The organism is Mycobacterium sp. pW045 (genome assembly GCF_041287085.1).
Taxonomy (GTDB): Bacteria; Actinomycetota; Actinomycetes; order Mycobacteriales; family Mycobacteriaceae; genus Mycobacterium; species Mycobacterium algericum_A.
This window is the reverse complement of sequence record NZ_JBGGKU010000009.1, coordinates 1-115343: the sequence shown is the minus strand read 5'-3', so window position 1 is coordinate 115343 and position 115343 is coordinate 1. Positions and strand designations below refer to the sequence as shown.

The window sequence follows — 115343 nt, the reverse complement described above, 5'->3', positions numbered from 1 at the left end:
TCGGTGTGGGCCGGGCGGATCTGGACGCGGCGCACATCGAGGCGGTGGTCGCCGCCCATCCGCGCCCCGACTTCAAAAACCGCATTCTGGCGGCGTTCCACAACGGCATGAAGCACCGTCCGGAGACCACCTTCGGGACGATGAACGATGACGTGCTGGCCCACTTCGATCCCGCCTTCCAGCGCGGCAACCTGGTCGAGGCCATTCTCAACAGCCCATGGCCCGAGTAGCGGAAAGGAGCAGGCAACATGGAGATCCACGAAGCGCTGTACACCACCAGGATGATGCGGCGGCTGCGACCCGATCCGATTCCACTGGACACCCAGGCCCGCATCCTGGACGCCGCCGTACGCGCCCCCAACGGGGGAAACACCCAACGCTGGCACTTCCTCGCCGTCGATGACCCGGAACTCAAACGCGAGCTGGCCCAGTTGTTTCGACAGGCCCGTGCCGTCGAATACGAGAAGTTTGCGACCGGGACGGGACCGATGGTCGCTCCGGGTCCCGGCGCGGATCCGACCCAGCATGCCGAGACCATGCGCCGGATGAGGGGCTCCGGGGATTACCTGGCCGACCATTTCGAGGAAGTTCCGCTGTTGCTGTTCGTCTTCGCCATCGACGATCTCGGCGGGGCCAACATCTACCCGGCGATCTGGAGCGCGTTGCTCGCGGCCCGCGCCGAGGGTGTCGGCGGGGTAATGACGATGGTGCTCCGCAACTTCACCGACCGCGTCAACGAATTGCTGGGCGTGCCCGTTGCAGAAGGCTGGACGATGTCGGCCATGCTCGCGCTCGGCTATCCGCGGGGCAAGTGGGGCGTCGCCGCCAATCGGCGTCCCGTGCAGGAGGTTTCATCCAGAAACCGCTGGGGTGCGCCGTTCGGCGTCGATGTCCCGCAGCCGTTGTGGCCGCACGACTACTTGGCGTCCGACCTGGCCACGGTCGGCTGAGACCGCTGCGTTCCGGGGCGCGATCTCCCGCCCCGCCATCACCGGGAGGACTCCATTGAGGCTCGGGCTGCGGCTGCCGCAGAGGTTGGGAGTCGACTTGCGACGGGACGTGGTCGAGGCCGCCCGGGTTGCCGAGGCGGCCGGGTATGCCAGTCTGTGGACCTACGAACGACTGCTGTTTCCGGAGTCGCCCGCCGAGCCGTACAGCCCGACAGTCGCGGAATGGCCGGAGGCCTCGCGGCAGGCGGCCGATCCCCTGACAGTGCTCACCGCAGCTGCCTTGGCCACCGAGCGGGTGCGTCTGGGCACCGCTGTGCTGATCGCGGCGTTGCACACCCCGGTCCAGCTGGCGAAGGCATTGGCGACCGTCGATCAGATCAGCGGTGGGCGGGTGGTCGCGGGTGTGGGTTCGGGCTGGTCCACCGACGAACTGCGGGCCACCGGTGCCGGCCGAGCGGATCGCGGTCGATTCCTTTGACGAGACGCTGGACGTCTTCGCTGCGGTGTGGGGGCCCGACCCGGTGACCGTCCGGGGTCCGCGCGTTGCCGTCGACCGTGCCGCCGTGCTCCCCAAGCCCGTGTCGAGAATCCCCGTGCTGCTGGGCGGCGGCGGCAGCAATCTCGGTCGCCGAACCAGTTCCAAAGCCCTGCAGCGCATCGCCGAACGCGCCGACGGATGGCTGCCGGTGCTGACTACACCCGGGCCGGCGGGCGCCGCCGAACTGCGTGCAGGCTGGCACCGTGTCCGCGAAATGGCTTCTGCGGCAGGCCGGGACACCAGCCGGATGGAGATGGTCGTGGTCGGCAACGTCACCTTCACCGACCGGCCGGCCGGGTTGGGGCGGTCGGCGTTCGTCGGCACCCTCGATCAGGTCATGCAGGACGTGCGAACCGCCGAAGAGGGCGGCGCCGATGAGCTGATCGTCGACCTCAACCTGCAGGACTGGTTCACCAGCACCCAGCAGATGCTCGAGACCGCGGTGGAAATCCGCGAACGGAGTCGCGGCATGCTGAGCGATGTCCCCGGTGGCCGGACCTGATGCTCCCCGGCCGCCACGCCACGGGCCTTTAGAACTCCCAGTCCTCGTCCTCGGTGATGACGGCCTTGCCGATCACGTACGACGAACCCGATCCGGAGAAGAAGTCGTGGTTCTCGTCGCCGTTGGGGCTCAGCGCCGACAGGATCGCCGGGTTGACGTCGGTCTCGTCGCGCGGGAACAGCGCCTCGTAGCCGAGGTTCATCAGCGCCTTGTTGGCGTTGTAGCGCAAGAACTTCTTGACGTCCTCGGTCAGGCCCACCCCGTCGTAGAGATCCTGGGTGTACTCGACCTCGTTGTCGTAGAGCTCGAAGAGCAGCTCGTAGGTGTAGTCCTTGAGCTCGGCGCGCTTGGCCTCGTCCTGCATGGCCAACCCACGCTGGAACTTGTAGCCGATGTAGTAGCCGTGCACCGCCTCGTCGCGGATGATCAGCCGGATCACGTCGGCGGTGTTGGTCAGCTTGCCCCGACTCGACCAGTACATCGGCAGGTAGAAGCCGGAGTAGAACAGGAAGCTCTCCAGCAGCGTGGAGGCCACCTTGCGTTTCAGCGGCTCGTCGCCGCGGTAGTACTGCATGACGATGGCGGCCTTGCGCTGCAGGTTGCCGTTCTCCTCCGACCAGCGGAACGCCTCGTCGATCTCATTGGTCGAGCACAGCGTGGAGAAGATCTGGCTGTAGCTCTTGGCGTGCACCGACTCCATGAACGCGATGTTGGTGTAGACCGCTTCCTCGTGCGGGGTCAGCGCGTCGGGGATCAGGCTGACGGCGCCGACGGTGCCCTGGATGGTGTCCAGCAGCGTCAGGCCGGTGAAGACCCGCATGGTGAGCTGCTTCTCCTCGTCGGTGAGCGTCCCCCAGGAGGGCAGGTCGTTGGAGACCGGCACCTTTTCGGGTAGCCAGAAGTTTCCGGTCAAGCGATCCCAGACCTCGAGGTCCTTGTCGTCTTGCACCCGGTTCCAGTTGATCGCTGACACCCGGTCGATCAGCTTCAGTTTCTCGCTCACCAGAACCCCATTTCACACTCGGAAAGCTAGGCCTCCGACACTACCCCTGGGGGCCGACAACCCGTGGCAACACAAGAAGTTGTGTCTGCGTGTCGCGTCAGCCGGCCCCGCAGAAGCGGTACTCATCCGGGCGCAGCTTGCGGGTGGCCCGGCGATACTGCCATGTCATGCCGCTCCACAGCGTCCGGTTGACGCCGTGCTCGTCGAGGTACCAGCTGCGGCAGCCGCCGGTGTTCCATACCGACGCGCCCAGCTGCCGCTGCAGCTCGTCGTTGAAACGGTCTTGGGCGGTACGGGTCGGCGCCAGCGCCCGCGCCCCGACGGCGTCGACCGCCGCGATCGCTTCGGCGACGTAGTGGATCTGCGACTCGATCATGATCACCACCGAGGTGTGCCCCAGGCCGGTGTTGGGGCCCAGCAGGAAGAACAGGTTGGGCATGTCGGCGACCGCGATGCCCCGATGCGCCACCACCCCTTCGGTGTTCCAGCGGTCCACCAGGTCCTCGCCGCCCGGCCCCTTGATGTCGACGTAGGTGTAGGAGTCGGTGACGTGGAAGCCGGTGGCGTAGACGATGACGTCACAGGGGTGCTCGACGCCGTCGGCGGTGACGATACCGCCGGCGGTGATCTGCTCGATGCGCTCGGTGATCAGCTTTGCCTTCGGGTTGGCGACCGCCTGGTAATAGTTGGGCGCATAGAGAATTCGTTTGCAGCCTGCCCGATAGTTCGGGGTGAGCTTGCGGCGCAGTTCCTTGTCACCGACATTGCGGCGGATGTTCCAGCGGCCGACCAGCTCGACCGCACGCAACAGGCCCGGTCGCCTGGTCATGGCGTAGCCCAGCCCCTCCAGCCAGCAATAGATCCCGGCGCGCACCGCACGCCGCAGCCCCGGGATGGTCGAGAACGCGGTCAGCAGCGCCTTGGGAAACGGGCTGTTGGGCCGCGGCACCACCCACGGCGGGGTGCGCTGGTACAGCTGCACCTGGGCCACCTTGGCGCCATCGCGAACCAGTTCGGGCACGATCTGGATGGCGCTGGCACCGGTGCCGATCACCGCGACTCGCTTGCCGGCCAGGTCGACGCCGTGGTCCCACTGCGCGGAATGGAAAGCCGCGCCGGTGAATTCGTCCATACCGTCGATGTCGGGCAATCGCGGGATATGCAGGGCTCCGGCCCCGGAGATCAAGAACTGGGCGACGAACTCCTGGCCGGTGGTGGTGAACACATGCCAGCGGAATTCGTCGTCGTCCCAGTGCGCCCGGTCGACGTGCGAACCGAACCGGATGTGGCGGAGCAGTCCGTGGTTGTCAGCGACGCCCCGCAGGTAATCGAGGATCTCCGGCTGCGGCGAGAACAGTTTGCTCCAGGTCGCCTTCGGCTCGAAGGAGAAGGAGTACAGGTGCGACGGGACGTCGCAGGCGCAGCCGGGGTAGGTGTTGTCGCGCCAGGTTCCCCCGATGCCGTCGGCCTTCTCCAGGATCAGGAACTCCACGCCCTGCTTCTGCAGCGCGATGGCCATGCCCAGGCCCGAGAATCCGGTTCCGATGATGAGTGCGCGGGTCTCCACGGGCTTGTCGCCGACGGCTTCACCCGCCGGACGATCGGCTTCCTGCTTGACAACGGACATGTCACACCACTTTTCCGGGAACGCCGGTACTGGGTATCTTCCAGTCTCACCACGGCCGCGGTGGGTGTCAACGCACCCCGTCGACAGCTCAGGCGACCGGCCGGCGTCGCACAGCGTCATGAATGGGCTGACCGGGGTCCATCGCGATCCCGAGGCTCTCCGCGGTGCCGTTGACGACGCTGATCATGATGGTCGTCAGGTAGCCCACGAAGGTGTCGCGGGGCATCCGCCGCGGGCTGTCCAGTTCCGGCCCCAGCCACCAGTCGGTGGCCGAGGTCGCCGTACCGAATGCCGCGAAGGCCGCCAGTTCCAGCGTGCCCCCGTTGAGATCGAGATCCCGCAGTTCGTTGCGGAACATCTCGGCCATGGCGAGCGTGATCGTGCGGCCTTCGTTGAGCGTCCGCATGGTCGACTCGGACTGCGCGCGGACCCGCCCCTGGATGAAAAACCGCAACACATTGGGGTGCTCGTCGACCAGCGTTACATACTCTTCGACGCTGCGCTGAATGATGTCGCGCAGCGAATTGGTGGCGACGTCGATGGAGGCGAAGATCGCTGCCCACAGGTCGTCGCGCAGCCTGGTCCCGACCGCCTCGAACAGGTCGTCCTTATCGGCGAAGTGGCGGTAGATCTTGGGCTTGGCGGTACCGGCTTCCTCGGCGATCTGCCGCACACTCACATCGGGCCCGAGCCGGTCGATCGCGCGGAAGGCGGCCTCGACGATCTCGCCGCGGACCTTCTTGCGGTGTTCGCGCCACCGCTCACTGCGCGCATCGACCTTTTGCCCGCCGTTGTCGGCCGGCTTGGGCCTGCTGGTTCCGCGCACGTCAAGCACCTTACCGCGTTGCCGTGGCTGACCTGGGGAGACCGCGCGGTGACCTGGTCCGTTAGCATCGATAGACAGTTCCCGCGGCGTGATGACGCGCATATTTGAGACGAGATGTGGTGACCCAACGATTCGACCTGGCCATCGTCGGCGGCGGCCCGGCGGGATCGGCAGCGGCCTGGCAGGCCCGTCAGGCCGGCGCGAGCGTCGTCATCGTGGACAAGGCCGATTTCCCCCGTGACAAGCCCTGCGGTGATGGGCTGACCGCCCGCGCGGTCAGCTATCTGCAGAAGATGGGGCTGGCCGAACAGGTCGCCAAGTTTCACCAGGTCAACCGGGTGAAGGTGTTCAGCCCCAGCGAGTGGGAACTGTCATTTCCGCGCCGCCCCGGAATGCCCGACCACGGCTACGTCGCGCGTCGGCCCGAGCTGGACACCCTGCTGCTCAAGCACGCCGAGTCCGCCGGCGCCGAAGTCCGTCAATCGGCCGAGGCCAGCGCGCCGATTCTCGACGATTCCGGCCGGGTCACCGGGGTCTTGCTCAAGAGCGGCGAGCAGGTGCTGGCCGACGCGGTGATCGCCGCCGACGGCGCCTACTCACCGATCAAGCGCGCGCTGAAACTGGACTCGGACTACAACGGCTATTCCGCGATCGCGATCCGCGCCGAGATGCCGGCGGTGCGTCCCGACGTCGACTCGCTCGACATCTACCTGAAGCTGGTGTTCGAAGGCGACCAGCTGCCCGGCTACGGCTGGGTGTTCCCACTGGGCGACGGACGGGTCAACATCGGCCTGGGCTATGTCAACAGTTACAAGAACTGGCAGGCCATCAATGCCACGCACTTCCTCGGCGAATTCCTGGAGACCCTCCCGCGTGAGTGGGAGCTGCCCTCGATCACCGAGCTGAAGCAGTCCAAGACGGTGCGGGCCTGGCGGCTGCCGATGGGTTTCACCGCGTGGCCGCCGTGGCGTCCCGGTGTGTTGTTCGTCGGCGACTCACTGGGTGCGGGCCGGCCGACCTCCGGCGCCGGGATCTCCAAGGCGCTGGAATCGGGGTTGGCCGCCGGTGAGTGCGCCGTGGCGGCGTTGACCAACGCCGGCCCAGACGACTTCACCAACTACGCCCAGCGGATGCAAGCCGCCTGGGGCCGGGAGTACCGGCGTGGCCGGTTCTTCCACAAGCTGGCCGGTCGGCCGGCGGTGGCCAACGCTGGCCTCAAACTGCTGGACAACGCGCGCTTCCGTGACGTGCTGCTCAACCGGTTGTACGCCAAGTCCGATGGACGCCCGGACCACAGCCACTGAGCCGGTCTGCGGCGCCGAGTGGGAATCTCACGACGCACCACGCCGCTGGCGCGTCGCCGGATTCACTCTCGCGGCTATGGAGCCTGGTTGTGTCAGGCTCGACCGCGCCGGCCCGGCCCCGGTTTCCTTGCGCCCTTACCCGCCGCGGCGCGGGCGGCCTGCTTGGCGAGGGTCTTCTCCCGGGCGGTGCGTTTGGGTGCCGGCCGGGCCTGTCCCCGTGAGGAACCAGGCTTGCGGCCGCGCACGATGCCGACGAACTCATCGACCAGTTCCGACTCCGACCCTTCCGGGAGGGCCAGCGCCACGGGGCAGCTGGGCGCGTCGGTGATCGGGCGATAGGTCAGGTCTTTACGGTGATACAGCCGCGCCAGCGACTGCGGAACAATCAGCGCTCCGAGGCCTGCAGCAACGAGTTCGATTGCATCCCTGGTGGTTTCAGGTCGATGATCGATCGGGGTGCCGGGAGCGCCCGCCCAGCCGACGACGTCATCGAGTGGCAGCAGTATCGGCTCGCCGTCGAGGTCCGCGGCGGTGATCTCCTCGGCAGCAGTGAAGACGTGCTCCTTGGGCACCACGGCTACCGTCGTCTCGCGGTAAAGGGGGATGACGGCGAGCCCGGCGGTGTCGCCCGACGGCCGTAACAGCGCCACATCGACGGTGCCGGCCCGCACCGCGCCGGGAGCATCTGCCGCGGCGACGAGGTGCAAGTGCAGCGGCACCTCGGGGTGGCGCTCCGCCCAGATCCGGGCCCACTTCGCAGGTGTGCCGCCGGGGACGTACCCGAGGGTGAGAGAGCGCGGCGTCACCGCATCAGGCTACCGATACGCTGCTTGCATGAGCAGGCCGAACGCGCAGTCCATGAAACCCGCCACCGCGGCCAGGAAGCTGGATGTGTACTTGCCCGCGACGCCGGCCGAGTTTCAGGAGAACGCGATCACCCGCACCGAACTCGCCGCCCTGCAGGCGGATCCGCCGCAGTGGCTCCAAGACCTCCGCCGCAACGGGCCGCATCCAAAAAACCTGGTCGCCGCCAAGCTGGGCGTCTCGATCGCCGCCCTGGCACGCAACGGTGTCGACAATGCACTCACCACCGAGCAGATCAATGCGTTGCTCGAGGAGAAGCCGCCGTGGCTGGCCACCGAACGTGAGAGCTACCAGGAGGTGCTGCGCGAGCAGCGACGCCTCAAGGCGCTGCGCGCGGATCAGGCTCGCGAGAAGCGCGGCTGAGCCATTACAACATGCAGCTGACGCAACCCTCCACCTCAGTGCCCTCCAGCGCCATCTGCCGCAGCCGAATGTAGTACAGCGTCTTGATTCCCTTGCGCCAGGCGTAGATCTGCGCGCGGTTCACGTCGCGGGTGGTGGCGGTGTCCTTGAAGAACAGCGTCAGGCTCAGCCCCTGGTCCACGTGCTGGGTGGCCGCCGCGTAGGTGTCGATGATCTTCTCGTAGCCGATCTCGTAGGCGTCCTGGTAGTACTCCAGGTTGTCGTTGGTCATATACGGCGCCGGGTAGTAGACCCGGCCGATCTTGCCTTCCTTGCGGATCTCGATCTTCGACACGATGGGGTGGATCGACGACGTCGAGTGGTTGATGTAGGAGATCGACCCGGTCGGCGGAACCGCTTGCAGGTTCTGGTTGTAGATCCCGTGAGCCTGCACCGATTCCTTCAGTCGCTGCCAATCGCTTTGGTCCGGGATCCGGATGCCGGCTTGGGAAAACAACTGCCGAACAGTGCCCGTTTTCGGCTCCCACACCTGCTCGATGTACTTTTCGAAGAACTCTCCGGTGGCGTACTTCGACTTCTCGAATCCCTTGAACGCCTGACCCCGTTCCAGCGCAAGACGATTCGATGCCCGCAGCGCGTGATACAGCACGGTGTAGAAGTAGATGTTGGTGAAGTCGATGCCCTCTTCGGAGCCGTAGTGGATGTGCTCCCGGGCCAGGTAGCCGTGCAGGTTCATCTGGCCCAACCCGATGGCGTGTGACTCGTTGTTGCCGTGTTCGATCGAGGGCACCGACCAGATGTGGGTCTGGTCCGACACCGCGGTCAGTGCCCGGATGGCGACCTCGATGGTCTGGCCGAAGTCCGGCGAGTCCATCGCCTTGGCGATGTTGAGCGAGCCCAGGTTGCAGGAGATGTCCTTGCCCACTTTGGCGTAGCTCAAGTCGTCGTTGTACTCCGACGCGGTGGAGACCTGCAGGATCTCCGAGCACAGGTTCGAGTGGGTGATCTTGCCGTCGATCGGATTGGCCCGGTTGACGGTGTCCTCGAACATCACGTACGGGTAGCCGGACTCGAACTGCAGCTCGGCCACGGTCTGGAAGAACTCGCGTGCCTTGATCTTGGTCTTGCGGATGGCCGAGTTGTCGACCATCTCGTAGTACTTCTCGCTGACCGAGATGTCGGCGAATGGGACGCCGTAGACCCGTTCGACGTCATACGGCGAGAACAGGTACATGTCCTCGTTCTTCTTGGCCAGCTCGAAGGTGATGTCGGGGATCACCACGCCCAGGCTCAGCGTCTTGATCCGGATCTTCTCGTCGGCGTTCTCCCGCTTGGTGTCCAGGAACCGGTAGATGTCGGGGTGGTGGGCGTGCAGGTAGACCGCCCCGGCACCCTGGCGGGCGCCGAGCTGGTTGGCGTAGGAGAACGAGTCCTCCAGCAGCTTCATGATCGGGATGACGCCGGAGGACTGATTCTCGATGTTCTTGATCGGGGCGCCGTGCTCACGGATGTTGGTCAGCAGCAAGGCCACTCCCCCGCCGCGCTTGGACAGCTGCAGCGCGGAGTTGATCGAGCGACCGATCGACTCCATGTTGTCCTCGATGCGCAACAGGAAGCAGCTGACCGCCTCGCCGCGCTGCTTCTTACCGGAGTTCAGGAACGTCGGGGTGGCCGGCTGGAAGCGGCCGTCGATGATCTCGTCGACCAGTTGCTCCGCCAGCTTGGTGTCGCCGGCGGCCAGCGTCAGCGCCACCATGCACACCCGGTCCTCGAACCGTTCCAGATAGCGCTTGCCGTCGAAGGTCTTCAGCGTGTAGGAGGTGTAGTACTTGAACGCACCCAAAAATGTCGGGAACCGGAACTTCTTGGCGTAGGCACGATCCAGCAGCGACTTGACGAAGTTGCGTGAGTACTGGTCGAGCACCTCGCGCTCGTAGTAGTCCTTCTGGATCAGGTAGTCGAGCTTCTCGTCCTGATTGTGGAAGAACACCGTGTTCTGGTTGACGTGCTCCAGGAAGTACTGGCGGGCCGCCAGCACATCCTTGTCGAACTGGATCTTGCCCTCGGCGTCGTACAGGTTGAGCATCGCGTTGAGCGCATGGAAGTCCAGCTCGCCCACCGGAGCGCTGCGGGTGGTTGCTGTTACCTGCTCTGCAGTTGCAGCGGTAGGTGGCATGCCTCGTCCTTCCAGAAATCGGCTAAGCCCGCGCGGACGGCTTTCACGTCCTCGTCGGTTCCCATCAATTCGAATCGGTACAGGTACGGCACCCCGCACTTGCGGGCGACCACGTCGCCCGCGTAGCAGAACTCCGCACCGAAGTTGGTGTTGCCGGCGGCGATCACGCCGCGCAGCAGGTTCCGGTTGTGTTCGTTGTTCAAAAAGGCGATGACCTGCTTGGGTACGTAGCCGCCCGCGGTGTCATCGGTGATGTTGGGTGTGCCGCGGCCGCCCCCGTAGGTCGGCAGCACCAGCACGTAGGGGTGGTCCACCTCGATGCGCCCGTGCAGCGGAATCCGGATGGCCGGCAGCTGCAGCTTCTGCACGAAGCGGTGGGTGTTCTCCGACACCGAGGAGAAATACACCAGGCTGCACTCGACATCCGCAGACACGGCGACCCCCTTCAGCTCTCAGTCAGACCCCACCCGTACCCGATGCGGCGGCCGCTTACGCGCTCAGCGCGGTCTGCGCCAGCGCCTTGATGCGGTCCGGCCGGAAACCCGACCAGTGCTCGTCGCCGGCGACCACGACCGGGGCCTGCAGGTAACCCAGCGCCATCACGTAGTCCCGCGCATCGGAGTCGAGGCTGATGTCCACGACCTCGTAGGCGATGCCTTGGTTGTCCAGCGCCTTGTAGGTGGCGTTGCACTGCACGCATGCGGGCTTGGTGTAGACGGTGATGCTCATGGGCGCAGACTCCTCAGCGAATCATCGACAACGAACGGATGACGGATCAGGTACAACTTTCAGCGGGCCGCCGAGGCCTTGGATCTCCGGCCTCCACCGCAGCTCCGGGCAGTGAATCGATGCCGTTCGCCGCAGTTCGGTCAGCCCGATGATCCGGGGTCTGGCGGTGCTTCAAACACTACACCTAGTGGGTCGCCTTGAGAAGCCATACAAGATGTTCCGAACAACATTCTTGAAATTCGCAGGTTGTAAGGCTGGCGCCGTCGCCGCCTCGGCGTGTCGCACATCACAAAAATTCCGGCGGTGCCCCATGACGACAGATCTATCACCGGCCACCGACAACCCCGCCCCGACACCGGACCCGCGTCCGGTTGCCAGCAAAGACCCGCCGGCGGCGCTCAGCCCGCTTCGACGGCCAGTTTGGCTACGACATCACGCACGGCGGAAACCAGCTGCGCGTGCTCGCGGGGATGCTTTCCCTCCAGCGTGCCTATCGGCACCGACAGCTTGATCTCCTCGACCACTCGCGGCCCGGCGAGGCCGAAGGACTTGCGGGTCTCGTCGTGGGCCCACACTCCGCCATACCGGCCCAGCGCCGCACCGATCACCGCCAGCGGCTTTCCCTTGAGCGCACCGTCGCCGAACGGGCGCGACAGCCAGTCGATGGCGTTCTTGAGCACGCCAGGGATGGTGCCGTTGTACTCCGGGGTGACCACCAGGGTCGCGTCCGCGCCGGCGGCCACCGCCCGCAGGGCGGTCACACCGGCCGGCACCGTCGCCGGCGTGTCGAGGTCCTCGTTGTAGAACGGCAGCTCGCCGAGCCCCTCGCAGATCGTCACGCGGACACCGGCCGGGGCGGCCTCGGCCGCCAACTGCGCGATCTGGCGGTTGACCGATGCCGTGCGCAGGCTGCCGACCAACGCCAATACCGTGATATCGCGGCTCACTTCGTCACGGATTTTTGCGAGGGCAGCAGCGCCCGGGTGAACACCCGGTTGGCCTGGCGCATCGCCGCACTGTAGGGCAGCCAGGCCAGCCGCTTGAACGCGTACAGCGCCCGGATGTCACCGGAGGTGTAGACCAGGTAGCGGTTGCGGGCCACCCCCGCCAGGATCTTCTCCGCCGCCTTCTCCGGCGACACCGCGTGGCCGGCGAACCGGCCCACCCATTTCTCCACCTGCGGATCCTCGCGGTCGACGCCGGCGATCTCGACGGTGTTGACCAGCCCCGTCTTGACCGCACCGGGCACCACCACCGACACGCCGATGCGGTGTCGGGCCAGGTCGAAGCGCAGCACTTCCGACACCCCGCGCAGGCCGTACTTGCTGGCGCTGTAGGCGGCATGCCAGGGCAGTGCGACCAGCCCGGCGGCCGAGGACACGTTGACCAGGTGCCCGCCGCGGCCGGCGGCGACCATCGGCGGCAGGAACGTCTCGATGACGTGGATGGGGCCCATCAGGTTGATGTCGACCATCTTGCGCCACTGCTCGTGGGTCAACCGGTCGACGGTCCCCCAGGCCGACACGCCCGCGATGTTCATCACGACGTCCATCGGCTCGTGCCGGGAATGGATGTCGGCGGCGAACGCGGCGACGTCGTCGTAATCGGCGATGTCGATCACCCGGTGTTCGGGGACCTGGGCTCCCAGGGCGCGCGCGTCGGCGACGGTTTCGGCCAGTCCTTCGGCGTTGCGGTCGGTCAGATACAGCTCGGCGCCGGCCTCGGCGAGCTGTAACGCGGTGGCCCGGCCGATACCGCTCGCCGCTCCGGTGATGAAGCACCGCTTGCCCCGGTAGTACTGCGCCACGCGTGTCATGGGTGCAGACCCTACCGTTCGGGTCGCGGCACCGGCGGCGGATGATTCAACCCCGCGCGGCGTGCCCGCCCCACAGCGCGGTGAGCCACAGCGCCTCGAGTACCCGTACCCCGCGCCCCACGTCACCGTCGGCCCCCAGGAACGCGGTGTCCCCGGACAGCATGTGGCCCGTGGTCGCAGCCAGTGTCCGCACCAGGGCGGGGATATCTTCGCTAATCGGATCCGCAGTGCCCGCGGCGATCTCGTCGTTGACCACGCCGACGATCTGGTGGATCACCGCGTCGATCTGGGCGTCGAGCAGTTCCCGGATCTCGGCGTCGCTGTTGCGTGCCATGTTGCACGCCGACATCACCGGATCGTTGTGGGCAAAGACCGCCGCCGCGCTGCCCACCATGCGTTGGGCGAATGCCGCCGGCGATTCCTCGGCGCCGCGCGGCGCGAAGTACTGGGTCAGTTCTTCGAGTTCCTGGCTCGCCTCGGCGAGGATGTGCGCCAGTACGGCGTATTTGGAATCGAAGTAGAAATAGAAGCCCGACCGTGCCACCCCGGCCCGGTCGCTGATGGTGCTCACGGACAGCTCCGCGAACGGTTTTTCCTCCAGTAACTCGCGCACCGCCTGCACGATCGCCTGGCGTTGCTTGTCGCCGCGCCGCAGCGGCAGACCGTCGGGAGTCGGCCCGGCCGGGTCATGCTCGGTGCTCACCCTTGCACCTTGCACCACGCCGCGCCGTATTCAAACTTGACACCCGTCAATTTTGATCTGAAGATGTGGTTACGTGACGGTCGCCACAGACCGTCATCGCCGCTGCGCACCCGACGTCCGCGAACGAGAGGTAGTCATCCGATGACGACCATGACCACCCCGCAGTATCTCCTCGACCAGGCCCGGCGCCGGTTCACCCCGACGCTGAACACCATCCCCGGGATGGGCGCCCTCGAGAAGCGGCTGCTCGCCGTGGACTGGAAGCAAAAGACGCTGGCGGAGCCCCCGGCCGGTAGCGGGCTCAAGCCGGTCGTCGGCGACTCCGGGCTGCCGGTGTTGGGCCACATCGTCGAGATGTTCCGGGGCGGCCCGGACTTTGCGATGCACATCTACCGTAAGCACGGTCCGGTGTACTTCGCCGAATCGCCGATCCTGTCCTCGGTCGTCGCGCTGGGTCCCGACGCCACCGAGACCGTCTTCGCCAACCGCAACAAGGACTACTCCACCACCGGGTGGATCCCGGTGATCGGCCCGTTCTTCAACCGCGGGCTGATGCTGCTGGACTTCGAGGAGCACTTGGCGCACAAGCGGATCATGCAGGGCGCGTTCACCCGCCCGCGGCTGGCCAGCTACGTCGAGGACATGGATCGGGTCGCCAGCGAGCTCGTGGCGAAATGGCCCACCAACGACCCCCGATTCCTGTTCTACCCGGCGGTCAAGGAATTGACGCTCGATGTTGCCTCGGTGGTGTTCATGGGCATGAACCTGCGCGACGACCAGAAGACCGTGGCGAAGGTCAACCACGCCTTCGAGCAGACCACCCGGGCCGGCGGCGCGATCATCCGCACGGCGGTGCCACCGTTCAAGTGGTGGCAGGGTCTGCAGGGCCGCAAGGTGCTCGAGGACTACTTCACCCAGCGGGTGCGCGAGCGCCGCAACGTCGAGGGCACCGACATGCTGACGGTGTTGTGCCACACCGCCGACGAGGATGGCAACACCTTCAGCGACGCCGACATTGTCAACCACATGATCTTCCTGATGATGGCCGCCCACGACACCACGACCTCGACGCTGACCACCATGGCCTACCACCTGGCGGCCAACCCGGAATGGCAGGAACGGGCGCGCGAAGAGTCGGCGCGGCTCGGCGACAGCCCGCTGGACATCGAGGCGCTGGAGAAGCTGGAGACCCTCGACCTGGTGATGGACGAGTCGCTGCGGCTGGTCACCCCGCTGCCGTTCAACATGCGCCAAGCCGTGCGCGACACCGAGTTGCTCGGGCACTACGTTCCGGCCGGGACCAACATCACGCTGTGGCCGGGGATGAACCACTGGCTTCCCGAGTTGTACACCAACCCACGCCAGTTCGACCCCGAACGGTTCCTGGAGCCGCGCTCCGAGCACAAGAAGCACCGCTATGCGTTCGCACCGTTCGGCGGCGGGGCGCACAAGTGCATCGGGATGGTCTACGGGCGGCTGGAAGTCAAGACCGTCATGCACCGGCTGCTGCGCCGCAACCGGCTGGAGCTGTCGCGGCCCGGCTACCGACCGAAGTGGGACTACGCCGGCATGCCGCTGCCGATGGACGGCATGCCGATCGTGTTGCGCCCGATCTGATTCACTCACCGACCTCGGCGCGCACCGCGGACCCTGCACCACGCCCGGTTGACAGGCGTCAAACTTGACCCAAGTATTAGGGATCAAGTGACGTCCGTCACTGCTTGCCGCGGCCTGTCAAAGGAGTGTCCGTGACCACGATCAGCACCCCGCGCTACCTGATCGACCAGGCCAAACGCCGGTTCACCCCGTCGTTCAACAACTTTCCGGGCATGGCGGCCCTGGAGAAGCGCCTGCTGGCCATGGAGTTCCCCGAGAAGCAACTCGCCGAGCCACCCCCGGGCAGTGGACTCAAGCCGGTCCTCGGCGACGCCGGGCTACCGATCCTCGGGCACATGATCGAGATGCTGCGCGGCGGACCGGACTATCTGATGCGCATGTACCACACCCACGGCCCGGTGCTATTCGGGGATTCGCCCGTGCTGCCCGCCGTCGCGGCGCTGGGCCCCGATGCGACGCAGGTCATCTACGCCAACCGCGACAAGGACTACTCGCAGCAGGGCTGGGTTCCGGTGATCGGGCCGTTCTTCAAACGCGGCTTGATGCTGCTGGATTTCGAGGAACACATGTTCCACCGGCGGATCATGCAGCAGGCGTTCGTTCGGCCCCGGCTCGTCGGCTACGTCGAACAGATCGACTTGGTCGCGTCCCAGGTGATCGCCAACGACTGGGTCAGCAACGACCCGCGCTTTTTGCTCTACCCCGCGATGAAGGAACTCACCCTCGACATCGCCGCGCTGGTGTTCATGGGGCACGAACCCGGCACCGATCGCGAGCTGGTCACAAAGGTCAATAAGGCGTTCACCACGACGACCCGCGCCGGCAACGCAGTGATCCGCACCAGCGTGCCGCCCTTCACCTGGTGGCGTGGCCTCAAGGCGCGTGAGCTGCTGGAGAGCTACTTCACCGCCCGGGTCCGGGAGCACCGCGGCAAGGAGGGCAACGACCTGCTCACAGCGCTGTGCTACGCCGAGGACGAGGACGGCAACCGGTTCACCGACGCTGACATCGTCAACCACATGATCTTTTTGATGATGGCCGCCCACGACACGTCGACGTCGACGGCCACATCGATGGCCTATAACCTCGCGGGCAATCCGGAATGGCAGCAGCGCTGCCGCGACGAATCGGATCGCTTGGGCGACGGACCGCTCGACATCGAATCGCTGGAGAAGCTGGAATCGCTCGATCTGGTCATGGATGAATCGATCCGCCTGGTGACGCCGGTACAGTGGGCGATGCGCCAGACGGTCCGCGACACCGACCTGCTGGGCTACTACATCCCCAAGGGCACCAATGTCATCGCCTACCCCGGGGTGAATCACCGTCTTCCCGAATTATGGACGGACCCAATGAAATTCGACCCGGAGCGATTCACCGAACCGCGTAATGAGCACAAGCAGCACCGGTATGCGTTCAACCCGTTCGGCGGTGGGGCGCACAAGTGCATCGGGATGACGTTCGGCCGCCTGGAAGTCAAGGCGATCCTCCACCGGCTGCTACGACGGTATCGGTTGGAGTTGCCGCACCCGGGTTACCAGACGCGCTGGGACTACGGCGGCATGCCGATTCCGATGGACGGGATGCCGATCGTACTGCGTCCGCTCTAGCCCGCGCCTCTCCCGCGGGCCTTTCCCGCGGGCCTTTCCCGCGAGCGTGCGCGTCCCCGGCCGACACGCCGCGGCGCGCACCGTTTTTGCGCACACACGCGCCCACAGGTCACTCTGCCGTGAGCAGCCGGTTGGCGCAGGTGGTGACCGCCTGCACCGCGGACCGTCCGGCGTCGACGGAAAAGCCGACCGCCCACGCCGTGGTGCGGCCGTTGGAGCCGTGGATGAACGTGGCGGTCTCGTCGCCGCACCGAAGCTGGTGGAAAGCCAGAATTTCCAGGGTGATTCCGCAGTCGTGAAGCATGGTGGTTAGCGCGGCCAGCGGCCCGTGCGCCGCCGCGGTGCAGGTGCCCGTCCGCTCGCCGACGGCGATCGTCGCCTGATATCTCCGGCCCTGCGGCCCCAGCCGTGCCGCGGGCCGGTCGGGGTCCAGACAACGCCACCGACCGACCCGCAGCGGTCCGGCGGCTCGCCCGTAGGTGGCCACGAAGCGGTCCCAGGTCAACTGTGCGGCCACGTCACGCAGCTCACGCGGTAACCGGGTGTCGAATCGGTCTTGAAACGAGGTGCTGGTCATGTCTCGGTCTCTTCTGCTCGAGGGGAGCGACCGACGGGTAGTAGCTTCCGACCCACAGCGGGGGGTCGGTCTGGATCAGACCCCGCTGCGGGTGACCGCTACTACAGGCAGATGACGCATGATCCAGCCAGGTTAATCCCGCTCCAGTCGGTGTGCAACCGATTATTTGCGTCAATCCAGGATGCGGCGGGCCACATTGGTGGTCACCAGGTCGAGCAGTTCGTCGGCACGACCGGCGAGGATGGTCCTGATCGCGTAGAGCGAGAACCCCTTGGCCTGTTCGGCGGTGATGGCCGGCGGGATCGACAGCACCTGGCGGGCGGTGACGACGTCGATCACGGCCGGCCCGTCATGGTCGAACGCCGCGGTCAGGGCCGGTTCCAGGTCGCCGGGCCGCTCCACCCGTCGTCCGAACATGCCCAGCGCTGCCGCGACGGCGCCGAAGTCCGGGTTCTGCAACTCGGTGCCGAAATTGACGATGCCGGCGGCCTTCATCTCCAGTTCGACGAAGTTCAGCGACGAATTGTTGAACACGATCACCTTGACCGGCAACCGATTCTGCGTCAGTGTCAACAATTCGCCGAATAACATTGCCAGCCCGCCGTCGCCGGCGAAGGCGACGACTTGACGCTTCCGGTCGACAGTCTGGGCGCCGATCGCGTGCGGCAGCGCACACGCCATCGTGCCGTGGTTGAACGACCCGATCAGCCGTCGCCGCCCGTTCATCGTCAGGTAGCGCGCCGCCCACACCACCGGGGATCCGACGTCGACGGTGAACACAGCGTCATCGGCGGCTAGTTGATTCGCCACCGCGGCAACGTATTCGGGGCGAATCGGAGTCCGGTCGCGATCATTGGAGGCCAGCGAGTCGAGCCGCTTGCGGGTCTTGCGATAGTGCTTGCGTGATCGCTCCAGATGGGTGCGATCGTCCTTGGGGTTCAACATCGGGCGCAACGCGGCGAGGGTGTCGGCAACCGTGCCCACGAGTCCGAGATCGATCGGGGTACGCCGGCCCAGGTTTCGGCCCCGGATGTCGACCTGGATGATCTGCGCGTGCTCGGGATAGAACTGCTGGTAGGGGAAATCGGTGCCGAGCATCAGCAGCACGTCGGCCTCGGCGATCGCCTTGTAACCGGAGGCGAAGCCGAGCAGTCCCGTCATACCGACGTCGTAGGGGTTGTCATACTCGATGTACTCCTTACCGCGCAACGCATGCACGATCGGGGCCGCCAGCGTGCCCGCGAGTTCGATGACCTGGCCGCGGGCACCGGCCACACCCGCCCCGGCCAGGATGGTGACCCGGGAGGCGTCGTTGAGCATGCCGGCCGCCGCGGCCAGACCGTGTTCGTCGGGGCGGCACACCACCCCGGCGGCTGTCACCGGTCGCGATCCCCAGTCGGTGGCGTCGACGCGGTCGGACAAGATCTCGCCCGGCACGACGACAACGGCGACACCGTTCTCCTCGACCGCGGTGCGCATCGCCATCTCCAGGATGCGGGGCGCCTGTCCGGGGGTGCTGACCAGTTCGCAGTAGACACTGCACTCGCCAAACAGGTTCTGCGGGTGGGTTTCCTGGAAGTAGTCGGAGCCGATCTCGGCCAGCGGGATGTGGGCGGCGATCGCCAACACCGGCACCCGGCTGCGGTGCGCGTCGAACAGGCCGTTGATCAGGTGGAGGTTTCCCGGCCCGCAACTACCGGCGCACACCGCCAGGCGACCGGTCATGGCGGCCTCGGCGGCGGCGGCGAAGGCCGCGGTCTCCTCGTGACGCACCTGTTCCCAGCCGAAGTCGCCGGCCCGACGGATCGCGTCGGTGAACCCGTTGAGGCTGTCCCCCGGGATCCCGTAGACCCGGTGCACGCCACTGCGTTTCAGGGCGGCGATGACATGGTCGGCGACGGTGGCCATTCACGCTCCCCTTCCTGGCGCGAGCGTGCGCAAAAACGGTTTCGGCCTCGGCGTGTTGACCGGGGACGCGCACGCTCGCGCAAAAAGTGCGGTGAAGGAGACGCTACTTGATCAGCGGGTCGCGGGGCATCCCCAGAATGCGCTCGGCGATCTGGTTACGGGTCACCTCCGAGGTGCCACCGGCGATCGCGATGCCGCGCGCACCCATCACCATCCGGCCGGCCATCGCACCCGGCCCGTCGTCGAGTGCGACGTCCGGGCCCAGCAGCGCCGCCCCGATGGCCGCGCCGTCGCCCATGTGCTCGGCGAGCTTGAGCTTGGTGACGTTGCCCTCCGGTCCGGGCCCGGCGCCGGCGATGCTGCGCGCCACCCGGCGCAGGTTCAGCAGCCGCAACGCGTGCTCGTCGGCGACGAACCGGCCGATCCGCACCGCGGCGTCGGCCACCGGCTGCCGGCCCTGCTGGGCCAGTGCGATCAGGTGCTGGTCCACCCCGGCGGTGAAGGATCCACCACCGCCGATGCTGACCCGCTCGTTGCCCAGGGTGGCGCGGGCGACCTTCCAGCCCTCATTGACCTCGCCGACGACGTCCTCGTCGGGAACGAAGACGTCGTTGAAGAACACCTCGTTGAACTCCGAGCCGCCGGTGATCTGACGCAGCGGCCGGACCTCGACCCCGGGCGCCTCCATGTCGATGATCACCATGGTGATGCCGGCGTGCTTGGGAACGTCGAAGTCGGTGCGCACGGTGGCCAGCCCACGCCGGCACAGGTGCGCCCCGGACGTCCACACCTTCTGGCCGTTGATCTTCCAGCCGCCGTCGACCCGGGTGGCCCTGGTCTTGACCGCAGCGGCATCCGAGCCGGCAGCCGGCTCGGAGAACAGCTGGCACCAGATCTCCTCCTGGCGCAGCGCTTTCTCCACGAAGCGCTCGATCTGCCAGTCGGTGCCCTGCTGGATCAGCGTCAGGATCACCCAGCCGGTGATCGAGTAGTCCGGCCGCTGCACCCCGGCGGCGCTGAACTCCTGCTCGATCACCAGCTGCTCGACCGCGTCGGCGGCCCGGCCCCACGGCTTGGGCCAGTGCGGCATCACATAGCCGGTCGCGATCAGCCGGTCCAGCTGCTCCTCGCCGCTCAACGCGGCGATCTCGACCGCGTCGGCGTGGATCCGGGTGCGCAACTCCTCGGCCTCGGGCGGCAGATCCAGGTCGTTGGCCCGGGTGATGCCGGCCGCGGCACTGTCGAACACCGCCAGGGCCGGTGCATCGCCGCCGAACAGCGCCTGCACCGTCAGGGCCCGGCGCAACTGCAGGTGGGCGTCGTGTTCCCAGGTGTAGCCGATGCCGCCGTGCACCTGGATGTTCAGCTCGGCGTTACGCACGTAGGCGGGGAACGCCAGGGTGGCGGCGACCGCGGCGGCCAACCGGAAGGCGTACTCGTCCCCACCGTCGGCGCGCGCGGCGTCCCACACCGCCGCGGTGGCCGACTCGGCCGCGACGAGCATGTTGGCGCAGTGGTGCTTGATGGCCTGGAAGGTCGCGATGGTGCGGCCGAACTGTTCCCGCACCTTGGCGTACTCGACAGCCGAGTCGGTGCAGTCGGCGGCCCCACCGACGGCTTCGGCGGCCAGCAGCACCCGAGCCCGCGCCAGCGCCGACTCACGCCCACCGGCCAGCGTGTCGTCGGCGCTGATCCCGACGCCGGTCAGCGTGACCCGCCCGGAGCGCCGGGTCGGGTCCAGGTTGCCGGGTACGTCGACGCTGACCCCGGCGCGGTCTCGCTCGAGCACCAGCACGTCTTCGCCGGCGGCCAGCAGCAACACATCGGCCAGCCCGGCGCCCAGCACGATCCCGGCGTCCCCGGAGGCCACGCCGCCGTCGAGGGCCAGCCCACCGGCCAGGCCCACCCCGGCCGTCACCGAGCCGTCGATCAGGCCGGGCAGTAGCCGGGCCTGCTGTTCGGGCGTCCCGGCGGCGGCGATCACCGCCGAGGCGATGACCGTCGGCAGGAACGGTCCGGGCGCCACCGCCCGGCCCAGTTCCTCGACCACCACCACCAACTCGGGCAGCCCGAAGCCCGAGCCGCCGTGCTCCTCGGCGATATGCAGCCCCAGCCAGCCCAGGGCGGCCAGCTCACCCCAGAACGGCGGCCGGCCCTCCTCGGTGGCGTCCAGCAGCGCACGGGATGCCGCGCGGGCTTGCTGCGCGGTCAAGAATCCGCGGGCCACCTCGGCCAGTTCGCGGTGGTCGTCGGTTACTGCGATGCCCATGGCAGATCTCCTGTTCGGTAACTACTTGGGGGCGAACCGCTGCCCGGCGTCCAACCGCAGGCACTGCCCGTTGAGCATGGGGTTGTCGACGACGGCGGCGACCAGCTTGGCGAACTCCTCGGGCCGGCCGAGGCGCTTGGGGAACGCCGCATCCTTGGTCAGGGCACTGGCGAACTCCTCCGGGATGCCCTTGGTCAGGCCGGTGGCGAACAGGCTCGGCGCGATCGCCAGCACCCGGATGCCCACCGAGCCGAGGTCACGGGCCATGGTCAGGCACATACCGGCGACACCGGCCTTGGCGGCGGTGTAGGCCACCTGGCCGATCTGGCCCTCGAACGCCGCGATCGAGGCGGTGTTGATGATGACCCCGCGCTCCTCGTCCTCGGGCTCGTTGGTGCTCATCTGCGCCGCGGCCAGCCGGTTGAGGTTGAAGGTGGCGATCAGGTTCAGGTCGATCACCGAGCGGAACGACTCCAGGTCGTGCGGGCCGGACTTGCTCAAAGTCCGCTTGGCGATGCCGCCGCCCGCGGTGGTGACGATGACGTGCAGACCGCCGAGGCCCTCGACCGCGGCGGCCAGGGTCTTCTCGGCGGCGTCGAAGTCGGTGATGTCCACCGGGTGGAAGGCGCCGCGCCCACCCTTGAGGCCGGCCGCCACCTCCTTGCCCTCCGATCCCTCTCGGTCGAGCACCGCCACTGCTGCGCCACCGGCGGCAAGCAGCTCCGCGGTTGCCCGTCCCATCCCCGAGGCGCCCCCGACGACGACGACCTTCTTCCCACTGATCTCCATGCGAACTCCCTTAAGCAAGTACTTGAGTATCAGGAACAAGTTATCGTTCCGCTCGGAAACCGCTGCCACTCGGGCATCCGGCCGGCCCCAAGGAGGTACCCGTGGGCGCACCGACCGCGCCGCAGCTGATCGAGCGACGCGACGGTCCGGTGACCTACCTGCACACCGACGCCGCGCTGCCCCCGGTCGCCGTCGTGGACCGCTCACCGATCTCGGTGCGCCAGAAACTGGCGCTCGGTGCGCTCGCCGTCGCGGGCGCGGTGGCGTGGGCGCTGATCGCCTTCGTCCGCGGCGAGTCGGTGAACGCGGTGTGGTTCGTGGTCGCCGCGCTTTGCACTTATATCGTCGGATTCCGTTGCTATGCAAGGCTTATCGAGCTCAAGATCGTCAAGCCCCGCGATGAGCACGCCACTCCGGCGGAGATCTTCGAAGACGGCACCGACTACCTGCCGACCGACCGCCGGGTGTTGTTCGGTCACCACTTCGCCGCGATCGCCGGCGCGGGTCCGCTGGTCGGACCGGTGCTGGCCACCCAGATGGGTTATCTGCCGGGCACCATCTGGATCGTGATCGGCGCGGTGTTCGCCGGCTGCGTGCAGGACTACTTGGTGCTGTGGTGCTCGGTGCGGCGACGGGGCCGTTCGCTGGGGCAGATGGCCCGCGAGGAACTCGGCCCGGTCGGCGGCGCCGCCGCGATCATCGGGGTGTTGGTGATCATGGTCATCCTGATCGCGGTGCTGGCGCTGATCGTGGTGCGGGCGCTGGCGGTCAGCCCGTGGGGGGTGTTCTCCATCGCGATGACGATCCCGATCGCGCTGTTCATGGGGATCTATCTGCGTTACCTGCGTCCGGGCCGGGTTTCGGAGGTCTCCCTGATCGGCGTGGTCGCGCTGCTGGGCGCCGTCGCCTCGGGCCGGTGGGTCGCGGAGACATCCTGGGGAGCGTCCTGGTTCACGCTCTCGCCGGTGGCGCTGTCGTGGTGTGTCATCGGCTACGGCTTCGCCGCCTCGGTGCTGCCGGTGTGGCTGCTGCTGGCGCCGCGCGACTATCTGTCGACGTTCATGAAGGTCGGCACCATCGCCGTGCTGGCCGTCGGCATCGTGATCGCCCAGCCGCTGATGGCGGCTCCCGCCGTCTCGACCTTCGCCCACACCGGCGACGGGCCGGTGTTCGCCGGGTCGCTGTTCCCGTTCCTGTTCATCACGATCGCCTGCGGGGCGCTGTCGGGATTCCATTCGCTGATCGCCTCGGGCACCACCCCGAAGCTGCTGGAAAAGGAGAGCCAGATGCGGCTGATCGGCTACGGCGGCATGCTCACCGAGTCGTTTGTGGCGGTGATGGCGCTGATCACCGCATCGATTCTGGACCAGCACCTGTTCTTTGCCCTCAACGCGCCGGTCGCCGCGACCGGCGGTACCGCCGAAACCGCTGCCGCCTACGTCAACGGGCTCGGGCTGGGCGGGTCACCGGTAACCGGTGAGCAGATCACCGAGGCCGCCGCCGCCGTCGGCGAACAGTCGATCGTGTCGCGCACCGGTGGGGCGCCCACGCTGGCATTCGGCATGGCCGAGGTGCTGGGACAGGTGTTCGGCGGCCCGGGCATGAAAGCGTTCTGGTATCACTTCGCGATCATGTTCGAGGCGCTGTTCATCTTGACCACCGTCGACGCCGGCACCCGGGTGGCCCGTTTCATGCTCTCCGACGCGTTGAGCAACCTGGGCGGGCCGTTGCGCCGGCTGGCCAACCCGGGCTGGCGAATCGGAGCGTGGGCGTGCAGCGTGGCGGTGGTCGCCGGATGGGGTTCGATTCTGTTGATGGGGGTGACCGATCCGCTCGGCGGGATCAACACCCTCTACCCGCTGTTCGGCATCGCCAACCAGTTGCTGGCCGCGATCGCGTTGACCGTGGTGACCGTGATCGTGATCAAGCGCAGCCGGCGCCGATCCGACTTGAAATGGGCACTGGTACCGGGCATTCCGCTGCTGTGGGATCTGACGGTCACCATGACGGCATCGTGGCAGAAGATCTTCTCATCCGATCCGCGAGTGGGCTACTGGACGCAGCATTTCGCCTACCGGGCCGCCGAGCGGGCCGGTGCGACCTCGTTCGGATCGGCGGTCGACGCGGCGCAGTTGCACGATGTCGTTCGCAACACCTTCATCCAGGGCAGCCTGTCGATCGTGTTCGCCGCCCTGGTCGCGGTGGTGTTCGTGACCGGGGTGCTGGTCTCGTTCCCGGCGATTCGCGGTGCCGTGTCGACCACCGAGCCGCCGCCGGTGCCGTCGCGCCGGTTCGCACCGGCCGGACTGGTCCCGTCGGCGGTCGAGCGAAAGGTACAGGCGCAGTGGGACGCTCGGCAAGCCGGCTAGCGCGGGCGGCTCGCCGGTTCGGCTGGTACTGGGCGACCCTGCTCGGCGACAACCACTACCGCCGTTATCTGGAATACCGCCGCCGGGCACATCCGGGCGAACCGGTGCTCTCCGAGCGGGACTACTGGCGGCGGCGTTACGACGCCGATCCCGGCGGACGGTGCTGCTGAGGCCGTTCATCGGGCATGATCGACTGGTGGCTGACATCACCCGCAGGGGGGCGGTCCGCAATGCCAAGCTGGTGGGTCTGCCGCTGGGCTTCGCCGGCCGGGCCGCGCTCGGGTTGGGCAAACGGCTGGCCGGCAGGTCCCGGGACGAGGTGACCGCCGAGCTCATGGAGCAGGCGGCCGAGCAGATGTTCACCGTCCTCGGCGAGCTCAAGGGTGGCGCCATGAAGGTCGGCCAGGTGCTCTCGGTCCTGGAGGCGGCGGTGCCCGACGAGTTCGGCGAGCCCTACCGCGAGGCACTGACCAAGTTGCAGAAGGACGCCCCGGCGCTGCCTGCGGCCAAGGTGCACCGAGTGCTCGACGCCCAACTGGGCACGCGGTGGCGGGAGCGGTTCAGCTCCTTTGACGACGATCCGGTCGCGGCGGCCAGCATCGGCCAGGTGCACCAGGCGGTGTGGGCCGACGGCCGCCCGGTGGCCGTCAAGATCCAGTATCCCGGCGCCGACGAGGCGCTGCGCGCCGACCTGAAGACGCTGCGGCGGCTGGCCGGGGTGCTCAAGCCACTGGCGCCCGGGGCCGATGTGCAGGGCATCGTCGACGAGCTCATCGAGCGCGCCGACATGGAACTGGACTACCGGCGCGAGGCCGACAACCAGCGCGCGTTCGCCAGGGCCTACACCGGCCACCCGCATTTCGCGGTCCCGCACGTGGTGGCCAGCGCCCCCAAGGTGGTGATCCAGGAGTGGCTCGAGGGCATCGCGATGTCGCAGGTCATCGCCGGCGGCACCGCCGCGCAGCGCGACCTGCTGGGCACCCGGCTGGTCGAGTTGATCGGCGACGCGCCGGCCCGGGTCGGCATGCTGCACGGTGACGCCCACCCCGGCAATTTCATGCTGCTGGCCGACGGCCGGATGGGCGTCATCGACTTCGGCGCGGTGGCGCCGCTGCCCGACGGCCTCCCGGTGGAGCTGGGCATGGCGCTGCGGTTCGCCAGCCAGGCCAACTACGACCTGCTGCTGCCCACGTTGGAGAAGGCGGGCTTCATCCAGGTCGGCGAACAGATCTCGATCGAGGACATCGACGACATGCTGCGCCGCTACGTCGAGCCGATGGCGCCCGACGTCTTCCACTTCAGCCGCGACTGGTTGCAGACGCTGGTCGCCGCGCAACTGGACCAGTCGATTCACCAGATCAAGACCGCCCGCCAACTGGACCTGCCACCCAACCTGGCGATGCTGGGGCGGGTCATCGGCACGACGGCCGGCATCCTGGCCCAGTTGGACGCGCACGTACCGGTTCGGGCGCTCGCGCTGGAACTGCTGCCCGGTTTCGCCGCCTAGGCTCGCGCGCCCGCTCCCGGCCGTGGCCAAAACTTGATGAAGCCTTGACCCGTTCGTGCGCATGTGCGACGGGGTTCGGGGGCCCGGTCTACCTACGATCAACCTCGTAAACACCAGTAGTTTTGGTCGGGAAGGTACGCCGGAGATGTGGACATCGGTACGCACTGCAGTCGCGGTGGTGGGAGTGGCTCTGACAACGGTGGTGATGCCGCCCAGTGCGGCTGCCGCCAGCCAACCCTCGGGCATCGCGTCGATCCAGCCGGCGCCGGGTGCCGTCGTCGGCGTGGCGCATCCCGTGGTGGTGAGATTCGCCGCGCCGGTGCGCGACCACCGGGCCGCCGAACGCACCATCCCGGTGCGGACGGACCCGCCCATGACCGGTACCTATGAGTGGGTCGACGACACCGAAGTCCACTGGGTCCCCGACCGTTACTGGCCGTCGCACAGCACCGTGGCATTGTCGGTGGGCAAGCTCTCCGCCGACTTCAGCACCGGAGCGAAGGTGGTCGGGGTCGCCAGCGTATCGGCGCACACCTTCACCGTGAGCGTCGACGACGAGCAGGCCGACCCGCTGCCCGCACCGCACCATCGCCCGCACTGGGGCGAAGACGGGGTGATGCCCGCCACCATGGGCAAGTCCGCATTCCCCACGCCGACAGGCCATTACACCGTTCTGGCCAAGGAAAAGAAGGTCCTGATGGACTCCAGCAGCGTCGGGATCCCGGTCGACGACCCCGAAGGTTACCGCTTCGACGTCGAACAGGCCGTGCGCATCAGCCGCCGGGGCCTCTACGTCCACTCGGCGCCGTGGGCGCTTCACTCCCTGGGCCTGGAGAACGTCAGCCACGGCTGTGTCGGTCTGAGTCCGACGGACGCCGAATGGTATTTCGACCGGGTCAATATCGGCGACCCGGTGATCATCAAGGAGTGACGCCGCACGTCACGGCGACCCGGTGGGTATCGCAGCGCCACCGAATTCCACTGGCATCGCGTCGATCCCGTTGATCCACGGCAGCACGGATCGCGAGGCGCGGTCCAGCCGGCGAATGTCGGGCATGATGTCGGCCAGCGCCCCGAAGATCAGGTTGATCTGCAGGCGGGCGAGATTCGCTCCGATGCAGTAGTGCGCGCCGGGAGCCCCGAAGCCCACATGCGGGTTGGGGCTTCGCCGGATGTCGAAGGTGAACGGGTCGTCGAACACCTCTTCGTCGTAGTTGGCCGAGCCGTAGAACATTCCGACTCGCTGCCCCTTGGTGATGTGCACCCCACCGAGTTCGACGTCGCGCAACGCCGTGCGCTGGAAGGAGATCACCGGCGTGGCCCACCGGACCACCTCGTCGACCATGGTCGCCGGGCGCTCTGACACGAACAACCGCCATTGGTCGGGGTGGTCGAAGAAGGCCAGCATCCCCTGCGAGGTGGCGTTGCGGGTGGTCTCGTTGCCGGCGACCATCAGCATCATCACGTAGTAGCCGAACTCCAGCGCCGTCAGCGCTTCTCCGTCGATCGTCGCGGTGACCAGGGCCGTGGCGATGTCGTCGCGCGGGTGGGCCTTGCGGTCTTCGGCCATCTGGTAGGCGTAGCCCAACAACTCAGCGGAGGCCTGCATCCCGTCGGCGGCGGCCTGCGGGTCACCGTTGCCGCCGCCCACCAGTCGATTGCTCCAGTCGAAGACCTGCTGGCGCTCAGCCGCCGGCACACCGATCAGCTCACAGATCGTCGCCAGCGGCAGCCGGGAGGCGACCTCGGTGACGAAGTCGCCGGTGTGGTGTTCGGCGGCGGCCGCGACGATCTCGCGGGCCTGGCGGTCGAGTGAGTCCCGCATGCCGGCAACGACCCGGGGAGTGAATCCGCGTGAGACGATCCGGCGCAGCTTGGCGTGCTTGGGCCCATCGAGGAACAGCATGATGTTGTCGCGGCTGGCATCGTGGAGGTCTTGGTTGCCGGTGGTGTTCGTCCGGATCAGCGAGGTGTTCTCGTGCGAGGAAAACACGTCATCCTGCAGCGACACGGCCCGTACATCGGCGTGCTTGGTCACCACCCAGTAGCCCTCGTCGGGGTAGCCCGAGACGCCGAACGGCTGGGCGTTCCACCAGATCGGCTCGGTTTTGCGCAGCAGCGCGAACTCCTCGTGCGGGATCCGCTCCCCGATGAGCGCGGGGTCGGTGAAGTCGAACCCCTCCGGCAGCAGCTGCGGTGTCTCAGTCATCGTGCTCCCTCTCGCTCTACCAGCGGTTGCCACGCCATTCGGTCATCGGCGCTGTCGACGAAGCCGCCGGACGGGGCGGCGAAGTGTGATCCGAGCAGCAGCGCCCGCTCGTCGGCGACACGGCGCAGCAGTTCGAGCCGGCTGGCGCGAGCCGCGGTCGGGTCGGCGTCGGGCAACGCGCAGATCCCGGGGTCGCCGATCTGCGCCGGGTGATGTACCACGTCGCCGCTGATGTAGGCGACGGCGCCGGCGGAGTCGATGCGCACCGACACGTGCCCCGGAGTGTGTCCGGCGGTCGGCACCAGCCGGATGTCGCCGGTCACTCGGTGATCCGGCTCGACCAGCCGCAGTCTGCCGTATTGTCGCAGCGGCGCAACGCATTCCGGTGCCACCCGGTCCTCCCCGGTGAGCTCACACCAGTGCTCGTGCTCGGCCGCGGTCACCAGGTAGTCGGCGCCTGCGAACGCGGGCACCCACTGCCCTGCCCGCTGCACCGTGTTGCCCCCGGCGTGGTCGCGGTGCAGGTGGGTGCATACCACCGCGGTGATGTCGTCGGGACGAAACCCGGTGGTGGCCAAGGAGTCGGCAAAGCGGTCCGGTATCTGCCGGGACCGCAGGAAGCTTTCATCGAAGCAGGTGTCGACGAGAACGCGGGCCGGCCCAGACTCGATCAGGAAGGACTGGATCGCCATCAAGATGTTGCCCGAGGCGTCGCAGTAGTCCGTCAGCGAGTCACCCGCGAAGCGTTCGGGGGCCGCTGCGAACAGGCGCGATGCCGGGATCGGGATGACCGCCTGCAGCACCGCATGGATGTCAACGTCGCCGACAGTCCAGTGCTGCACGCCCGTGGTCCCCTTCTCGCAGGGGGATCGTATGCCACAAATCATTTGGAATTCAATGATTCCGCGAATCGGGTGAATGCGGGTCGGTCTGGCACACTCGATCCGTGGCAGCACCCACCGTCCGCTTTCGCCGGCTCGCCGAACAGGTCGCCGACGAGTTCCGCCGACGCATTCTCGCCGGGGAGCTCCCCGATGGCAGCGTGCTTCCCAAGGAGGACGAACTGCTGGTCGAATTCGCCATCAGCAAGCCGTCGCTGCGTGAGGCCATGCGCATCCTGGAGGCCGAGGGACTGCTGACCGTGCGCCGCGGCAAACGCGGTGGCGCGGTCATCCATCGCCCCACACCAGCAAACGTCGCCTACACCATGGGCCTGGTCCTGGGCTCGCGGCAGGTCAACCTCGCCGACGTCGCGACCGCACTGCTACAGGTCGAACCGGCCTGTGCGGCACTGTGCGCGGGGCGGCCGGACCGCAAAAGTACGGTCGTGCCCATTCTGCGGCGATTACACGAGGAATCGGTGGCCGCGGTCGACGACTTGGCGCAGGCGACCTCGGCCAGTCGCCGCTACCACGAGGCGCTCGTCACGCACTGCGGCAACGCCACCATGCTCGTGATGGCGGGTGCACTCGAAACCTTGTGGTCGGCCCACGAGCAAAGCTGGTCGAGCCAGGTCACCGACCACTCGACGGTGCCGGTGCCCGAACGGCGCGCGGTCCTGGAGGACCATCGGCAGGTGATCGACGCGATCGACGTCGGCGATGCCCAGCGGGCGCGCGACCTGGCCGCGGCGCACCTGATGCATGTGCAGCACTACCCGGGCCGGTCGGGTGTGGTCGATCCCGCCATGATCCGTCCGCGCGGGCTGTCCCCGTTTCGCGACGACGGCGCCTGACGCCCGCCGGCCACATTGACCCCGACCCTTATTTCCATATGATTTGTTCATGACGGAGCCTGTCGACGTGCAGAACCGGCCCGGGGGCGCTGCGATCTGGTCGCCCTCGGTGGTGCCGCCGATCGGCGTCGAGCTGACCGATGCCCAGGCGCTGGCCGTGGCGTTCCGGCATCTCGCCGAGATCGGCTTCGCCGAGAACATGGCCGGCCACATCACCTGGCAGCCCGACGGCCAGACCGAGATGCTGGTCAACCCGTGGGGCCTGTGGTGGGCCGAACTGACCGCGTCCGACATCTGCACGGTGGACGAGCACGCCCGTGTCGTCGCGGGCCGCTGGGATGTCACCCCGGCCATCCATATCCACACCGAACTGCACCGGGCCCGTCCCGACGCCCGCGTGGTGATCCACAACCACCCCTACTACGTCAGCCTGCTGGCATCGCTGCAGACACCGCCCGAACTCGTCCACCAGACCGGGTCGCTGTTCCTCGACGACCTGTGCTTGGTCGACAGCTACGACGGCGAAATCGACTCCGCCGCCCGGGCGGCAGAGCTGGTCGAGCGCATCGGCGGCGCGAATCTGGCGATCCTGGCCTCGCACGGGGTGGTCGCCACCGGCCGCACCCTGGCCGAGGCGGTCTATCGGTCGGCGACCATCGAACGGGTGTGCAAGCTGGCCTACCACGTCATGCTGACCGGCCGCACGCCGTCACCGATGAGGCGTTCGGACATGGCCGGCATGCAGGCATCGCTGATCGAACGCGCCGCCGATGTGTACTGGGCCGGGGCGGCGCGCATGACCATCAAGGCCGACCGCCAGGTGCTGGACTGACCCGTGCTGGACTGACAAGGAATCGAGAGGGCCGTCGGTGAAATCGATCGATGAACTGAGCTCCGACCCGAACTTCACCACCGCCAAAGCCGGCGCCGAGCGCACCGTGACCTTCCTGCCGGAACCGCCACGCGCACAACGGCGTTACACGGTGATCTCGGTCGACGATCACATCGTCGAGCCACCGGACACCTTCGAAGGCCGCGTCCCGCGCCAACTGGCCGACCGGGCGCCCAAGGTGGTCGAGACCGAGAACGGCGGCCAGACCTGGATCTACGACGGCCGGTCACTACCCAACGTGGGATTCAACGCCGTCGTCGGCCGGCCGGTGTCGGAGTACGGTTTCGAGCCCGCCCGGTTCGACGAGATGCGCCGCGGCGCGTGGGACATCCACGAACGCGTCAAGGACATGGACCTCAACGGCGTGTATGCCTCACTGAACTTCCCGTCGTTCTTGCCCGGTTTCGCCGGCCAGCGGCTACAACTGACCACCGACGACGGTGAGCTGGCGCTGGCCTCGGTACGGGCATGGAACGACTGGCATCACGAGGTGTGGGCCGGCTCCTACCCCGACCGCATCATCGGCTGCCAGTTGCCCTGGCTGCTGGATCCGGACCTCGGGGCGGCCATGATCTACGAGAACGCCGAAAGAGGCTTTCGCGCGGTCACTTTCAGCGAGAACCCAGCCATGCTGGGGTTGCCGACCATCCACTCCGGACATTGGGATCCGATGATCGCCGCGTGCGCCGAGACCGGCACCGTGGTCAACCTGCACATCGGATCGTCCGGAGCGGCGCCGTCCACCACCGACGACGCACCCCCCGATGTCGCCGGCGTGCTGTTCTTCGCCTACGCCATCTCCGCCGCGGTCGATTGGCTCTACTCCGGGCTGCCCAGCCGGTTCCCCGAGCTGAAGATCTGCCTGTCCGAGGGCGGAATCGGCTGGGTCGCCGGACTGCTGGACCGGCTCGACCACATGCTGAGCTATCACGAGATGTACGGAACCTGGAAGGCGCTCGGGGAGACCCTGACGCCCGCCGAAGTGCTTCAGCGCAACTTCTGGTTCTGTGCCGTGGAAGACCAGTCGTCGTTCTGCCAGCATGAGCGCATCGGCACCGACCACATCATGCTCGAAGCCGACTACCCGCACTGCGACTCGACGTGGCCGCACACCCAGCGGGTCATCCACGAGCAGATCGGCGATCTGGCCCCGGACGTGATCCGGAAGTTGACCTGGGAGAACGCCTCTCGGTTGTATCAGCATCCGGTTCCCGAAGCGGTCCAGCGCGACCCGGACGCGTTCTGATGGCTGCCACCACGTCCCCGCTGCGAATCGCGGTGCTCGACGACTACCAGGGCATCGCCGAAACCGTGGACTGGTCGGCCATCCCGCGACCCGTCGACCTGCTGGCACTGCGCGAGCACATCGCCCCCGGCGACGAACTCGTCGCGCGGCTGGCCGACCGCGAGGTGGTGGTGGCGATGCGCGAGCGCACCGCCATCGGCGCCGACCTGCTGGGCCGCCTGCCGTCGCTGAGACTGCTGGTCACCACCGGGCCGTTCAACGCCGCCATCGACACTGCGGCCGCCCACCGGCTGGGGATCACCGTGTGCGGCACCGGCGGCATCATCACCCCGACGGTCGAACTCACCTGGGCGCTGATCCACGCCCTGCAGCGCCACCTGGTCATCGAAGATCGGGCGCTGCGTGCCGGCCACTGGCAACAGACCGTCGGCGCCGATCTCGCGGGGGCGACGCTGGGACTCGTCGGGCTGGGCCGCATCGGCCGGCTGGTCGCCGCGGTGGGCCACGCGTTCGGTATGCGGGTGGTGGCCTGGAGTCCGAACCTGACCGCGGAGCGCGCCGCCGGAGGGCAGGCCGAACTGCTCGACCGGCGCAGCCTGTTCGAGATCGCGGACGTCGTGTCGATTCACCTGGTGCTCTCCGAGACCACCCGCGGTGTCATCGGCCGCGACGAGCTCGCCGCGATGAAACGCAGCGCGATCCTGGTCAACACCTCACGCGGCGGGCTCATCGATGAGGCGGCGTTGATCGAGGCACTACGGGCGAACCGGATTCGCGGTGCGGGGCTCGACGTCTACGCCCAGGAGCCGCTACCGGCCGGACACCCCCTGACGGCGCTGGAGAACACCGTACTCACCCCGCACCTGGGTTATGTCACCGAGAAATGCATGGACCTGTTCTACCGCGATATTGTTGACGACATCGCGGGTTACTGCGCGGGCACCCCGCGACGCGTTATGAACATTTGAACGGCACCCTCTATTCAGTTCCGGCCAACATAATTCTGTAACAGATGAGTCGCTTCGGAATAACAATTCGACAAAATATTCTACGGGGCGGTATTTGCACCATTTCTGCGCGGAAAAGGGCCTACGACCGGGTGGTCGTAGGCCCCTTTACCGAGGTGCGTCTATTTAGTGCCGCCGGCCAGGCCGATGGGGGCACTGATAGCTTCGGTCGCCGCTGCCGCGATAGGGCTCGCCGCGGCGGCGCCGGCCGGCCCCGGTGCGACGAAGGGCACCGGCGGCGGCGCTCCCGGCAGCACCGGAATCGGAGCGATCGGCACCGGAGGCACCGGCCCGGGGAGGCCCATCGGCACGGGGCCCGCGAGAGTCGTCAGGTCAGCAGCAGCAGGACCACAGGGCACTCCCGCGCCGGCCAGCACCGCCGCATCGGCCGCACCGGCCGCACCGGCAACCGGCGCCGCCTCGCCGGAGGTGAGAGCGACCACGCCGCCCGCACACACCGGACCACCCACCGGCAACGGCGCCATCGATGATGGCGCAGCCGCCGCACTGGCACTGAAAATCAGTGCACTTGCACACAAGCCAATACCGGCGAATAACGCGATACCGGGTCTCCCGAGGCTCTTCAACGTGAACTCCGATTGTTAGTATCCAGCCCCCCGGACACGCAATCTGATGACTGCAAACGAACCGTATCACAACGGTGTAAGTTGGCCGGCCGCCAATTTAATCCGTTACCGTACCGATGCGGATCAGCCGCATTGACCGGGCGTCGGCCCGAATAACTGCGTCGTATTTTGGCGCGGTCATCCCGGACGGGACGGGATACTCAACAAATGAGTGGAGCTAAGGGGACTCGAACCCCTGACCCCCACACTGCCAGTGTGGTGCGCTACCAGCTGCGCCATAGCCCCGCGATGTCGTGCTCATCGAAGCTACACCACCGCCATGCCCAGGCTCAAAACACCTGGTCGGTCACCCACCCGGTCAGGCCGGGTGCTGCGTCTTATGCAGCCCGAAAGGCACCGCGTCGAGCAGGGTGACCGTCACGCTGGCACCGCTGGGCACCTGGTAGCTGCGCTCCTCACCGCGCCGTGCGCCGGTGATGGCCTTACCGAGCGGTGACTGTGGCGAATAGACCTCCAGCCCACTCTGGTCGTCGTCACGAACCCCCAGCAGGAACGTCTCGGTGTCGCCGTCGTCGTAGCGGACCGTGAGCACCATGCCCGGCTCGGCCACCCCGTCGTCCGGCGGATCCTCGCCGACGACCGCGACCGCCAACAGGTCGTGGATCTGGTGGATCCGCGCCTGGCGCGACTGTTGCTCGCTGATGTCGGCGGTGCCCGAACCGATGTGTGGCTCGGACAACTCGGCCAACTCGGCCAACAGCCGGTCCTTGGTCTCCTGTGTCATCCAGACACCTTGCGAATCGGTCATCGACGATCTCCTTTACGAACAGAATCAGCTTGGAGTACTACCGGGCTCAGCGCAACGGATCGAGTTCACGCAATACCGCGGACTGTTTGCCGGTGGTGATCTGCTCCGCCAGCAACCGGCCCGTCACCGGGCCGTGCGTCAGGCCCCACATCCCGTGGCCACCCGCCACGTAGACGGTACGCGGGCTCACCTCCCCCACCAAGGGGCGCCCGTCGGGGCTGACCGGACGCGGGCCCACCCAGACATCGGTGCGCTCCGCCCAGCGCACGCCGTCGAGCAGCGGGCGTGTTGCCGCGACGATGGCCTCGACGCGGGCAGGGACGATCGGGGCGTCCGGATCGCCGAACTCCATGGTTCCGGCCACCCGCAGCTTGGCGTTCAACGGAGTGCAGGCCACCCGGGCATCCGGCAGGTAGATCGGACCGGTGACCGGCCCGTCGACCGGCACCGTGAAGGAGTAGCCGCGGCCGGCCCGCACCGGGACCCGAACCCAGCGCGTCGTCAGCTGCGACAGCCAAGCGCCACTGGCGATCACCGCAGCCGCCGCCGTCAGCGTCGTACCGTCGCGGCCCGTCACCACCGCGCCGTCTCGCGTCGGCGTCACATCGGTCACGTCCATGGTGTGCAGCGCGGCGCCGCGCTCGACCACCGCGCGACCCAGCGCGGTGACGAACCGGCCTGGGTCGAGGAACCGCTGGCCGTCGATCTGCACCGCAGCGGCGACGGCCGAGGACGCCAGTGGCACGCGCTCGCGCAGCGCCGCACCGGTCAGTTCGGTGCAGAACACCGGCCGGCCCGCTTCGGAGAATCGCCGCAACTCGTCGAGCAGGCGCTCGGCGTCGGCGGAGGTGCGGAAGATCGCGGTGATGGGAGCATCGGTGACCGGGGCGTCGACGCCGTTGGCCACCAGAACGTCGTAGGCCTCGATGCACTCGGCGCTCAGCGGCGCGTTGGCCCGCACCGCGCGGCGCCACGCCGACGGCCGGCTGTTGGCGGCGAAACGCGCCAGAAACGCCCACAGCCCCGGCCCGGCATTGAGCGGAACCTGCAGCGGCGCGGCCCGGCTGAACAGCGACCGCAGCCCGAAGCGCAGATTGGCGGGCTCGTTGAGCGGTATGGCCAGTGCCGGGGAGATCCAGCCGGCATTGGCCCACGACGACCCGGCCGCGACGCCGACACGGTCGACGACCGTGACCTCGACACCGCGCTCCTGCAGGAACCACGCGGTCGACAACCCGACGATGCCGGCGCCCACCACGATCACTGACCGTGGCGCGCCGTCGATCCGGTTGTCCGTACTCATCAGTCCATGATGCGGCGCTCGCCCCACCTGCGGTTTAACCGGTTCGCACAACGACGACGTCAGGGTTTGTCGAAAGCCGACAGGTCACCGGCTGCCAGCTCGATCATCGCCGCGAGCCGGGCGCGGGCATCGTCGAGCCCCAGCGGGGTCACCTCCGCCATCTTGCGCAGCCGGTAGCGCATGGTGTTCTCATGCACACTGAGCCGCTCGGCGGCTCGCGCCAGATCGCCCTGGGCGTCGAGCCAGGCCCGCAGCGTGGCCACATAGGGCGTGCCGTGCACCGCGTCGTGGTTACGCAGTTCGGCGACCGGGCCGCGGGCCGGTATCCGGCCGGACCGTGCCGCGGTGTAGAGCCGTCGCAACACGATCTCGTCCCAGGCCTCGTCGTAGGCCGGCGGCGCGTCATCGGGCGACCCGGCTTCGTGCAGCGCCAGGCACTCCTCGGCCTCGCGGCGGGCGGTGGGCAGCTCGGCCACGCCCGCCACGGCGCTGATCCCGGCCGGCACGCTGGCCTGTGGCGGCAGGACCGAGCGCAGGCCGTGCACCCATTGCCGGGCCTGCGCCGCATCCTGCGCGGGCAGCACCGTGTACACGGTGTTGGCGGCCAGCGCACTGCGGCCCGGCCGCGACCAGCCGAATCCGGTGGTGACGGCCTCGAACGCCAGCAACAGGCCCGCGTGCGGCTGGGTGGCGATCCGGGGGTGCACGGCGACCACCCGTAGCGGCGCCTGCGGCAGACCCAGCCTCGCGACCAGGGTGGCGGCCTCGGCGGCGTCGGTCCGACCGTCCAGCAACCGGTTCACCCAGTCGGATTCGACTTGGCGTTCCAGATCCGCACTGGCCCGCGACCGCAAGACGTGCAGCGCCACCGTGCGGGCGCCGTCGGCCAGTGCCGTCAGCCGGGCGCCGTTCAATGGGGCGGGGCAGGCCACCCACACCGCGCCCAGCAGCTCCCGGCCGACCCGCACCGCTGCCACCATCCGGCCGGTCAGTCCGTGCTCGGGGGCGGCGGCGACGAACAGCGGTTCATCATGGCATTCCAGATGCGCCAGGACGCCCCGCTTTTCGAACAACTCCCGCAGCGGCTCGGCTTCCTGCCGGTTCAGGATCGTCGCCGAACGCGCCGGATCGGCGTGCTGCTGACCACGCGAGTAGGCCAGCACGCGACCCAGCTGATCCTCGACGGTGACCGCCCCGCCGACGGCGTCGGCGAGGCTGTCGGCCACCGCGAACAGGTCGGTGGGGCCGCGACCCGATTCGGTTTCCCGGCCTTCGAGCACCAGCCCGTAGACCACTGCGGCCAGCTCGCTCCAGGACACCGCGGGATCCACCACCAGCACCGCCAGCGACTCGCCCTCGCCGGCGAACGCGGTCTTGTCCTCGGCGTCGCGCACCAGCACGGCGATGGCCTTGGCGGCCACCGCCCAGCGCACCGCCTCCTTTACCGAGCGGGCGCCGATGGCCAGCAGGACATCGCCGACGGCGGCGCGCTCACCGGTCACCTCGTGCATCACGACGCTGCTCAGCGTCGTCGTCCGCGGGACGGAACAGAACCGCAGGCGAACCCCGTAGCTCCCCACTACGTTGACCAGCCGGTCCAGCGTCACCATCAACCGAGCCTAGCCACGTCGCACCGGTGATCTCGCCGATCGGGGCCCGCGCGCGCGTCTCCGGCGCCAGCACCCAGGCGACGGCCGCGATCAGCAGCACGCCACCGCTGATCGCGAAGCCCCACTCGAACGACAGCCGTTGGGCGATCTGCCCGACCGCCAGTGAGCCCACGATCGACCCGAAATCGGCCATCATCTGGTAGGCGGCCACCGCGGTCCCGGCCCGGGCCTGGTTGCCGACCAGGTCGGCGATGACGGCCTGCTGCGGCGCCCCGTACATGCCCGAGGCCAGCCCGGCCAGGTACGCGGCGATCAGGAACACCGCCAGCGACCCGCTTGCGCCGAGCAGGATCGTGGCGACCCCGGCCACCGCGAGCCCGATGATCAGCGGGCCGCGCCGGCCGACCCGGTCGGACATGTGGCCGCTGGGCAGCACCGCGCACACGTTGCCGATGCCGATCGTGGCCAGCGCGAGGCCGGCGACCGAAGGCCCGCGGTCCAGGACTTCGGTGATGAACAGCGGCACCAACGCCACTCGCAGACCGAACACCGACCAGCCGGTGGCGAAGTTCGACAGCAGCGCCGACCGGTAGGCGCGATGGCCCAGCGCCGCCCGCACCGACACCGTCGGCCCCGTCGAGTCGGCCGCTTCGGCCAGATGTGAATTGCGCAGGCTGACGAACACGCCGGTTGCCGCCACCAACAACACCGAACCGTAGAACAGAAACGGTGCACTCAGACCGAAACCCGCTGTCAGACTGCCCAGTACCGGTCCGCCTACGGTGCCCAGCAGAAACGCCGTCGCGAACATCCCGGCCACCCGCCCCCGAGCATCCGCCGGACTGACCCGGATCATCAGGCCCACCGCGGCGATGAAGAACATCGTCGACCCGACACCGCCGAGCGCTCGGAAAAACAAGAGCTGCCAGTAGGTCTGAACGAACGCACACGCGGTGGTGGACACCGAGACGATCAGCAGTCCGGTCACATAGACGCGGCGCTCCCCGATCCGCTGGACCAACAGCCCGCTCACCGGCGCGAAGCACAATCGCATCAACGCGAACGCGGTGATGAGGAAGGTTGTCGCGGAGATGCTCACCCCGAAATGCCGGGCATAAACCGGCAATACCGGCGACACCACGCCATAGCCGAGCGCGATCAGGAAGTTCGCGCCGAGCAATACCCCCACCTCCCGCGGCAGCCGCGTCCGGGCAGCTGAAGAGTCGGAAGGCATCCGATAACTTTAGTCATCGGCCCAACGTGGGCTGCACGCCGCGTGAGGGAGCGCTGTGGGCTCGGCGATGGCCACCACCCCGGTAATCTCAAGCCCGGAGGCCTGATCATGACGAGATACCGCGACGGTGACGGAGGCCGGCGATGAACGACGTCACCGGCGCGGCCCGCCCCACGAGCCCGAACAACCCGTCGCAACAGCCGGGGCTGCTGCAGCTGTGGGAACAGCGCGCCGCGTTCACACCGTTTGCCGTGGCCGGTGCCGCTGCGGTGGTGGGCGGCGGTGTGCTGGCCGCCGCGATCGCAGCACCGTCCCCGACCCGCCACGGCGTCTGGGCGGTCGCCTACCTGGTGCTGGTGCTCGGCGTCGGCCAGTTGGTGCTGGGGGCGGGCCGGGCCGTGTTGGCGGCTGAACCGCTGACGCCGGGCGCGGCGGTGGCCACCGCGGCGGCGTTCAACGTCTCCGGAGCCGCGATCGTGCTCGGCGTCGTCACCGACCACATCGTGGTGTTCGATCTCGGCTCCGCGCTGCTGTTGGCCGTGCTGGCGTGGCTGTTCTACGGTGTGCGACGCCCGGCACGACGGGGCTGGGGGTTGCTCGCCTACCGGCTGTTCATCGCGGCGCTGATCGTGAGTATCCCGATCGGAATGCTGATCACCACCGCGGGTCGGACATAGGTTCCCGGTTCGGGTCCGGCGTCACCGCGACGCACGCAACTGGGCCAGTACCGCCGCTTGACTGCCGTCCACATCGCGGGTCGCGGTGACCAGCGTGACGGTGTTCGCGCCGCGGGTCAGCTCGAGCAAGTTCTCGAGGGCGGCTGCGCCCTGCGGGGTCGCCAGTTCGGCTTTGTAGCGCGTTACGAATTCGTCGAAGCGCTCCGGGCGGTGGTCGTACCAGCCGCGCAGCTCCCGCGAGGGCGCTGCGTCTTTGCACCAGTGCCCGACCCGGGGGTCATCCTTGCGGAATCCGCGCGGCCACACCCGGTCGACGAGAATCCGTTTCCCATCCTCGGCACGGGGTTCGTCGTAGACGCGGGCCACCCGGATGGTGGTTTTAGTCGACATACCCCAGGTTATCGCCGGTCACCCGGGCTTGCCACGCGGTTCTGGGCGGCGTCGGAGGCGACTTGGGGTGGCTGTGCGGTCGGTCACCGAGCCCGGCGCAGGGTTCCAAAGTTAGCTTAGGCAATGCTACTTTGATGCCATGTGTCTAGTCCCGTTTTACGGACTGCGGTGCCGTCTCGCGGGCAGCGACCGGATAGGTTCGCTGGTCGCGCCGCGACGTTAGCCGCCGATGCCCTCGACCTGGATCGCAGCGCCACCGGAGGTGCATTCCGCGCTGCTGGCCAACGGGCCCGGCCCGGGCGTGCTGCTGACCGCTGCGAGCGCCTGGGCGGCGCTGAGTGCCGAATATTCTGCCGCGGCAACGGAGCTCGTCACCGTGCTCGGCGCCGCCCGGTCGGCGGCGTGGCAGGGTCTGAGCGCCGACAGCTACGCCGCGGCACACGCGCCGTACCTGAGCTGGCTGGCCCGGGCCAGCGCCGACAGCGCCCACGCCGCCGCGCAACACGAGGTCGCCGCGGCCGCCTACAGCACCGCGCTGGCCACCATGCCCACGCTGGCCGAGTTGGCCCTCAACCACGCCCTCCACGGCGTACTGACCGCGACGAATTTCTTCGGCATCAACACCATCCCGATCGCGCTCAACGAGGCCGACTACGTACGCATGTGGGTGCAGGCCGCCACCGTGATGGCGACCTATGACGCGGTGTCGGGCGCGGCGCTGGCAGCAATGCCGGCTACCGACCCGGCACCGCCGATACTGACCTCCGACACCGGTACGACCGACCCGCCCGACCCAACCGACCCGGCCGAAGAAGCCAACCGCTGGTTCTGGTTCATCTTTTGGAACATCGTCTTCTGGTCGACGTTTCTGTTCATCGTGACGATCCCGGTTCGGATACCGATCGTGCTGCCGCTGATGATCATGGCGATCAACGACTTCATCGCGGCCATGCAGGTGGAGCCCGAACCGGTGGTCGAGGAGCCCGCACCGGAGCCCGCCCCCGCCCCCGTCCCGCGGCACGTCGTCGCAACCGGCCCCGCCGATCACCCGGTGGCGGTCGCGGTCGGTATCGGTCCCGGCATCGCCGGATCGGCGGGGACGTCGACCGGCGCGCCGGCCCCGGCCACCACCGCACCGGCGATGCCGGTGAGCGGCGCCGAGCTGCTGGGCTATCTGGTCGGCGGCAACTATTCCGAAGACTTCGGCCCCACCCTGATCGACCGGGACCAGGCCACCGCACCGGCCGCCGGCCTTTCGGCCGTCAGCGCGGCCAAGGCACCGTCGGCGCGGGCGCCGGTGCGGTCGCGGAGGCGCCGACGCGCTGCGATGAAGGAGTACGCCGACGCCACCATGGTGATGGACCCCGAGTTCGCAGTACCACCCGTCGATCCGGCCACCGGCAGCTCCGAAACCGGCGCCGGTCCGCTGGGCTTCACCGGAACCGCGGAACGCGCAGCTGCCCGGTCGACGGGACTGATCCGATTGCGTGACGACGGGTTCGGGGCCGGCCCGGTGATACCGCTGCTACCCGAGACCTGGGGTGGTGTCGAAGATAAGGTTAACGACTGAGCGCTGTTCGGCCCGGAAAAGGAAAGCCGGCCAGAGCTTGTCGCTCTGGCCGGCTGCCTAGCTGTGGAGCTGCCGGGAATCGAACCCGGGTCCTACGGCATTCCCTCAAGGCTTCTCCGTGCGCAGTTCGCTATGCCTCTACTCGGATCTCCCGGTCACGCGAACTAGCCGAGATGACGATCCCAGTCGCTGTTGGTGTCCCGATAAATCCCGCGACCGGACGTATCGGTGGATCCCTCTAGTCGATGCCAGGGTCCGGGCCGAGGGAGGTCCCGGTCTGACAGGCCCGCCGTCGCTTAGGCAGCGAGGGCGAAGTCGCTCTGGAGAGCGACCTTAGCCGGAGTAAGTGCAACCTTGGCGCTTACTTGGTTACAGCGACGCTTTCGGTGGTCTCCTGCCTGCACCGGCACGCTTCCCTTGATTCGACGCGCGAAGTCGAAACCTTTCAGCCCCCTGTCCTTGTTCGCTGCGGTACCTCGCCGGTTGGACGAGATAACCCATGGTACCGGTGTGTAACGACAGGCCGCGACAATTTCTTCCCGGAGCCCCGGGGCCCAGGGTCCTAACGCCCTGGGACACCGCTACCCCGCGGTGATCATCGCCACCGAGACGACCGCCGCCGCCATGCCGACCACCTGCCAGGGATGCACCCGCTCACGCAGCACCGCGATGGCCAGCAGCACGGTGACCACCGGGAACAGCGAAATTAGCATGCCACCCAGCGACAGCGACGAATTCCGCAACGCCAGCAACATGGCGACGTTCGCACCGACATCCATCATCCCGGCGGTCAGCGACAGCTTCATCGGCGTTCCCGACGGTAGTCGCAGGTTCCCGGCGGCGACCGCGATGATGATGACCACCACGGTAGCCGCCAACCTGGCAAACATCAGCGGCCACAACACGGACTCGACCGGCGCCTTCTCGATGAACACGAAGTTCAGCCCGAATCCCACTCCGGCGCCGATCGTCAGCCACGCCACCTTCGGGGTGAACCGGTGCGGTCTTACGTCCTCGTCGGTGACTTCCCGGCTTACCAGGACCACCGCCACCAGCGCCAGCACGATGCCGACGCTGGCAACCAGGCCGGGCCGCTCACCCCGGATCAGGCCGGCCGTGACCGGCACCCCGGCTGTCACAACCGCCGACAGCGGCGAAACCACCGAGATGGGGCCGGATCTCAGTGCCGCGTAGAACCACCAACTGGCCACCCCCAACGCCAGACCGCAGGCCGCACCCCAGCCGACAGCGCCCGGATGGATCGGTCCACCGGTCGCAACCGCGGTCGCCGTCAGTCCCACCAACGCCAACGGGGTGGAGACCAGCAGCACCCGCAGCGGCGAGACCCGCCGCGACGCGAGGCCGCCGAGGAAGTCGCCCGTCCCGAAGCCGGCCGCCGCTACCAGCGCCAGCGCCGAGCCGATCAGGTCATACCCTTGGCGCGGCGTCCCAGCGCCCGGGTCACCTCGCGCTGGGCGTCGCGGCGGGCCAGGTCCTGGCGCTTGTCGTGGGCCTGCTTACCGCGCGCCAGCGCCAGTTCGACTTTCACCTTGCCTTCGGAGAAGTAGACCGACAGCGGCACCAGCGTGAGGTTTCCGTCACGGATCTTGCCGATCAGCATGTCGATCTGGCGTCGGTGCAACAGCAGTTTGCGGGCGCGGCGCGGGTCGTGGTTGGTCCAGCTGCCGTGCCGGTACTCCGGGATGTGCATGTTGCGCAGCCACACCTCACCGTCGTCGACGGTGGCGAACGCATCGACCAGCGATGCCTGGCCGGCCCGCAGACTCTTCACCTCGGTTCCCAGCAGCACCACCCCGGCCTCGTACACGTCGAGAATCGAATAGTTATGCCGCGCTTTGCGGTTCGAGGCAACGATCTGTTTGGTGGCCTGCTTCTTGGCGTCCTTGCCCCCCGGCTTCTTGGCCACGGGTTACCGCCGGACGTACAGGCGCAGCGTCACGTACGCGGTCGCCCCGGCCATCGCCGCTCCCAGCAACAGCAGGATCGGTGAGATGTAGAGGATGTCGGCGTAGTCGATACGGGCGATCAGATGCGCTTGATAGAACTGGCTGAGCGCGTTGTCGAGGAACAGTGCCCGCACCACGATCAATCCGACCACCGCGATGATCACACCCACGGTGGCAGCCAGCACCGCCTCCAGCAGGAACGGCAACTGCGTGTACCACCGACTGGCCCCCACCAGACGCATGATCGACACCTCGGTACGCCGCGTGTAGGCGGCGACCTGAACCATGTTGGCGATCAGCAACACCGCCCCCACCGCCTGCACCAGGGCGATGGCGAACGCCGCGCTGGACAGTCCGTCGAGCACGGCGAACAACCGGTCGATCAGCTTTTTCTGATTGAGCACGCTGAGCACACCGGGCTGATCGGTCATCGCGGCGTCGAAATCCGTGCTCTGCTCGGGGTTTTCCAGTTTGACGATGAACGACGCCGGGAAGGAGTCCTTGCTCGCCACATCCTTGAACTCCGGGAACTTGCGGATGGCGTCGGCGTAGGCGTCGTCGGAGTTCAGATAGCGCACCGACTTCACGTCGTCGCGGTTCTCGATCCGCTCGCGCAGTGCTTTGCAGGCCTGCGCTTCGCAGTTCGGGTCGTCGGCAGCGACGTCGGCGTTCAAGAACACCTGCGATTCCACCCGGTCCAGGTAGATATTGCGGGACTGGTCGGCCAGCCGCACCACCAGCAGACCGCCACCGAACAGCCCGATCGAGATCGCCGTGGTCAGGATCATCGCGACCGTCATGGTGACGTTGCGGCGCAGCCCGGTCAGGACCTCGTTGAAGAGGAAGCCAAAGCGCACGTCAGCGATCCATCCCGTAGACACCGCGCTGTTCGTCACGGACCAGCCGGCCCAGTGACAGCTCGACGACGCGCTGGCGCATCGAGTCGACGATGTGGTGGTCGTGGGTCGCCATCAGCACCGTCGTCCCGGTTCGGTTGATGCGCTCCAGCAGATCCATGATGTCCTCACTGGTCTCCGGGTCGAGGTTGCCGGTCGGCTCGTCGGCCAGCAGCACCAGCGGCCGGTTGACGAACGCCCGGGCGATCGCCACCCGCTGCTGTTCACCGCCGGACAGCTCGCCGGGCAGCCGGTTGGCCTTGCCGGACAACCCGACCATCTCCAGCACCTCGGGGACCACCCGGTTGATCATCTCCGGCTTCTTGCCGATCACCTCGAGCGCGAACGCGACGTTTTCGAACACCGTCTTCTGTTGCAGCAGCCGGAAATCCTGGAACACACAGCCGAGCACCTGCCGCAGGCTCGGGATGTGCCGGCCGGGCAGTTTGTTGACGTGGAACTTCGACACCTGAATGTCGCCCTTGGTGGGGGTCTCCTCGGCCAGCAGCAGCCGCATGAACGTCGACTTGCCCGAACCCGACGGTCCGATCAGGAAGACGAACTCACCCTTGTCGATCTTGACGCTGACATTGTCCAGTGCCGGACGGGCCGACGATTTGTACTGCTTGGTGACATGGTCGAGCGTGATCATCACGGCACGCAGTGTAGCCGTGCGGCGCGGTGTCCCCGGTCAGGCCACATGCTAGGGCAACGCCGGCTGCGAGGTCGCCGGCCCGGGCGGAGCCGGGGGCATGGGCACGCCGGGCGCCACCGGAGCCGGCGGTGAACCCGGTGGCGGGCTCTGAGCGGGTTGCTCCGGCGGGGTCGGCGCCAGCGGCGGACACAGCGGCGGGCAGAACGGGAACCCGGGTTCCGGCGTCGGGGTTGGCGGTTCGTCGGGCGGTTCGGTCGGATTGGTCGTCTCGGTGGTCGGCGCCGGGGTCTCGACCGTCGTCGTCGGTTGCTGCACCCTGGTGCGCGGCACCCAGGTGTAGGCCGGGTCGGGGATGAAGCCGGGCGGCACCACCTGGGGCGCGGCCGGCGGCGTCGGCTGCGTGCGGTAGGTGTCATACACCCACCACACCAACACGAACGCGATGATCAACAGCACGGTGGAGGTGCGGACCCGGCCGTTGAACAGCTGCGCCGGCCAGCGCCACCGCCGGCCGTCAGGGCGCGCGACCTGCGGATCGGACTGGCGGGCCGTCACGGCGTCTCCACCGGCTGCACGTCGCCGGCAGTGACGACGCCGGCCGAGGCGAGCGCCCGCACCACCTGGATGCGCAGCCGGCGTCCCACCTCGAACTGTTTGCCGGGCAGCGTGCGAGCCACCATCCGCAGATGGACGACACCGAGTTCGATGCTCTCCACCCCCATCATCGACGGCGTGTCCAACAGCAGATCTCGCAGCGGCGCGTCGGCCTCCATGGCGTTCTCACACACCTGGTGCAGCACCTCGTTGACCCGGTTCAGGTCGGCGCTGGTGGGCACCGGGATGTCGACGACGGCACGCGCCCAGTCCTTGGACAGGTTCAGCGACCGGACGATATTGCCGTTGGGCACCGTGAAGACCTCCCCGTCGGCGGTGCGCAGTTTGGTCACCCGCAGCGTCACGTCCTCGACAGTGCCCAGCGCCTCCACCGACGCCCCGATCATGCTCAGCTGCACCAGATCACCGAACCCGTACTGCCGCTCGGTGATGATAAAAAATCCGCTGAGCACGTCCTGCACCAGCTTCTGGGCGCCGAAACCGATCGCGCCGCCGATCACCGCGGCCGGCCCCACCAGCGATCCGACCGGGATGTCGAGTATCCCGGTGATCTGTACGGCCACCACCACGCACAGCATCACCACCGACACCCAGGAGATCACCGAGGCCACCGCCTGCCGATGCTTGGAGGCCTCCGAGCGCACCAGCGCATCACTGGTCTGGAAGCCCAGTTCCAGCCGTCGGGTGACCCGGCGCGCCGCCCAGGTGATGAACCGCGATGCCAGCACCGCCCCGATCAGCAGCAGGACGATCCGCAATCCCTTGTCGATGAGCCACTGGCCGATCTCACCGCTCCACGCGTCGTGCCAGCGCTGTCCCGGGGAGAAGGCCAAAACCATGGGTTCAGTCGCCTTCTGGCCGGTTGCGCCACCGGATTCCGGCTTCCAGGAACCCATCGATGTCGCCGTCGAGCACCGCGGCCGGGTTGCCGACCTCATATTCGGTGCGCAGGTCCTTCACCATCTGATAGGGGTGCAGCACGTAGGACCGCATCTGGTTGCCCCACGAACTGCCGCCGTCGCCCTTGAGCGCGTCGAGTTCGGCGCGTTCCTCGGAACGCTTGCGCTCCAACAGCTTGGCCTGCAGCACCCGCATCGCCGACACCTTGTTCTGCAGTTGGGACTTCTCGTTCTGGCAGGTAACCACGATCCCGGTCGGGACGTGGGTCAGGCGCACCGCGGAGTCGGTGGTGTTCACCGACTGCCCGCCGGGCCCGCTGGAGCGATACACGTCGACGCGAACATCACCTTCGGGAATGTCGATGTGGTCGGTGGTCTCCACCACCGGCAGCACCTCGACCTCGGCGAACGACGTCTGCCGGCGGTTCTGGTTGTCGAACGGGCTGATCCGCACCAACCGGTGGGTGCCCTGCTCCACCGACAGCGTGCCGTAGGCGAACGGGGCGTGCACCGCGAAAGTCGCGCTCTTGATCCCCGCCTCTTCGGCGTAAGAGGTGTCGAACACCTCGACGCCGTAGTTGTGCTTCTCGGCCCACCGGATGTACATCCGCATCAGCATCTCGGCCCAGTCGGCGGCGTCCACCCCGCCCGCGCCGGAGCGGATGCTGACCAACGCCTCGCGTTCGTCGTACTCGCCGGACAGCAGCGTGCGGACCTCCATCGCCTCGACGTCTGCCCGCAGCGACGCCAGCTCGGCGTCGGCCTCGGCCAGCGCGTCAGCGGCGGCCTGGCCGTCCTCCTCGGCCGCCAGCTCGTAGAGCACCGGCAGGTCATCGAGGCGGCTGCGCAGTTCCTCCACCCGGCGCAACTCACCCTGGGCATGCGACAGCTCACTGGTGACCCGCTGGGCGCGGGTCTGGTCGTCCCAGAGGTTGGGGTCGGACGCCTCGTGTTCGAGTTTGTCGATGCGGCTGCGCAGCCCATCGACGTCAAGCACCCGCTCCACCGTGGTCAAAGTGGCGTCGAGGGCGGCGATGTCGGACTGGCGGTCGGGTTCCACGTTTATCGAGGTTACCGGCGCCGGTTGCGAGTCGACCTCTAGCATCGGGGATACGCGGGTGCGTGCATGTTTTCCCGACAGGAAAGAAGGTTCGAGGATGCGGCCCTACCACGTCGCGATCGTCGGCTCTGGGCCATCCGGGTATTTTGCCGCGGCATCGCTGCTCAAACTGGCGTCGGGGGGTGAGGTCGACGTGCGCATCGACATGCTGGAGATGCTGCCCACGCCATGGGGTCTGGTGCGCTCGGGGGTGGCGCCCGATCATCCGAAGATCAAATCGATCAGCGCGCAGTTCGAGAAGACCGCGGCCGATCCGCGGTTCCGGTTCTTCGGCAACATCGCCGTCGGCGAGCACGTACAGCCCGCGGAACTCGCCGAACGCTACGACGCGGTCATCTACGCCGTGGGCGCCCAGTCCGACCGGCACCTGGGCATTCCGGGCGAAGACCTGCCCGGCAGCGTTGCGGCCGTCGACTTCGTCGGCTGGTACAACTGCCACCCGCACTACACCCACATGGCCCCGGACCTGACCGGTAAGCGCGCGGTGGTGATCGGCAACGGCAACGTGGCCCTGGACGTGGCACGCATCCTGGTCAGCGACCCTGAAGAACTGCGCGGCACCGACATCGCCGACCATGCGCTGGAGTTGCTCGAACCGCGCGGTATCGAAGAGGTGGTCATCATCGGCCGGCGCGGGCTCTTGCAGGCCACTTTCACCAGCCCGGAACTACGCGAACTGGGCGAGATGAAAAGCCTCGAGAACGTCGACGTGGTGATCACGCCCGAGGAGCTGGCCGGAATCACCGAGGCCGACGTCGAAGCCGCCGGCAAACACGCCAAGGCGAACTTCAAGGTGCTCAGCGGTTACGTCGGCCGCGAACAGCATCCGGGCAACCGCCGGATCGTGTTCCGGTTCCGTACCTCCCCGATCGAGATCCGCGGCGAGGGCCGGGTCCAGGAGATCGTGCTGGGCCGCAATGAGCTGGTCACCGACGAAGACGGCAGGGTCAGCGCCCGCGACACCGGGGAGCGCGAGGTGCTGCCGGTCGATCTGGTGGTGCGGGCGGTCGGCTACCGCGGGGTGCCGACGCCGGGTCTGCCGTTCGACGAGCGCAGCTGCACCATTCCGCACACCGACGGCCGTATCGAGGGCACCCGCAATCAGTACGTGGTGGGGTGGATCAAGCGCGGCCCCTCGGGGGTGATCGGTTCCAACAAGAGCGACTCGCAGGCCACCGTCGACAGGCTCGCCGCCGATCTGGCCACCCGGGCAGCAGCGGCCGAGCTGCCCGATGTCGACGCCGACCATGACGTGCAGCTGCTCAAGTGGCTGATGTCCCGCCAACCCGAGCTGGTGACCAACGAGCACTGGCAACTGATCGACGCCCACGAGCGGTCCACCGGGGAGCCGCACGGCCGGCCCCGCATCAAGCTGGTCAGTGTCGCCGAAATGCTGCGGGTCGGGCGCGGCTGAGCCCGGTCACTGCCCGGTCAGGTTCCAGTTGTCGGGGTTGCGGGGCGAATACACCACCGGCAGCAGGTCACCGATGCTCGGCCAGTTGGCCACGTCGACCGCGAGCCGCTGGTAGACCTCGTGCTCATCGACCGTGGGCCCCTTGATGACGCCGGTGATCGTGACGTACTGCGCCCCTTCGGCGTCGGGGCGGGGGCTGACACCGGTGATCAGCAGGGTGCCCTGTTGCGCCTCGCTGCCGGGCCCCGGCCGGAAGAACCGCGGTGCCACGAACACCGCCAGAATCGCCAGCAGCAACAGCAGCGCCCAGATCTCCCACATCAGCTCATGGTAGGACTTTCGCCATGGCGCAGATCAACGACAATCTCGACTCCCGTCTCGGCGACGACCTGACCCTGGCACTGACCCTGGCAGACCGGGCGGATGCGATCACCCTGGCCCGGTTCGGCGCGCTGGACCTTCGCGTCGACACCAAGCCGGACCTCACCCCGGTGACCGATGCCGATCAGGCGGCCGAGACCGCGCTGCGCGAGGTGCTCGCCGCCGAACGACCCGACGACGAGATCCTCGGCGAGGAGTTCGGCGGCAGCGCTTCGTTCGCCGGACGCCAATGGATCATCGACCCCATCGACGGCACCAAGAACTTCGTGCGCGGGGTGCCGATCTGGGCCACCCTGATCGCGTTGCTGCACGACGGCGTGCCGGTCCTTGGGGTCATCAGCGCTCCGGCGCTGCACCGGCGGTGGTGGGCCACCAGCGGCCAGGGCGCGTTCGGGTCGGTGGCCGGCGGCCCGCAGCGCCGGCTGTCGGTGTCCTCGGTAACCGATGTGGACTCGGCGAGCCTGACGTTCGCCGGACTGAACCTGTGGGCGGCGCGCGGCCTGCGGGAGCAGTTCCTGGGCCTGACCGAGTCGGTGTGGCGGGCCCGCTCCTACGGTGATTTCTGGGCGTATTGCCTGGTCGCGGAGGGGGCTGTGGATGCCGCCGTCGAACCCGCGGTGTCGGTGTGGGATCTGGCCGCCGTCGACATCCTGGTTCGCGAGGCGGGCGGAGCGTTCACCGACCTGTCGGGCAATCCGGGCCCGCACGGCAACTGCGCCGTGGCGGCCAACCCTGCCTTGCATGCGCAGGTGCTGGCCGCCTTGACCCCGGGATAGTCCGCAGCCGCCGGGCCCATTGAGGACTTCGTCACACCTTACTGTCGAGTCATCTTACTTCGGAGTAAGGTGGTGTCATCGATTCTTCCTTTTTCAGTGAGGCTCTGACATGACTGACACTGCATCCGCCGCCCCCGGCTCGAAGAAGAAGCGGTCCGGACGATCGAGCGCCATCGGCCTTGACAAGCCGAAGCGCACCCCGATCGCCGCCGCCCTGGCCCTGGTCACTCCGCTGGTCAGCCAGCCCTTCCTGGACCGGCACAACCTGCGCGACCCGCTCAACCGCAGCCTGAACTACGGCGTCAAGGCGGTGTTCTCGACGGCCGGCGCGGCCACCCGCCAGTTCAAGGCGGTGCAGAACCTGGGCAAATCGCCGGTCCGGCTCAAGGCCAGCGGCAACGACTACTTCGACCTGACGCCCGACGACGAGCAGCAGATGATCGTCGACACGGTCGGCGAGTTCGCCGCCGAGATCCTGCGCCCGGCCGCCCACGACGCCGACGAGGCCGTCGACTACCCGCGGGAGCTGATCGGCAAGGCCGCCGAGTTGGGCATCACCGCGATCAACATCCCGGAGGACTTCGACGGCATCGCCACGCACCGTTCTGCGGTCACCAATGTGCTGGTCGGTGAGGCGCTGGCTTACGGTGACATGGGTTTGGCGCTGCCGATCCTGGCGCCCGGCGGCGTGGCCGCGGCGTTGACCCATTGGGGCAGCGCCAGCCAGCAGGCCACCTACCTGCCGGAGTTCGCCGGCGAGAACGTGCCGCAATCCTGCGTGGCGATCGCCGAGCCGCAGCCGTTGTTCGACCCCACCGCCTTGAAGACGACGGCGGTGCGCACCCCCAGCGGCTACCGGCTCGACGGCGTCAAGTCGCTGGTGCCTGCGGCCGCCGACGCCGAGCTGTTCATCATCGGCGCCCAGCTCAACGGCAAGCCGGCGCTGTTTTTGGTGGAGTCGTCCGCCAACGGGCTGAGCATCAAGGCCGACCCGAGCATGGGCGTGCGGGCCGCCGCGCTGGGCCAGATCGAGCTGAAGAACGTATCGGTGCCGCTGAGCGCCCGGCTGGGCGAGGACGAGGCCAGCGATGCCGACTACTCGGAGGCCATCGCGCTGTCGCGGCTGGGCTGGGCGGCGTTGGCCGTCGGCACCAGCCACGCGGTGCTCGACTACGTGATGCCCTACATCAAGGAGCGCGAGGCATTCGGTGAGCCGATCGCCCGCCGCCAGTCGGTGGCGTTCATGTGCGCCAACATCGCCATCGAACTCGACGGGCTGCGGCTGATCACCTGGCGTGGCGCTGCCCGGGCCGAACAGGGGTTGCCGTTCACCCGGGAGGCCGCGCTGGCCAAGCGGATCGCCGCCGACAAGGGCATGCAGATCGGCTCCGACGGCGTGCAACTGCTCGGCGGCCACGGCTACACCAAGGAGCACCCGGTCGAACGCTGGTACCGCGACCTGCGGGTGCTCGGCGTCGCCGAAGGCGTCCTGGTCATCTAGCCCCAACACTTCGACTACCGATCCGAAAGACTTGTCATGGCAATCAATTTGGAACTCCCCAAGAAGTTGCAGGCGATCGTCGAGATGACGCACGCCGGCGCCGCAGAAATGCTGCGCCCGATCTCGCGCAAATACGACCTGGCCGAGCACGCCTACCCGGTGGAGCTGGACACCCTGGAGACGCTGTTCGACGGTGTCTCCTCGGTGGATAACTCCGGGATGGCCAGCGCCACTGAGGCTTTCCGCAGCGGCGATGAGACGGCCGGCAACCGCAACGGTGCCAACATGGCAGCGCTGCTGCAGGTGCTGGAGATGAGCTGGGGCGACGTCGCGCTGATGCTGTCCATCCCCTACCAGGGGCTGGGCAATGCGGCGATCTCCGGCGTGGCCACCGACGAGCAGCTCAAGCGGCTCGGCAAGGTGTGGGCGGCGATGGCGATCACCGAACCCAGCTTCGGCTCGGACTCGGCAGCGGTGACGACCACGGCCAGGCTGGACGGCGACGAGTACGTGCTCAACGGCGAGAAGATCTTCGTCACCGCCGGCTCCCGGGCCAGCCACATCGTGGTGTGGGCGACGCTGGACAAAAGCCAGGGCCGCGCGGCGATCAAGTCGTTCATCGTGCCGCGTGAGCACCCCGGCGTCATCGTCGAGCGCCTGGAGCACAAGCTCGGCATCAAGGCCTCCGACACCGCGGTGATCCGGTTCGACAACGCCAGGATTCCGGCCGGAAACCTGCTCGGCAGCCCGGAGATCAACACCGAGAAGAGCTTCTCGGGGGTCATGGAGACCTTCGACAACACCCGCCCGGTGGTGGCCGCGATGGCCGTCGGGGTGGCTCGTGCCGCGCTGGAGGAGCTGCGCAACATCTTGACCAAGGCCGGGGTGGAGATCGACTACGACAAGCCCGCCCACGTCCAGCACGCCGCCGCCGCGGAGTTCCTGCGCATGGAGGCCGACTGGGAGTCGGCGAACCTGCTGACACTGCGGGCGGCCTGGCAGGCCGACAACTCGATCCCGAACTCCAAAGAGGCGTCGATGGCCAAGGCCAAGGCCGGCCGGATGGCCACCGAGATCACGCTGAAGGTCGTCGAGCTGGCCGGCACCGTGGGCTACTCCGAGCAGACCCTGTTGGAGAAGTGGAGCCGCGACTCGAAGATCCTCGACATCTTCGAGGGCACCCAGCAGATCCAGCTGCTGGTGGTGGCCCGCCGGCTGCTGGGCCTGAGTTCGGCCGAGCTGAAGTAACCCCTTCGGCGAGCAGACGCCAAGGCCCCCATTTCCGTCCGGATTTGGGGGCTTTCGCGTCTGCTCGCGGCACTGACGAGCCCCTTGCCTCCGAGCAAAACCAAAAGTAATGTTGCTTTTACTTTCAAGTGACTGGTCTGGGGGCCGCCGATGGAATCCTTCGTTCACCTGCGCAAAGGCGTCACGCCCAAGCGCGTTCACGCTGACTTGGACGGGCTCAAGGACGACGAACTGGGCCGCGGCGGCTTCACCGGCCGGACCGCCAACATGTACCGGCGCCATGATCCGACCGCCTACCGGGCCGCGGGCCCGCTGCGGCCGATCGACGTGCTGGCCCCCCAACTCGAACCGGCCGACGCCGCCGACCCGGCGGGGCATCCGCTGCTGTTGTTCCACAACGACGACTGCGCCATCTCGCTGTCGCGGCGCTCCGCCGAGATGCCGTTTCACGTCCGCTACGTCGACGGCGACCTGCTGTGCTTCGTACACACCGGCTCTGGACGACTTGAGACCGAGTTCGGTCCGCTGAACTACCGCGAGGGCGACTGGGTCTATCTGCCCAAGGCGACCACCTGGCGCCAGTTGCCCGCCGCCGAGACCACGATGCTGATGATTCAGGCCACCGATGAGTTCCGGGTACCGCCGCCGGGTCCGCTGGGCCGGCACTTCCCGTTCGACCCGTCACAGGCGGTCATCCCCGAGCCGGCCCCCATCGACGACGATGGACGCGACGAGTACGAAGTACGGCTGCTCCATGAGGGCGGCCCGACAACGCTGTACTACCAACACAATCCGATCGATGTGGAGGGCTGGCGCGGCGACAATTTCGCGTTCACCTTCAACATCGCCGATTACAACGTCGTCACCTCCGACAGCCTGCACCTGCCCCCGACGGTGCACCTGTTCATGCAGGCCACCGGGGTGTACGTGATGAACTTTCTGCCCAAGCCCGCCGAGGGTGTACCGGGCACCGAACGCACCCCCTGGTATCACCGCAACGTCGACTACGACGAGATCGCCTTCTTCCATGGCGGATCGCTCTACGGGATACCGATGCCGCCGGGCCTGATCAGTCACGCTCCGCAGGGCGTGCACCACGGCGCCCCGGAAAAGGCCCGCGAGCGCGCCCGGCGCAAATTCAACGACTACCAGCGTGTCGACTGGCAGGTCATCGCCATCGACACCCGACGACGACTCACCCCGTCACCGCAAGTTCTCGCCGCCGACCTGGGACAGCACGCATGACCGCCAAGCACGACTACGAACGCATCCCCTATCTCATTGCCTACCAGAATAATTCCGGCGTCCGCGACGTCTACGGCGGCGTGGCCGAACTGGTGGTGCTGGAGAGTTATCTGCTGCGGCCCAAGGACACCCGCAGCGACACCGTGCTGGTGTTCATGCACCCGATCGGCGGTGGCGCCTACCTGCCGATGGTCAACGCGCTGGCCCGCGCCGGGCATCACGTCATCTACTGCAACAGCCGATTCCGCGGCACCGACTCCGCACTGCTGATGGAGAAGGTGGTCGAAGACCTCGGGGAATGCCTCAAAGACGCCAAGAATCGGCTCGGCTATTCCAAGGTGGTGCTGGCCGGCTGGAGCGGCGGCGGCTCACTGTCGCTGTTCTACCAGCAGCAGGCGCAGCATCCCACGGTGACCTCCAGCCCGTCCGGCGACGGCCCCGACCTGACCAAGCTCGGGCTGATCCCCGCCGACGGCGTCATGCTGCTGGCCGCGCACATCAGCCGGCACGGCACCATGACCGAATGGCTGGACGCCTCGATCCTCGACGAATCCGACCCCACCAAGCGGGATCCGGAGCTGGATCTCTACAACCGCGACAACCCCAACCAGCCGCCGTACACCGCAGAGTTCCTCGACCGCTATCGGGCCGCCCAGATCGAGCGCAACCGCCGGATCACCGCCTGGGTCAAGGCGAAGCTGGCCGAACTTCAAAGCAGCGGTCGCCCGGATGACGAGTTCGCGTTCGTGGTGCACGGCACCATGGCCGATCCGCGCTGGCTGGATCCGACGGTCGACCCCAACGACCGCACCCCGGGCAGCTGCTATCTGGGCGATCCGCAGGTGGTCAACATGAGCCCGGTCGGGCTGGCGCGGTTCTGCACGCTACGCAGCTGGCTGTCGCAGTGGAGCTACGACGACGCCAACGGTGATGGACTGGACTGCGGCCGTGACATCGCGGTGCCCGCGCTGGTGATCGGGAACATGGCCGACGACGCCTGCACCCCCAGTCACACGCGCCGGCTGTTCGAGGCCATCGGGCACCCAGACAAGGAGATCCACGAAATCGCCGGTGCCAACCACTACTACGCCGGCCCGGATCAGCGGCCGGCGCTGCGTCAGGCGGTGGCGACCGTCACCGATTGGCTGAACCGGCACGACTTCGTAGGCTCGTCGGTATGACGTCCACGACCGGAGCACTTGACGGCATCCGGGTCATCGAGCTCGGCACGCTGATCTCCGGGCCGTTCGCCGGGCGCCTGCTCGGCGACATGGGCGCCGAGGTCATCAAGGTCGAGCTACCGGGCAAGCCCGACCCGCTGCGCACCTGGGGGCAGGCCGAGGTCGACGGGCGCCACTTCTTCTGGACCGTGCACGCCCGCAACAAGAAGGCCGTCACGCTCGACCTGCGCACCGAGCGCGGCCGAGAGCTGTTCCTGGAGCTGATCGAGCACGCCGACATCGTCGTGGAGAACTTCCGGCCCGGCACGCTGGAACGCTGGGGGCTGGGATTCGACGTGTTGCGCCGACACAACAACGGCATCATCCTGGTGCGGGTCTCCGGCTACGGACAGACCGGGCCGGACGCCCACAAGGCCGGGTACGCCTCGGTCGCCGAGGCGGCCAGCGGGCTGCGGCACATGAACGGCTTCCCTGGCGGTCCCCCGCCGCGGCTGGCGCTCTCGCTGGGCGACAGCCTGGCCGGCATGTTCGCCGTCCAAGGCGCACTCGCCGCCCTCTACCGGCGCACGGTCACCGGCGAGGGCCAGGTGGTCGATGTCGCACTGACCGAATCCTGCTTGGCCATACAGGAATCCACCATCCCCGACTACGACGTCGGCGGCGTGGTGCGCGGGCCGTCCGGCACCCGCCTGGAAGGCATCGCCCCGTCGAACATCTATCAGTCAGCCGACGGCAGCTGGGTGGTGATCGCCGCCAACCAGGACAGCGTGTTCGCCCGGCTGTGTCAGGCGATGGGCCGGTCCGAACTGGCGACCGACCCGCGGTTCGCCGACCACGTGGCCCGCGGCCGCAACCAGGACGAGCTCGACGCGATCATCGGCGAATGGGCCGCACAGCGTAAACCCGACGACATCATCGCGACGCTGAGCGACGCCGGGGTGATCTCCGGGCCGATCAACACCGTCGCCGAGGTGGTCAACGACCCGCAGCTGCGGGCCCGCGGCATGCTCGCCGAGCACTGGGACGAAGGCGCCGAGCGCACGGTGCTGGGCCCCGGCATCGTCCCGGTGCTCTCGGACACCCCGGGCCGGATCCGTACTGCCGGCTCGGCTCGGCCGGGGCAACACAACGACGAGGTCTACGGCGACCTGTTGGGCAAGACCGCCGCCGAACTGGACGGCCTGCGCGCCGAGGGGGTGTTGTGATACCCGACAAGGTCGAGATTCGCGAGGTGGCGCTGCGCGACGGGCTGCAGATCGAGCAGCCGGTCCCGTTGCGCGCCAAACTCGAACTGCTGGACGCCATCGCCGCCACCGGAGTACGCGAAGTCGAGGTCACCTCGTTCGTCTCCCCCACCAAGGTTCCCGCCCTGGCCGATGCCGCCGAACTCGCCGCCGAGCTGTGGCGCTACCCCGACCTCGAGTTCTCCGCGCTGGTCGCCAGTCCGGGTGGCGCCGCCCGGGCGGTGGCCGCCGGCCTGACCTCGATCGAGTACGTGGTGTGCGCCTCGGATTCGTTCAGTTCGGCCAACGTCGGCAGGCCGACCGCCGACGCCGTTGCGGCGATCGGCGACATCGCTGGCACCGCCCACGACGCCGGCGGGTCCATCGAGGTCATCATTGCTACGGCGTGGGACTGCCCGTTCGACGGACCGACACCGGCGCGGCGCGTCACCGACATCGCCGAGTCGGCGGTCGCGTTCGGCGTCGACCGGCTGGCGATCGCCGACACGATCGGCACTGCCACCCCGCGCCGGGTCAGCGACCTGATTGCCACGGTGCAAGGCATCATCGGCGACACACCGCTGGGGGCGCACTTCCACAACACCCGTGGCGCCGGTCTGGCATGCGCCTACGCTGCGGTTCAGGCGGGCATCACCCGGCTCGACGCGTCGGCCGGCGGCCTGGGGGGCTGCCCGTTCGCACCCGGCGCCACCGGCAACATCGCCACCGAGGATCTGGTCTACCTGCTGGGCGACTGCGGGATCGACACCGGCATCGACCTGCAGGCCGCCATCGCCGCCGCACGCGTGGCCAGCTCGGTCGTCGGCCATGGTCTGCCCAGCGCGTTGCTGGCCGCCGGAGACCGGAAACGGAACTGACCACCACGATGTCCAGCCAGCGTGAGCTCAGCTCCAAGGGCCGTCAGACGCGCCAGGCCATCGAGCAGGCCGCCCGGGAGCTGTTCGCAGAGCGCGGCTTTCACGGCACCACGCTTGCCGACATCACGTCGGCGGCCGGCAAGTCCACAGCGGTGCTCTACCGGTATTTCCAGGACAAAGAGGACCTGCTGGCCGCACTGGCGGAGTCATTCCTGTCCGACGTCGTCGAGCCTTCCCGGCTGAAGATGCGGTTGCCCGACTCCCCGCAGGACACCGAGTTCTTTACGTCGGTAGTGGGCGCCTACTGGTCCATGTTCAAGCAGAACATCGGGATCATGATCGCCGTCGCCCAGCTCGCGGCCACTAACCAACGATTCGCGGTGCTGCAGAACGAATTCCGCCGGTTCGGCATGGAGACCGTCGCCGCCTCGATTCGGTGCGCCCAGCAACAGGGGCACGGCCTCGACCTCGACCCCGACCACATCGCGGCAGCGATCGCGCTGCTGTTCGAGAACTTCACCGTCGTCTTCGTCGGCCCCTCCGGACCGGGCTGGCGAATCAGCGACCGCGATGCCATCGCGACGCTGTCGACGATCTGGAGGAAGACCCTGTACGGCCGCTGAACACGGAGGACTTGCCATGGATTTCACACTGCCCGAACACCTTCCGGCGCTGCTCGCCGAAATGGATGACTTCATCGAGCGTGAGATCGCGCCGCTGCAGGCCGAGAACATGCAGTACTTCGACCACCGCCGGGAGTTCGCCCGCACCGACGTGGAGAACGGCGGCATCCCGAACCGGGACTGGGAGGACCTACTGGCCGAGATGCGCCGCCGCGCCGACGCCGCCGGTTGGCTGCGCTACGGGCTGCCGTCGTCGCTGGGCGGCCGGGACGGCAGCAACGTCGATATGGCGGTGATCCGGGAGCACTTGGCGCACAAGGGGCTCGGTTTGCACAACGACCTGCAGGACGAATCCTCGATTGTCGGCAACTTCCCGCAGGTCATCATGATGGAGCGGTTCGGCACCGATGAGCAGCGCCGGGACTGGTCGGAGGCCCTGATCACCGGTGAGCGGTCGATGGCGTTCGGGCTGACCGAACCCGACCACGGCTCGGATGCGACCTGGCTGGAGACCCGCGCCGAACCCGCCGACGGCGGCTGGGTGATCAACGGCGCCAAGCGGTTCAACACCGGAGTGCACCGCGCCACCCACGACCTGATCTTCGCACGCACCTCCGGCGAGGCCGGCTCGGCGCGTGGCATCACCGCCTTCCTGGTTCCCACCGATACGCCGGGGTTCCGCGTCCCGTTCTACTGGTGGACGTTCAACATGCCCAGCGACCACGGCGAGGTCGAACTCACCGACGTGCGGGTGCCCGCCGATGCGGTGCTCGGCGAGGTGGACCGCGGCCTGGAGGTCGCCCAGACCTTCCTGCACGAGAACCGGATCCGCCAGGCGGCCTCCAGTCTGGGCGCGGCCCAGTACTGCATCGACCGGGCCGCCGAATACGCCACCCAGCGCGTGGTATTCGGCAAGCCGCTATCGGTCAACCAGGCTGTGCAGTGGCCACTGGCCGAACTGCAGACCGAGGCCCAGATGGTTCGGCTGCTAGTGAACTATGCGGCCTGGCACCTCGACCGCGACCACCACCTGGAGGTCTCCGACAAGGTGTCGATGGCCAACTACCGTGCCAACCGGCTGGTGTGCGAGGCCGCCGACCGTGCCATCCAGACCTTCGGCGGGATCGGCTACACCCGCCATGAACCGTTCGAGCACATCTACCGGCATCATCGCCGCTACCGGATCACCGAGGGCGCCGAGGAGATCCAGATTCGGCGGGTCGCGCAGCGACTGTTCGGGTTCGACCGTCGCCGATGACCGCCGACCACCTGGCCGAACGGCTTTCGACGGTGCTGGCCCCGGTGCTGGGCCCGGTGACCGTCGAGGGCCTGCGCGCGCTGACCGGCGGAGCCAGCCGGGTCACCTGGGCGTTCGACGCCGTCGGCGGCTCGGGGCGCCGCGCACTGATCCTGCGTACCGGCCCGCCCGATGAGGTCCACGCCAGCATGGAACTGGAAGCGCACGCCCAGCGCGCTGCGCGCACCGCCGGGGCTCCGGTACCGACCGTCCTTATCGCCGACAATTCTCCAGCGGCACTGGGCAATCCGTTTCTGATCTGCGATGAGATCGCGGGTGAGACGGTGGTCCGGCGCATCGAACGTCAGCTCGATGACCCCGGGCGTGAGGCCCTGTTGCGGCAATGCGCGCAGGCACTGGCCGCCATCCATCGCGCCGATCCGGCCGGTATGGCGCTGCGCGACGAGGACCAACTCGCCGCCTGCCGCGCCCAGCTGGACGCCATGCACGACACCACCGCCGTCTTCGAGTGGGCGTTTCGGTGGCTGGCCGCCCACCGGCCGCCGCCGGCGCAGCCGCAGCTGGTGCACGGCGACTTCCGGATGGGCAACCTGATCGTCGACGGCGCCGACCTGGCGGCGGTGCTGGACTGGGAGCTGGTGCATCTGGGCGACGGCTGCGAGGACCTGGCCTGGTTCTGCCAACGGGCCTGGCGCTTCGGCGCCCCGCCCGAGCGTGCCGCCGGCGGGCTCGGCAGCATCGACGCCTTCCTGACCGCCTACCAGCAGGCCTCCGGCACGGCGGTCGACCGCCGGCGGTTCGAGTGGTGGCTGGTGCTGGGCACGCTGCGGTGGGGCATCATCTGCCGCTACCAGGCCGAACGGCACCTGAGCGGGCAGACCCGCTCGGTGGAGCTGGCGACCATCGGCCGGCGGGTCTCCGAAACCGAATGGGACCTGCTGGGCCTGCTCGCTCACGCGCCCGGCGATACCCGCTCCTCGGCGCCGCTAGCGCAAGCCGGGCCGCCAGCACCGGGCGCGACCGGCCGGCGGCCGAGCGCCGCCGAGCTCGTCACCGCGGTCGCCGAGTTCCTCGACGGCGATGTCCGCGCCGCCACCGACGGCCAGGTCAACTTCCACGCCCGGGTCGCCGCCAACGCGCTGCGCATCGTCGAACGGGAGTTGCGCGACACCGCCGCCGGCGCCGCGACGCACGCCCTGTCCGGACTGGGTTTCACCGACGAGGCCGGCCTGGCCGCCGCCATCCGGGCCGGTGACCTCGACGACAGATCCGACGCGGTCGAAGCCTGTCTCTACACGCTGGTGCGCCACCGACTCTCGATCGACCACCCCGGCTACGATCGTTGAAGCGTTAGAGTCACTGCGCGACAGTCACTTCGGTGGTCGTCGCGCAAACCCGCTCTATCGGCACCGTACGAGCAGTAGCATTCCCAACGTGTCTGACTCCACGCCTTCCTCCCAAGCGCTGCGGATCCTGGTCTACAGCGACGATGCCGCTACCCGCGCGCGGGTCATGACCGCGTTGGGCAAGCACCTGCACCCGGATCTACCGGAGCTGAGCTATGTCGAAGTAGCGACGGAACCGGTGGTGATCCGGCAGATGGACGCCGGCGGCATCGACCTCGCCATCCTGGACGGGGAGGCCACCCCGGCCGGCGGGATGGGCATCTGCAAACAGCTCAAGGATGAGCTCACCCCCTGCCCGCCAATCGTGGTGCTGACCGGCCGCGCAGACGACGTATGGCTGGCGAGATGGTCCCACGCCGACGGCGTGCTGCCGCACCCGGTGGACCCGATGGCGCTGAGCCGCCAGGTACTGGGGCTGCTGCGTACCCCGACACGCGGTTAATGCGGCGGTCCCAGCTTCACCTCTCCTGCGTCGAGCCTCGCTGAACCCCCGGGGTTGATGCGGCGGTCCCAGCTTCGCCTCTCCTTCGTCGAGCCTCGCTGAACCGCCGGGTTGACACGGCGGCCCCCGCCCGGCGAAACCGCCGGGTTAGGGCAGCCTCAGAAGCGAATTGCCCTGTGGCCGTTGGTCGCTGATGGTGATGCCGGTCACAGTTGCCGACAATTTCACATTCTTCGCGACCTCCCGGTTGCCGCGGGCTAGGCTGTGCCTGAACTCACAATCGACGCCCGGAAGGGAACCACGTCACTGAGCATGAACCAGTATCTGCCGATCCTCGCGCTCGCCGCGCTCGCCGCCGGTTTTGCCGTGTTCTCCGTGGTCGCCGGGGCGCTGGCCGGCCCGTCGCGCTACAACCGGTCGAAGCTGGAGGCCTACGAGTGCGGCATCGAACCCACCGACCAGCCGGTCAGCGGACCGCATGCCCCGCCTGGGCAGCGCTTCCCGGTGAAGTACTACCTGACCGCGATGCTGTTCATCGTCTTCGACATCGAGATCGTTTTCCTCTATCCCTGGGCGGTCGCTTTCGACGGCCTCGGGGTGTTCGCCCTGATCGAGATGTTGCTGTTCGCCGCCGTCGTCTTCGTCGCGTATGCCTACGTCTGGCGGCGCGGCGGCCTCAATTGGGATTGATTTGGAGTAGGCGGGCTTATCGATGGGATTAGAAGAGCAACTACCGAGCGGTCTCCTGTTGTCCACCGTGGAGGACCTCGCCGGTTATTTCCGCAAAGGCTCGCTGTGGCCAGCCACCTTCGGCCTGGCGTGTTGCGCGATCGAGATGATGTCGTCGATGGCGCCCGACTACGACATCTCCCGGTTCGGCATGGAGGTGTTCCGGGCGTCGCCGCGACAGGCCGATCTGATGATCGTGGCCGGCCGCGTCAGCCAGAAGATGGCACCGGTGCTGCGGCAGATCTACGACCAGATGGTCGAGCCGAAATGGGTGCTGTCGATGGGCGTGTGCGCATCCTCAGGCGGGATGTTCAACAACTACGCGATCGTGCAGGGGGTGGACCATGTCGTCCCGGTCGACATCTACCTGCCCGGCTGCCCGCCGCGGCCGGAGATGCTGATGTACGCAATCCTCAAGCTGCACGAGAAGATTCGCGATATGCCGTTGGGCGCCAACCGGGAGCAGGTGATCACTGCCACCGAAGAGGCGGCCCTGTCGGCCCCATCCACCTGGCAGATGAGGGGGTTGCTGCGGTGAGCCAGGGCACTGCCGACGGTGACGGCCCGGCCGACTCCGAGGATGTGATCAAGGTCCGTCGCGGACTGTTCGGCGCGGCCGGCCCCGGTGACACGTCGGGGTACGGAGGTCTGGTCAGCGAGGCGGCGCTGCCGGGCGAGACACCGCGGCCCTACGGCGGCTACTTCGACGAAGTCGTGGATACCCTCACCGCGGTGCTGCAGCGCGACGGGATCGAATTCGCCGATGCCGTCGAGAAAGTGGTGGTGTACCGCGGCGAGCTGACGTTGTATGTCCATCGGGCACAGTTGCCGGCGGTCGCCCAGTTGCTGCGCGACGAGCCGGCCCTGCGATTCGAACTGAGCCTCGGGGTGTCCGGCGTGCACTACCCCGCCGACACCGACCGTGAGCTGCACGCCATCTACCCGCTGCGGTCCATCACCCACGGACGGCGGATCCGGCTGGAAGTCGCTGCGCCGGATGCCGATCCGCACATCCCGTCGCTGTACGGGGTCTATCCCACCACCGACTGGCACGAGCGCGAGACCTATGACTTCTTCGGGATCATCTTCGACGGCCACCCCGCGCTGACCCGGATCGAGATGCCCGACGACTGGCACGGCCACCCGCAACGCAAGGACTACCCGTTGGGCGGCATCCCGGTCGAGTACAAGGGCGCGCAGATACCGCCGCCGGACCAGCGGAGGGCCTACAACTGATGAGCACCGAGACACCCCGGACCGTCCTGAACGTCGGCGGCCAGGAATGGGACCAGGTGGTCGAAGCGGCCCGGGCCGCCGACCCCGGCGAACGGATCGTCGTCAACATGGGCCCGCAGCATCCGTCGACGCACGGTGTGCTGCGCCTGATCCTCGAACTCGACGGCGAGACGGTCACCGAAGCCCGTTGCGGCATCGGCTATCTGCACACCGGCATCGAGAAGAACCTGGAGAGCCGTTACTGGACCCAGGGCGTCACTTTCGTGACCCGGATGGACTACCTGTCGCCGTTCTTCAACGAGGTCGCCTACTGCCTCGGGGTAGAGAAGCTGCTCGACGTCACCGACGAGATCCCGCAACGTGTCAGCCAGATCCGAGTACTGATGATGGAACTCAACCGGATCTCCTCGCATCTGGTTGCGCTGGCAACCGGCGGCATGGAACTCGGCGCGCTGTCGGTGATGCTGTTCGGCTTCCGGGAACGCGAACTGGTGCTCGACATCTTCGAGACCATCACCGGACTGCGGATGAACCACCAGTACATCCGGCCCGGCGGAGTCTCGGTGGACCTGCCTGACGAGGCGATCGGCCAGATCCGCGACTTTCTCACGCTGATGCCCAAGCGGCTCAAGGACATCGAAGACCTGCTCACCGATAACTACATCTGGAAGGCCCGCACCAAGGGGGTGGGCTACCTGGATCTGACCGGATGCATGGCGCTGGGCATCACCGGCCCGGTGCTGAGGTCCACCGGCCTGCCGTACGACGTCCGCCGCGAAGAGCCGTACTGCGGCTACCAGGACTACGAGTTCGATGTGATCACCGATGACGGCTGTGATGCCTACGGCCGCTACCTGATCCGCATCGCGGAGATCAAGGAGTCGCTGAAAATCGTCGAGCAGTGTGTGGAGAAGTTGGTCAAGTCGCACGGCGATCCCGTCATGATCGAAGACCGCAAGATCGCCTGGCCGGGCGACCTGACGATAGGCCCGGACGGGCAGGGTAACTCGCGCGAGCACATCGGCTGGATCATGGGCCACTCGATGGAGGGGCTGATCCACCACTTCAAGCGGGTCACCGAGGATCTGTGGGTGCCGCCCGGGCAGGTGTTCGTCTCGGTCGAGTCGCCGCGCGGCGAGCTGGGGGTGCACATGGTCAGCGACGGCGGCACCCGGCCCTACCGGGTGCACTACCGAGACCCGTCGTTCACCAACCTGCAGGCGGTCGCCGCGATGAGCGAAGGCGCACTCATCGCCGACGTGATCGCCGCGGTCGCCAGCATCGACCCGGTGATGGGCGGGGTGGACCGGTGAGCGAAACGGACGGCCTGGAAAGAAAAGTGATCAACAAGACCGGGCGTGGCCGGCTGATGCCGCCGACCGCCGGGACCGACGGCAACCGGGTGTTCCTGCAGCTGGGCCGGCCACCGGAGGAACCGAACCAGTTCAACCACCCCGATGCGCCGCGCAGCTACTCCGATGAGGTGCGCGCGCGCCTGGAGGCCGACGCCAAGGAGATCATCGGTCGCTACCCGCAGCCACGCTCGGCGATCCTGCCGCTGCTGCACCTGGTGCAGGCCGAGGACTCCTACATCACCCCGGCCGGTCTGTCATTCGTGGCCGACGTGCTCGGGTTGACCGGCGCCGACGTCGCCGGCGTCGCCTCGTTCTACTCGATGTACCGGCGCAAGCCGACCGGCGAATACCTGGTGGGCGTGTGCACCAACACGCTGTGCGCGGTGATGGGCGGCGACGCCATCTACGACACGCTCAAGGAGCATCTGGACGTCGACGACGCGCAGACCACCGCCGACGGCAAGGTCACGCTGGAGCGCATCGAGTGCAACGCCGCCTGCGACTGCGCCCCGGTGGTGATGGTCAACTGGGAGTTCTTCGACCAGCAGACCCCGGAGTCGGCGCGCGATCTGACCGATGCGCTGCGCTCCGGTGGTGAGGTGCGGCCCAGCCGCGGGCTGCCGCTGACCAGTTTCCGCGAAACCGCCCGGGTGCTGGCCGGATTCGCCGACGATCGTCCCGACGACGGCCAGGGCGGCCCGGCCGGGCCGACACTGGCCGGGCTGCGCTTCGCCCACGAGCACGGCATGGCCGCTCCGGAAACCGACGCCGACGGGAGCGGACAGTGACTTCCCCACCGAGCCGCGCCACCGCGGCGACGCCGCTGACCCCGGTGTTGAGCAGCTACTGGGACGACCCCGAATCCTGGACGCTGGAAACCTATCGTCGCCACGGCGGCTACCAGGGCATGCAGCGGGCGCTGGCCATGGCTCCCGATGATGTCATCGAGCTGGTCAAGGATTCCGGGCTGCGCGGCCGCGGCGGTGCCGGATTCTCCACCGGGACCAAGTGGTCGTTCGTCCCGCAGGGCACCGACGGCGCGGGCGCCAAACCGCACTATCTGCTGGTCAACGCCGATGAATCCGAGCCCGGTACCTGCAAGGACATCCCGCTGCTGCTGGCGACGCCGCACGTGCTCATCGAGGGCATGATCATCTGCAGCCACGCGATCCGCGCCCGTCACGCCTTCATCTATGTGCGCGGCGAGGTGCTGCCGATCCTGCGCCGACTGCACAACGCGGTGGCCGAGGCGTACGCGGCGGGGCTGCTGGGCACCGACATCGGCGGCACCGGCTTCGACCTCGACATCACCGTGCACGCCGGGGCGGGCGCCTACATCTGCGGCGAGGAGACCGCGCTGATCGACTCGCTGGAGGGCTACCGGGGTCAGCCCCGGCTGCGCCCGCCCTTCCCGGCGGTCGCCGGGCTGTACGCCTCCCCGACGGTGGTCAACAACGTCGAATCCATTGCCAGCGTGCCGTCGATTCTGCGTAACGGGGCGGACTGGTTCCGGTCGATGGGCACCGAGAAGTCCCGCGGTTACACGCTGTATTCGCTGTCCGGGCACGTGAATCGGCCCGGCCAGTACGAGGCTCCGCTCGGCATCACGCTGCGCGAACTGCTGGAGTACGCCGGCGGGATTCGCGACGGTAACCGGCTGAAGTTCTGGACGCCCGGCGGGTCGTCGACCCCGCTGCTGACCGATCAACATCTCGACATCCCGCTGGACTACGAGGGTATGGCGTCGGCCGGTTCGATGTTGGGCACCAAAGCGTTACAGATCTTCGATGAGACCACCTGCGTGGTGCGCGCGGCCCGGCGCTGGTCGGAGTTCTACAAGCACGAGTCCTGCGGTAAGTGCACGCCCTGCCGGGAGGGCACCTATTGGCTGGTGCCGATCTACGAGCGGCTGGAGACCGGCCGCGGCACACCCGAAGACCTCGACACCTTGCTGGACATCGCTGACGTGCTGTTCGGAAAATCCTTCTGCGCGTTGGGGGATGGCGCTGCGATGCCGGTGCAGTCGTCGATCGAGTACTTCCGTGACGAATACATCGCCCACCTTGACGGGGGCTGTCCGTTCGACCCGAAAGCGAGCATGTTCGTGCCTAACGGATCCGACGGCGGTGCGGCATGACCGGGCCCGACCGTCAGGAGAACCCGGAGTCGGTGACCTTCACCATCGACGATCAGCAGGTCACGGTGCCCAAGGGCACCCTGATCATCCGGGCCGCCGAGCAACTGGGGATCGAGATCCCCCGGTTCTGCGATCACCCGCTGCTGGACCCGGTCGCCTGGTGCCGGCAGTGCATGGTCGAGGTGGAGGGCCAGCGCAAGCCGCAGCCCTCCTGCGCGGTGGCCGCAGCCGAGGGCATGGTGGTGCGCACCCAACACACCTCCGCCGAAGCCGACCGAGCCCAGCACCTGGTGATGGAACTGCTGCTGATCAACCACCCGCTGGACTGCCCGACCTGCGACAAGGGCGGTGAATGCCCGCTGCAGAACCAGGCGATGGCCCACGGCCGCACCGAGACCCGCTTCGAAGAGGCCAAACGGACCTACCCCAAGCCGATCAACATCTCCTCGCAGGTGCTGCTGGACCGTGATCGCTGCATTCTGTGTGCGCGCTGCACCCGGTTCGCCGACGAGATCGCCGGGGACAAGTTCATCGAGATGATGGACCGCGGCGCCCTGCAGCAGGTCGCCATCTACACCGAGACGCCGTTCGACTCCTACTTCTCCGGCAACACCGTGCAGATCTGCCCGGTGGGCGCGCTGACGGGCGCCTCATACCGGTTCCGGGCCCGCCCGTTCGACCTGGTGTCGACGCCCAGCGTCTGCGAGCACTGCGCGTCCGGGTGCGCCCAGCGCACCGACCACCGGCGCGGCAAGGTGATGCGCCGGATGGCCGGCGACGACCCGGACGTCAACGAAGAGTGGAACTGCGACAAGGGGCGCTGGGCGTTCACCTACGCCGTCCAGCCCGACCGGATCAGCACGCCGCTGGTGCGCGACGACAGCGGCGAGCTGGTCTCCACCTCGTGGCCGCATGCGCTGGCAATAGCGGCGCGGGGTCTGGCCGCGGCGCGCGAACGCACCGGCGTGCTGGTGGGCGGCCGGGTGACCGCCGAGGACGCCTATGGGTACGCCAAGTTCACCCGGGTGGCGCTGCGCGGCGATGACATCGACTTCCGGGCGCGTACCCAGTCCGCCGAGGAAGCCGCGTTCCTGGCCGCGCGGGTGGCCGGGAGCGGAATCGGCGTGAGCTACGCCGACCTGGAAACCGCTGCAACGGTGCTGCTGGTCGGCCTGGAGCCCGAGGAAGAGTCGCCGATCATCTTCCTGCGGCTGCGCAAGGCCGCCCGCAAGAAGGGCGCCGGCGTGTTCGCCATCGCGCCGTTCGCCGACCGCGCACTGACCAAGATGTTCGGCACCCTGCTGCCGACCGTTCCGGGCGGCGAAGCGGCTGCGCTGGACGGCATCATCGACGGCTCCGGCCATGCCGAGCTCAGCGAGCGGCTGCGCCAACCCGGTGCGGTGGTGCTGGTCGGCGAGCGGCTGGCGGGCTCCCCCGGCGCGCTGTCCGCCGCGGTTCGGCTGGCCGAGGCGACCGGGGCGCGACTGGCATGGGTACCGCGGCGCGCCGGGGAGCGCGGCGCGCTCGACAGCGGCGCCCTGGCGGGCCTGCTGCCGGGCGGACGCCCACTCGGCGATGCATCCGCACGGGCCGAGGTGGCACGGGCCTGGGGGCTGGCCGGCCCCGACGAGCTGCCGTCCCGGCCCGGGCGTGACACCGACGCCATCCTGGCGGCTGCCGCCGACGGGACACTGGGGGCGCTGCTGGTCGGCGGGATCGAGCCCGGTGACCTGGCCGACCCGGCCGCCGCGCTGGCCGCCCTGGACGCGGTCGGATTCCTGGTCAGCATCGAGTTGCGGCACAGCGAGGTCACCGAACGCGCCGACGTGGTGCTGCCGATCGCCGCGGCGGTCGAGAAGACCGGCACCTACCTCAACTGGGAGGGCCGGCCCCGTCGGTTCGGCGCCGCACTGGATGAGCGCGGCACCTTGTCCGACGTGCGGGTGCTCGACGCGCTCGCCGAGGAGATGGGCATTGACCTCGGGCTTCCCACCGTGGCGGCGGCGCGCGAGGAGCTGACCCGGTTGGGCGCCTGGAACGGCGAACGCGTGGCCTCCCCCGACGTGGCGGCGGGCCGGCCCGGGCAGCCGGGCTCCGGTGAGGCCGTGCTGGCCAGCTGGCGCATGCTGCTCGACAACGGGCTGATGCAGGCCGGCGAGCCGAACCTTGCCGGCACCGCCCGCAAACCGGTGGCGCGGCTGTCGGCGCCGACCGCCACCGAGATCGGTGTCGCGGCCGGCGATCAGATCACGGTCGGCACCGAGCACGGAGCAATCACCCTGCCGCTGGTCATCACCGAGATGCCGGACCGGGTGGTGTGGCTGCCGATGAATTCGTCTGACTCAGCGGTGCACCGCGATCTCGGCGTCGGCCCGGGCGCGGTGGTACGGATTGGACGCAGATCATGAGCATTCCCTGGTGGCTGGTGCTGGCCAAAGTGCTGGCCGTCTTCGCATTCCTGGTACTGACAGTGCTGTTCGCGATCGTCATCGAACGAAAGGTGCTGGCGCGCATGCAGATGCGCCCCGGCCCCAACCGGGTCGGGCCGAAGGGCTGGCTGCAGAGCCTCGCCGACGGCATCAAGCTGGCCCTCAAGGAGGACATCGTCCCCGCCGGCGTCGACCGGGCGATCTACGTGATGGCTCCGGTCATCTCGACGGTCCCGGCGATCACCGCGTTCGCGGTGATCCCGTTCGGTCCGGAAGTCAGCATCTTGGGCCATCGCACCGATCTGCAACTGGCAGACCTGCCGATCGCGGTGTTGTTCATCTTGGCGATGTCCTCGATCGGGGTGTACGGCATCATCCTGGCCGGCTGGTCATCCGGGTCGCCGTACCCGCTGTTGGGCGGCATCCGCTCCACCGCGCAGGTGATCTCCTACGAAGTCGCGATGGGCTTGTCGTTCGCGTCGGTGTTCCTCTACGCCGGCACGATGTCCACCTCGAGCATCGTGGCCGCCCAGGACGGGATCTGGTTCGCGTTCCTGCTGCTGCCGTCGTTCATGGTCTATCTGACCGCGATGGTCGGTGAGACCAACCGGGCGCCATTCGATCTGCCCGAAGCCGAGGGCGAGCTCGTCGGCGGATTCCACACCGAGTACTCGTCATTGAAGTTCGCGCTGTTCTTCCTGGCCGAATACATCAACATCACCACGGTTTCGGCGTTGGCCGTCACGTTGTTCTTCGGCGGCTGGCACGCGCCGTTCCCGCTGAACCTGTGGGCCGGCGCCAACCAGGGATGGTGGCCGCTGCTGTGGTTCACCGCCAAGGTGTGGGGATTCATCTTCATGTACATCTGGCTGCGCGCCACCCTGCCCCGGCTGCGGTACGACCAGTTCATGGCGCTGGGCTGGAAGATCCTGATCCCGGTGGCGCTGCTGTGGGTGCTGCTCGCGGCGGTGATGCGCAGCCTGGGCAACGAGGGCTACCAGCACTGGGAGGCGGTGCTGATCGCTATCAGCACACTCACCACGCTGCTGGTGGTGGCGGTGTTGCACCGCCGCTTCAACGCGGTGAACACCGGGCCGGACGAGCCCGCGCCGGTCGTCGCATCCGAAGGTTCTTTTCCGACACCACCGCTGCCGCAGCGAAATTCACCGCGGGTCAAGGAGGATGTCAATGGCTAAGCTCAGAGACGCGCTCGCCGGGTTCGGCGTCACCTGGCGAACGATGTTCAAGCGGCCGATCAATGACGGCTACCCGGAGCAGAAGAAGCCGACGGCGCGGCGCTATCACGGCCGCCACCAGCTCAACCGGCATCCGGACGGGTTGGAGAAGTGCATCGGCTGCGAACTGTGCGCGTGGGCATGTCCGGCCGATGCCATCTACGTGGAGGCCGCCGACAACACCGACGACGAACGCTTCTCGCCCGGCGAACGCTACGGCCGGGTTTACCAGATCAACTATCTGCGCTGCATCGGCTGCGGACTGTGCATCGAAGCCTGCCCGACGCGCGCGCTGACCATGACCAACGAGTACGAGATGGCCGCGGACAACCGGGCCGATCTGATCTTGGAACGTCACCAGCTGCTGGCGCCGCTGGAGCCCGGCATGACCGCACCGCCGCACCCGATGCCGCCGGGCGCCACCGAGAAGGACTACTACCTGGGCAGGGTCGGCCCGGATGGGCTCGATGAGAACCCGGACCTGTTCGTCATGCTGGACCGGAAGAAGCAGGGCAAAGCCTGATGGACGCCGCACTGCTTGCCTCCGACATCGTCGTCCGCACCTCCACCGGGGAGGCGGTGACCTTCTGGGTCCTCGGCGCCCTGGCCCTGGTCGGCGCCGTCGGTGTCGTCACCGCCGCCAAAGCGGTGTATTCGGCACTGTTCCTGGCGATGACGATGCTCTCCCTGGCCGTTTTCTACTTCGTCCAGGACGCGATGTTCCTCGGCGTGGTGCAGATCGTGGTCTACACCGGCGCGGTGATGATGCTGTTCCTGTTCGTGATGATGCTGATCGGGGTCGACTCCGCCGAGTCATTGGTGGAGACGCTGCGCGGCCAGCGGATCGCCTCGACCCTCGCCGGGATCGGTTTCGGGGTGCTGCTGATCGCCGGGATCGGCGGCGCGACGATGCACCTGCGCGGAATCGGCGCCCCGGCCACCGGCGGCTCGGGCGACTCCGGCATGGTGGGCCAGGGCAACGTCGAGGGGCTGGCGGCGCTGATCTTCACCCGCTACCTCTGGGCCTTCGAACTCACCAGTGCGCTGCTGATCACCGCGGTGGTCGCGGCCATGGTGTTGACGCATCGCGAGCGGCTGCAACCGCGGCTGACGCAGCGGGAGCTGTCCATCCTGCGCTTCCGATCCGGCAACCGCCCCACCCCGCTGCCGACGCCGGGCGTCTACGCCCGCCACAACGCCGTCGACATCGCCGCGCGACTGCCCGACGGCTCCTACTCGGAGCTGTCGGTGTCGGACACCTTGCAGCACCGCTGGGTCGGCGCCACCGGCAACGCGGTCCACGCCGACGACGATGCTGCGGAGCGGCGGATGGCTCCGGCGAGCAACGGGGAGGAGTCAGGCCAGTGAACCCGGAGAACTATCTCTACCTGTCGGCGATGCTGTTCACCCTCGGCGCCACCGGAGTGATGTTGCGCCGCAACGCGTTGGTGATGTTCATGTGCGTCGAGCTGATGCTCAACGCCGCCAACCTGGCGTTCGTCACCTTCGCCCGGCTGCACTCGGAGCTCGACGGCCAGATGGTGGCCTTCTTCACCATGGTCGTCGCCGCCTGCGAGGTGGTTATCGGCCTGGCCATCATCATGACGATCTTCCGGGCCCGGCGATCCGTGTCGGTCGACGACGCGAACTTACTGCGCGGCTAGGAGTTGGGAAGCTCTATGACGAATCTGAGCCAGCTGAGCTGGCTGCTGGTGGCCCTGCCGGCGGCCGGCGCGTTGATCCTGCTGCTCGGCGGGCGACGGACCGACCGCTGGGGACACCTGCTGGCCTGTGCCGCCGTGCTCTGTTCGTTCGGGATCGGGCTGGCGCTGCTGGCCGAGATGCTGGGCCGGAGCGGCGAGGACCGGGCGATTCACAGCCACCTGTTCAGCTGGGTGCCGGTCGGTGCGCTGCAGGTCGACTTCGGGATCCTGATCGATCAGCTGTCGATCTGCTTCGTGTTGCTGATCAGTGGGGTGGGCGCGCTGATCCACATCTACTCGATCGGCTACATGAAGGACGACCCCGACCGCCGGAGGTTCTTCGCCTACCTGAACCTGTTCGTCGCGGCGATGCTGCTGCTGGTCGTCGCCGACAACTACCTGGGCCTCTACGTGGGCTGGGAAGGTGTCGGCCTGGCGTCCTACCTGCTGATCGGATTCTGGTACGCGCGGCCGGTCGCGGCGGCGGCCGGCAAGAAGGCGTTCGTGTCCAACCGGGTCGGCGACATCGGGCTGTCGCTGGCCATGTTCGCGATGTTCGCCGGCTTCGGCACGCTGTCGTTCGATGGGCTGTTCGGCGCGGTCGAAGCGGCCGGGTCCAGCGGGTGGACTACCGCCATCGGGTTGCTGCTGTTGCTGGGAGCGTGCGCCAAGTCCGCGCAGGTTCCGCTGCAGGCCTGGTTGTTCGACGCGATGGAAGGCCCCACCCCGGTGTCGGCGCTGATCCACGCCGCCACCATGGTGACCGCCGGGGTGTACCTGATCGTGCGGTCCGGCCCGGTGTTCGACCTGTCCGCCGACGCGCGGCTGGCGGTCGTGGTGGTCGGTGCGATCACGCTGCTGTTCGGTGCGATCATCGGCTGCGCCAAAGACGACATCAAGCGGGCGCTGGCCGCCTCCACCGTCAGCCAGATCGGCTACATGGTGCTGGCCGCGGGGCTCGGCCCAGCCGGCTACGCCGTCGCGATCATGCACCTACTCACCCACGGTTTCTTCAAGGCCGGACTGTTCCTGGGCTCGGGCTCGGTGATGCACGGGATGAACGACGAACAGGACATGCGCCGCTACGGCGCGCTGCGTGCCTTCATGCCGGTGACGTTCGTGACGTTCGGCCTGTGCTATCTGGCGATCATCGGGGTGCCACCGTTCGCCGGTTATTGGTCCAAAGACGCGATCATCGAGGCCGCGCTGGCAACCGGCGGGACGCGCGGCTGGCTCTTGGGCGCGGTGACCATCCTGGGTGCCGGCATCACCGCGTTCTACATGACCCGGGTGATGCTGATGACATTCGGCGGTGAGCGTCGCTGGGCGGCGGACGAGAGCGAGGTGAGCCACGAACGGGCGCTGCAACATCCGCACGAGTCCCCGCGGGTGATGACCTGGCCGATGATCGTGCTGGCCGTCGGCGCCGTGTTCTCCGGAGCCGCGCTGGCCATCGGCGGTCGCCTCGAACACTGGCTGGAACCGGTGGTGACCGGGGCCGCGGCGGCCGGCCACGAAGCGGCGCATCTCATCCCGGCCTGGCTCACCGGCGCCATCACGCTGGGGGTCGTGCTGGTCGGGGTGGCGGTGGCCTACCGCATGTACGGCCGTAAGCCGATACCCATCACCGCGCCCACCGACGTGTCGCCCCTGACGGTGGCGGCCCGCCAGTATCTCTACGGCGATGCCTTCAACGAGGAGGTGTTCATGCGTCCGGGTAACCGACTGGCGCAAGCCCTGGTCGACGTCGACGACCGGGTGGTGGACGGTTCGGTCAACGCCGGAGCCGGGCTGGTCGCGCTCGCATCGCTTCTGGTGCGGCGCTTGCAGACCGGGTTCGTGCGCTCCTATGCGCTGACCATGCTGGCCGGCGCCGTGCTGGTCGTCGCGGTAGTCCTGGCGGTGCAACTGTGAACATGAACCTGCCCTGGCTGAGCCTGCTGTGGTTGGTGCCACTAGTGGGCGCCGGCGCCGTGATCGTGCTGCCGGCCGGAGCGGCACGACTGGCGAAGCTGACCGGCCTGCTGGTGAGCCTGGTGACGCTGGCGATAGCGGTGGTGATCACCGTCGAGTTCGACACCACCCCGGTCGCCGCCCCGTACCAGTTCGTCGAATCCCATGCCTGGATACCGGCTTTCGGGGCGCGCTACACGCTCGGTGTCGACGGTATCGCGGTGGTGCTGGCGTTGCTGACCGCCGGGCTGGTGCCGCTGCTGATGCTTGCCGGCTGGAACGATGGCGAGGGTAAGCGTCGCCGCGGCCCGCACGCCTTCGCCGCACTCACCCTGGCCGTCGAGGCGATGGTGCTGATCTCGCTGGTCTCGCTGGACGTACTGCTGTTCTACGTCTTCTTCGAGGCGATGCTGATCCCGATGTACTTCATGATCGGCGGCTTCGGCAACGGCGCCAAGCGTTCCCAAGCGGCATTGAAGTTCCTGCTGTACAACCTGTTCGGCGGCCTGATCATGCTGGCCGCGGTGATCGGCGTGTACATGGTGAGCGCCCGGGAGGGCACCTCGGGCGGCACCTTCGATTTCCGCGAACTCGTCTCGTTGTTCTCGTCCGCCACCACCACGGTGGATCCGGGCGTGCTCAAACTGCTGTTCGCCGGCTTCATGTTCGCGTTCGCGGTCAAGGCGCCACTGTGGCCGCTGCACCGGTGGTTGCCCGACGCCGCGGTGGAATCCACCCCGGCCACCGCGGTGCTGATGATGGCGGTCATGGACAAGGTGGGGACCTTCGGCATGCTGCGCTACTGCCTGCAGTTGTTCCCCGACGCCTCAACGTATTTCCGCCCCGCCATCATCGTGCTGGCGGTGATCGGGGTGGTCTACGGGGCGATGGTGGCGATCGGCCAGCGCGACATCATGCGGCTGATCGCCTACACGTCGATCTCACACTTCGGCTTCATCATCCTGGGGATCTTCGTGATGACCAGCCAGGGCCAGAGCGGTTCGACGCTGTACATGCTCAACCACGGGTTGTCGACCGCGGCGCTGTTCCTGATCGCCGGGTTCCTGATCTCCCGGCGCGGCGGCACCCGGGCGATCGCCGACTACGGCGGCGTGCAGAAGGTGGCCCCGGTGATGGCCGGTACCTTCATGGTCGCGGCGATGGCCACCCTGTCGCTGCCCGGGCTGGCCCCCTTCATCAGCGAATTCCTGGTATTGGTGGGCACCTTCAACCGCTACTGGCTGGCGGCGGCCGTCGGCAGCACCGCGCTGGTGCTGTCGTCGATCTACATGTTGTGGCTGTATCAGCGGGTGATGACCGGCCCGGTCACCGCGGGTAACGAACGCATCCGAGATCTGGTACCCCGCGAGCTCGTCGTCGTCGCGCCGTTGATCGCGTTGCTGGTGTTCTTGGGCTTCTACCCGAAACCGGTGCTCGACATCATCAATCCGGGCGTCGCGCACACCTTGACCACGATCGGTGAGACCGACCCGGCACCGCTGACCGCTGAGGGGGCGCACTGACCATGTCGGGCATGCCAACACCCCACATCGAGTACGACCTGTTGTTGCCGCTGCTGATCGTCTTCGGCACCGCGGTCACCGGCATGCTGTTCGAGGCCTTCGTGGCGCGACGGGCGCGCTATCTGATGCAGGTTCTGCTCGCCATCGGCGGCTTGGCCGCAGCGTTCATCAGCCTGGTCGCCGTGGGACGGGACCTGCCGGCCGACGGCCACATCACGGTGCTCGGCGCGATCGCCGTCGACCGGCCGACGCTGGTGCTACAGGGCATCGTGCTGCTGGTCGGGATCATGGCCGTCGTCTTCATCGCCGAACGCAACACCGGCGCGGGAGCTCCCGAGGGGCCGGGCGCCGCGACGGCACCCGCTGCATCCCCCGCCGCCAACGGGCGGGCAGGCCTGGACTCCTTCACCCCGCAGGCCTCGGCGGTGCCGGGCAGCGGCGCCGAACTCGAGGCGGCCCGCAGCGGGATGATCCAGACCGAGGTGTTCCCGCTGACGATGCTGGCGATCGGCGGGATGCTGGTGTTCCCGGCGGCCAACGATCTGGTGACGATGTTCGTGGCCCTCGAGGTGCTCTCACTGCCGCTGTATCTGCTGTGCGGGCTGGCCCGGTACCGTCGGCTGCTGTCGCAGGAGGCGGCGCTGAAGTACTTCCTGCTGGGCGCGTTCTCCTCGGCGCTGTTCTTGTTCGGCGCCGCCCTGCTCTACGGCACCACCGCCTCGCTGACGTTGTCCGATATCGGCGAGCAGCTGTTCTCCCACAACAACGATCCGCTGGCGCTGATCGGCGCCGGACTGCTGTTGGTGGGGCTGTTCTTCAAGGTCGGCGCGGTGCCGTTCCACTCCTGGGTCCCCGACGTCTACGTCGGCGCGCCGACGCCCATCACCGGGTTCATGGCGGCCGCGACCAAGGTCGCCGCATTCGGGGCGATGCTGCGGATCATCTATGTCGCACTGCCGGCACTGCACGACCAGTGGCGCCCGCTGCTGTGGCTGATCTCGGTGCTGACCATGGTGGTCGCCACCATTGCGGCCATCACCCAGACCGAGATCAAGCGGATGCTGGCCTACTCCTCGATCGCCCATGTCGGCTTCGTGCTCACCGGGGTACTGTCGGCGACCCCGGCGGGGGTCTCCTCGACGCTGTTCTACCTGGCCGCCTACAGCTTCTCGACCGTCGGCGCGTTCGCCGTCGTGAACCTGATCCGCGGGCCCGGCGGCGAAGAAGAGCTCGACATGTCCCGCTGGGCCGGATTGGGACAGCGTTACCCCATCGTGGGGCTGCTGTTTTCGATGTTCCTGCTGGCGTTCGCGGGCATCCCGTTGACCAGTGGGTTCATCAGCAAGTTCGCCGTGTTCGCCGCGGCCGCCGAGAGTGGCGCCGTGCCGCTGGTGGTGATCGGTGTGATCGCCAGCGGTGTCGCCGCCTACTTCTATGTGCGGGTGATCGTGCTGATGTTCTTCACCGACTCCCCCGACAACCCGCCGCAACTGGTGCAGCCCAGCGTGTGGAGTAAGACGGCGATCGCGCTGTGCGCCGCGGTCACCGTGGTGCTGGGCGTGTTCCCGCAACCGCTACTCGACCTGGTGAACGCCGCTACCCAGTTCGCATTCTGACGTTCACCAACCAGGACTGAACCAACCAGCATCGCGAGCCCTGGCGCTCGACTGTGGGTCATCGCGTCGTATACTCCACGCAAATGGACCGCTGATCTCCAGTCAAAGGCGCATCGACCTCCCCCATGTCCAGACAAGTCTCCAAGCGCCGTGCGCTGGTCTCGAGCCTGGCCGAGGTGCTGACCTGGCCGCACCGCATCGACCGGTACACCGAGCTGGTAACGCCGACCTGGTCGCCGGGCGAGGCGCGAGCGAAGGTCATCGCGGTGCATCGCAGTACGCCGCGCAGCGTCACCATGACGTTGCAGCCCAACACCGCGTTTCCCGGCTTCCGAGCCGGGCAGCACCTCAATCTCACCGTGGACATCGACGGGCGGCGCCACACTCGGTGTTACTCGCCTGCCAATGCCGAGGGGCAGCGACTCATCGAGCTGACCGTCGGCCTCCACGACGGTGGACTGGTCTCGAGCTACCTGCGCGATCACGCCCGCCCGGGTCTGGTGGTCGGGCTCACCGGCGGCAGTGGCGATTTCGTGCTGCCGGCCGTCCGGCCGCAGCGGATCCTGCTGATCTCCGGCGGTAGTGGCATCACCCCGGTGATGTCGATGCTGCGCACGTTGCTGGCCGAAGGCCATGTCGCCGCGGGTGGCGAGATCAGCTTCGTTCACTATGCCCGCACTTGCGCTGAGGCCTGCTACCGCGATGAGCTTGCCGCCATGCCCGGCGTGCGGGTGCTGCACGGGTTCACCCGCGCCAATGAGCCGAATGCGCCGGGCGATCTGACAGGCCACTTCGGGGCCGATCACCTGAATGCGGCGATGCCGGCTCCCGACCTGGTGTATGTCTGCGGGCCGCCGGCGCTGGTTGCGGCGGTCCGAGAACACTGCGCCGACGCGATCGCCGAGAACTTCGTGCCGCCGCGGTTTGCGCCGGCCGCCGATCCGGCCGGTGGCCGCGTGACCTTCCTCGGCAGCAACGTCACGGTGGTCGACGACGGGCGGCCGCTGTTGTTGCAGGCCGAATCCGCCGGTCTGCAGCCGGCGAGCGGATGCCGGATGGGTCTGTGCAAGACGTGCACCTGCCGAAAAACCGTTGGCACGGTGCAGAATCGGATCACCGGGATGCTTTCGGACGCTGCAGACGAGGACATCCAGATCTGCGTGTCGATTCCGGTCGGCGACGTAGAACTCGCCTTGTAAAGCACCGCAGGAGCAGCCATGTCGCAACCCGAGCTGACGCTTACCCCTGCCCAGGCCGATGCACTGGGCCGTGAACTCGACGCCATCAGGACACGGGAGCTGGCGGACCTCGGTAAGCGGGACGCCGACTATATCCGCCGGATCGTCCGGGTACAGCGCACCCTGGAGGTCGGCGGTCGCGTGCTGATGTTCGCCGGCGTCCGGCGACCCGCCTGGCTCGGCGGCGTCGCGATGCTCGCGGCGTCGAAGATCCTCGACAACTGGGAGATCGGCCACAACGTCATGCACGGCCAGTACGACTGGATGGGTGATCCGGCGCTGCACGGCCCCACCTTCGAGTGGGACAGTGCCTGCCCGTCCGACCACTGGCGTTACGCCCACAACTACCTGCACCACACCTACACCAACATCATCGGCCTGGATCGCGACATCGGTTACGCCGTTTTGCGGGTGAAGAAAGACCAGCCCTGGGATCGGTTGAAACTGCTCAACCCGATCAACGCGCTATTGGGTTTCGTGCTGTTCCAATACAGTTTGGCGGGCTACGAGCTGGAGATCGAGCGGATGCCCCACGAGATCACCATGACCGACAAACGCGAAGCCCTGGGCGTGATCGTGCGCAAGGTCTTCCGTCAGGTGTTGAAGGACTTCGTCGCATTCCCGCTGTTGGCCGGCCGATCGAGGCGGTTCGTGTTGACCGGCAACCTGGCGGCGAACCTGATACGCAACATGTGGACTTTCGCCATCACGTTCTGTGGGCATTTCCCGGACGGAGCCCGGGTCTTCACGATCGAGGAGGCCCGCGACGAGTCCCGCGGCATGTGGTACTACCGCCAGATCCTCGGTACCGCGAACATGAACGGCGGGAAGCTGTTTCACATCCTGTCCGGCAACTTGTCGCACCAGATCGAGCACCACCTGTTCCCGGACCTCCCCGCGCACCGCTACGCCGAGCTGGCGCCGGAAGTGCGCGAGATCTGCCGGCGTTACGGTATCCCGTACAACACCGGCTCGCTGCCCAGGCAACTCGGCACCGTGCTGCTCAACATCTTCCGGCTGGCGTTTCCCTAGCCGCGATCCACCATCGAAGCGGGCCCGAGCGGCGGTTCGCGGGCGCGCCGGCATCAGCGGGTCCATCATGGACGGGTGGACGACGAATCGTTTCAGCGACTGGTCGCGATGCTGGACTACACCATGTTCGTGGTGACCACTGCGGCCGACGGTCATGCCTCGGGCTGTCTGGTCGGGTTCGCCACCCAGACCAGCCTGGCGCCACCGAGGTTTCTGGTCGGGGTGTCCGAACGCAACCACACCTTCGGGGTCGCGGCCCGATCCGACCATTTGGCCGTCCATGTGCTGTCGCGCGGTGACATTGAGCTCGCCCGGCTTTTCGGCGGCCGAACCGGCGATGACATCGACAAATTCGAGCACTGCTCCTGGCACAGCGGCCCGGCCGGCATGCCGATTCTCGACGACGCACCGGCATGGTTCGTCGGCAAGACGCTGAGCCGTATCGAACTCGGCGACCACCTGGGTTATCTGCTGGAACCGATCGCCGGGTACGCCCCTCCGCACACCGGCGGCCTACTGGCATTCTCCGACGTCGACGACATCGAAGCGGGCCACGACGCCTGAAGAAGCCCGAGCCGGAAGTCGTTCCGCGCTCAGCTGGGTTGCCGCACCGCAAGGCCCGCAGCGGTGTAGATCGCGTCGATGACGGTCATGTTCTCGATCGCGTCCTCCGGCGTGGTGGGCACCGGCACGCCGCGCAGCACGGCGTCGGCGAACGCATCGAGCTGATAGGCATACGACGCCCGGTGGGGGAAACGCTCGACGCGCCCGCCCTGCTCCGAGCGGACCCGCAGCCGGTGAAAGTACTGCGGCATCAGCGGGTTGAGCGCCCGCAGCTCGCCGCGATCGCCGATCACGCGGGCGCTGACCTGCAGCAGGTTCGACGACCACAGCGAGCAGCGAATCGCCCCGGTGTGCCCCGCCGGGAACCGCAACTGCGCGGTCATGGCCCGGTCGACCTGCGGGTTGCGCAGTTTCGCCTGCGCGGAAATCACTTCCGGTGTCGCCCCGCCAAAGGTGCGGACCATGTGCACCGGGTAACAGCCGGCGTCCATCAGCGCCCCGCCGGCCAGCGAGATGTCGTAGCGGATGTCGGAGAACCGGGGCAGCGGGAAGCTCAGCGCGGCCTCCACCCGCCGCAGCGTTCCCAACTCCCCCGAGGCGATGATCTCCTCGATGCGCAACGTCATCGGGTGATAGCGGTAGTGGAACGCCTCCATCACCACCCGGTCGGTCTTGGCCGTGACCGCCGCGATCTCGCGGGCCTCGTCGGCATTGGCGGTGAACGGCTTCTCGCACAGCACGTGCTTTCCGGCGGCCAGCGCCGCCCGCGTCCACCGCCCGTGCAGGTTGTTGGGCAGCGGGTTGTAGACCGCATCGACCTCCCGATCGGCGATCAGCGCGTCATAGCTGTCGTGGACCCGGCCGATGCCGTGCTTGGCGGCGAACGCACGCGCCCGACCGGGGTCACGGGCCGCGACCGCGCTGACCACCACCTCGGGGTTGTCGGCAGCGGGTTTGAGCAGTGCCACCGGGGTGATCCGCGCGGCGCCGAGCACACCGATCCGCAGTACCGGCCGGCTCATGCGGCCGTGGTCCGTTGCAGACTGAACCCGGCCAGCCGCGCGCCGTGCTGCGCCGGTGTCGTCATGTCGATCACCGCGCGCGCCTGCTCGCGCACCGGGGTGTCGGGATCAAGCACCGACAGGTAGACCTCGTGCGCGGCCAGGGCGTCCACCGCGGCGTCGAGGTAGCCGTCCACGGCCTCGACGTGGGTGGGGTCCGGCCCGTTCTGGAACAGCCAACGCGGCGGATTGTCCAGCGTGTCCCAGACGTCGGTGACCGCGGCGGCGAACTCGATGTGGTCGCGTTGGTTGGGGGCGTCCGGGCCGAACTGCGCGCCGCCGTAGATGCTCACCACCACCTCGGGGCGGACCTCGGTGATCACCGCGGCGATCTTGGCGCGCAACTCCGGCGTGTTACGGATATCGCTGTCGGGGAAGTCCCAGAAGTCGACGCCCTCATCCGGATGCACACCCACGATGGCCGCCGCCCGCCGCTGCTCGGCCTCCCGGAGCGGCCCGGCCTGCTGCGGTGGCATTCCCTCGATACCGGCCTCGCCACGGCAGGCCAGCGCGTAGCGGACGGTCTTGCCCGCCGCGGTCCACTTGGCCACCGCGGCGGCCATCCCGTACTCGGGATCGTCGGGATGGGGCACCAGCACCAGCAGTGATGTCCAGTCGGCCGGGAAAGGCAGCGGTTCGGGGAATCCGGACATCGGCTAGGCGATCACGCCGTGAGCGAGGATGTCGGCGGTCTGCTGCACCCAGTCACCACCGAGTTGGTCGTCGGGTCGCAGGAACATGGCCAACAGCGTTGCCCCGCCGATCAATTCGACGAGCCGGTCGGGGTCCACATCTGCTCGCGCATCACCGCGGGCCACCGCATCGGCCACCCAGGCACGCATCACCTCGAACAGGTCCGCGAATCGTTCCAGGGCCCGTGCCGTGAGCTCGGCGTTGGTCGCCATGTCGGCGATCAGGCCGGGCAGCGCGGCCCGCACCACCGGGTTGGTCAGCGCCTCACGCGCGCCGGCCATCATCGCCCGGAGATCACCGGCCACATCGCCCGGTGGCGCCGTCACCGCACTCGGCGGCACCGAGAGTACGGCCTCGTGCACCAGTTCGGCCTTGCTGGGCCACCGGCGGTACAGCGCGGTCTTGGTCGTCCCGGCCCGTTCCGCGACGGCCGCCAGGCTCAGGTTCGAATATCCGACCTCGACAACCAGTTCCGCGGCGGCCTTCAATATGGCAGCGTCGATACGGGGATCGCGGGGCCGCCCGGCGCCGGAACCCTTGTCAACCGGTGAAGCTTCTGCTTTCATAACGCTACCTGTCGTATCGTAATTTTCTGTGACGGAGGACGCAACCGTGGCCGACCAACCGACCGTGGAAAGAGACGTCGGCCGGATCCAACGTTCCAGCCGCGATGTCACCACCTTGCCCACGGTAATGTCTCGCTGGCTTGCGACGCAGTTGCCCGACGGGGCCACGCCGGAGATCACCGTCGAAAGCGGGGTCGACACCAACGGCATGTCGTCGGAGACCATCATGCTCACCGGCCGCTGGGCCCAGCAGGGGGCGCCGCTCGAGCAGCGCTGGGTGATGCGGGTGGCGCCCACCGACGAAGACGTCCCGGTGTTTCCGGCCTACCGGCTGGACCACCAGTTCGAGGTCATGCGGCGGGTCGGCGAGCTCACCGACGTCCCGGTGCCGAAGGTCCGCTGGATCGAAGCCACCGGCGAGGTGCTGGGCCGGCCGTTCTTTCTGATGGACCGCGTCGACGGCGAGGTCCCACCCGACGTCATGCCCTACACCTTCGGCGGCAACTGGTTCGCCGACGCCACCACCGACCAGCAACGGACCCTGCAGGACACCACCGTCGAGGTGCTGGCCAAGCTGCACGCGATTCCGGACGCCACCCGGCAGTTCGGCTTCCTCGACGAGGACGACGACGGGCCCACCGACGACACTGCGCTGCGCCGGCACTTCGACCGCGTGCGGGCCTGGTATGAGTTCGCGGTGCCCGACATCGGGCGCTCGGCGCTGCTGGACCGCACCATCGCCTGGCTGGAGGCGCACTGGCCGGCCGAGGTCGCCGGCGGCGAGACGGTGCTGTGCTGGGGCGACTCCCGGGTCGGCAACGTGCTCTACCGCGACTTCCGCCCGGTCGCCGTGCTGGACTGGGAGATGGTGGCGCTGGGGCCGCGCGAGCTGGATGTGTCGTGGATGATCTTCGCGCACCGCGTCTTCGAGGAACTCGCCGGGCTGGCCGGGCTGCCGGGGCTGCCGCAGGTGCTGCGCGAAACCGACGTGCGGGCCAGCTACCAACGGCTCACCGGCATCGAGCTGGGAGACCTGCACTGGTTCTACGTCTACGCCGGCCTGATGTGGGCGATCGTGTTCATGCGCACCGGGGCCCGCCGGGTGCACTTCGGCGAGATGGAACGGCCCGCCGACCCCGAATCCCTCTTCTACCACGCAGGGTTGCTGAAAAAGCTGATCGGAGAACAGAACTGATGCTGGGACCACTCGACGAATACCCGATTCACCAACTGCCCCAACCGATCGCCTGGCCGGGCTCCTCGGATCGCAACTTCTACGATCGCTGCTACCTCAACGCCCATGACCGCACCGGAGACATCTTCGTGATCACCGGCTGCGGCTACTACCCCAACCTCGGCGTCAAAGACGCGTTCGTCCTGGTACGGCGGGGCGACACCCAGACCGCGGTGCACCTGTCGGATGCCATCGATCAGGATCGGCTCAACCAGCACGTCGGGGCCTACCGCATCGAGGTCACCGATCCGCTGCGCTCGCTGCGAGTGATCCTCGAGGAGACCGAGGGTATCGCGCTCGACCTGCGCTGGCAGGGGCTGTTCGACGCCGTGCAGGAACAGCCGCACATCCTGCGGTCCGGTAACCGGGTGACGCTGGACGCGCAGCGCTTCGCCCAGCTGGGTTCCTGGAGCGGGCAGATCGTGATCGACGGCGAGCAGATCACCGTCGACCCGTCGGTGTGGATCGGGTCGCGCGACCGGTCCTGGGGTATCCGCCCGGTCGGCGAGCGCGAACCGGCAGGCCGGCCCGCCGACCCGCCGTTCGACGGCATGTGGTGGCTGTATGTGCCGATGGCGTTCGACGATTTCGCGGTGGTGATGATCATCCAGGAGGAGCCCGACGGCTTCCGCTCACTCAACGACTGCACCAGGATCTGGCGTGATGGCCGTGTCGAGCAGCTGGGCTGGCCGCGGGTGGCCACCCGCTACCGCTCCGGCACCCGCATCGCCACCGGTGCCACCATCGAGGCGACCCGGCCCGACGGCACCCCGGTGGTCTTCGAAGTGGAATCCAAACTGCCGGTGCCGATTCACGTCGGCGGCGGATACGGCGGCGACAGCGACTGGCTGCACGGGGAATGGAAGGGCGCGAAGTTCAGCGAGCGGTTGACCTACGACATGACCGATCCGGCGGTCATCGCGCGCACCAGCTTCGGGATGATCGACCACGTCGGGCGTGCGGTGTGCCGCGAGGGCGACGCCAACGCTCCGGTGGAGGGCTGGGGACTCTTCGAGCACGGCGTGCTGGGCCGGCACGACCCGACGGGATTCCCCGACTGGGTCACCATGGCGCCGTAGCCCGGTGTTCAGCCGAGTCCGCTGACGATCTCGCCGATCAGCGCCGGCGCGATCGGCGCGGCCTGGTAGACGCAGACCGTATCGGAGATGCCGTCGACCCGGTCGCGGATGCGCGCGGCCACCTGCGCCGGGGTGCCGCAGGCGGCGATGGTGTGCAGGATCTCATCGGTGATCGCCGCCCCCAACTGCGCCCACTGCCCCCGCTTGGACAACGCGTTGAGTTCGGGTTGCAGCGCTTCCCAGCCGTGGGCGGCCAGCACCGGGGCGTATGCGGGTGTGGACGCATAGAAACCGAGCAGCATCCGGGTGGCGGCTTCGGCGGCCTCTCGCTCGGCGTCGGTGGCACCGGTGGCCACGATGATTTCGGGCACCACTGCGAAGTCTTCTCGTGCGCGCCCCGCTTGGGCCAGCCCGTCGCGGACCGCGGCCATGGTGTTGCGGTGCAGGAATCGCTTGGTGGAGAACGGCATCACCAGCAGTCCATCGGCATGTTCGGCGGCCGCCCGGGTCAGCCGCGGCCCCAGGGCGCCGACGTAGATCGGCGGGGCGCCGTAGGGGTTCGGCCCCGGGCTGAACGTCGGCGTCATCAACGTGTGCCGGTAGTAGTGACCGCGAAAGTCCAAGCGGGCGCCGGTCTGCCAGCATTCGAAGATCGCCCGAAGCGCACCGACCAGCTCGACCATGCGGTCCACCGGACGGTCGAAGGCCGCACCGAACCGCTTCTCGATCTGCGCGCGCACCTGGGTGCCCAGCCCCAGGATGAACCGTCCGCCGCTGAGCAGCTGGTGGTCATTGGCCTGGTGGGCGAGGTGGATCGGGTTGCGCGGGAAGGCGATCGCGACGTTGGTCATCAGGTCCAGGCCGCCGACACCGGCCGCCAGCGTCAGCGGTGCGAACACGTCGTGCGGGCCCTCGAAGGTGAAGACGCCGCTCACCCCGGCGTCGCGCAACTCGCGGGCCTGGCCGGCGACACCGGTCAGCCCGCTCAGCGCCGTGAGGACCTTCAATGCCGTCAGGAGATGATTCCGTGGTCGGCCGTCATGCCGCCCGCCGATCCGCTGACCAGCTCGGCCAGGTCGCGAAGCTCGCGATTCACCACGGCGGGGTGCTCGAGGATCGAGCAGTGTCCCCCGGCGACCTCGACGAACTTCGTGAGGTTGGGCGCCAGGTCGGCGATGCGCCGCGACGCCACCATAGGCAGCAGCCGGTCACGGGTGCTGCCGACAACCAGGGTGGGCACTGTCAGCCCGTCGAGGCTGAGGTAGGACGAGTAGCCGAGCGAGTCGACGAGGGTCCGCACCCAGTGGCCGCGGCCGACCGGCGGGGTGCGGGCGAACAGGTCGCAGATCAATGACGTGACAGCGGGATCGGCTTCGCCGCCGACGGCGAGCATGTGCACGAACCGCCGGACCGCCAAGTTCGCCGGCCCGACGATCGGGACACTGCCGAACGTCAGCAGCGCCCGGCGTGCCGCCTGCACGCGCGCCCGCTGCAGCGGCGGCGCCACCGCGAACAGGTCGACCTCGGCGAGCAGGTTGCCGGTGGTGGTGTTGATCAGCGCCACCGCGTCGGCGCGCTCCTCGACCCGGTGGCGATAGCGGTCCGACCAGGCGCTGATCGCGATGCCGCCCATCGAATGCCCGGCGATCACGGCGCGCTCACCGGGCGCCAGCGTGGCCTCCAGCACCGAATCCAGGTCGGATGCCAGGTGGGTCAGGGTGTAGCCACCGCGCTTGGGCACCCCGCTGCTGCCGTGGCCGCGATGGTCATAAGCGATCACCCGGTAGTCCTTGGCCAGCTCGGCGATCTGGTTTCCCCAGACCCGAATGGCGCAGGTGATGCCGTGTGCCAGCACGATCGGGTACCCGTCTGCCGGGCCGAACACCTGGGTGTGGAGCTTGGTTCCGTCGGCGGCCCGAACCGCCATGGTGCGAGCGGGCGGTAACGCCGCCGGCAATGTGCCGGCGCCTCGGCGCCTGTTGGATCCCGGAGAACTCAGAGCACTCATCGCCACCTCACCGAAAGGGCGGCAACGCTGCCGCATCGCGAGTCTACGCCGAGGTGGTTTAGGTTTTTCTTCAGCCACTACATACGGAGGTCGCCCATGCGCGCGGTACAGATAGCCCAGCTCGACGGACCGGCAGCCGCCCGGGTGGTCGATCTCGACGAGCCGTCCGGCGACGACATGGTCGTCATCGACGTGCACGCCGCCGGGGTGGCCTTCCCCGATGTGCTGCAGTCCCGCGGGCTCTACCAGCACAAACCCGAGCTGCCGTTCGTGCCGGGCGGAGAGGCCGCCGGGGTGGTGCGCAGCGCCCCGGCGGGCGCGCATGTCCGCGCCGGGGACCGGGTGGCCGCGCTGACCATGCTCAACGGCGCGATGGCGCAGGTGATCGCACTGCCCGCCGAGCAGGTGTTCAAGCTGCCTGACGTGGTGTCGTTCGAGGCCGGCGCCGGACTGCTGTTCAACGACCTCACCGTGCTGTTCGCATTGACCACCCGCGGCAAGCTGTCGCAGGGCGCCACGGTGCTGGTGCACGGCGCCGCCGGCGGCATCGGCACCTCGACGCTGCGGCTGGCGGGTCCGCTGGGGGCGTCGCGGGTGATCGCCGTGGTCTCCACCGAGGCCAAAGCCGAGGTGGCCCGGGCCGCCGGCGCCACCGACACCGTGTTGGCCGACGGCTTCCGCGGCGCGGTGGCCGAGTTGACCGGCGGCAAAGGGGTGGATCTGATCCTCGACCCGGTCGGCGGTGACCGGTTCACCGACTCGCTGCGGTCGTTGACGCCCGGCGGAAAACTGCTGGTGGTGGGGTTCACCGGCGGTGAGATTCCCACCGTGAAGGTGAACCGGCTGCTGCTGAACAACATCGACGTGGTCGGCGTCGGGTGGGGGGCGTGGGTGATGTCGCATCCCGGCGAGCTGCAGCGGCAGTGGGGCACCCTGGAGCAGCTGTTGGCCTCGGGGGCGGTGTCGGCGCCGCAACCCGAGGTGTTTGCCCTCGACGATGCCGCTGATGCGCTGGCGGCGTTGGAGAACCGCACCGCGGCCGGCAAGGTCGTGTTGCGGCTGCGGGGATAACGCCCCGCGCCGACCGGATGATTCGCTGCTTCCCGCAGCCTGGACCTGGGTACCCGCATCGGGCAGGGATCCCAGACGACACCAAGCCAGCGAGGACAGTGATGGACACCATTCGTAATCAGGCCGAGTGGCCACGTACTGCGGCACGCTGCCTCGGCGCAGTGCTGCTGACCATCGGGGCGATGCTGCTGCACCCGGCTGCGGCGGCATCGGCGCAGCCGTGCCCGGACGTGGAGGTGGTGTTCGCCCGCGGAACCGGTGAGCCGCCCGGGGTCGGCGGCGTCGGGCAGGCGTTCGTCGACGCGTTGCGCGCCGAAGCCGGCGGCAGGTCGGTCGAGGTCTACCCGGTCAACTACGCCGCCAGCGGCGATTTCGGTGCGGGCATCGACTTCGCCCGGACCGTCGTCGACGGGATCCGCGACGAGGCCGACCACATTCAGGCGACCGCGGCGCGCTGCCCGCACACCAAGATAGTGCTCGGCGGCTTCTCGCAGGGCGCCGTCGTCACCGGTTTCGTCACCTCGCCGTCGGTTCCCAAGGAGGTGCCCGCGGAGTTCCTGGGCTACCTGCCCTCGCCGATGCCGCCGGAGGTGGCCAATCACGTTGCCGCGGTGGCCCTGCTCGGCCTGCCGTCCGAAGACTTCCTCCGCGGCTACGGCGCACCCCCGGTCACGATCGGCCCGCTGTATGCGTCCAAGACCATCGAACTGTGCGCCCCCGGCGACACCATCTGCAACGGCGCTCCCGGCGGGCCACCGAACATCGCCCATGCCACGTACCCGGCCAACGGCATGGTCGGCCAGGCGGCGCGGTTCGCCGCGCAGCGACTCTGACCCGACGCCGGCCGCCCGGGGCGGGCCCGTATACGTCGTGTCTGGCAAGATATCGTCTAGCCTGTTGACTGGACACTATGTCCAGCGAGATGGCACGGGCGCGAGGAGCACGACGAGATGCCAGACACGGTTGCCTCCCTGGGGCCTCAGCCGGCGCAGTACGACGCCGAGTGGGTACGGGCGAAGTACGCGCTCGAACGCGACAAGCGAATGCGGCCCGACGCGGTCAACCAGTTCATCGAGGTCACAGCCGATTTTTCGCACTATGCCGACGACCCGTGGACCGAGCGGGTCGAACGCGACCCGGTGCGGGATCACGTCCAGGTGGCGATCATCGGCGCCGGCCTGGGCAGCCTGATCGCTGCCGCGCGATTACAAGAAGCCGGCATCGACGACATCCGGATGGTCGACACCGCCGGCGATTTTGGCGGCACCTGGTACTGGAACCGCTATCCGGGCGTGCAGTGCGACGTCGAGTCCTACATCTATCTGCCGTTGCTCGAAGAGCTGGACTACGTTCCCAGCGAGCGCTACGCGCACGGCCCGGAGATCCGCGAACACCTGCAGAACATCGCCAAGCACTACGGCCTCTACGAGAACGCCCTGCTGGGCACCACCGTCACCGGCCTGCGCTGGGACGAGTCCGCCAAAAACTGGCAGATCACCACCGACCGCGGCGACGCCTTCACCGCGACGCTGGTCGCCGTCTCGCCCGGGTCGCTCACCCGCCCGAAGCTGCCGGGCATCGCCGGCATCAACGAGTTCCGCGGACACACCTTCCACACCAGCCGCTGGGACTTCGGTTACACCGGTGGCGACGAATCCGGTGGGCTCACCAACCTGACCGACAAGCGTGTCGGCGTCATCGGCACCGGTTCGACTGGGCTGCAGTGCATCCCGCACCTGGGTGAGTGGGCCCGCCAGCTCTATGTCTTCCAGCGGACCCCGAGCACCGTTTCGGTGCGGGGCAACCGGCCCACCGATCCGCAGTGGGCCGCCGGCCTGAAGCCCGGATGGCAGCGGGAGCGCATGGAGAACTTCACCCGCGTCACCTGCGGTGTGGAGATGGATCTGGACATGACCGACGACGGCTGGACCCAGAAGGCGCTCGAGCTGAGCGAGTCCGCGGTAGTCCGCGAAACCCGGCGTCTCGGCCGGGAGATGACGCCGCAGGAGATCGCCGACTTCCTGTTCCGCGCCGACTACGAGGCGATGGAGCGGCTGCGCAAGCGGATCGACGACACCGTCCACGACCGCAAGACCGCCGAAGCACTCAAGCCGTGGTACCGGCTGAACTGCAAGCGCCCCGGCTACCACGACCAGTACCTCGATACGTTCAACCGGGACAACGTCACCCTGGTCGACACCGACGGGCGCGGCGTCGAACGATTCACCGAGACCGCCGTCGTCGTCGACGGGATCGAATACGAGCTCGACGCCCTGGTGTTCGCCACCGGCTTCGAAGTGGGCACCGAGTTCACCCGCCGGCTCGGCTTCGAGATCGTGGGCCGTGATGAGGTGCGGTTGAGCGACAAGTGGGCCAAGGGCATGCGGACGTTGCACGGCCTGCAGACCCACGGCTTCCCGAACTGTTTCTTCCTCGGCTACACCCAGTCCGGGGTCTCCCCCAACTACACCCATACCGCCGAAGAACGGGCCCGGCATTTCGCCTATCTGGTCGACACGTTCGTGCGGCGCGGCGCGAACACCATCGAGGCCACCCGGGCCGCCGAGGACCAGTGGCTGGCCGCGATGGACGCAGCCTCGGAGAAACCCAAGGCCTTCTACGCCGAGTGCACACCGAGTTACCTCAGCTCCGAAGGCGACAAGGAGAATCCGCACGGCATGCTGTCGACGAACTTCGGCGGCAAGCCCGTCGACTTCTTCGACATGCTCGAGAAGTGGCGCTCCACAGGCCAGTTGGAGGGGGTGGTGCTGGAATGACTTCCGCTGCACCGAAACTCACGATGCGTGACCGGCACCGCATCATGACCCGCGAGCACATCATGACCGCCGCACTGGAGGCATTCGCCGAACGCGGCTACGTCGCGGTGACCATCGACGACATCGTGCGCCGCGCCGGTATCGGGCGGGCGACGTTCTACCTTCACTTCGACTCCAAGGCGGCGGTGCTTCGCGAGCTGCGCAACACCCGCATGACCGTGTGGTCTCAGCAGGACGCGCCGCGCGGCGGCCGATCGGGACGGCCCTCGATCAAGGCCTTCTTCGAGAAGGTGGTCGACTTCTACACCACCGCACCGCAGCTCTACACCGCACTGCACCAGGCGCGAGCAGCCGATCCGGAGTTCGCCGCGGCGCACCGGGCCACCATGGAGGCCAACGTCACCGAGTGGATCGAGGCTGACGCGATGCCCGGTGCCACCGAGGACCAGCTGCGGCTGGCCATCGCGATGATGTACACCATGGTCGACTCCTTCATGCATCTGTGGCTGGTCGACGGTTGGCCGCTGGACCGCGAGGCCGCCATCGAGGCGATGACCGACGCCCTGCACGCCACCATGCGATGACGACGAGCTCGGCGCGGCGGGCCAACCGTCGGGGCGCCATGCAGGCGCTCACCGGGCTGAGTGTGCGCTACGTCGAGCGTCTGATGCCCGACCCGTATCTGTTCGCGGTGATACTGACGCTCATCGTCGCCGGCCTGGTCGCCGTGCTGGTACGCGGAGCGTCGGCTCACGGCATGCTGACTGCCTGGTACAGCGGGGTATGGGGCCCGGAGAACATCTTCACCTTCGCCTTCCAGATGGTGCTGATCCTGGTGACCGGTTACACGCTGGCCGAGGCGCCGGTGCTCAAGCGGGCCACCATCCGCATCGCGGCAACACCGCGCAACCAGACGCAGGGCGCGCTGCTGTGTTTCACCGTGAGCGCCGTGCTGTCCCTGCTGAACTGGGGCCTTGGACTGGTCGCCGGCGCGCTGGTCGCCCGCCAGGTCACGCGACGGTTCCCCGACTCGCACTTCGGGTACCTGATCGCCGCGGCGTTCATGGGCTTCATCGTCTGGACGCAGGGGCTGTCATCGTCGATCACGCTGGCCAACACCGATCCCGGCAGCCCGATCAACGTGATCCACAAGACCGTCGGATTCAGCGTTCCGTTGCGCCACACCGTCTTCCAGCCCTATAGCTGGCTGTCGGTGATGATCGTGCTGGCGCTGCTCGCGCTCGCGGTATGGCGGATGGAGCCGTCCGAGCGCCTGGCGCCGGATCCCGCGGTCTTCGACGACGACGATCCGCTCGTCGAGCCGCAGACCAGCACGACGTTCGCCGAATGGCTGGAAAACCAGTGGATCCTCAACGTGCTCGTATTCGCCGCGGGCATGGCGTATTTCGTGGTGAGTGGTTGCGCGCTCAATATCGCCTCGATGATCATGCTGTTCACCATCACCGCCGCCCTGCTGCACGGCACGCCGATCCGCTTCATCCGGGCCTTCACCGCTGCCGCGAAGGTCTCCGGCCCGTTGCTGCTGCAATACCCGCTCTACGGTGGCCTGATCGGCCTGCTGGCGTATCAAGGCGCCGAAGGCTCCACGCCGCTGCAGACCGTGCTGGCCCAGATGCTGGTGAACGGCGCCACGCAGTACACGCTGCCGTTCCTGACGTTCCTCGGTTCGGTGATCATCAGCCTGTTCGTGCCCTCCGGCGGCGGCCACTGGGCGATACAGGGCCCGATCGCGGTCGACTCGGCGCTGGCGATCGGCCAGCACTCGCCCGGCTATCTCGGGTTGATCTCCATGGCCGTCGCCGTCGGCGAGGGCGTGGCGAACATGATCCAGCCGTTCTGGCTGCTGCCACTGCTGGCCATCGCCAAGCTCAATGTCCGTCAGGTGATGGGGTTCACGGTGGTGGCGTTCGTGATCGGGCTGGCGGTAATGGGGGCGATGACGTTGGTCGCGCCGTGGCTGGTGTGAAGGTTGCGCTGGATGGTGGCCGGAGGCGGCGGCCGACGGAGGTCAGCGCCGAGCTCGGATGATTGTCACCGGCCCGCCTTCCCCTCGCCGCGCGCCGCTGCGGGAGAGGCCATTTTTTGACAAGTGTCAGAAAATGAGTAATCTGTGCCGTGTCCTAGTTCACAGAACGGTGGCGATCATGGCTTCATCTCCAACGGTGGCGATCATCGGGGCGGGCATCAGCGGTTTGACCACGGGCAAGAACCTCGCTGACGCCGGGGTCGAGTACGACTGCTTCGACTCATCCGACCGGATCGGCGGAAATTGGGCGTTCCGCAACCCGAACGGCCACTCCAGTGCCTACCGGTCCCTGCACATCGACACCTCGCGCGAGTGCCTGTCGTTTCGCGACTTCCCGATGCGCGACGACCTCCCCGACTTCCCGCATCACTCCCAGATCAAGGAGTACCTGGACGACTACGCCGACACCTTCGGCCTGTTGAGGCGCATCCAGTTCCAGAACGGGGTCAGCCACGCACGACGCCTGCCCCAAGGGGGCTGGGAACTCGACACCGCGGACGGACAGACCCGGCGGTACGACGCCCTGGTCGTCGCCAACGGTCATCACTGGGATCCGCGCACGCCTGACTTCCCGGGCGAGTTCACCGGTGAAAGCATCCACGCCCACCAGTACATCGACCCCACCGAACCGCTCGATCTGCGCGGCAAACGCATCGTCGTCGTCGGCATCGGCAACTCGGCCGCGGACCTGGTTTCCGAGCTTTCCCAGAAGTCCTGGCGCAACACGGTTTATCTCTCCACCCGCTCGGGCGCCTGGGTGGTACCCAAGTACATCTTCGGCAAGACCGCCGACCAGGTCGCGCGCTCGCTGCCGGTGATCCCGCTGTCGTGGCAGCGCCGGGCGATGCAGCCCTTCGCACGGTTGATGTTCGGTGATCCACAGCGCTACGGCCTGCCCAAACCCAACCATCGCTTCCTTGAGGCGCACCCCACCCAGTCCGCCGAACTCCTCATGCGGCTGGGATCGGGCGATGCGACCGCGAAGCCGAATATCGAACGCCTGGACGGCAGTTCGGTGAGATTCGTCGACGGTACCTCCGTCGAAGCGGACGTCATCATCTATGCGACGGGATACAACATCACGTTCCCGTTCTTCGACCGCACCTTCATCGAGGCCCCGGACAACCGGCTGCCGCTCTACAAGCGAATCCTCAAACCGGGCATCGACGACCTGCTGTTCATCGGATTCGCCCAGGCGGTCCCCACGCTGTTCCCGTTCGTGGAGTGCCAGGCCCGGTTGGCCGCGGCGTATCTGGCCGGCACCTACCGGCCCCCGTCCGAGGCCGAGATGAAGCGCGTCATCGCCGCCGACGAACGCAAGTACGTCGGGCACTTCGCCGACAAACCACGGCACACCCAGCAGGTGGACTACTGGGACTACGAGCGCGATATGCGCAAGCGTGAACTGCCCGCCGGGCGGCGGCGTGTCGAGAAGCTGGGACCGGTACAGCTGGCCGGTCGGGCCCGCGAGGCCGCCGGTGCCGCCTGAGACGACGCAGACGTCGCGACGCAACGCGCGCCGGCCGCAACCGCGCGGCGACCAGAGCAGGCAGCGGCTTCTGGAGGCTTTCGAGAAGCTGTTGCAGACCCAGTCGCTGGCCGAGATCAGCATCGCCGAGGTGGCACGGGCAGCGGGTCTGAAGCGGCCGGCGTTCTATTTCTACTTCGCCGGCAAGCATGAAGCCGTCACCGAACTGCTGAGCAACATCTTTCACGACGACGTCTTCACGATCGGGGGCGCCCTCGCAGGTGGCGGTGACCCGCGCGCCTCCGTCACCGACGCGATGATGCGGACCTTCGAGTCGTGGCATACCCACCGGACCCTGTTCCGGGCGATGCTCGACGCCCGCGACTACGACCCCGAGGCACGGACGATCTGGGACCAGTGGCTGCAGCGCTACGAGGAGTTCGTCTGCGACTTCATCACCACCCAGCCCACCATCGACATTCCCGACGCCGGGGCGCTCGCCCACTCGCTGATCTCGATGAACGAACGGGTCCTCGACCGCCACGTCCGGTCCGACGACGGACCGGAGGCCACCGGCCCGCTTCGCGAAGCGATCATCCACGTCTGGCACACAGCGCTTTTCGGAGCGGCCGCACCATGACATCGGCCCGAATGCAGATCCCGGTCGCCGGTGAGATCATCGCGGCGAGACACTTCCCCGCGACGACGGACGCGTTGTCCGGTCCGGCCGGACGCCCCTGCGTCGTGATGGCCCACGGCCTCGGCGCGACCAAGGACTGTGGGTTGTTCGAGTTCGCCACGGCGCTTACCGCAGCGGGCACTGACGTCGTCACGTTCGACTACCGGCACTTCGCCGAATCATCGGGTCAGCCAAGGCAATTGATTTCCCTCGATCGGCAGATCGCCGACTACCACGCGGTGGTCGACTACGCGCGGCGAGTCGACGGCGTGGATGCGGCGCGGATCGTGGCGTGGGGGGTGTCGCTGTCCGGCGGGCACGTCATCCGGGTCGCGGCAGCGGACCCGAAGCTGGCCGGGGTCATCTCGCTGACGCCCGCGACCGACGGACTGGCAGTGGTGACCCACATGCTGCGGACGCTCGGGACGCGCCACATCATGCGAGTGATGGCTCGCGGCGCGCGTGACGTCATGGCGAAGTTGCTCGGCCGCCCGCCCGTACTCATCCCGGTCGTGGCCGCACCCGGGGAGGTGGCCGGCCTCAGCGCCGCGGGGGCCCTCGAGGGGATGATCCGCATCGCCGGGCCGACCTGGCGCAACGAGTTCGCCGCACGACTGGTGATGGTGATGGGTGCATACCGGCCGGTTGCGAGCGCCAGCCGGGTGCGCTGCCCGGCCCTCGTGCAGGTCGGCGATCAGGACCGGATCGCCCCGCCGGAAGCGGCGACCGTGGCGGCGACGCGGATGAGGGCGGTGGTCCACCACTACCCCTGCGACCACTTCGACGTGTATCCCGGCGCCGGGTGGCATGAGCGGGCCGTCAAGGATCAGATCGCGTTCCTGCAGCGCATCCTCATCCCCGGGTAGCGACCGGCCGCTCGGATGGTCCGCTGCCTTGGGCCATTCCGTGCCGCCGTCTTCCGCCGCGACCGCAGACCGAACTCACGACGAATCGGTTCGGAACGCCCGTTCTGCGACCGGCTGCCAGGAGCGCCACGTCTCCCACCGCCGCAATCGTGCGACTCGCAGTGGCGCGCGTTGCGCGCCGACATGGCCACCGAGCATTAGGGCCGCCGCAGCGGGGCTTAGCTGGGCAGCCCATGGAAAACGGCCCCCGGAGCGTTCTCCGGGGGCCGTTCTCAACTAGTAGCGGGGACAGGATTCGAACCTGCGACCTCTGGGTTATGAGCCGGCCGGTTGCAATCTTGCACGTTGAAGTTTGTCGCTGATGTGCAGGTCGGCGGTGGTCACGCGTCTCGCATGCCGCGCCGTGTCGATGGAGTCGGCCCCGTTGCGCACGGTTTCGTTCACAAATCCGTTCACATGATCGTTCAGCACGGTCCCACGGTGAATAGCAATGGTTAGGTCTTAGTCGACCACGGAGAGACCCCGCGAACCACGCAACAGTTCCTAGAACGCTGGCGGGATGCGGCATCTGGGCCGCGCAGTCCATAGATAATCTTCATTATCCATGAGATATGTGGGAGTCCCGATCCGACAAAACGGCGCTGGCAATCCCTGGTCGCGCTTGTCCGATGTCCGAGGTACCACTTCGGAAGGGCGCGCCGGTCCGCACGTCCGTTGGCGCACATGTGGTAACTATCGAGAAGTGACGCCCGCAACGCCGTTCGTGCCGCCGTTACGTCCGGCTCCCTTCGTCGGCCGTACACCGGGTCTTGGGCCGGCCGATGACGAGCCGTGCCCGTGCGGAACGGGGCGCCCCACCGCCAGCTGCCACCTCAATCCAACGATGCACCGCTGGCAGCTACCAGCGGTGATGGCTCTACTCAGCGGGACTCGCACAGGAGTGTCGGTTTCTGGTTGCTATGCAGCGATGGCCAATGATTGCGGGGGCAAGCTCACGCGCGAGCACTGGATTAGCAAAGGAGTTCTGCGCGAGGTCAGCGACGGCAAATTCGTTCGAATCGCCGGCCTGCCGTGGCAACCGCCTTGCCAAGTCGATAACCTGCCACCGAGCAGCCTCGGCTCAAAAGTACTGTGCGAGAGGCACAACAATGCGCTATGGCCCCTTGAGGCAGATGGCGCCCACACTCGCACGGTCCTGGACCGGTTCTACCTCGATCAAATTAGTCACGAGGACATCGGCGGCAACCAATTCGACCTTGTCAGCGGTGAACAACTCGAGCGGTGGTTGCTGAAGACGATTTGGGGTGCAACGGCAGTTGCTCCCACCGCCCCGCAGATCAGGGCCGGTGTGGACCGACATATGCTGTCCGACTACCTCTTCCGCGACGGATTGTTACCGCAAGGTTGGGGGCTCTACGCCAAGGGCCTACAAACGGGCGGACGCAGCGATCCCGATGTCGAGTTGGCTGTTAGTTTGATGCCGATCGACGGCGAGTGTTATTGCGGATCAATCGTTGTCGGCGGAGTCGAGCTTGTCTTCAGCTTCGGCACTATGGACGCGGGAGGCGGCGGGACGGTCGTTTACCGGCCCAGCGCCATATTCCTGAATCGTCTCGGCACAGACAATTGCAAGGTCCTGGCGCTCAGCTGGGACCACAACACCGAGTCGATCGCCCAGGCTGTCCAATTCACCTACGGCTACGGCCCTCCCGGCACATGAATAGCGAACGTAGAGCAACGATGAGACCGGCAAGTGAATCACCACCTGACTGATCCCGTCGATCGGCATCTATTCGATTCCGGTTAGCTCGAATTACGCAGCGTGTCAACGCTTTCAGCTGGGCTGCCGTACCTGCGAAGCTGTCGGCACTCTTGGCGTGACGCCCCGATCAAGTCGTTGCCTTCTTCAGCGCTGGCGAACTCCGGTTCCCGGGAATGTCCACCAGTACAAGGTGTCGAAGTTGTTCGTCTCCTGCCACATCAACAACCGCATGGGTAAAGAGGGATGTCAGGTGTGGGTGGGCGCCGCCTTGAGGAAAGGCGCGGGTGCGGAGTGCGACGACGAAACCGATCCGGATGTCGGTGGCCTGATAGGTCGCGGCTTGGTTGAGGTAGGCGGCCTTCTCCGACAGTGACTTCTTCGTGTCGTCGACCTTTAGCTCGAGGTAGATACTGAAACCGGCATACTTCGCCCGTAGATCTACCCTCCCGCCCCCGATCTGCTGTACTTCGATGTCCACCGTCGAACCCAGTGCCGACCACAGGTAGTCATACAGATCGTTGTGAAGTGCCGCCTCGTCCGCGTTCGGGTCGTAAAGGTAGGCCTTGCGGTCTTGTTGTGCATTTTGCCGACTGCTCACGAATCGCACCAGTTGCAGTACCATCTCGTCGACGGCGTCCCTGACCTCCCCGACGTAGTCCGGCGATGTGGAAAGGGCACCTTGGAGCGTCATCAGGACGCGATTCTCCTGAAGGTTGACATGTCGAGAGATTCGGGTGTCCTCAACCCTCCCGACCAGCCTTTCGACGGTCTCTGATGGCAGGGCCGATATCGCGGCCGCGGCCTCGGGATGCGGTCCGAAGATGTTCTCAATTTGAGGCGGTAGCGGCACGTGGGCCGTACCGCCGCCACCTTTTCCCGGCGGTCCGCCGCGGTTGAGAATCGTTCGCGCTTCCGCGAGAATCTGCTCTGCCACGCTGCGCTGTTCGACGAGATCGGCCCGATCCTCATCGGCCGCTTTCTCGATACGCTGCGTGAGTTCTTTGGTATAGATGCTCAGGTTTGATAGGAACGCCATGTTCGATGCGAACCCTGTCTCGATGATCGGTTGGACCACCGTTAGGACTCCGCTGAAGTCGGCAGCGCGGCGTACGACCTCCACTGACCGTGATGCCCGGTAAACGTGCAATAGATCGTCGATTGCTGCTTCTGGCCAGTAGAATGCAGCCTGCGACAGCTGTTCTCGCGCTCTACAAAGGTCCTCGATCAACATTACCCATGCGGCGGACGTTTGACGTTTGACGTCGGCGTACCAGTGGTTCAGGCCGCTCAGACCGATGTCGAACCGAGTCTGTCGTTCGACCAGTTCCTTCACTCCCTGCGCCGTCGGCAGGAGATCGTTGAGCGATGTGACGCCGGTCGTCCCGCCGGCGCGTACCAAGCCTGTGACCGCTTCTACGATCGGGGCAAGAAGCTTCGCGTCGTCACGGTCGTAGGTCTCGGCGCCGAGGCTGAGGTACTGGATGCTTCGTTCAAGATCGCGCAGCATGACCTCTTGGCTGTCGGCGCGTAGAGCTTGAACCAACCCGACGTTCGCTAGCACCCACGAAGCATCCGATGCGACGTCCAGTGGGTCTGCTCCTTCGACCTGCCCACCGGACGGCGCCCTGAGGCCTGCAACGACCTCCACGATCGGAACGAGGCGGATAGCTTCGGGCCAGTAGTCCACCGCGGTCCCGACCGATCGTACGATCGCCGTCGCGACCCGTTTGGGCATCGGCGCCTTGAACTGCTCCAGTGCCGCGAAGAGTCCGAATGGGGATCCGTACTCTCCCACTTTGATCACGGTCACCGCTTCTAAGGCACTGGCCGCCCGCGACACCTCGCGCGGGGTCGGCGACGCGACCTTTGTGAAGGCCCCAACGTCTTCGAGCAGGGCATCGGCGAGTTGCTCGGCAGCGACGTCGAGTACCGCGGGCGCTCCCAGGAGCGCGTCGAGCGACTCGGCGAAGCTTGCGGGACTCTCCATCGCCGCCACCACGTCCACAATCGCTGGTATCGCGGCAATACCCTCAGGTCCGGCTTCCGGCACACAGCGAACAGCAATGCGCACCAGCACAACCGAAGCGGGATCGTCGGGAGCACCTCGCAGTCCATCGACCACGCGTTGCCAACCGCCGAGGTGCGCGATTGCATCCGGCGGCGGCGTTCCGTTCCACGCCGCCAGGAGTGCTCGTAGCTCATCCAACACAGAGTCGGCGGATGCCGGGTTCACTGGCCAACTCCTTCGCATGTTGGCCACTCGGCGACGCCGACGGGGCGGCGCGCCCCTCTGGATCGTTGTCCACGCGGTTGAACTACCCGCTGTCGATCCAGAATCCTCGTATCCGGCGCGCCCTGCAGGATCACCAAAGGTACTCGTCTCCGACCGCCACCCGGCGATTTGGCTCCGGCAAGAGGTCCATCAGCGGGTTCGCGCTTCGCGTCCCGACGAAGATCTGCATGTCGGCCTGCTGTGCGACCTCGACCAGTGCCCCGACCAAGACCGCCAGATCCTCCTCCGGCATCTCCTCGGCCGCCGGGGAGTCGAGGACCAAGAACCCCGGATGCCGGCCGATGCCTGCGACGTACCCGTGTTTGATCAGCGCGACGGCGGCCGCGATCTTGACTCGCAGCTTCTCGCCAGGCGTCAGTCCCGAGTAGGTCGTCCGCTCGCCGCCTTTGGCGACGTCCAGGCGTCCCCCACCGCCGAGTTTGACACTGGCGAGGCTGTCGGCGCCAAAACCGACCGCGAGGGATTCAATGTCGGCCGAAATGGCTTTCAACAACGGGCCTTGCTCGTCACGCACCCACTTGGACAGCACGGTGTCCGCTGCGCCGAGGACTGCGGTGATCGTCGCATTAACGGGGTCATCGACCAGCGACCCGGACGATCCGCTGAACACCGTGAGTGCCCCTTCCGCGCGGGCCAGGTCGAGTTCCAAGGCGCGACGTTCGCCGGCGGCCGAAATCTGCTGCGTCCCCGCGACGCTCAGTGCCTCAGCGGATGTCAGTTCGTCCTTCTTCGCGGCGATTTGAGCGCCGAGCGCCTCGATCTGGTGTTTGACGTCGTCGAGCGCGGCGTTGAGTGCTTCGACATCGTCGACAGGTGCGTCGCGGTGGGCGTTCATGGGTCGCTCTTGCGCCGCGGTGGCGGGCGCGTCGACGTCCCCGAGGTCCAACCCCTTCGAGCACAGCGAGCATTCGTGCTTCTCGACCTCTGCTGCCTGCTGCTCTGCGGTAATCGCCGATGTACATCGCGGGCACACGATGGGCTGCATCTGGTGAAAGAACTTAGTCGCGAGCGCATCCTCGAGCTGAGTGTGGTTGCGAGCCTTGGCCGCCTTCAACTGCAACTGCACGGTGTCCAGATGTGAGTCCAGTACCATGAGCCGTCGCTCCAGGTTGTGTACTTCACGCGCCAGCTCGGTCGCCGAGGCTGTCGCAGCGAGAACCTGTGCCAAGTCGGGGTTCTCGTCATTGATGGCCTTCACCGCGGCCTTGAGACGGTCGACGGTCGCCTGTGCCTTCTGCCGCTGGTCACTGATCACCTGATCGGCTGCTTGTGCCTTTTCCTGTGCTGCCGAACGCTGTGCCTCCACTTCTTTGAGTGCGGCCTGGGTCGCTGCGAGCGCGGGCCCCCAGTCGGTTCCGACGAACATCTGCAGCATCCGGGTACCCAGCACGGTCACGTTCCCCACGACTGGGTCGAGGTTCTCGGCGCGGACGGCGAATGCGCTCGCGTAAGCCGGCCATCGGTGCACGACTTCGCGATCGGTGGTCCACATCGGGATCTCTTCAAGGCGCAGACGGGTCATCATGACCGACCCCATCACGCCCTCGAACTCCTCCTCACCGTCAAACCGCCCTACGACCCGGGACCGTTCAACACCCCCGACCGTGGTCACGACTGCGACAGTGCCGACGGCGTGGCCGTTGGCACAGTCGAACTCGACTCGCAACGTCTCAGGACCGATCAGCCAGTCGACGGCAACATGCTTAATCCACTTCTTGCTGTCAACCTGGAAGTTCGCGCATCGCCCCGATAGTGCCCACATCAGCACGTTCAGCACAGTCGACTTGCCTCGCAGATTACGGCCGCTACCAACGCCATTGACTCCGCTCTGCGGCTCCCACGACCACAAGAACGGCACCGCCACTTGTGGTGCGTTTTCGACTTCACCACCCTCGGAGGGTTCATCGTCGGATGGATCCACCTCGTCGTTATCCGCCCCGCCGAAGTCCAGCTCAGCCTCAGCCGCGTCGGACAGCGCGGCATGCTCGGACGTATCCGCCGCGGACTCGTCATCGGGGATGATCACGTCGTATCCCTCCGCGAGCCGATGGGTCGCGGGCAGCACCTTCACACCCGAGAAGTAAATGCGTTGTACCCGCAGTGGTACCGGGATCGCTTTCGACGCATACGAGGGGATGCCGTAATTCTTCAGAATCTCCTCTACCGTTTGCGGCGAGATCAGGTCGTCAGCATCATCGGCCGCAACCGCGGCGGCGTCATCGTCATCCCCGCGCTCGCTCTCGGCAGCCTGCTTACCATCCATCAGATTATCGACAGGCCGGTCCAGTCGCGCCGAGGCCTCTGCGGCGCTCTTCCTCTCGGCCGCCTTCGCTGCTCGTTTAGCAAGTCGCGCGAGCTCCGCGGCGACCGCGTCTGCCAAGACACTCAAGAATTGCTCTCCGCTCCGTGTCCATTTTCGCGCTCGATCAGCCGTGCACGTACTCGGTCGGCGATGGATGCGATGTTCGCCCCGAGATCTGTATTTGCATAGGTGGTCTGGAGGTACTGCCGGTCCTTCAAACGGCTGCCTACGTCGTCTCGGGCAACGAGCGCGACCAACTCGACCTGCTGGGCGTACCACCCCAAGACCGGGTCGTTGGCCAAATCCGCCGCCCCGGCGGCACCCGCGTCAGTGAGAAAGAACTGCGTCTGCTCTACGTTTCGGCCTGGCGTTCCCCGTCGTAGCGCGGTAGCTAAGCCATAGGTCTCCAGCAGTGAGAATGCGTCGTCGAGCGGCTCGAATGCACCGTGCAACCATTTGGGCATCGGGTAGTAGCGCAAGTCGGGTTCGGGATTGTTCAGAAGGTGCTCGGCAACGCCCAGGTAAGTGTCTTCGATCGCACCCGATTCCACGAGCGTGATAAGTTCGTCGGCCAGGTAGTCCGGGTTGCGCAACCAGAAGTCCATTGCCTGCAACCGAAGTTCACTCCGTACCACGGCTGCCATTCCGGGTGGGTCGGACTTCGTCGCCTGTTCCCCGCACCGGCTCATCAACACCAGCAACCGGACCGCATGCTGGGTTCGCGTAGCCGACGGCCGCGACAAGCCGAACCTGCCATCCGCAGACAAGACGCCCCCTCCCCGATGTCCACTCGTAGCACGAACCATAGTTGGACGGCGGCGCAGCAACGTCGATTTCGTCGACGAGCCGTTTGGTGCGGACCTCGCCTGCCCAATTGGACTTGGCCGGCCGAATCGGCCAACACGTTCCAAACAGGTTTCGTGGATAACCGCTGTTTTCCACGGGCCGGACGGTCCATCGTCGGCTCGCGTCGGTGCTCTGCAGCCGAAAAGTTTGTTGGCGTATCGGAACAACGACTTCACCGGGACGGTTCAATCCCCAACCGTCTAAGTGCACGACTTGTTCGGTTCGCCGTTCGTTGTGTGGCTAAGCTGCGTTTAGGGCGCGCGATCGTGCCTCTGGTGCGCCTGGTGGACGTGGCGAGAAAGGATCTTCGCAACGCCCGGTCTCCACAGCGCCGAGTGTCGGGCCGAATTCCCTGATTACCTCCGCGAAGCCCGCATGACTGGCTTTGATCAGCGACAACCCGTCTCGGAGTTCGCACCCCCGCCACGGCGGACTTCGATCCGCCGTATAGCTTTATCTACAAGGATGCGACGAAGTCCGAATTGTAGTGTTCTGCCGGCAGCTGCGAGCGGCTAGAGGGTAGGTCGATCAGCACCCACGCTCCGGTAGTGCCGGGAAGACGGGCTCCTCGCACGGTCACAGCAGCCGCGCCTGTGGCGTCGGTGTCGAGGTAACCCGTGGCCACGCCGGGATCGGCATTCGAGCAGGTCAGCGTGGGGCGAGGCATCTGAGTTAGGCGGACGGTGTAATGCGTTGCAGGCAGTCCGCGACGGGTCGAAGCCCTTCTCGTCGGCTTGGATTTCACGGGGCCGCCGGCTGTGGATTCACCTCAAACCGGCGACACGCCGCTTGTGCTCACGGTCGGGCCTTGGACCGGGTCAGCCCGCCGTGGGCGACACGATGAGGGTGAAAGGGGTCGACGTCACCATCGGCCACGGACAGGGGCCGATCGCTTACCGGGACCTTCTGCAGCCGTGTCGCAACGCCCTGCTTCGTTGAGTCACGCCACCGTGTCCGCCCCGCACACTTATCGGACCGGCGTCCAGGTCCGGACCATCGCTCGCGCGGCTTGAACGGCGGCGGCTCGCGCTGCTTCCAACCGATCCGGGTTCCGGTCCAGACGGGAGGGCACCGGATCACGGGGGTCAGGGGCGATCACGGTCGTCGCCACACCCTGACACCACCCTGAGTCCAACGCCGCGCGTTGAACGGTGTAGCGCTCCGGGCGGCTGAGATATGACACGGCGAGTGCGGGCTTCAGACGTCGAAGGTAGGACGCGATGGCGTGGTCGACCATTCCGATACTGGGTGTTGCTCCCGCCGCGCGTGTGGTCAGGACGATCGCGTGGGTGGCTCCCAGCTCCGCCGCGGCCGCGATGGGGATGGCGTCGGTGATGCCGCCATCGAGCCAGCGCGTGTGCCGATAGTGCACCGGTGCTCCTCCGAACACCGGCAATGTCGCCGAGGCTTGCAGGGCGCCGAACAGGTCGGCGGCGTCCGCGAAGTCGGTGAGCAACCGAGGTGCGGCTGCGTCGATGTCGGTGGCGACGGCAGCCAAACGGCAACTGGCGTTCAGAGCGGCCGCCCCGAAACCGAACCTTGTCTCTGTGTCGGCGACGATCTTCGCGCTGTCGGCGATCGGCCGTCCGCGTAGCAGAGCCCGCGGGTTGGCGTAGTCGCTGGAGCTGAAGGTGTCGACGTAGCAACGGGAGAGTTGCTGGGACATACCGGCGGTGAAGCACGCGGCGTTCACAGCACCGGCCGAGGTGCCGACGACGACGTCCACGATGTCGCGGACGCCGGCGAGTTCGAGCTGTCCGGCCATCGCCGCGGAGATCACGCCGCGCATGCCGCCGCCCTCCATTACGACCGCGAGGGTGCAGCCGTCGCGCCGTGATCCAGACCGAAGACGTGCGCTGACGACCTCGGCGACACTGCCGTCGATGGATCGTCCGTTTTTAGGCATGGAACGCCTCGAGGCTGTCGTGATGGCGTTCGGCGACCGCGCTGTGCTTCACCTTCAATGATGATGTCGCTTCACCGTTCTCGATGGACGGTTGGTGTTGGAGCAGAGTCCAGTTCATGATCGTTTCCCAACGGTCGAGTCCGGCGTTGATCGGTCGATGTAGCCTCCGGGTATGGCGGCCCCGGTCGAGGCGATTGCGTGCTCGACGCTGGCACCTGCGAGTCCGTTCTGGGCGACCCGCGTCTTTTGAGTGCCGTTCAACTCCGCCGCCGTCGGTCCGAGGTGCATCCGCGCGTACGCCAGTGACACGGCGGCGTGTACTGTCCCCATCTTGATCCCACCGCCTGAGACATGGGTCATGCGACGACACCGCCTCCCGCGGAGCGCTTCTGAGCATTGACCGACCTCCCGGTTACACAGGCGCACTCGAGCGCCTGGGGGACGCTCAGGGGCCGTGAAGATCGGCATGCCGATCTTCACGATTGAGTCGCCGTACAGAAGTATCGGTCGGAACGCAGACGAAATCGTTGACCCCTCACCCGTGATGGCCTCCACTAAACTGTTTCCCTTCCCTCAGCTCGACCGCTCCGACACCGCGCGTCCCTCAATCAAGCGTGATGTGCGGTTGCGCCGTCCCGTCGTGTTCGCTCGCTCTCTTCTCGTCCATTCGTGAGCGTCGTCAATGCGCGATGAGCGAGTGCGAGGCATCCGCAGGCGGTGATGGAGAATCCGAGGACGATCCCCCATTGCGCAGTTCTCGGTTGGTCGACGACGGCGCCAGCGGATGAGGAGATGAAACCCGTTGCGGACAAGACGATTCCGTACACGCCGGCTCCCGCCGCTGCGGCAATGGTCTCGGCGGCCGACCAGAGGCCGACGATAGCTCCTGAGCGCAGCTGGTGTGAGGTCTCGGCATCGCGGGCGACGGCGTCGGCGAGCATGGCGTTAGGTAGCAATAGAGCACCGGTGAGTCCGATGCCCACGACGAGAAGTGCCGCGCAGGCGATCGGCAGTCTGCGGCTTCGCTGATCGACGGGAGCACGGTCGTTGCGGCCGCGCCGACCCCGCAGATTCTCACAGCCGCTCGCAGGGCGGATTGGTCGCCGTAGCGACGGGCGCACCTGATCCATAGCGGCATCGCGGCGGGCAAGGGGCCCAGGACACAGAGGAACAGAATGGGCACTGTGTTGTCGGAGCCGAGGAGGTAATCGGCTAGGAACGGCAAGCCGGCCAGCGCTGCGGACATCGAGGCTTCGATCAACACGAACACCAGGAAGAGGCGAGCCAAGGTGTTGTCGCGGCGAAGCGCTGCCAGCGTCGCGCGCACGGATGCCCGCGTACTTTGTGTCATCCGACTCGCTGTGGACGTCGACCCGCGCGTGCTGTAGAGCGCGGCGCCGGCGCCGATCGCCATCACGCCTGCCATGACGACCGCCATCGTGCGGTGCCCGCGCGATGGGTCGTCGGCCGCGGCGATCAGCGCTGGGGTGACACCGCCGGCGATGAGGATGGCGCAGCCGAGGAATGCCATTCGCCAGGCAGTCAGCGACTGGCGCTCACGGGTGCCTGCGGCCAGTTCAGCGGGCAGCACGCCGAAGGGAACGGCGAACGCCGAGAACGCCAATCCGGTCACCGCGAGAGCTGCGGCAACGAACCACGCCGCGCCGTTACCGGTGAGCGGAGAGGAGAAGACGCCGACGAACGCCACGGGAAAGGTGAAGATGCCGACGAGCATCATCGGCCGCCGCGATCCCGTTGCCGACGTCGCGCGGTCGGAGAGCCAGCCGATCATCGGGTTGTAGACGAGGTCGAGCACTTTGGGCACGACGATTACCAGTCCGGCTATTGCGGCTGTGACCGCCAGGGTGTTCGTCAGATAGTGCAGGAGAACCAGTCCGGGCACTACCGCGTATGTCGCGGTGGCCAGCGACCCTGCCCCGAAGGCCACCCGCTGCGCCCGGGATAGCAGAAACGCGTCTTCATCGATGGCCGATGGTGTGGTCATGCGTTCTGCTTCTGGCCACGGGACGACGACGGGAGGATCATCAGTCGACGTGGAACAGGGGAAGCACGTTCACCACCGCGTCGGCATTACTTCCAGCAGTCATGACGGTGCGGTCGGGCCGCACCACCGCCGTGGTGGCCCGGCCGCGCGAGAGCCAGCGACCCAGTTCGCTCAACGGTTCCACCATGAGCACGCGGGCCCCGCGGGTCGCGATGAAGCGGCGCTGGACGGTATCGAGATCATCGACGGTGACCACGACGAAACCCCCACCATGGGTGGTATCGAAGCGCTCTCCGGTGTCGAGAACGGCATTGGGGCACAGGGTCCCGGCCAATCCGCGCCGGAAACGGCTTTCCCGGCACGTCATTGCTGAATTGCTCAGCGCCGGTGTGGTGCTGTCGACGACTTTCTCTTTGAGACCGGGAACGAGGTGCAAGCGCGGAACGAGTGCTCCCCGCAGCGCGTCACCGAGTCGGCCGCCGGCCGTCATCGCCTGCCCGACGGCGAGCGCGGTGAGGATCATGGCGCGTGCATGCGGTTTGCGTTCGTCTTCGTAACTGTTCAGCACGTCCTTCGGCAGGTCGCCGCGCAGTACCCCGGCGAGCTTCCAGGCGAGGTTCATCGCGTCGCGCAGACCGGCACACAGGCCCTGGCCGATGAAGGGCGGGGTGAGGTGGGCGGCGTCGCCGAGCAGGAACACCCGCCCGCGGCGCCAGCGATCGGCGAGACAGGCACGGAAGGTGTACTCCGCGACGCGCAGGACCTCGAGATCGTCGAGATCGACGCCGGAGGTCCAGGGTTCGATCAGCGCAGCGAGCCTTGACATCTCGGCGAAATCATCGGCCTTCTCGCCGTCGAGGAGCCGGAACTCCCAGCGGTAGCGGGTCGGTCCGATCCGCATGTACGTCGCAGCGCGCACCGGGTCGCACACCTGGTGCACCCCCTCCCATTGGTCGAGGTCCACCGCTGTGGCGAGATCGACGACCAGCCATCGCTGATCGAACCGCAGGTCGCTCAACCTCGCCCCGATGCGGGAGCGCACCAGGCTGTTCGCCCCGTCGCAGCCCAGGACGTACTGCGCGTGCACGGTACGTTGCTCACCGCTGACGCGGTCGGTGTAGGTGACGCGCACGGGCCCCTGGTGGTCGTCGATGATGTCGGTGACCTCGGCGTTGCCGCGCAGAGTGGCGTGCGGGCAGTTCTTGAGGTTGATGCGCAGCAGATGTTCCAGGTCGGGCTGGTCGTACATGTTGGCCTGCGGGTAGCCGTTGGCGCCGATGTCGGTGGTGCGGCTGAATTCCGCAAGGGTGCGATGGTTCTTGTCGAGGAGGCGCAAACCGAGCGCGGGCCGGGAAATGGCGGCGAACTGCTCGGCGACCCCGATACGGTCGAGGATCCGCATCACCTCGTCGTCCATGTGCACCGCACGCGGCTGCGGAAAGACGCCGTCCCAGCGGTCGAGGACGAGCGTGTCGATGCCGTACAGAGCGAGCAAGGTCGCCGCGGTGACCCCCGACGGGCCGGCGCCGATGACGACGACGGACACCTCTGTAGGGTCGGCGCCTGTCGCGGCTGTAGTCATCCGAGCACCGGCCGACGGTGAGCGACCAGCTGGTCGAGGCGGTTCTGCATCGCTTCGTGGATGCGGTGGGCGAAGGCCTCCGAGGTCTCCCCCGCGGCGACCTGCATTGGGGCCAGGACGGCGGAGTGCAGTTTGGTGGGCAGACTCACGTAGGGCAGCATTCCGGCGGCCCCGACGCTGAGACCCCAGCCCAGCGAAATGCTCACCGGGAGCGCTTTAGCGCGCAGCAGCTCTGGCAGGCGAAGGGCTTTGGCCAAGCCTTGTCCGTCAGAGAGCACCAGCAGTGACTCACCCGCGCCGGCGGTCACCACCGGCACCACCGGCACTTGCGCCTCCAGAGCGAGGCGGGCGAACCCGCAGCGTCCGTCGAACACGATCCGGTTGCGGTCGCGCCAGGACTTGCCGGCGTCGAGATCCCCACCGGGGAAGACCACGACATTGGTGCCCGCTTCAAGTGCCTTCTGCGCGTTTTCCCGGCTTGCCGGGCGTCCCCCGAGACGTTCGACGAAACCCCCGACGCCCAGCGTCCACGCCAATTGGTGCACGAGCGCGGTCGCGGGTCGCGTGAGGTCTGCCTTTTTGAGCACGCGGGCGACGGCCAGCACATTGAGATCCACCAAGCCCCCGAAGCCGTGATTGGACACGATCAGCACCGGGCGGTCGGGTATCGGGGCATCGACGTCGATGGCGTGGCGGTGGTACAGGCGCAGATACGCGTCGCGTGCCGACGACAGGGAGGTCGCCACCGCCGAGGACTGCGGACGAGACTGTTCGGTGGCAGTGGGCAGGCTCACGGAAGCTCCTCTCCTTTACTGACGAAATCATCACACACGCGATAATCGTCAGTCAAGAGTGTCTGACGAATTCATCAGTGTTGCGCACGTAGTGCTGGCGCGGATCGTGCGCGTGCTTCAAGACACCGTCAGGCGACGATGCGGTAGGCGACGGCGTACCGGCCGAGGATGCGCTCGACATCGGCTCGCTGGCTCGCGTCGGATAACGACACCGTGAGCACAGGGCTGCCATCTTCGACGTCGGCCGACACGTCGATTCCGTCCATGCCGGCAAGCGCCTGGGTGACGACCCGGCGGGCGGCGTCGGCGCGAAGGGGCAGCTTGAACGGCTTACCGATCGCGGTCACCGGCAGGCTGTCGAGAACCGAGACTTTTTTGGGTGCCGCGGCGTGCTCAGGCACGTAGGAGCGGGCCCATTCGGTCAACTGCGACGCAGTCGCAGTCCCACCCGGCGACAGGGTGACATAGGCGACGGGCACCTCGCCCGCATGCACGTCGGGTGCGCCGACCGCGGCCGCCGCTGTGACCTCGGGATGGGAGAGCAGCGCATCCTCGACGAGCGCGGGATCGATGTTGTGGCCGCCCCTGATGATGAGGTCTTTGGCGCGGCCCGTGAGGTAGATGAAGCCGTCGTCGTCGAGACGGGCGAGGTCGCCGGTGTCGAGCCACCCGTCCACCAGCTTGCCCTTGCCATCGAGGACGAAACCCGCATCGGGCTCGCGTCGATCGACGTAGCCGGCGAAGATGGTGGGGCCGCTGATGACGAGAGTTCCAACCGCTCCGGTAGGGAGGTCCCGCCAGCCGTCGGGCCCTTCCACGTCGACCACCTTGACGTGAAGGTAGGGCATGCGCTGACCGACCGTGCCGGTGCGGGTCTCGCGGGGGAAGCTACGGGCGCTCGCGCATGTCGCCTCGGTGAGCCCATAGCCCTCGACCAGCCGAACCCCCGTGTGCGCCTCGAAATCGTTGCGCACGGCGGTTGGGAGCGCCGAGGCGCCCACTACCGCGAAACGCAGGGAGGAGATGTCGGCGTCCACGGGGCACTGGGCCAGCACCGCGTACACGGTGGGTACGGCGCTCAGCGTGGCGATGCGGTGGTGCTCGACGATCTTCCAGAACTCGCCGTAGAGCTGCGGGTCGCGGTACCCGAGCGGTCCCGCCCAGACGACGGCCTGTCCTCTCAGCAACGGGGCGAGCAGGGTGACCAGGAGTGCATTGACGTGGAACAGGGGCAGCGCTGCGAAAAGGACGGCGCCGGAGTCGAGTTCGGAGTTCGCGGCGATCATCCAGGCGTTGGTGGCCTCGTTAGCGTGGGTGTGCGCCGCGAGTTTCGGTGCGCCCGTGGTTCCCCCGGTGTGGAACAGGGCCGCGATGTCACCGGCGCTGGGTGGCGCGCCGTGGAACCCCTCGCGCGACTGCGCTGCAGCGGCACGACTCGCGTAGTCCACGGTGGCACCGGAGACGGTCGGCGCGGGTCCCTGCGGCTGCGTACCGGTCGGTGTCAGCAAGAGCAGGGTGTCCACGGCTCCGTCCGCGGCGAGGCACTGCGCGAGTTTCCACGTCCCGGGGTCGAGTTCGGGGCCGGCCGTTAGGGCGACGCGGGATCCGGCCCGCCGGACCAGATCGGCGACGTGGTCGGCGGAGAGTCCCGTGTTGATCGGGGCTGCGACCCCTGCGAGTTGGGCGGCGAGGGTGGCTGTGATCAGCTCGTCGCAGTTCGGGGCGAGCAAGACCACGGCGTCGTTGCGGCGAATACCTCTGCTGTGCAGCACATTCGCCAGCCGGTGGACGTCACCCAGCAGGTCGGCGAAGGTCCGCTCGACCGGTTCTCGCCAGCGCCGGGCATCGGGGGTGACGGTCAGTGCGGTGCGCTCCGGCCACAGGGTCGCCGCGCGGTGCAGGATCTCGTAGGTGGTCAGTGGCAGCCCCCGCTGGGAGAGCGGTGTGGATTCGATGTCAGCAAGGTCGGCGGGTGAGCCGTACCGTGGCCACAGCGCGTCGTCGCTCATGCGTAGCGCACCGGGGTGCGCTGCACGCCCAGGTCGATGGCGCCATCGTCGGTCGCGATACGGGCTTCGACGACGTCACCGTGCTGGAGGTACTTCGGGTTTCCGGCTTGGCGCTTGAAGAAGGTCTTCCATTTGACGGCCGACGGCAAAAGGGAGCCAATGATCTCGATCGGCTTGGGCGGGGCGCTCAGCGCTGTCCCGACCGGGGTGCCGGTGAGGATCAGGTCGCCGGCGGCGAGGTCCTGGAAGCGGATCAACGATTGCAGCGCACGCAGGGGGCGATACAGCATGTCGCCCTCCACCTGCGCGTTCTGCCGTTCTTCGCCGTTGACCGACAGCCGCAATCGCAGGTCGCCGAACCGACTGAGCTCTTCGGCGCTGAGCAGCACCAGCTCGGGTCCGACGGGGGTGAACGTTGGGTAGGACTTGGCCTCGTAGAACTGCGTCTGCGGCAGCTGGATGTCCCGCGCGGAGACGTCGTTGGTGATGACGAGGCCGGCAATGACGTCGGCGAGGGTCGCCTCGGTGATCGAGGAGCCCGCCGGCAGGTCGCGGGCGATGACGAGACCGATCTCGACCTCGTAGTCCAGGAGGCGCACGTGCGCCGGCTTGACGATGTCGTCGACCGGCCCGCTGATCGATGCCGAGGACTTCCGGAAGAAGGTCAGGGGAACGGTTTTGGGGTCCATGCCGGAGTCGGTGACATGGGACTCGAAGTTGGTCATTTGGGCGATCACGCGGCACGGCTTGGTGACCGGGGACAGCAGGTCGGCGTCGGCGACCCGGTGACCGTCCGCAGTGCCGGTTGCGGCGGACTCGACGGCAGATCGGTCGGCCAGCAGCTCGGCGGTGGTCGTGGCGCTGGTATCGACGCGCACGTCACCGTTGGCGGTGCGGACGTACCAGGCGTCGGTGGTGCGCAGGACGGAGAGGGTCACGAGGTGGCTACTTTCAACAGGCCGAGAAGGCGGTGGGCGTCGAACTCGTTGTCGTGGCGCAGGGCGCTGAGCATCGCGAGCGCTTCGTGGCGGGCAGATCGTGGGCTGGTGCCGAGGAAGTCCTTCGACACAGGCGGCCCCCACTGGGCCAGGCCGGTCGCGGTGAACGGCGCCCAGCCTGGTTCGAGGGAGTTGTCGAACATGTCCCCGTCGGTGAAGTGCTCGACGAGGAACCCGTCGGGGTCGCGCCAATAGTCGAACAGCTGACTGCCCTGGATGTGGCGGCCGATGCCCCAGGAACGGACGTATCCGCGGTCAGCGAGGTACTGCCCGCCGGCGGCGAGTGCGTCGAGATCGGCCACCTGGTAGGCCGAGTGGACGTAGCGGTTGGCCGGTCCCAGCGCCATCGCCAAGGTGTGGTGGTCTGCGGGGGTGGGGCCGCGGTCGCAGCGGATGAAACTCATGGTGGGTCCGCGGTCGCGCTGCCCGGGGAAGAACAGGAAGTCACTGACGATCATCCCGAGGTTGTCGAGATACCAGTTCAGCGCCTGGACGTAGCGGGTGGATTGCAGGACCACGTGTCCGAGGCGCTGCACTCGGGCGGGAACGCGCGGTGGCCGCTGCGTGGCGTTGATGCGCGCGAGACTCTGCCCGGTGTTATAGGTCAGCGGCTGCTGCGGCGGCAACTCGGGCAGGTCGTGCATCCCTGCCACGACCCGAACGGGAATGCCGCTGGGGTCGGTCGTCTCAGCGACCAGTCCCCCGGTCACCTCGGGCAACGGGCCTATACGAGCATCCACCGCGTCTGCGAATCGCAGCACGTCCACTTCGTCGTCGGCAGCGAAGGCGACCCCGGCGAACCGGCTCGCGGGGCCGCGGCGCACGATCACACACGCCGCGCCGGCATCGGTGCCGCGCAGATGAAGTTCCTCGGGCGTGGTGAACGACACCTGGAATCCGAAGGCGCGGGCGAACGCCTCCGCACGAACCAAATCGGGCTTCTCGAACTCCAGCCAGGCGATATCGCGCACCTTGATCACCGGATTGCTCGACCTCCCGGGGTGCTCGCCGGGGCGCGCTCCCTGCTCGCTATGCAGATCCTTGTGCACATCCGCTGTGTCGCTCACCTCACCGACCCTCTCTCGTCTGACGAAATCCTCACATACGACGTTAGGGTCAGTCAAGGGCAGATGACGAAATCATCAATCATGAGAAGAGAGGGTTTACGATGAGCGCACGGCAACCTGCAAGGAGCACCATGACAGTCGACGACGCACCTGCGGCCAATCGCATAGAACGCCGCAAACGACGGACGCGTACAGCCCTGATCAAAGCGGCGCAGACCTTCATTGCCGAAGGCAAGACCAACGTCCCCGTGCTCGAGATCACCCAGGCCGCCGACGTCGGAATGGGCTCGTTCTACAACCATTTCACCACCAAAGAAGAATTATTCGAGGCCGCTGTGGTCGACGTCCTCGACGCCCACGGCGCACTGCTCGACGAGCTGACCGCAGACATCGTCGATCCCGCCGAGACTTTCGCCTGCTGCTTCCGCCTCACCGGGCGGATGTTCCGCCAGCGGCCCCAAGAATCGCAGATCATGCTGCGCAACGGCCTGTCACTGATCAACTCCGACCGCGGAATCGCCGCGCGGGCACGCCGGGACCTCACCGCCGCCGTCGCCGCCGGGCGATTCACCATCGACGATCCTGAGCTGGCGCTCGCCATGGCCGGCGGCGTGCTCATGGGTCTCGGTGCTCTGCTCACCGAGCAGGACGATCGGGACGACGCAGCCACCTCCGACCGGGCCACCGAGAATCTCCTACGGCTCTACGGGCTGACAGCCAAGCAGGCGCGCGCGATCTGCGCCAAACCACTGCCCGACTTCGCTGCCGCAGAACCAGATTCCGCGGCCTGAGTCGATACACCAGTGTCACGAGGTACATATGGGTGCATCCACGGTCCGAAACGTCGCCTGATGCACCCCCGGGGGTCAGTGCTGCAGCAGCCCTAGGTAAGTCGCGGACGGCGTACCAGGCGAAGCTGCCTCCCCGACAGGGTCCGTCGGTGCTCGGTGACGGCGACGGTGGCCAGCGCTGAGACCAGCAGCCACACCGCGAGGTGACCGATGCCGGTAGCGGCAGTCGCCGATCCGGTGATGATTCCGCGCAATGCGAGCACCGCCGCGTGCGTGGGCAGAAACCCACCGATCGTGTGCAGTGTAGGGGGAATGGTGGACGTGAGGCTGGTCACGACGGCGAGGACCAGCACCGCAGTGGAGCCGAAGCGGCCTACGCGGTGGGCAAGTGCCACCATGGTCTGATTGAGAAGGGCGAAGGTGACCGCGGCAAGGGCTGTGGCAGCGGCGAGGAAGAACCAACGGCCCACGCTGAGGTGCAGCAAGGGAAGCAGAATCAGGCTCACGGCCAGCGCGGCGACGAGCGAGACAAGCACCCCGGGTAGGGCGGCGCGGAACACGATGTCCCTGGTGCTGCGACGGGACGTCAGGACGAACGGAGGAAGGGCGTCGGTGGCCACGAAGGTCGCCAGGCCGCCCGCCCACAGCGCCAAGGCGACGGCGACCGACGCCACGGCGGCGCCCACATCGGTGGCGTCGGTCAGCGCGACGGCCGGTGTTGCCGCCACGTCGGTCAGCTTCTGGCGCTCAGCGGGGTCAGCATCGCAACGATGTTGCGCTTCGCGAAAACGCAGTACGTGGGCTCCAGCAGACCCTCACCGACCGCTAAACCGATGGCTCGTCGGGTTCCGGTCCGGTTTCCAACACCTGGGAGATTCTCGCGCCGCACCTTGTCCAGGATCAGGATGCGTTTGTCCTTCTCCGCAGTACCGTGCGCGATGAGTACCATTCCATCCCTGCAGTGGCGGTGCCGATTCATCTCTCGCTTCTCAGCATCGGCCAACCGGTTCAGCACTTGCGCGGACGGGAATCGCCCGGCAAGCGGTTTGCCATCGGGCTGGATCAGCCGCCAAAACTGCACCGTCCGGTTCATGGTCCCCCGTTTTCTCAGTCAGTCGCCGATGCTACGGCCCTCCACCGACAACTCCGCACGGATCAGGCGGCGTCGGCCAATCGCCTTAAGTGTCCACCCGCGTCGATCACAAGACCGTTGGTGACCTCCAACAGGTTGCGCAGCGTTAGTCGCCGCCATCAGCGCCTGCTCCACCCAGCCGTTCGATCTCACCACGGGCAAATGCCGGCACCGGCATCAGATGCCGTTCACTAGGGCGCGCCGCGCCTTCTCGTGCAGATCGGCCACCACTCGTCGCTACGTTCAGCTCACCCACGACTATTGGGCCTGTCGCGGCAGCCGAATGTGCAGCGGTTCGCTCGCCGACGATTGGTCGGAGCAGGCTCGACGGGTGCGACCTAGTTAGGTTAGCTATTGTTCACAAACACGTTCACAAACCCAACGAGAACGGCCCCCGGAGTGATCTCCGAGGGCCGTTCTACCTAGTAGCGGGGACAGTGTGTGGTTCCAGGACATAGGAATGGCGTGTCTCAGGACATCGGAATAGGTTCAGGCCGCACCGTCAGCGGGTGTC

107 protein-coding genes, 1 tRNA gene, 1 other RNA gene and 1 pseudogene (1 of these 110 running past the window's edge) are annotated in these 115343 nt (G+C 67.4%); 59 read left to right on the top strand and 51 right to left on the bottom strand.

Translation table 11 applies throughout. The features are described 5' to 3' along the window. The 4 genes from ACAG20_RS15625 to ACAG20_RS15610 all read left to right on the top strand — a co-directional run. Nucleotides 1–230 carry the final stretch of an HD domain-containing protein gene (locus tag ACAG20_RS15625; RefSeq protein WP_370493283.1) on the top strand. It extends 406 nt beyond the left edge of the window, so the window shows 230 of its 636 coding nt (coding positions 407–636); its start codon lies beyond the left edge, outside the window; it ends in the stop codon at nt 228–230. Nucleotides 231–248: 18 nt separating this feature from the next. Further along, entirely contained in the window at nt 249–950 is a 702-nt protein-coding gene (locus ACAG20_RS15620; RefSeq protein WP_370493215.1) for a nitroreductase family protein, read from the top strand. 97 nt (nt 951–1047) lie between these two features. Further along, nucleotides 1048–1428 carry an LLM class flavin-dependent oxidoreductase gene (locus ACAG20_RS15615; protein WP_370493214.1) on the top strand — a complete coding sequence of 127 codons (381 nt, stop codon included), beginning with the start codon at nt 1048–1050 and terminating at the stop codon, nt 1426–1428. Continuing rightward, nucleotides 1394–1990, top strand: a complete 597-nt coding sequence (locus tag ACAG20_RS15610; RefSeq protein WP_370493213.1) for an LLM class flavin-dependent oxidoreductase — start codon at nt 1394–1396, stop codon at nt 1988–1990. The genes ACAG20_RS15615 and ACAG20_RS15610 overlap by 35 nt, the downstream gene beginning before the upstream one ends. A gap of 28 nt (nt 1991–2018) precedes the next feature. Here the strand turns inward: ACAG20_RS15610 and nrdF are convergent, their stop codons facing one another. The 3 genes from nrdF to ACAG20_RS15595 all read right to left on the bottom strand — a co-directional run bounded on the left by nrdF (nt 2019) and on the right by ACAG20_RS15595 (nt 5446). Beyond that, complete coding sequence (gene nrdF, locus ACAG20_RS15605) at nt 2019–2993, bottom strand: class 1b ribonucleoside-diphosphate reductase subunit beta (RefSeq protein WP_205868819.1); 975 nt, start codon at nt 2991–2993, stop codon at nt 2019–2021. 97 nt (nt 2994–3090) lie between these two features. Next, nucleotides 3091–4620 (bottom strand): flavin-containing monooxygenase, encoded by a 1530-nt coding sequence (locus tag ACAG20_RS15600; RefSeq protein ID WP_370493212.1) that lies wholly within the window; start codon nt 4618–4620, stop codon nt 3091–3093. 88 nt (nt 4621–4708) lie between these two features. Next, nucleotides 4709–5446: a TetR/AcrR family transcriptional regulator gene (locus tag ACAG20_RS15595; protein WP_370493211.1), complete on the bottom strand. Its 738-nt coding sequence runs from the start codon at nt 5444–5446 to the stop codon at nt 4709–4711. Between the two features lie 119 nt (nt 5447–5565). On the opposite strand from ACAG20_RS15595, the gene ACAG20_RS15590 reads away from it, so the two are divergent. After that, entirely contained in the window at nt 5566–6750 is a 1185-nt protein-coding gene (locus ACAG20_RS15590) for an NAD(P)/FAD-dependent oxidoreductase (protein WP_370493210.1), read from the top strand. 92 nt (nt 6751–6842) lie between these two features. Here the strand turns inward: ACAG20_RS15590 and ACAG20_RS15585 are convergent, their stop codons facing one another. After that, nucleotides 6843–7556 (bottom strand): LysR family substrate-binding domain-containing protein, encoded by a 714-nt coding sequence (locus ACAG20_RS15585; RefSeq protein ID WP_370493209.1) that lies wholly within the window; start codon nt 7554–7556, stop codon nt 6843–6845. Nucleotides 7557–7584: 28 nt separating this feature from the next. Between ACAG20_RS15585 and ACAG20_RS15580 the strand changes: the two genes are divergently transcribed. Beyond that, nucleotides 7585–7977, top strand: coding sequence for a DUF5997 family protein (locus ACAG20_RS15580; protein WP_370493208.1), 393 nt, complete (start codon nt 7585–7587; stop codon nt 7975–7977). A gap of 4 nt (nt 7978–7981) precedes the next feature. On the opposite strand, the gene nrdE is transcribed toward ACAG20_RS15580, so the two are convergent. The 6 genes from nrdE to ACAG20_RS15550 form a co-directional block, all read right to left on the bottom strand. Further along, the gene (gene nrdE, locus ACAG20_RS15575) at nt 7982–10153 is read right to left on the bottom strand and encodes a class 1b ribonucleoside-diphosphate reductase subunit alpha (protein WP_370493207.1); all 2172 of its coding nucleotides are present in this window, start codon (nt 10151–10153) and stop codon (nt 7982–7984) included. Continuing rightward, on the bottom strand, nt 10120–10587 hold the full coding sequence (nrdI, locus tag ACAG20_RS15570; protein WP_013829717.1) for a class Ib ribonucleoside-diphosphate reductase assembly flavoprotein NrdI: 468 nt from the start codon (nt 10585–10587) through the stop codon (nt 10120–10122). Before nrdI ends, nrdE begins: the two co-directional genes overlap by 34 nt. Nucleotides 10588–10642: 55 nt before the next feature. Next, nucleotides 10643–10882 (bottom strand): redoxin NrdH, encoded by a 240-nt coding sequence (locus ACAG20_RS15565; RefSeq protein WP_013829718.1) that lies wholly within the window; start codon nt 10880–10882, stop codon nt 10643–10645. Nucleotides 10883–11280: 398 nt separating this feature from the next. Next, nucleotides 11281–11829: an NAD(P)H-dependent oxidoreductase gene (locus ACAG20_RS15560; protein ID WP_370493206.1), complete on the bottom strand. Its 549-nt coding sequence runs from the start codon at nt 11827–11829 to the stop codon at nt 11281–11283. Then, nucleotides 11826–12698 (bottom strand): SDR family oxidoreductase, encoded by an 873-nt coding sequence (locus ACAG20_RS15555; protein ID WP_112685461.1) that lies wholly within the window; start codon nt 12696–12698, stop codon nt 11826–11828. Before ACAG20_RS15555 ends, ACAG20_RS15560 begins: the two co-directional genes overlap by 4 nt. A 46-nt stretch (nt 12699–12744) precedes the next feature. After that, on the bottom strand, nt 12745–13401 hold the full coding sequence (locus ACAG20_RS15550; RefSeq protein WP_112685463.1) for a TetR/AcrR family transcriptional regulator: 657 nt from the start codon (nt 13399–13401) through the stop codon (nt 12745–12747). A gap of 141 nt (nt 13402–13542) precedes the next feature. Here ACAG20_RS15550 and ACAG20_RS15545 point away from each other — a divergent pair, with 141 nt between their 5' ends. Both ACAG20_RS15545 and ACAG20_RS15540 read left to right on the top strand, forming a co-directional pair. Beyond that, complete coding sequence (locus tag ACAG20_RS15545) at nt 13543–15018, top strand: cytochrome P450 (protein ID WP_370493205.1); 1476 nt, start codon at nt 13543–13545, stop codon at nt 15016–15018. Between the two features lie 131 nt (nt 15019–15149). Then, nucleotides 15150–16628, top strand: coding sequence for a cytochrome P450 (locus ACAG20_RS15540; RefSeq protein ID WP_370493204.1), 1479 nt, complete (start codon nt 15150–15152; stop codon nt 16626–16628). A 109-nt stretch (nt 16629–16737) separates the two neighbouring features. Here ACAG20_RS15540 and ACAG20_RS15535 read toward each other — a convergent pair whose 3' ends face one another. The 4 genes from ACAG20_RS15535 to ACAG20_RS15520 all read right to left on the bottom strand — a co-directional run bounded on the left by ACAG20_RS15535 (nt 16738) and on the right by ACAG20_RS15520 (nt 22171). Continuing rightward, the gene (locus tag ACAG20_RS15535; RefSeq protein ID WP_370493203.1) at nt 16738–17205 is read right to left on the bottom strand and encodes a homocitrate synthase; all 468 of its coding nucleotides are present in this window, start codon (nt 17203–17205) and stop codon (nt 16738–16740) included. A 171-nt stretch (nt 17206–17376) separates the two neighbouring features. Further along, the gene (gene poxB, locus ACAG20_RS15530) at nt 17377–19113 is read right to left on the bottom strand and encodes a ubiquinone-dependent pyruvate dehydrogenase (RefSeq protein WP_370493202.1); all 1737 of its coding nucleotides are present in this window, start codon (nt 19111–19113) and stop codon (nt 17377–17379) included. Nucleotides 19114–19216: 103 nt separating this feature from the next. Further along, complete coding sequence (locus ACAG20_RS15525; protein ID WP_112685471.1) at nt 19217–21382, bottom strand: acyl-CoA dehydrogenase; 2166 nt, start codon at nt 21380–21382, stop codon at nt 19217–19219. Between the two features lie 21 nt (nt 21383–21403). Further along, entirely contained in the window at nt 21404–22171 is a 768-nt protein-coding gene (locus tag ACAG20_RS15520; RefSeq protein WP_112685473.1) for an SDR family NAD(P)-dependent oxidoreductase, read from the bottom strand. A gap of 101 nt (nt 22172–22272) precedes the next feature. Between ACAG20_RS15520 and ACAG20_RS15515 the strand changes: the two genes are divergently transcribed. The 4 genes from ACAG20_RS15515 to ACAG20_RS15500 all read left to right on the top strand — a co-directional run bounded on the left by ACAG20_RS15515 (nt 22273) and on the right by ACAG20_RS15500 (nt 26978). Further along, a complete protein-coding gene (locus ACAG20_RS15515; RefSeq protein ID WP_112685475.1) occupies nt 22273–24540 on the top strand; it encodes a carbon starvation CstA family protein in 2268 nt (755 codons plus the stop codon). After that, on the top strand, nt 24516–24710 hold the full coding sequence (locus ACAG20_RS15510) for a YbdD/YjiX family protein (RefSeq protein ID WP_013829729.1): 195 nt from the start codon (nt 24516–24518) through the stop codon (nt 24708–24710). The genes ACAG20_RS15515 and ACAG20_RS15510 overlap by 25 nt, the downstream gene beginning before the upstream one ends. A 26-nt stretch (nt 24711–24736) precedes the next feature. Further along, nucleotides 24737–26047, top strand: a complete 1311-nt coding sequence (locus ACAG20_RS15505) for an ABC1 kinase family protein (RefSeq protein ID WP_370493201.1) — start codon at nt 24737–24739, stop codon at nt 26045–26047. A gap of 145 nt (nt 26048–26192) precedes the next feature. Then, nucleotides 26193–26978: a L,D-transpeptidase gene (locus tag ACAG20_RS15500; protein ID WP_370493200.1), complete on the top strand. Its 786-nt coding sequence runs from the start codon at nt 26193–26195 to the stop codon at nt 26976–26978. Nucleotides 26979–26987: 9 nt separating this feature from the next. On the opposite strand, the gene ACAG20_RS15495 is transcribed toward ACAG20_RS15500, so the two are convergent. Together ACAG20_RS15495 and ACAG20_RS15490 are read right to left on the bottom strand one after the other, a co-directional pair. Continuing rightward, nucleotides 26988–28256: a cytochrome P450 gene (locus tag ACAG20_RS15495; RefSeq protein WP_370493199.1), complete on the bottom strand. Its 1269-nt coding sequence runs from the start codon at nt 28254–28256 to the stop codon at nt 26988–26990. Beyond that, nucleotides 28253–29098 carry an MBL fold metallo-hydrolase gene (locus tag ACAG20_RS15490; protein ID WP_370493198.1) on the bottom strand — a complete coding sequence of 282 codons (846 nt, stop codon included), beginning with the start codon at nt 29096–29098 and terminating at the stop codon, nt 28253–28255. The genes ACAG20_RS15495 and ACAG20_RS15490 overlap by 4 nt, the downstream gene beginning before the upstream one ends. A gap of 104 nt (nt 29099–29202) precedes the next feature. Between ACAG20_RS15490 and ACAG20_RS15485 the strand changes: the two genes are divergently transcribed. From ACAG20_RS15485 to ACAG20_RS15470, 4 genes are read left to right on the top strand one after another with little or no spacing between them, the layout of a single operon-like run. Beyond that, nucleotides 29203–29991 (top strand): FadR/GntR family transcriptional regulator, encoded by a 789-nt coding sequence (locus ACAG20_RS15485; protein ID WP_370493197.1) that lies wholly within the window; start codon nt 29203–29205, stop codon nt 29989–29991. Between the two features lie 49 nt (nt 29992–30040). Continuing rightward, nucleotides 30041–30823: a class II aldolase/adducin family protein gene (locus ACAG20_RS15480; protein ID WP_370493196.1), complete on the top strand. Its 783-nt coding sequence runs from the start codon at nt 30041–30043 to the stop codon at nt 30821–30823. Between the two features lie 37 nt (nt 30824–30860). Continuing rightward, on the top strand, nt 30861–32129 hold the full coding sequence (locus ACAG20_RS15475) for an amidohydrolase family protein (protein ID WP_370493195.1): 1269 nt from the start codon (nt 30861–30863) through the stop codon (nt 32127–32129). Beyond that, entirely contained in the window at nt 32129–33097 is a 969-nt protein-coding gene (locus ACAG20_RS15470; protein WP_370493194.1) for a D-2-hydroxyacid dehydrogenase family protein, read from the top strand. Before ACAG20_RS15475 ends, ACAG20_RS15470 begins: the two co-directional genes overlap by 1 nt. A gap of 161 nt (nt 33098–33258) precedes the next feature. Here ACAG20_RS15470 and ACAG20_RS15465 read toward each other — a convergent pair whose 3' ends face one another. The 6 genes from ACAG20_RS15465 to ACAG20_RS15440 form a co-directional block, all read right to left on the bottom strand. Then, a complete protein-coding gene (locus ACAG20_RS15465; protein ID WP_370493193.1) occupies nt 33259–33621 on the bottom strand; it encodes a hypothetical protein in 363 nt (120 codons plus the stop codon). A 314-nt stretch (nt 33622–33935) separates the two neighbouring features. After that, nucleotides 33936–34008: transfer RNA gene (locus tag ACAG20_RS15460), tRNA-Ala, on the bottom strand. 73 nt (nt 34009–34081) lie between these two features. Then, nucleotides 34082–34531, bottom strand: a complete 450-nt coding sequence (locus tag ACAG20_RS15455; protein WP_013829739.1) for a GreA/GreB family elongation factor — start codon at nt 34529–34531, stop codon at nt 34082–34084. A 46-nt stretch (nt 34532–34577) separates the two neighbouring features. Next, on the bottom strand, nt 34578–35834 hold the full coding sequence (locus ACAG20_RS15450; protein ID WP_112685010.1) for an FAD-binding oxidoreductase: 1257 nt from the start codon (nt 35832–35834) through the stop codon (nt 34578–34580). Between the two features lie 59 nt (nt 35835–35893). Further along, nucleotides 35894–37444 carry a PucR family transcriptional regulator gene (locus ACAG20_RS15445; RefSeq protein WP_370493192.1) on the bottom strand — a complete coding sequence of 517 codons (1551 nt, stop codon included), beginning with the start codon at nt 37442–37444 and terminating at the stop codon, nt 35894–35896. Next, a complete protein-coding gene (locus tag ACAG20_RS15440) occupies nt 37326–38678 on the bottom strand; it encodes an MFS transporter (protein ID WP_165825123.1) in 1353 nt (450 codons plus the stop codon). The genes ACAG20_RS15445 and ACAG20_RS15440 overlap by 119 nt, the downstream gene beginning before the upstream one ends. A 143-nt stretch (nt 38679–38821) precedes the next feature. Between ACAG20_RS15440 and ACAG20_RS15435 the strand changes: the two genes are divergently transcribed. Further along, nucleotides 38822–39355: a hypothetical protein gene (locus ACAG20_RS15435; RefSeq protein ID WP_370493191.1), complete on the top strand. Its 534-nt coding sequence runs from the start codon at nt 38822–38824 to the stop codon at nt 39353–39355. Between the two features lie 21 nt (nt 39356–39376). Here the strand turns inward: ACAG20_RS15435 and ACAG20_RS15430 are convergent, their stop codons facing one another. Next, nucleotides 39377–39745, bottom strand: coding sequence for a DUF488 domain-containing protein (locus tag ACAG20_RS15430; protein WP_370493190.1), 369 nt, complete (start codon nt 39743–39745; stop codon nt 39377–39379). Nucleotides 39746–39974: 229 nt separating this feature from the next. Here ACAG20_RS15430 and ACAG20_RS15425 point away from each other — a divergent pair, with 229 nt between their 5' ends. Continuing rightward, complete coding sequence (locus ACAG20_RS15425) at nt 39975–41315, top strand: PPE family protein (protein ID WP_370493189.1); 1341 nt, start codon at nt 39975–39977, stop codon at nt 41313–41315. A 61-nt stretch (nt 41316–41376) separates the two neighbouring features. Here the strand turns inward: ACAG20_RS15425 and ssrA are convergent. From ssrA to prfB, 8 genes are all read right to left on the bottom strand, one after another. Beyond that, nucleotides 41377–41768, bottom strand: a transfer-messenger RNA (tmRNA) gene (ssrA, locus tag ACAG20_RS15420). A 128-nt stretch (nt 41769–41896) separates the two neighbouring features. Next, nucleotides 41897–42742 carry an EamA family transporter gene (locus ACAG20_RS15415; protein WP_370493282.1) on the bottom strand — a complete coding sequence of 282 codons (846 nt, stop codon included), beginning with the start codon at nt 42740–42742 and terminating at the stop codon, nt 41897–41899. Further along, complete coding sequence (smpB, locus tag ACAG20_RS15410; RefSeq protein ID WP_370493188.1) at nt 42739–43242, bottom strand: SsrA-binding protein SmpB; 504 nt, start codon at nt 43240–43242, stop codon at nt 42739–42741. Before smpB ends, ACAG20_RS15415 begins: the two co-directional genes overlap by 4 nt. A gap of 3 nt (nt 43243–43245) precedes the next feature. Further along, on the bottom strand, nt 43246–44139 hold the full coding sequence (gene ftsX, locus ACAG20_RS15405; RefSeq protein WP_370493187.1) for a permease-like cell division protein FtsX: 894 nt from the start codon (nt 44137–44139) through the stop codon (nt 43246–43248). A gap of 1 nt (nt 44140) precedes the next feature. Then, nucleotides 44141–44830 carry a cell division ATP-binding protein FtsE gene (gene ftsE, locus ACAG20_RS15400; protein WP_041318390.1) on the bottom strand — a complete coding sequence of 230 codons (690 nt, stop codon included), beginning with the start codon at nt 44828–44830 and terminating at the stop codon, nt 44141–44143. 51 nt (nt 44831–44881) lie between these two features. Next, on the bottom strand, nt 44882–45388 hold the full coding sequence (locus ACAG20_RS15395) for a hypothetical protein (RefSeq protein WP_370493186.1): 507 nt from the start codon (nt 45386–45388) through the stop codon (nt 44882–44884). Next, nucleotides 45385–46287, bottom strand: coding sequence for a mechanosensitive ion channel family protein (locus tag ACAG20_RS15390; RefSeq protein ID WP_370493185.1), 903 nt, complete (start codon nt 46285–46287; stop codon nt 45385–45387). The genes ACAG20_RS15395 and ACAG20_RS15390 overlap by 4 nt, the downstream gene beginning before the upstream one ends. 4 nt (nt 46288–46291) lie before the next feature. Then, complete coding sequence (gene prfB / locus ACAG20_RS15385; protein ID WP_370493184.1) at nt 46292–47407, bottom strand: peptide chain release factor 2; 1116 nt, start codon at nt 47405–47407, stop codon at nt 46292–46294. Nucleotides 47408–47504: 97 nt separating this feature from the next. On the opposite strand from prfB, the gene ACAG20_RS15380 reads away from it, so the two are divergent. Continuing rightward, nucleotides 47505–48881, top strand: a complete 1377-nt coding sequence (locus ACAG20_RS15380; RefSeq protein WP_112686911.1) for an FAD-dependent oxidoreductase — start codon at nt 47505–47507, stop codon at nt 48879–48881. Between the two features lie 6 nt (nt 48882–48887). On the opposite strand, the gene ACAG20_RS15375 is transcribed toward ACAG20_RS15380, so the two are convergent. Continuing rightward, nucleotides 48888–49202 carry a hypothetical protein gene (locus tag ACAG20_RS15375; protein ID WP_112686913.1) on the bottom strand — a complete coding sequence of 105 codons (315 nt, stop codon included), beginning with the start codon at nt 49200–49202 and terminating at the stop codon, nt 48888–48890. Between the two features lie 23 nt (nt 49203–49225). Between ACAG20_RS15375 and hisN the strand changes: the two genes are divergently transcribed. From hisN to ACAG20_RS15235, 28 genes are all read left to right on the top strand, one after another. Further along, nucleotides 49226–50038, top strand: a complete 813-nt coding sequence (gene hisN / locus ACAG20_RS15370) for a histidinol-phosphatase (RefSeq protein WP_370493183.1) — start codon at nt 49226–49228, stop codon at nt 50036–50038. Nucleotides 50039–50147: 109 nt separating this feature from the next. Beyond that, nucleotides 50148–51539 carry an acyl-CoA dehydrogenase family protein gene (locus tag ACAG20_RS15365; RefSeq protein WP_370493182.1) on the top strand — a complete coding sequence of 464 codons (1392 nt, stop codon included), beginning with the start codon at nt 50148–50150 and terminating at the stop codon, nt 51537–51539. A gap of 36 nt (nt 51540–51575) precedes the next feature. Further along, nucleotides 51576–52787 carry an acyl-CoA dehydrogenase family protein gene (locus ACAG20_RS15360; protein ID WP_370493181.1) on the top strand — a complete coding sequence of 404 codons (1212 nt, stop codon included), beginning with the start codon at nt 51576–51578 and terminating at the stop codon, nt 52785–52787. Nucleotides 52788–52937: 150 nt separating this feature from the next. Continuing rightward, on the top strand, nt 52938–54032 hold the full coding sequence (locus ACAG20_RS15355) for a homogentisate 1,2-dioxygenase (RefSeq protein ID WP_370493180.1): 1095 nt from the start codon (nt 52938–52940) through the stop codon (nt 54030–54032). Next, entirely contained in the window at nt 54029–55213 is a 1185-nt protein-coding gene (locus tag ACAG20_RS15350) for an alpha/beta hydrolase family protein (protein WP_370493179.1), read from the top strand. The genes ACAG20_RS15355 and ACAG20_RS15350 overlap by 4 nt, the downstream gene beginning before the upstream one ends. After that, entirely contained in the window at nt 55210–56418 is a 1209-nt protein-coding gene (locus tag ACAG20_RS15345) for a CaiB/BaiF CoA transferase family protein (protein WP_370493178.1), read from the top strand. The genes ACAG20_RS15350 and ACAG20_RS15345 overlap by 4 nt, the downstream gene beginning before the upstream one ends. After that, nucleotides 56415–57314, top strand: a complete 900-nt coding sequence (locus ACAG20_RS15340; protein WP_370493177.1) for a hydroxymethylglutaryl-CoA lyase — start codon at nt 56415–56417, stop codon at nt 57312–57314. Before ACAG20_RS15345 ends, ACAG20_RS15340 begins: the two co-directional genes overlap by 4 nt. A gap of 8 nt (nt 57315–57322) precedes the next feature. Next, nucleotides 57323–57937, top strand: coding sequence for a TetR/AcrR family transcriptional regulator (locus tag ACAG20_RS15335; RefSeq protein ID WP_370493176.1), 615 nt, complete (start codon nt 57323–57325; stop codon nt 57935–57937). Nucleotides 57938–57953: 16 nt separating this feature from the next. Beyond that, entirely contained in the window at nt 57954–59195 is a 1242-nt protein-coding gene (locus ACAG20_RS15330) for an acyl-CoA dehydrogenase family protein (RefSeq protein WP_370493175.1), read from the top strand. After that, entirely contained in the window at nt 59192–60541 is a 1350-nt protein-coding gene (locus tag ACAG20_RS15325; protein WP_370493174.1) for a phosphotransferase family protein, read from the top strand. Before ACAG20_RS15330 ends, ACAG20_RS15325 begins: the two co-directional genes overlap by 4 nt. A gap of 88 nt (nt 60542–60629) precedes the next feature. Further along, nucleotides 60630–61043 (top strand): hypothetical protein, encoded by a 414-nt coding sequence (locus ACAG20_RS15320; RefSeq protein ID WP_370493173.1) that lies wholly within the window; start codon nt 60630–60632, stop codon nt 61041–61043. Between the two features lie 312 nt (nt 61044–61355). Beyond that, nucleotides 61356–61733 (top strand): NADH-quinone oxidoreductase subunit A, encoded by a 378-nt coding sequence (locus ACAG20_RS15315; RefSeq protein ID WP_013829788.1) that lies wholly within the window; start codon nt 61356–61358, stop codon nt 61731–61733. 22 nt (nt 61734–61755) lie between these two features. After that, nucleotides 61756–62310, top strand: a complete 555-nt coding sequence (locus ACAG20_RS15310) for an NADH-quinone oxidoreductase subunit B family protein (protein WP_013829789.1) — start codon at nt 61756–61758, stop codon at nt 62308–62310. After that, nucleotides 62307–63008 (top strand): NADH-quinone oxidoreductase subunit C, encoded by a 702-nt coding sequence (locus ACAG20_RS15305; RefSeq protein ID WP_370493172.1) that lies wholly within the window; start codon nt 62307–62309, stop codon nt 63006–63008. The genes ACAG20_RS15310 and ACAG20_RS15305 overlap by 4 nt, the downstream gene beginning before the upstream one ends. Beyond that, nucleotides 63008–64321 carry an NADH dehydrogenase (quinone) subunit D gene (nuoD, locus tag ACAG20_RS15300; protein WP_370493171.1) on the top strand — a complete coding sequence of 438 codons (1314 nt, stop codon included), beginning with the start codon at nt 63008–63010 and terminating at the stop codon, nt 64319–64321. The genes ACAG20_RS15305 and nuoD overlap by 1 nt, the downstream gene beginning before the upstream one ends. 56 nt (nt 64322–64377) lie before the next feature. After that, on the top strand, nt 64378–65151 hold the full coding sequence (nuoE, locus tag ACAG20_RS15295) for an NADH-quinone oxidoreductase subunit NuoE (RefSeq protein ID WP_370493281.1): 774 nt from the start codon (nt 64378–64380) through the stop codon (nt 65149–65151). Further along, complete coding sequence (gene nuoF, locus ACAG20_RS15290) at nt 65148–66500, top strand: NADH-quinone oxidoreductase subunit NuoF (RefSeq protein ID WP_112688706.1); 1353 nt, start codon at nt 65148–65150, stop codon at nt 66498–66500. The genes nuoE and nuoF overlap by 4 nt, the downstream gene beginning before the upstream one ends. Then, on the top strand, nt 66497–68908 hold the full coding sequence (locus ACAG20_RS15285; RefSeq protein WP_370493170.1) for an NADH-quinone oxidoreductase subunit G: 2412 nt from the start codon (nt 66497–66499) through the stop codon (nt 68906–68908). The genes nuoF and ACAG20_RS15285 overlap by 4 nt, the downstream gene beginning before the upstream one ends. Then, nucleotides 68905–70125 (top strand): NADH-quinone oxidoreductase subunit NuoH, encoded by a 1221-nt coding sequence (gene nuoH / locus ACAG20_RS15280; protein ID WP_370493169.1) that lies wholly within the window; start codon nt 68905–68907, stop codon nt 70123–70125. The genes ACAG20_RS15285 and nuoH overlap by 4 nt, the downstream gene beginning before the upstream one ends. After that, complete coding sequence (gene nuoI, locus ACAG20_RS15275) at nt 70112–70687, top strand: NADH-quinone oxidoreductase subunit NuoI (RefSeq protein ID WP_370493168.1); 576 nt, start codon at nt 70112–70114, stop codon at nt 70685–70687. Before nuoH ends, nuoI begins: the two co-directional genes overlap by 14 nt. After that, the gene (locus ACAG20_RS15270) at nt 70687–71532 is read left to right on the top strand and encodes an NADH-quinone oxidoreductase subunit J (RefSeq protein WP_370493167.1); all 846 of its coding nucleotides are present in this window, start codon (nt 70687–70689) and stop codon (nt 71530–71532) included. The genes nuoI and ACAG20_RS15270 overlap by 1 nt, the downstream gene beginning before the upstream one ends. Further along, nucleotides 71529–71828: an NADH-quinone oxidoreductase subunit NuoK gene (gene nuoK, locus ACAG20_RS15265; RefSeq protein ID WP_065025215.1), complete on the top strand. Its 300-nt coding sequence runs from the start codon at nt 71529–71531 to the stop codon at nt 71826–71828. Before ACAG20_RS15270 ends, nuoK begins: the two co-directional genes overlap by 4 nt. Before the next feature lie 15 nt (nt 71829–71843). Beyond that, nucleotides 71844–73781, top strand: a complete 1938-nt coding sequence (nuoL, locus tag ACAG20_RS15260; protein ID WP_370493166.1) for an NADH-quinone oxidoreductase subunit L — start codon at nt 71844–71846, stop codon at nt 73779–73781. A 2-nt stretch (nt 73782–73783) separates the two neighbouring features. Next, complete coding sequence (locus ACAG20_RS15255) at nt 73784–75343, top strand: NADH-quinone oxidoreductase subunit M (RefSeq protein WP_041318400.1); 1560 nt, start codon at nt 73784–73786, stop codon at nt 75341–75343. Nucleotides 75344–75345: 2 nt separating this feature from the next. Continuing rightward, nucleotides 75346–76959, top strand: coding sequence for an NADH-quinone oxidoreductase subunit NuoN (nuoN, locus tag ACAG20_RS15250; protein WP_370493165.1), 1614 nt, complete (start codon nt 75346–75348; stop codon nt 76957–76959). A gap of 125 nt (nt 76960–77084) precedes the next feature. Further along, entirely contained in the window at nt 77085–78158 is a 1074-nt protein-coding gene (locus ACAG20_RS15245; protein ID WP_370493164.1) for a ferredoxin reductase, read from the top strand. Nucleotides 78159–78176: 18 nt separating this feature from the next. Then, complete coding sequence (locus ACAG20_RS15240) at nt 78177–79229, top strand: fatty acid desaturase (protein ID WP_370493163.1); 1053 nt, start codon at nt 78177–78179, stop codon at nt 79227–79229. A 75-nt stretch (nt 79230–79304) separates the two neighbouring features. After that, nucleotides 79305–79793, top strand: a complete 489-nt coding sequence (locus ACAG20_RS15235; RefSeq protein ID WP_013829804.1) for a flavin reductase family protein — start codon at nt 79305–79307, stop codon at nt 79791–79793. A gap of 29 nt (nt 79794–79822) precedes the next feature. Here ACAG20_RS15235 and ACAG20_RS15230 read toward each other — a convergent pair whose 3' ends face one another. The 3 genes from ACAG20_RS15230 to ACAG20_RS15220 are packed head-to-tail and all read right to left on the bottom strand — an operon-like array spanning nt 79823 to nt 82113. After that, nucleotides 79823–80815 carry a Gfo/Idh/MocA family protein gene (locus ACAG20_RS15230; RefSeq protein WP_370493162.1) on the bottom strand — a complete coding sequence of 331 codons (993 nt, stop codon included), beginning with the start codon at nt 80813–80815 and terminating at the stop codon, nt 79823–79825. Beyond that, complete coding sequence (locus ACAG20_RS15225) at nt 80812–81507, bottom strand: PIG-L deacetylase family protein (RefSeq protein ID WP_370493161.1); 696 nt, start codon at nt 81505–81507, stop codon at nt 80812–80814. Before ACAG20_RS15225 ends, ACAG20_RS15230 begins: the two co-directional genes overlap by 4 nt. A 3-nt stretch (nt 81508–81510) precedes the next feature. After that, nucleotides 81511–82113, bottom strand: coding sequence for a TetR/AcrR family transcriptional regulator (locus ACAG20_RS15220; RefSeq protein ID WP_370493160.1), 603 nt, complete (start codon nt 82111–82113; stop codon nt 81511–81513). Nucleotides 82114–82141: 28 nt separating this feature from the next. Here ACAG20_RS15220 and ACAG20_RS15215 point away from each other — a divergent pair, with 28 nt between their 5' ends. Next, complete coding sequence (locus tag ACAG20_RS15215) at nt 82142–83308, top strand: phosphotransferase family protein (RefSeq protein ID WP_370493159.1); 1167 nt, start codon at nt 82142–82144, stop codon at nt 83306–83308. Continuing rightward, nucleotides 83308–84426: a hypothetical protein gene (locus ACAG20_RS15210; RefSeq protein WP_370493158.1), complete on the top strand. Its 1119-nt coding sequence runs from the start codon at nt 83308–83310 to the stop codon at nt 84424–84426. The genes ACAG20_RS15215 and ACAG20_RS15210 overlap by 1 nt, the downstream gene beginning before the upstream one ends. An 8-nt stretch (nt 84427–84434) precedes the next feature. Here ACAG20_RS15210 and ACAG20_RS15205 read toward each other — a convergent pair whose 3' ends face one another. Beyond that, on the bottom strand, nt 84435–85433 hold the full coding sequence (locus tag ACAG20_RS15205) for a TIGR03617 family F420-dependent LLM class oxidoreductase (protein WP_370493157.1): 999 nt from the start codon (nt 85431–85433) through the stop codon (nt 84435–84437). Nucleotides 85434–85438: 5 nt separating this feature from the next. Next, nucleotides 85439–86353 carry an alpha/beta fold hydrolase gene (locus ACAG20_RS15200; RefSeq protein ID WP_370493156.1) on the bottom strand — a complete coding sequence of 305 codons (915 nt, stop codon included), beginning with the start codon at nt 86351–86353 and terminating at the stop codon, nt 85439–85441. Between the two features lie 177 nt (nt 86354–86530). Between ACAG20_RS15200 and ACAG20_RS15195 the strand changes: the two genes are divergently transcribed. The 8 genes from ACAG20_RS15195 (at nt 86531) to ACAG20_RS15160 (ending at nt 95342) form a co-directional block, all read left to right on the top strand. Then, nucleotides 86531–87505, top strand: a complete 975-nt coding sequence (locus ACAG20_RS15195) for an NADPH:quinone oxidoreductase family protein (protein ID WP_370493155.1) — start codon at nt 86531–86533, stop codon at nt 87503–87505. A gap of 101 nt (nt 87506–87606) precedes the next feature. Then, nucleotides 87607–88338 (top strand): cutinase family protein, encoded by a 732-nt coding sequence (locus ACAG20_RS15190; protein ID WP_370493154.1) that lies wholly within the window; start codon nt 87607–87609, stop codon nt 88336–88338. Nucleotides 88339–88455: 117 nt separating this feature from the next. Then, complete coding sequence (locus ACAG20_RS15185) at nt 88456–90282, top strand: flavin-containing monooxygenase (protein WP_370493153.1); 1827 nt, start codon at nt 88456–88458, stop codon at nt 90280–90282. Further along, nucleotides 90279–90866 (top strand): TetR/AcrR family transcriptional regulator, encoded by a 588-nt coding sequence (locus ACAG20_RS15180; protein ID WP_370493152.1) that lies wholly within the window; start codon nt 90279–90281, stop codon nt 90864–90866. Before ACAG20_RS15185 ends, ACAG20_RS15180 begins: the two co-directional genes overlap by 4 nt. Further along, nucleotides 90863–92269, top strand: a complete 1407-nt coding sequence (locus ACAG20_RS15175; protein WP_370493151.1) for a TIGR00366 family protein — start codon at nt 90863–90865, stop codon at nt 92267–92269. The genes ACAG20_RS15180 and ACAG20_RS15175 overlap by 4 nt, the downstream gene beginning before the upstream one ends. Before the next feature lie 178 nt (nt 92270–92447). Beyond that, on the top strand, nt 92448–93818 hold the full coding sequence (locus tag ACAG20_RS15170) for a flavin-containing monooxygenase (RefSeq protein WP_370493150.1): 1371 nt from the start codon (nt 92448–92450) through the stop codon (nt 93816–93818). Next, nucleotides 93808–94437: a TetR/AcrR family transcriptional regulator gene (locus ACAG20_RS15165; RefSeq protein ID WP_370493149.1), complete on the top strand. Its 630-nt coding sequence runs from the start codon at nt 93808–93810 to the stop codon at nt 94435–94437. Before ACAG20_RS15170 ends, ACAG20_RS15165 begins: the two co-directional genes overlap by 11 nt. Further along, complete coding sequence (locus ACAG20_RS15160) at nt 94434–95342, top strand: alpha/beta hydrolase (protein WP_370493148.1); 909 nt, start codon at nt 94434–94436, stop codon at nt 95340–95342. The genes ACAG20_RS15165 and ACAG20_RS15160 overlap by 4 nt, the downstream gene beginning before the upstream one ends. Before the next feature lie 315 nt (nt 95343–95657). Here ACAG20_RS15160 and ACAG20_RS15155 read toward each other — a convergent pair whose 3' ends face one another. Then, nucleotides 95658–95813, bottom strand: a complete 156-nt coding sequence (locus ACAG20_RS15155) for a hypothetical protein (protein WP_370493147.1) — start codon at nt 95811–95813, stop codon at nt 95658–95660. A 496-nt stretch (nt 95814–96309) separates the two neighbouring features. On the opposite strand from ACAG20_RS15155, the gene ACAG20_RS15150 reads away from it, so the two are divergent. Continuing rightward, nucleotides 96310–97062, top strand: a complete 753-nt coding sequence (locus ACAG20_RS15150) for a hypothetical protein (RefSeq protein WP_370493146.1) — start codon at nt 96310–96312, stop codon at nt 97060–97062. A 169-nt stretch (nt 97063–97231) separates the two neighbouring features. Here the strand turns inward: ACAG20_RS15150 and ACAG20_RS15145 are convergent, their stop codons facing one another. The 11 genes and pseudogenes from ACAG20_RS15145 to ACAG20_RS15095 form a co-directional block, all read right to left on the bottom strand. Next, nucleotides 97232–99337, bottom strand: a complete 2106-nt coding sequence (locus tag ACAG20_RS15145; RefSeq protein WP_370493145.1) for a hypothetical protein — start codon at nt 99335–99337, stop codon at nt 97232–97234. Between the two features lie 130 nt (nt 99338–99467). Continuing rightward, nucleotides 99468–101777: a hypothetical protein gene (locus ACAG20_RS15140; protein ID WP_370493144.1), complete on the bottom strand. Its 2310-nt coding sequence runs from the start codon at nt 101775–101777 to the stop codon at nt 99468–99470. 5 nt (nt 101778–101782) lie between these two features. Further along, nucleotides 101783–102304, bottom strand: a complete 522-nt coding sequence (locus ACAG20_RS15135; RefSeq protein ID WP_370493143.1) for a hypothetical protein — start codon at nt 102302–102304, stop codon at nt 101783–101785. 1208 nt (nt 102305–103512) lie between these two features. Further along, nucleotides 103513–104451 (bottom strand): patatin-like phospholipase family protein, encoded by a 939-nt coding sequence (locus ACAG20_RS15130; protein WP_370493142.1) that lies wholly within the window; start codon nt 104449–104451, stop codon nt 103513–103515. A 608-nt stretch (nt 104452–105059) separates the two neighbouring features. Then, nucleotides 105060–105581, bottom strand: coding sequence for an MFS transporter (locus tag ACAG20_RS15125; protein ID WP_370493280.1), 522 nt, complete (start codon nt 105579–105581; stop codon nt 105060–105062). Further along, nucleotides 105500–106456: pseudogene (locus tag ACAG20_RS15120) on the bottom strand (MFS transporter); the annotation flags it as partial. The gene ACAG20_RS15125 and the pseudogene ACAG20_RS15120, both read right to left, overlap by 82 nt. A gap of 40 nt (nt 106457–106496) precedes the next feature. Continuing rightward, the gene (locus ACAG20_RS15115; RefSeq protein ID WP_370493141.1) at nt 106497–108038 is read right to left on the bottom strand and encodes a bifunctional 3-(3-hydroxy-phenyl)propionate/3-hydroxycinnamic acid hydroxylase; all 1542 of its coding nucleotides are present in this window, start codon (nt 108036–108038) and stop codon (nt 106497–106499) included. Then, a complete protein-coding gene (locus ACAG20_RS15110) occupies nt 108035–108832 on the bottom strand; it encodes a 1-acyl-sn-glycerol-3-phosphate acyltransferase (RefSeq protein WP_370493140.1) in 798 nt (265 codons plus the stop codon). The genes ACAG20_RS15115 and ACAG20_RS15110 overlap by 4 nt, the downstream gene beginning before the upstream one ends. A gap of 128 nt (nt 108833–108960) precedes the next feature. Then, the gene (locus tag ACAG20_RS15105; protein WP_370493139.1) at nt 108961–110841 is read right to left on the bottom strand and encodes an acyl-CoA synthetase; all 1881 of its coding nucleotides are present in this window, start codon (nt 110839–110841) and stop codon (nt 108961–108963) included. After that, complete coding sequence (locus tag ACAG20_RS15100) at nt 110838–111779, bottom strand: fumarylacetoacetate hydrolase family protein (RefSeq protein ID WP_370493138.1); 942 nt, start codon at nt 111777–111779, stop codon at nt 110838–110840. The genes ACAG20_RS15105 and ACAG20_RS15100 overlap by 4 nt, the downstream gene beginning before the upstream one ends. Beyond that, nucleotides 111776–112906, bottom strand: coding sequence for a VOC family protein (locus tag ACAG20_RS15095; protein ID WP_370493137.1), 1131 nt, complete (start codon nt 112904–112906; stop codon nt 111776–111778). The genes ACAG20_RS15100 and ACAG20_RS15095 overlap by 4 nt, the downstream gene beginning before the upstream one ends. 131 nt (nt 112907–113037) lie before the next feature. Here ACAG20_RS15095 and ACAG20_RS15090 point away from each other — a divergent pair, with 131 nt between their 5' ends. Next, complete coding sequence (locus tag ACAG20_RS15090) at nt 113038–113697, top strand: TetR/AcrR family transcriptional regulator (RefSeq protein ID WP_370493136.1); 660 nt, start codon at nt 113038–113040, stop codon at nt 113695–113697. A 92-nt stretch (nt 113698–113789) separates the two neighbouring features. Here the strand turns inward: ACAG20_RS15090 and ACAG20_RS15085 are convergent, their stop codons facing one another. Both ACAG20_RS15085 and ACAG20_RS15080 read right to left on the bottom strand, forming a co-directional pair. Next, complete coding sequence (locus ACAG20_RS15085) at nt 113790–114425, bottom strand: hypothetical protein (RefSeq protein WP_370493135.1); 636 nt, start codon at nt 114423–114425, stop codon at nt 113790–113792. A 5-nt stretch (nt 114426–114430) separates the two neighbouring features. Then, on the bottom strand, nt 114431–114790 hold the full coding sequence (locus ACAG20_RS15080; protein ID WP_370493134.1) for a hypothetical protein: 360 nt from the start codon (nt 114788–114790) through the stop codon (nt 114431–114433). Between the last annotated feature and the right edge of the window lie 553 nt (nt 114791–115343).

Bases quoted from the DNA above. Each gene is read 5' to 3' on its own strand.
- ACAG20_RS15620 (WP_370493215.1), top strand. From the start codon at position 249: ATGGAGATCCACGAAGCGCTGTACACCACCAGGATGATGCGGCGGCTG.
- ACAG20_RS15600 (WP_370493212.1), bottom strand. From the start codon at position 4,620: ATGTCCGTTGTCAAGCAGGAAGCCGATCGTCCGGCGGGTGAAGCCGTC.
- ACAG20_RS15580 (WP_370493208.1), top strand. From the start codon at position 7,585: ATGAGCAGGCCGAACGCGCAGTCCATGAAACCCGCCACCGCGGCCAGG.
- nrdE (WP_370493207.1), bottom strand. From the start codon at position 10,153: ATGCCACCTACCGCTGCAACTGCAGAGCAGGTAACAGCAACCACCCGC.
- ACAG20_RS15565 (WP_013829718.1), bottom strand. From the start codon at position 10,882: ATGAGCATCACCGTCTACACCAAGCCCGCATGCGTGCAGTGCAACGCC.
- ACAG20_RS15555 (WP_112685461.1), bottom strand. From the start codon at position 12,698: ATGACACGCGTGGCGCAGTACTACCGGGGCAAGCGGTGCTTCATCACC.
- ACAG20_RS15545 (WP_370493205.1), top strand. From the start codon at position 13,543: ATGACGACCATGACCACCCCGCAGTATCTCCTCGACCAGGCCCGGCGC.
- ACAG20_RS15535 (WP_370493203.1), bottom strand. From the start codon at position 17,205: ATGACCAGCACCTCGTTTCAAGACCGATTCGACACCCGGTTACCGCGT.
- poxB (WP_370493202.1), bottom strand. From the start codon at position 19,113: ATGGCCACCGTCGCCGACCATGTCATCGCCGCCCTGAAACGCAGTGGC.
- ACAG20_RS15525 (WP_112685471.1), bottom strand. From the start codon at position 21,382: ATGGGCATCGCAGTAACCGACGACCACCGCGAACTGGCCGAGGTGGCC.
- ACAG20_RS15520 (WP_112685473.1), bottom strand. From the start codon at position 22,171: ATGGAGATCAGTGGGAAGAAGGTCGTCGTCGTCGGGGGCGCCTCGGGG.
- ACAG20_RS15500 (WP_370493200.1), top strand. From the start codon at position 26,193: ATGTGGACATCGGTACGCACTGCAGTCGCGGTGGTGGGAGTGGCTCTG.
- ACAG20_RS15495 (WP_370493199.1), bottom strand. From the start codon at position 28,256: ATGACTGAGACACCGCAGCTGCTGCCGGAGGGGTTCGACTTCACCGAC.
- ACAG20_RS15480 (WP_370493196.1), top strand. From the start codon at position 30,041: ATGACGGAGCCTGTCGACGTGCAGAACCGGCCCGGGGGCGCTGCGATC.
- ACAG20_RS15470 (WP_370493194.1), top strand. From the start codon at position 32,129: ATGGCTGCCACCACGTCCCCGCTGCGAATCGCGGTGCTCGACGACTAC.
- ACAG20_RS15465 (WP_370493193.1), bottom strand. From the start codon at position 33,621: ATGGCGCCGTTGCCGGTGGGTGGTCCGGTGTGTGCGGGCGGCGTGGTC.
- ACAG20_RS15455 (WP_013829739.1), bottom strand. From the start codon at position 34,531: ATGACCGATTCGCAAGGTGTCTGGATGACACAGGAGACCAAGGACCGG.
- ACAG20_RS15450 (WP_112685010.1), bottom strand. From the start codon at position 35,834: ATGAGTACGGACAACCGGATCGACGGCGCGCCACGGTCAGTGATCGTG.
- ACAG20_RS15445 (WP_370493192.1), bottom strand. From the start codon at position 37,444: ATGGTGACGCTGGACCGGCTGGTCAACGTAGTGGGGAGCTACGGGGTT.
- ACAG20_RS15440 (WP_165825123.1), bottom strand. From the start codon at position 38,678: ATGCCTTCCGACTCTTCAGCTGCCCGGACGCGGCTGCCGCGGGAGGTG.
- ACAG20_RS15435 (WP_370493191.1), top strand. From the start codon at position 38,822: ATGAACGACGTCACCGGCGCGGCCCGCCCCACGAGCCCGAACAACCCG.
- ACAG20_RS15430 (WP_370493190.1), bottom strand. From the start codon at position 39,745: ATGTCGACTAAAACCACCATCCGGGTGGCCCGCGTCTACGACGAACCC.
- ACAG20_RS15425 (WP_370493189.1), top strand. From the start codon at position 39,975: ATGCCCTCGACCTGGATCGCAGCGCCACCGGAGGTGCATTCCGCGCTG.
- ftsE (WP_041318390.1), bottom strand. From the start codon at position 44,830: ATGATCACGCTCGACCATGTCACCAAGCAGTACAAATCGTCGGCCCGT.
- ACAG20_RS15390 (WP_370493185.1), bottom strand. From the start codon at position 46,287: ATGGTTTTGGCCTTCTCCCCGGGACAGCGCTGGCACGACGCGTGGAGC.
- ACAG20_RS15380 (WP_112686911.1), top strand. From the start codon at position 47,505: ATGCGGCCCTACCACGTCGCGATCGTCGGCTCTGGGCCATCCGGGTAT.
- ACAG20_RS15375 (WP_112686913.1), bottom strand. From the start codon at position 49,202: ATGTGGGAGATCTGGGCGCTGCTGTTGCTGCTGGCGATTCTGGCGGTG.
- hisN (WP_370493183.1), top strand. From the start codon at position 49,226: ATGGCGCAGATCAACGACAATCTCGACTCCCGTCTCGGCGACGACCTG.
- ACAG20_RS15365 (WP_370493182.1), top strand. From the start codon at position 50,148: ATGACTGACACTGCATCCGCCGCCCCCGGCTCGAAGAAGAAGCGGTCC.
- ACAG20_RS15360 (WP_370493181.1), top strand. From the start codon at position 51,576: ATGGCAATCAATTTGGAACTCCCCAAGAAGTTGCAGGCGATCGTCGAG.
- ACAG20_RS15355 (WP_370493180.1), top strand. From the start codon at position 52,938: ATGGAATCCTTCGTTCACCTGCGCAAAGGCGTCACGCCCAAGCGCGTT.
- ACAG20_RS15350 (WP_370493179.1), top strand. From the start codon at position 54,029: ATGACCGCCAAGCACGACTACGAACGCATCCCCTATCTCATTGCCTAC.
- ACAG20_RS15345 (WP_370493178.1), top strand. From the start codon at position 55,210: ATGACGTCCACGACCGGAGCACTTGACGGCATCCGGGTCATCGAGCTC.
- ACAG20_RS15335 (WP_370493176.1), top strand. From the start codon at position 57,323: ATGTCCAGCCAGCGTGAGCTCAGCTCCAAGGGCCGTCAGACGCGCCAG.
- ACAG20_RS15330 (WP_370493175.1), top strand. From the start codon at position 57,954: ATGGATTTCACACTGCCCGAACACCTTCCGGCGCTGCTCGCCGAAATG.
- ACAG20_RS15325 (WP_370493174.1), top strand. From the start codon at position 59,192: ATGACCGCCGACCACCTGGCCGAACGGCTTTCGACGGTGCTGGCCCCG.
- ACAG20_RS15315 (WP_013829788.1), top strand. From the start codon at position 61,356: ATGAACCAGTATCTGCCGATCCTCGCGCTCGCCGCGCTCGCCGCCGGT.
- ACAG20_RS15310 (WP_013829789.1), top strand. From the start codon at position 61,756: ATGGGATTAGAAGAGCAACTACCGAGCGGTCTCCTGTTGTCCACCGTG.
- nuoD (WP_370493171.1), top strand. From the start codon at position 63,008: ATGAGCACCGAGACACCCCGGACCGTCCTGAACGTCGGCGGCCAGGAA.
- nuoE (WP_370493281.1), top strand. From the start codon at position 64,378: ATGCCGCCGACCGCCGGGACCGACGGCAACCGGGTGTTCCTGCAGCTG.
- ACAG20_RS15285 (WP_370493170.1), top strand. From the start codon at position 66,497: ATGACCGGGCCCGACCGTCAGGAGAACCCGGAGTCGGTGACCTTCACC.
- nuoH (WP_370493169.1), top strand. From the start codon at position 68,905: ATGAGCATTCCCTGGTGGCTGGTGCTGGCCAAAGTGCTGGCCGTCTTC.
- nuoI (WP_370493168.1), top strand. From the start codon at position 70,112: ATGTCAATGGCTAAGCTCAGAGACGCGCTCGCCGGGTTCGGCGTCACC.
- ACAG20_RS15270 (WP_370493167.1), top strand. From the start codon at position 70,687: ATGGACGCCGCACTGCTTGCCTCCGACATCGTCGTCCGCACCTCCACC.
- nuoL (WP_370493166.1), top strand. From the start codon at position 71,844: ATGACGAATCTGAGCCAGCTGAGCTGGCTGCTGGTGGCCCTGCCGGCG.
- ACAG20_RS15255 (WP_041318400.1), top strand. From the start codon at position 73,784: ATGAACCTGCCCTGGCTGAGCCTGCTGTGGTTGGTGCCACTAGTGGGC.
- nuoN (WP_370493165.1), top strand. From the start codon at position 75,346: ATGTCGGGCATGCCAACACCCCACATCGAGTACGACCTGTTGTTGCCG.
- ACAG20_RS15245 (WP_370493164.1), top strand. From the start codon at position 77,085: ATGTCCAGACAAGTCTCCAAGCGCCGTGCGCTGGTCTCGAGCCTGGCC.
- ACAG20_RS15240 (WP_370493163.1), top strand. From the start codon at position 78,177: ATGTCGCAACCCGAGCTGACGCTTACCCCTGCCCAGGCCGATGCACTG.
- ACAG20_RS15230 (WP_370493162.1), bottom strand. From the start codon at position 80,815: ATGAGCCGGCCGGTACTGCGGATCGGTGTGCTCGGCGCCGCGCGGATC.
- ACAG20_RS15225 (WP_370493161.1), bottom strand. From the start codon at position 81,507: ATGTCCGGATTCCCCGAACCGCTGCCTTTCCCGGCCGACTGGACATCA.
- ACAG20_RS15220 (WP_370493160.1), bottom strand. From the start codon at position 82,113: ATGAAAGCAGAAGCTTCACCGGTTGACAAGGGTTCCGGCGCCGGGCGG.
- ACAG20_RS15210 (WP_370493158.1), top strand. From the start codon at position 83,308: ATGCTGGGACCACTCGACGAATACCCGATTCACCAACTGCCCCAACCG.
- ACAG20_RS15200 (WP_370493156.1), bottom strand. From the start codon at position 86,353: ATGGCGGTTCGGGCCGCCGACGGAACCAAGCTCCACACCCAGGTGTTC.
- ACAG20_RS15195 (WP_370493155.1), top strand. From the start codon at position 86,531: ATGCGCGCGGTACAGATAGCCCAGCTCGACGGACCGGCAGCCGCCCGG.
- ACAG20_RS15190 (WP_370493154.1), top strand. From the start codon at position 87,607: ATGGACACCATTCGTAATCAGGCCGAGTGGCCACGTACTGCGGCACGC.
- ACAG20_RS15185 (WP_370493153.1), top strand. From the start codon at position 88,456: ATGCCAGACACGGTTGCCTCCCTGGGGCCTCAGCCGGCGCAGTACGAC.
- ACAG20_RS15180 (WP_370493152.1), top strand. From the start codon at position 90,279: ATGACTTCCGCTGCACCGAAACTCACGATGCGTGACCGGCACCGCATC.
- ACAG20_RS15175 (WP_370493151.1), top strand. From the start codon at position 90,863: ATGACGACGAGCTCGGCGCGGCGGGCCAACCGTCGGGGCGCCATGCAG.
- ACAG20_RS15170 (WP_370493150.1), top strand. From the start codon at position 92,448: ATGGCTTCATCTCCAACGGTGGCGATCATCGGGGCGGGCATCAGCGGT.
- ACAG20_RS15160 (WP_370493148.1), top strand. From the start codon at position 94,434: ATGACATCGGCCCGAATGCAGATCCCGGTCGCCGGTGAGATCATCGCG.
- ACAG20_RS15150 (WP_370493146.1), top strand. From the start codon at position 96,310: ATGGCCAATGATTGCGGGGGCAAGCTCACGCGCGAGCACTGGATTAGC.
- ACAG20_RS15135 (WP_370493143.1), bottom strand. From the start codon at position 102,304: ATGGACTTCTGGTTGCGCAACCCGGACTACCTGGCCGACGAACTTATC.
- ACAG20_RS15130 (WP_370493142.1), bottom strand. From the start codon at position 104,451: ATGCCTAAAAACGGACGATCCATCGACGGCAGTGTCGCCGAGGTCGTC.
- ACAG20_RS15125 (WP_370493280.1), bottom strand. From the start codon at position 105,581: ATGGATCAGGTGCGCCCGTCGCTACGGCGACCAATCCGCCCTGCGAGC.
- ACAG20_RS15115 (WP_370493141.1), bottom strand. From the start codon at position 108,038: ATGACTACAGCCGCGACAGGCGCCGACCCTACAGAGGTGTCCGTCGTC.
- ACAG20_RS15105 (WP_370493139.1), bottom strand. From the start codon at position 110,841: ATGAGCGACGACGCGCTGTGGCCACGGTACGGCTCACCCGCCGACCTT.
- ACAG20_RS15090 (WP_370493136.1), top strand. From the start codon at position 113,038: ATGACAGTCGACGACGCACCTGCGGCCAATCGCATAGAACGCCGCAAA.
- ACAG20_RS15080 (WP_370493134.1), bottom strand. From the start codon at position 114,790: ATGAACCGGACGGTGCAGTTTTGGCGGCTGATCCAGCCCGATGGCAAA.